The 115,343-nt window shown below is 46.1% G+C and carries 108 protein-coding genes, 1 tRNA gene and 1 riboswitch (1 of these 110 running past the window's edge); of the genes, 10 read left to right on the top strand and 99 right to left on the bottom strand.

Going from position 1 to position 115,343, the window contains the following annotated elements; genetic code table 11:
- Positions 1-550, top strand: partial view of a ribose-phosphate pyrophosphokinase gene (locus CSX02_RS12660; protein WP_031543670.1) — the final stretch only. It extends 638 nt beyond the left edge of the window; the window shows 550 of its 1,188 coding nt (coding positions 639-1,188); the start codon falls outside the window, past its left edge; its stop codon occupies positions 548-550.
- Between the two features lie 69 nt (positions 551-619).
- Here the strand turns inward: CSX02_RS12660 and CSX02_RS12655 are convergent, their stop codons facing one another.
- Positions 620-1,141 (bottom strand): NUDIX domain-containing protein, encoded by a 522-nt coding sequence (locus tag CSX02_RS12655; protein WP_099386945.1) that lies wholly within the window; start codon positions 1,139-1,141, stop codon positions 620-622.
- A gap of 780 nt (positions 1,142-1,921) precedes the next feature.
- Here CSX02_RS12655 and CSX02_RS12645 point away from each other — a divergent pair.
- Both CSX02_RS12645 and CSX02_RS12640 read left to right on the top strand, forming a co-directional pair.
- Complete coding sequence (locus CSX02_RS12645) at positions 1,922-4,687, top strand: FAD-dependent oxidoreductase (protein WP_099386943.1); 2,766 nt, start codon at positions 1,922-1,924, stop codon at positions 4,685-4,687.
- Between the two features lie 12 nt (positions 4,688-4,699).
- On the top strand, positions 4,700-5,047 hold the full coding sequence (locus CSX02_RS12640; protein ID WP_099386942.1) for a hydrogenase maturation nickel metallochaperone HypA: 348 nt from the start codon (positions 4,700-4,702) through the stop codon (positions 5,045-5,047).
- On the opposite strand, the gene CSX02_RS12635 is transcribed toward CSX02_RS12640, so the two are convergent.
- The 12 genes from CSX02_RS12635 to CSX02_RS12580 all read right to left on the bottom strand — a co-directional run bounded on the left by CSX02_RS12635 (position 5,044) and on the right by CSX02_RS12580 (position 15,525).
- Complete coding sequence (locus CSX02_RS12635) at positions 5,044-5,781, bottom strand: hypothetical protein (RefSeq protein ID WP_099386941.1); 738 nt, start codon at positions 5,779-5,781, stop codon at positions 5,044-5,046. The genes CSX02_RS12640 and CSX02_RS12635 overlap by 4 nt on opposite strands.
- The gene (locus CSX02_RS12630) at positions 5,778-6,407 is read right to left on the bottom strand and encodes an ATP-binding cassette domain-containing protein (protein WP_099386940.1); all 630 of its coding nucleotides are present in this window, start codon (positions 6,405-6,407) and stop codon (positions 5,778-5,780) included. Before CSX02_RS12630 ends, CSX02_RS12635 begins: the two co-directional genes overlap by 4 nt.
- A 4-nt stretch (positions 6,408-6,411) precedes the next feature.
- Complete coding sequence (locus CSX02_RS12625) at positions 6,412-6,900, bottom strand: hypothetical protein (protein ID WP_143248194.1); 489 nt, start codon at positions 6,898-6,900, stop codon at positions 6,412-6,414.
- A gap of 202 nt (positions 6,901-7,102) precedes the next feature.
- Entirely contained in the window at positions 7,103-7,918 is an 816-nt protein-coding gene (locus tag CSX02_RS12620) for a hypothetical protein (RefSeq protein ID WP_099386938.1), read from the bottom strand.
- 2 nt (positions 7,919-7,920) lie between these two features.
- Complete coding sequence (locus tag CSX02_RS12615) at positions 7,921-8,337, bottom strand: hypothetical protein (protein WP_099386937.1); 417 nt, start codon at positions 8,335-8,337, stop codon at positions 7,921-7,923.
- A gap of 193 nt (positions 8,338-8,530) precedes the next feature.
- Complete coding sequence (locus CSX02_RS12610; protein WP_099386936.1) at positions 8,531-9,346, bottom strand: TrmH family RNA methyltransferase; 816 nt, start codon at positions 9,344-9,346, stop codon at positions 8,531-8,533.
- Positions 9,343-9,999, bottom strand: coding sequence for a PilZ domain-containing protein (locus CSX02_RS12605; protein WP_099386935.1), 657 nt, complete (start codon positions 9,997-9,999; stop codon positions 9,343-9,345). The genes CSX02_RS12610 and CSX02_RS12605 overlap by 4 nt, the downstream gene beginning before the upstream one ends.
- A gap of 16 nt (positions 10,000-10,015) precedes the next feature.
- Entirely contained in the window at positions 10,016-11,245 is a 1,230-nt protein-coding gene (pncB, locus tag CSX02_RS12600; protein WP_099386934.1) for a nicotinate phosphoribosyltransferase, read from the bottom strand.
- A gap of 108 nt (positions 11,246-11,353) precedes the next feature.
- Complete coding sequence (gene buk / locus CSX02_RS12595) at positions 11,354-12,460, bottom strand: butyrate kinase (RefSeq protein ID WP_031543662.1); 1,107 nt, start codon at positions 12,458-12,460, stop codon at positions 11,354-11,356.
- 18 nt (positions 12,461-12,478) lie between these two features.
- On the bottom strand, positions 12,479-13,471 hold the full coding sequence (locus CSX02_RS12590; protein ID WP_099386933.1) for a phosphate acyltransferase: 993 nt from the start codon (positions 13,469-13,471) through the stop codon (positions 12,479-12,481).
- A 12-nt stretch (positions 13,472-13,483) separates the two neighbouring features.
- Positions 13,484-13,732 carry an acyl carrier protein gene (locus CSX02_RS12585; RefSeq protein ID WP_051637901.1) on the bottom strand — a complete coding sequence of 83 codons (249 nt, stop codon included), beginning with the start codon at positions 13,730-13,732 and terminating at the stop codon, positions 13,484-13,486.
- A gap of 14 nt (positions 13,733-13,746) precedes the next feature.
- Positions 13,747-15,525 (bottom strand): CocE/NonD family hydrolase, encoded by a 1,779-nt coding sequence (locus CSX02_RS12580; protein WP_099386984.1) that lies wholly within the window; start codon positions 15,523-15,525, stop codon positions 13,747-13,749.
- Positions 15,526-15,778: 253 nt separating this feature from the next.
- Here CSX02_RS12580 and CSX02_RS12570 point away from each other — a divergent pair, with 253 nt between their 5' ends.
- Positions 15,779-17,353, top strand: a complete 1,575-nt coding sequence (locus tag CSX02_RS12570) for a PucR family transcriptional regulator (RefSeq protein WP_099386930.1) — start codon at positions 15,779-15,781, stop codon at positions 17,351-17,353.
- A 46-nt stretch (positions 17,354-17,399) separates the two neighbouring features.
- On the opposite strand, the gene CSX02_RS12565 is transcribed toward CSX02_RS12570, so the two are convergent.
- The 6 genes from CSX02_RS12565 to CSX02_RS12540 all read right to left on the bottom strand — a co-directional run bounded on the left by CSX02_RS12565 (position 17,400) and on the right by CSX02_RS12540 (position 22,510).
- On the bottom strand, positions 17,400-18,491 hold the full coding sequence (locus tag CSX02_RS12565) for a DUF5692 family protein (RefSeq protein WP_099386929.1): 1,092 nt from the start codon (positions 18,489-18,491) through the stop codon (positions 17,400-17,402).
- A 237-nt stretch (positions 18,492-18,728) separates the two neighbouring features.
- On the bottom strand, positions 18,729-19,400 hold the full coding sequence (locus tag CSX02_RS12560; protein ID WP_099386928.1) for a hypothetical protein: 672 nt from the start codon (positions 19,398-19,400) through the stop codon (positions 18,729-18,731).
- A 10-nt stretch (positions 19,401-19,410) separates the two neighbouring features.
- Complete coding sequence (locus tag CSX02_RS12555; protein ID WP_099386927.1) at positions 19,411-20,070, bottom strand: hypothetical protein; 660 nt, start codon at positions 20,068-20,070, stop codon at positions 19,411-19,413.
- 1 nt (position 20,071) lies between these two features.
- Positions 20,072-20,944 (bottom strand): ABC transporter ATP-binding protein, encoded by an 873-nt coding sequence (locus CSX02_RS12550; RefSeq protein ID WP_031543648.1) that lies wholly within the window; start codon positions 20,942-20,944, stop codon positions 20,072-20,074.
- A gap of 9 nt (positions 20,945-20,953) precedes the next feature.
- Positions 20,954-21,313 (bottom strand): GntR family transcriptional regulator, encoded by a 360-nt coding sequence (locus tag CSX02_RS12545; RefSeq protein ID WP_031543647.1) that lies wholly within the window; start codon positions 21,311-21,313, stop codon positions 20,954-20,956.
- Between the two features lie 111 nt (positions 21,314-21,424).
- Positions 21,425-22,510, bottom strand: a complete 1,086-nt coding sequence (locus CSX02_RS12540; RefSeq protein ID WP_099386983.1) for a PTS transporter subunit IIC — start codon at positions 22,508-22,510, stop codon at positions 21,425-21,427.
- Positions 22,511-22,653: 143 nt separating this feature from the next.
- On the opposite strand from CSX02_RS12540, the gene CSX02_RS12535 reads away from it, so the two are divergent.
- Both CSX02_RS12535 and CSX02_RS12530 read left to right on the top strand, forming a co-directional pair.
- On the top strand, positions 22,654-24,333 hold the full coding sequence (locus tag CSX02_RS12535) for a SulP family inorganic anion transporter (RefSeq protein WP_031543645.1): 1,680 nt from the start codon (positions 22,654-22,656) through the stop codon (positions 24,331-24,333).
- A gap of 10 nt (positions 24,334-24,343) precedes the next feature.
- Entirely contained in the window at positions 24,344-24,556 is a 213-nt protein-coding gene (locus CSX02_RS12530; protein ID WP_031543644.1) for a DUF896 domain-containing protein, read from the top strand.
- 7 nt (positions 24,557-24,563) lie between these two features.
- On the opposite strand, the gene CSX02_RS12525 is transcribed toward CSX02_RS12530, so the two are convergent.
- The 27 genes from CSX02_RS12525 to ymfI all read right to left on the bottom strand — a co-directional run bounded on the left by CSX02_RS12525 (position 24,564) and on the right by ymfI (position 56,277).
- The gene (locus CSX02_RS12525; protein WP_099386926.1) at positions 24,564-26,171 is read right to left on the bottom strand and encodes an MBL fold metallo-hydrolase RNA specificity domain-containing protein; all 1,608 of its coding nucleotides are present in this window, start codon (positions 26,169-26,171) and stop codon (positions 24,564-24,566) included.
- A 19-nt stretch (positions 26,172-26,190) separates the two neighbouring features.
- Positions 26,191-27,042 (bottom strand): patatin-like phospholipase family protein, encoded by an 852-nt coding sequence (locus CSX02_RS12520; RefSeq protein ID WP_099386925.1) that lies wholly within the window; start codon positions 27,040-27,042, stop codon positions 26,191-26,193.
- Between the two features lie 97 nt (positions 27,043-27,139).
- Complete coding sequence (locus CSX02_RS12515) at positions 27,140-27,640, bottom strand: hypothetical protein (RefSeq protein WP_099386924.1); 501 nt, start codon at positions 27,638-27,640, stop codon at positions 27,140-27,142.
- Positions 27,641-27,744: 104 nt separating this feature from the next.
- Entirely contained in the window at positions 27,745-28,293 is a 549-nt protein-coding gene (locus CSX02_RS12510; RefSeq protein WP_099386923.1) for a glutathione peroxidase, read from the bottom strand.
- 154 nt (positions 28,294-28,447) lie between these two features.
- The gene (gene uvrA, locus CSX02_RS12505) at positions 28,448-31,306 is read right to left on the bottom strand and encodes an excinuclease ABC subunit UvrA (protein ID WP_099386922.1); all 2,859 of its coding nucleotides are present in this window, start codon (positions 31,304-31,306) and stop codon (positions 28,448-28,450) included.
- 32 nt (positions 31,307-31,338) lie between these two features.
- Entirely contained in the window at positions 31,339-33,324 is a 1,986-nt protein-coding gene (gene uvrB, locus CSX02_RS12500; RefSeq protein ID WP_031543635.1) for an excinuclease ABC subunit UvrB, read from the bottom strand.
- 227 nt (positions 33,325-33,551) lie between these two features.
- Positions 33,552-36,128 (bottom strand): preprotein translocase subunit SecA, encoded by a 2,577-nt coding sequence (gene secA / locus CSX02_RS12495; RefSeq protein WP_031543634.1) that lies wholly within the window; start codon positions 36,126-36,128, stop codon positions 33,552-33,554.
- An 18-nt stretch (positions 36,129-36,146) separates the two neighbouring features.
- On the bottom strand, positions 36,147-37,466 hold the full coding sequence (locus CSX02_RS12490) for an aspartate kinase (RefSeq protein WP_099386921.1): 1,320 nt from the start codon (positions 37,464-37,466) through the stop codon (positions 36,147-36,149).
- Between the two features lie 64 nt (positions 37,467-37,530).
- A complete protein-coding gene (locus CSX02_RS12485) occupies positions 37,531-38,415 on the bottom strand; it encodes a GNAT family N-acetyltransferase (protein WP_099386920.1) in 885 nt (294 codons plus the stop codon).
- Between the two features lie 4 nt (positions 38,416-38,419).
- Positions 38,420-38,941 (bottom strand): peptidylprolyl isomerase, encoded by a 522-nt coding sequence (locus CSX02_RS12480; RefSeq protein ID WP_031543631.1) that lies wholly within the window; start codon positions 38,939-38,941, stop codon positions 38,420-38,422.
- 10 nt (positions 38,942-38,951) lie between these two features.
- Positions 38,952-40,349 (bottom strand): UDP-N-acetylmuramoyl-tripeptide--D-alanyl-D-alanine ligase, encoded by a 1,398-nt coding sequence (locus tag CSX02_RS12475; RefSeq protein ID WP_099386919.1) that lies wholly within the window; start codon positions 40,347-40,349, stop codon positions 38,952-38,954.
- 21 nt (positions 40,350-40,370) lie between these two features.
- A complete protein-coding gene (locus CSX02_RS12470) occupies positions 40,371-41,423 on the bottom strand; it encodes a D-alanine--D-alanine ligase family protein (protein WP_099386918.1) in 1,053 nt (350 codons plus the stop codon).
- A 130-nt stretch (positions 41,424-41,553) separates the two neighbouring features.
- The gene (locus CSX02_RS12465; RefSeq protein WP_099386917.1) at positions 41,554-41,847 is read right to left on the bottom strand and encodes a hypothetical protein; all 294 of its coding nucleotides are present in this window, start codon (positions 41,845-41,847) and stop codon (positions 41,554-41,556) included.
- Positions 41,848-42,021: 174 nt separating this feature from the next.
- Entirely contained in the window at positions 42,022-42,555 is a 534-nt protein-coding gene (hpf, locus tag CSX02_RS12460; RefSeq protein WP_031543627.1) for a ribosome hibernation-promoting factor, HPF/YfiA family, read from the bottom strand.
- Between the two features lie 102 nt (positions 42,556-42,657).
- The gene (locus tag CSX02_RS12455) at positions 42,658-44,613 is read right to left on the bottom strand and encodes an ABC-F family ATP-binding cassette domain-containing protein (RefSeq protein WP_099386916.1); all 1,956 of its coding nucleotides are present in this window, start codon (positions 44,611-44,613) and stop codon (positions 42,658-42,660) included.
- A gap of 2 nt (positions 44,614-44,615) precedes the next feature.
- Positions 44,616-45,923, bottom strand: a complete 1,308-nt coding sequence (locus CSX02_RS12450; RefSeq protein ID WP_099386915.1) for an ATP-binding protein — start codon at positions 45,921-45,923, stop codon at positions 44,616-44,618.
- A 41-nt stretch (positions 45,924-45,964) separates the two neighbouring features.
- Positions 45,965-46,459, bottom strand: a complete 495-nt coding sequence (locus CSX02_RS12445; protein ID WP_034219225.1) for a YfcE family phosphodiesterase — start codon at positions 46,457-46,459, stop codon at positions 45,965-45,967.
- A gap of 20 nt (positions 46,460-46,479) precedes the next feature.
- Positions 46,480-46,770, bottom strand: a complete 291-nt coding sequence (locus CSX02_RS12440) for a hypothetical protein (RefSeq protein WP_031543623.1) — start codon at positions 46,768-46,770, stop codon at positions 46,480-46,482.
- A gap of 86 nt (positions 46,771-46,856) precedes the next feature.
- Entirely contained in the window at positions 46,857-47,033 is a 177-nt protein-coding gene (locus CSX02_RS13710) for a hypothetical protein (RefSeq protein ID WP_189281575.1), read from the bottom strand.
- A gap of 158 nt (positions 47,034-47,191) precedes the next feature.
- On the bottom strand, positions 47,192-48,262 hold the full coding sequence (locus CSX02_RS12435) for an endonuclease/exonuclease/phosphatase family protein (protein WP_099386914.1): 1,071 nt from the start codon (positions 48,260-48,262) through the stop codon (positions 47,192-47,194).
- An 11-nt stretch (positions 48,263-48,273) separates the two neighbouring features.
- Complete coding sequence (locus tag CSX02_RS12430) at positions 48,274-49,671, bottom strand: MATE family efflux transporter (protein WP_099386913.1); 1,398 nt, start codon at positions 49,669-49,671, stop codon at positions 48,274-48,276.
- Between the two features lie 17 nt (positions 49,672-49,688).
- Entirely contained in the window at positions 49,689-50,459 is a 771-nt protein-coding gene (locus CSX02_RS12425) for a histidinol-phosphatase (RefSeq protein ID WP_031543619.1), read from the bottom strand.
- Positions 50,460-50,469: 10 nt separating this feature from the next.
- Positions 50,470-51,933, bottom strand: a complete 1,464-nt coding sequence (locus CSX02_RS12420) for a TrkH family potassium uptake protein (protein ID WP_099386912.1) — start codon at positions 51,931-51,933, stop codon at positions 50,470-50,472.
- A gap of 10 nt (positions 51,934-51,943) precedes the next feature.
- Positions 51,944-53,335 carry a Trk system potassium transporter TrkA gene (gene trkA / locus CSX02_RS12415; RefSeq protein WP_099386911.1) on the bottom strand — a complete coding sequence of 464 codons (1,392 nt, stop codon included), beginning with the start codon at positions 53,333-53,335 and terminating at the stop codon, positions 51,944-51,946.
- A gap of 46 nt (positions 53,336-53,381) precedes the next feature.
- Positions 53,382-54,071, bottom strand: coding sequence for a hypothetical protein (locus tag CSX02_RS12410; protein WP_099386910.1), 690 nt, complete (start codon positions 54,069-54,071; stop codon positions 53,382-53,384).
- Between the two features lie 38 nt (positions 54,072-54,109).
- Positions 54,110-55,393 (bottom strand): O-acetylhomoserine aminocarboxypropyltransferase/cysteine synthase family protein, encoded by a 1,284-nt coding sequence (locus CSX02_RS12405; RefSeq protein ID WP_099386909.1) that lies wholly within the window; start codon positions 55,391-55,393, stop codon positions 54,110-54,112.
- 122 nt (positions 55,394-55,515) lie between these two features.
- Positions 55,516-56,277 carry an elongation factor P 5-aminopentanone reductase gene (gene ymfI / locus CSX02_RS12400; RefSeq protein WP_242970486.1) on the bottom strand — a complete coding sequence of 254 codons (762 nt, stop codon included), beginning with the start codon at positions 56,275-56,277 and terminating at the stop codon, positions 55,516-55,518.
- A gap of 46 nt (positions 56,278-56,323) precedes the next feature.
- Here ymfI and CSX02_RS12395 point away from each other — a divergent pair.
- A tRNA-Pro gene (locus CSX02_RS12395) sits at positions 56,324-56,397 on the top strand.
- 52 nt (positions 56,398-56,449) lie between these two features.
- Here CSX02_RS12395 and CSX02_RS12390 read toward each other — a convergent pair.
- From CSX02_RS12390 to nadA, 12 genes are all read right to left on the bottom strand, one after another.
- A complete protein-coding gene (locus CSX02_RS12390; RefSeq protein ID WP_099386907.1) occupies positions 56,450-58,630 on the bottom strand; it encodes a glycogen debranching protein in 2,181 nt (726 codons plus the stop codon).
- 3 nt (positions 58,631-58,633) lie between these two features.
- Positions 58,634-59,431 (bottom strand): class I SAM-dependent methyltransferase, encoded by a 798-nt coding sequence (locus CSX02_RS12385; RefSeq protein ID WP_242970485.1) that lies wholly within the window; start codon positions 59,429-59,431, stop codon positions 58,634-58,636.
- Complete coding sequence (locus CSX02_RS12380) at positions 59,424-61,052, bottom strand: sensor domain-containing diguanylate cyclase (protein WP_099386906.1); 1,629 nt, start codon at positions 61,050-61,052, stop codon at positions 59,424-59,426. The genes CSX02_RS12385 and CSX02_RS12380 overlap by 8 nt, the downstream gene beginning before the upstream one ends.
- Positions 61,033-62,967, bottom strand: coding sequence for an EAL domain-containing protein (locus tag CSX02_RS12375; RefSeq protein WP_099386905.1), 1,935 nt, complete (start codon positions 62,965-62,967; stop codon positions 61,033-61,035). The genes CSX02_RS12380 and CSX02_RS12375 overlap by 20 nt, the downstream gene beginning before the upstream one ends.
- Positions 62,968-63,138: 171 nt before the next feature.
- A complete protein-coding gene (gene thiC, locus CSX02_RS12370) occupies positions 63,139-64,443 on the bottom strand; it encodes a phosphomethylpyrimidine synthase ThiC (protein WP_031543609.1) in 1,305 nt (434 codons plus the stop codon).
- Positions 64,444-64,469: 26 nt separating this feature from the next.
- Entirely contained in the window at positions 64,470-65,276 is an 807-nt protein-coding gene (gene thiD, locus CSX02_RS12365) for a bifunctional hydroxymethylpyrimidine kinase/phosphomethylpyrimidine kinase (RefSeq protein ID WP_099386904.1), read from the bottom strand.
- Positions 65,273-65,911, bottom strand: a complete 639-nt coding sequence (thiE, locus tag CSX02_RS12360; protein ID WP_099386903.1) for a thiamine phosphate synthase — start codon at positions 65,909-65,911, stop codon at positions 65,273-65,275. The genes thiD and thiE overlap by 4 nt, the downstream gene beginning before the upstream one ends.
- Positions 65,912-65,969: 58 nt before the next feature.
- Positions 65,970-66,076: riboswitch (TPP riboswitch) on the bottom strand.
- 30 nt (positions 66,077-66,106) lie between these two features.
- The gene (locus CSX02_RS12355) at positions 66,107-66,874 is read right to left on the bottom strand and encodes an alpha/beta hydrolase (protein WP_242970488.1); all 768 of its coding nucleotides are present in this window, start codon (positions 66,872-66,874) and stop codon (positions 66,107-66,109) included.
- A 699-nt stretch (positions 66,875-67,573) separates the two neighbouring features.
- The gene (locus tag CSX02_RS12350) at positions 67,574-69,715 is read right to left on the bottom strand and encodes a glycoside hydrolase family 3 protein (RefSeq protein ID WP_099386902.1); all 2,142 of its coding nucleotides are present in this window, start codon (positions 69,713-69,715) and stop codon (positions 67,574-67,576) included.
- A 750-nt stretch (positions 69,716-70,465) separates the two neighbouring features.
- The gene (gene nadC / locus CSX02_RS12345) at positions 70,466-71,323 is read right to left on the bottom strand and encodes a carboxylating nicotinate-nucleotide diphosphorylase (RefSeq protein ID WP_099386901.1); all 858 of its coding nucleotides are present in this window, start codon (positions 71,321-71,323) and stop codon (positions 70,466-70,468) included.
- Positions 71,320-72,474 (bottom strand): L-aspartate oxidase, encoded by a 1,155-nt coding sequence (locus tag CSX02_RS12340; RefSeq protein ID WP_099386900.1) that lies wholly within the window; start codon positions 72,472-72,474, stop codon positions 71,320-71,322. Before CSX02_RS12340 ends, nadC begins: the two co-directional genes overlap by 4 nt.
- Before the next feature lie 25 nt (positions 72,475-72,499).
- Positions 72,500-73,408, bottom strand: coding sequence for a quinolinate synthase NadA (gene nadA / locus CSX02_RS12335; protein WP_099386899.1), 909 nt, complete (start codon positions 73,406-73,408; stop codon positions 72,500-72,502).
- A 443-nt stretch (positions 73,409-73,851) separates the two neighbouring features.
- Here nadA and CSX02_RS12330 point away from each other — a divergent pair, with 443 nt between their 5' ends.
- Complete coding sequence (locus CSX02_RS12330; protein ID WP_099386898.1) at positions 73,852-74,859, top strand: helix-turn-helix domain-containing protein; 1,008 nt, start codon at positions 73,852-73,854, stop codon at positions 74,857-74,859.
- Between the two features lie 37 nt (positions 74,860-74,896).
- Here the strand turns inward: CSX02_RS12330 and CSX02_RS12325 are convergent, their stop codons facing one another.
- The 9 genes from CSX02_RS12325 to CSX02_RS12285 form a co-directional block, all read right to left on the bottom strand.
- Positions 74,897-75,934 (bottom strand): glycoside hydrolase family 5 protein, encoded by a 1,038-nt coding sequence (locus tag CSX02_RS12325; protein ID WP_031543600.1) that lies wholly within the window; start codon positions 75,932-75,934, stop codon positions 74,897-74,899.
- A 52-nt stretch (positions 75,935-75,986) separates the two neighbouring features.
- Positions 75,987-77,165, bottom strand: coding sequence for an MFS transporter (locus CSX02_RS12320; protein WP_099386897.1), 1,179 nt, complete (start codon positions 77,163-77,165; stop codon positions 75,987-75,989).
- 67 nt (positions 77,166-77,232) lie between these two features.
- Complete coding sequence (locus CSX02_RS12315; RefSeq protein WP_099386896.1) at positions 77,233-77,829, bottom strand: TatD family nuclease-associated radical SAM protein; 597 nt, start codon at positions 77,827-77,829, stop codon at positions 77,233-77,235.
- A 17-nt stretch (positions 77,830-77,846) separates the two neighbouring features.
- Complete coding sequence (locus CSX02_RS12310) at positions 77,847-78,383, bottom strand: TIGR04002 family protein (protein ID WP_330399565.1); 537 nt, start codon at positions 78,381-78,383, stop codon at positions 77,847-77,849.
- Positions 78,355-79,215, bottom strand: coding sequence for a PfkB family carbohydrate kinase (locus tag CSX02_RS12305; RefSeq protein ID WP_099386895.1), 861 nt, complete (start codon positions 79,213-79,215; stop codon positions 78,355-78,357). The genes CSX02_RS12310 and CSX02_RS12305 overlap by 29 nt, the downstream gene beginning before the upstream one ends.
- A 181-nt stretch (positions 79,216-79,396) precedes the next feature.
- Positions 79,397-80,752, bottom strand: a complete 1,356-nt coding sequence (locus CSX02_RS12300) for a M56 family metallopeptidase (RefSeq protein ID WP_099386894.1) — start codon at positions 80,750-80,752, stop codon at positions 79,397-79,399.
- A gap of 2 nt (positions 80,753-80,754) precedes the next feature.
- Positions 80,755-81,120 (bottom strand): BlaI/MecI/CopY family transcriptional regulator, encoded by a 366-nt coding sequence (locus CSX02_RS12295; protein ID WP_099386893.1) that lies wholly within the window; start codon positions 81,118-81,120, stop codon positions 80,755-80,757.
- A 122-nt stretch (positions 81,121-81,242) separates the two neighbouring features.
- On the bottom strand, positions 81,243-82,031 hold the full coding sequence (locus CSX02_RS12290; RefSeq protein ID WP_099386892.1) for a hypothetical protein: 789 nt from the start codon (positions 82,029-82,031) through the stop codon (positions 81,243-81,245).
- A gap of 634 nt (positions 82,032-82,665) precedes the next feature.
- Positions 82,666-82,941: a hypothetical protein gene (locus tag CSX02_RS12285; RefSeq protein WP_099386891.1), complete on the bottom strand. Its 276-nt coding sequence runs from the start codon at positions 82,939-82,941 to the stop codon at positions 82,666-82,668.
- A 392-nt stretch (positions 82,942-83,333) separates the two neighbouring features.
- Here CSX02_RS12285 and CSX02_RS12280 point away from each other — a divergent pair, with 392 nt between their 5' ends.
- A complete protein-coding gene (locus tag CSX02_RS12280; protein ID WP_099386890.1) occupies positions 83,334-84,038 on the top strand; it encodes an EAL domain-containing protein in 705 nt (234 codons plus the stop codon).
- A gap of 78 nt (positions 84,039-84,116) precedes the next feature.
- On the opposite strand, the gene CSX02_RS12275 is transcribed toward CSX02_RS12280, so the two are convergent.
- The 17 genes from CSX02_RS12275 to CSX02_RS12200 all read right to left on the bottom strand — a co-directional run bounded on the left by CSX02_RS12275 (position 84,117) and on the right by CSX02_RS12200 (position 97,978).
- A complete protein-coding gene (locus CSX02_RS12275) occupies positions 84,117-85,070 on the bottom strand; it encodes an amidohydrolase family protein (RefSeq protein WP_189281573.1) in 954 nt (317 codons plus the stop codon).
- Positions 85,060-85,197, bottom strand: a complete 138-nt coding sequence (locus tag CSX02_RS13825) for a hypothetical protein (protein ID WP_207653791.1) — start codon at positions 85,195-85,197, stop codon at positions 85,060-85,062. The genes CSX02_RS12275 and CSX02_RS13825 overlap by 11 nt, the downstream gene beginning before the upstream one ends.
- Before the next feature lie 6 nt (positions 85,198-85,203).
- Entirely contained in the window at positions 85,204-85,650 is a 447-nt protein-coding gene (locus tag CSX02_RS12270) for a DUF4256 domain-containing protein (RefSeq protein WP_099386888.1), read from the bottom strand.
- Between the two features lie 134 nt (positions 85,651-85,784).
- Positions 85,785-86,303 (bottom strand): GNAT family N-acetyltransferase, encoded by a 519-nt coding sequence (locus CSX02_RS12265; protein ID WP_189281571.1) that lies wholly within the window; start codon positions 86,301-86,303, stop codon positions 85,785-85,787.
- 29 nt (positions 86,304-86,332) lie between these two features.
- Positions 86,333-86,836: a class I SAM-dependent methyltransferase gene (locus tag CSX02_RS12260; RefSeq protein ID WP_099386886.1), complete on the bottom strand. Its 504-nt coding sequence runs from the start codon at positions 86,834-86,836 to the stop codon at positions 86,333-86,335.
- Between the two features lie 580 nt (positions 86,837-87,416).
- Positions 87,417-87,713: a nucleotidyl transferase AbiEii/AbiGii toxin family protein gene (locus tag CSX02_RS12255; protein WP_099386885.1), complete on the bottom strand. Its 297-nt coding sequence runs from the start codon at positions 87,711-87,713 to the stop codon at positions 87,417-87,419.
- The gene (locus tag CSX02_RS12250; protein ID WP_099386884.1) at positions 87,714-88,256 is read right to left on the bottom strand and encodes a type IV toxin-antitoxin system AbiEi family antitoxin domain-containing protein; all 543 of its coding nucleotides are present in this window, start codon (positions 88,254-88,256) and stop codon (positions 87,714-87,716) included.
- A gap of 406 nt (positions 88,257-88,662) precedes the next feature.
- Positions 88,663-89,058 (bottom strand): 30S ribosomal protein S9, encoded by a 396-nt coding sequence (rpsI, locus tag CSX02_RS12245; RefSeq protein WP_099386883.1) that lies wholly within the window; start codon positions 89,056-89,058, stop codon positions 88,663-88,665.
- 16 nt (positions 89,059-89,074) lie between these two features.
- Positions 89,075-89,503 carry a 50S ribosomal protein L13 gene (rplM, locus tag CSX02_RS12240; RefSeq protein ID WP_031543573.1) on the bottom strand — a complete coding sequence of 143 codons (429 nt, stop codon included), beginning with the start codon at positions 89,501-89,503 and terminating at the stop codon, positions 89,075-89,077.
- Positions 89,504-89,734: 231 nt separating this feature from the next.
- The gene (gene truA / locus CSX02_RS12235; protein ID WP_099386882.1) at positions 89,735-90,472 is read right to left on the bottom strand and encodes a tRNA pseudouridine(38-40) synthase TruA; all 738 of its coding nucleotides are present in this window, start codon (positions 90,470-90,472) and stop codon (positions 89,735-89,737) included.
- Positions 90,473-90,481: 9 nt separating this feature from the next.
- A complete protein-coding gene (locus tag CSX02_RS12230) occupies positions 90,482-91,297 on the bottom strand; it encodes an energy-coupling factor transporter transmembrane component T family protein (protein WP_031543571.1) in 816 nt (271 codons plus the stop codon).
- 18 nt (positions 91,298-91,315) lie between these two features.
- Entirely contained in the window at positions 91,316-93,112 is a 1,797-nt protein-coding gene (locus CSX02_RS12225; protein WP_099386881.1) for an energy-coupling factor transporter ATPase, read from the bottom strand.
- A complete protein-coding gene (locus CSX02_RS12220) occupies positions 93,109-93,615 on the bottom strand; it encodes a tRNA (cytidine(34)-2'-O)-methyltransferase (protein WP_031543569.1) in 507 nt (168 codons plus the stop codon). The genes CSX02_RS12225 and CSX02_RS12220 overlap by 4 nt, the downstream gene beginning before the upstream one ends.
- Positions 93,615-94,784 (bottom strand): pyridoxal phosphate-dependent aminotransferase, encoded by a 1,170-nt coding sequence (locus CSX02_RS12215; RefSeq protein ID WP_099386880.1) that lies wholly within the window; start codon positions 94,782-94,784, stop codon positions 93,615-93,617. The genes CSX02_RS12220 and CSX02_RS12215 overlap by 1 nt, the downstream gene beginning before the upstream one ends.
- Positions 94,784-95,263: an Lrp/AsnC family transcriptional regulator gene (locus CSX02_RS12210; RefSeq protein WP_031543567.1), complete on the bottom strand. Its 480-nt coding sequence runs from the start codon at positions 95,261-95,263 to the stop codon at positions 94,784-94,786. Before CSX02_RS12210 ends, CSX02_RS12215 begins: the two co-directional genes overlap by 1 nt.
- A gap of 25 nt (positions 95,264-95,288) precedes the next feature.
- On the bottom strand, positions 95,289-96,269 hold the full coding sequence (locus CSX02_RS12205; protein ID WP_099386879.1) for an AIR synthase-related protein: 981 nt from the start codon (positions 96,267-96,269) through the stop codon (positions 95,289-95,291).
- Between the two features lie 77 nt (positions 96,270-96,346).
- Positions 96,347-97,978 (bottom strand): VanW family protein, encoded by a 1,632-nt coding sequence (locus CSX02_RS12200; protein ID WP_099386878.1) that lies wholly within the window; start codon positions 97,976-97,978, stop codon positions 96,347-96,349.
- A 301-nt stretch (positions 97,979-98,279) separates the two neighbouring features.
- Between CSX02_RS12200 and CSX02_RS12195 the strand changes: the two genes are divergently transcribed.
- Positions 98,280-98,885 carry a tetratricopeptide repeat protein gene (locus CSX02_RS12195; RefSeq protein ID WP_099386877.1) on the top strand — a complete coding sequence of 202 codons (606 nt, stop codon included), beginning with the start codon at positions 98,280-98,282 and terminating at the stop codon, positions 98,883-98,885.
- Here CSX02_RS12195 and CSX02_RS12190 read toward each other — a convergent pair.
- From CSX02_RS12190 to CSX02_RS12120, 15 genes are all read right to left on the bottom strand, one after another.
- A complete protein-coding gene (locus tag CSX02_RS12190) occupies positions 98,882-99,598 on the bottom strand; it encodes a 3'-5' exonuclease (RefSeq protein ID WP_099386876.1) in 717 nt (238 codons plus the stop codon). The two genes, CSX02_RS12195 and CSX02_RS12190, sit on opposite strands and share 4 nt — an antisense overlap.
- Before the next feature lie 15 nt (positions 99,599-99,613).
- Positions 99,614-100,423: a TPM domain-containing protein gene (locus CSX02_RS12185; protein WP_099386875.1), complete on the bottom strand. Its 810-nt coding sequence runs from the start codon at positions 100,421-100,423 to the stop codon at positions 99,614-99,616.
- Complete coding sequence (locus tag CSX02_RS12180) at positions 100,410-102,035, bottom strand: hypothetical protein (RefSeq protein ID WP_099386874.1); 1,626 nt, start codon at positions 102,033-102,035, stop codon at positions 100,410-100,412. The genes CSX02_RS12185 and CSX02_RS12180 overlap by 14 nt, the downstream gene beginning before the upstream one ends.
- Positions 102,036-102,046: 11 nt before the next feature.
- Entirely contained in the window at positions 102,047-102,787 is a 741-nt protein-coding gene (locus CSX02_RS12175; RefSeq protein ID WP_099386873.1) for an SPFH domain-containing protein, read from the bottom strand.
- A 65-nt stretch (positions 102,788-102,852) separates the two neighbouring features.
- Positions 102,853-103,809 carry an alpha/beta hydrolase gene (locus tag CSX02_RS12170; protein ID WP_099386872.1) on the bottom strand — a complete coding sequence of 319 codons (957 nt, stop codon included), beginning with the start codon at positions 103,807-103,809 and terminating at the stop codon, positions 102,853-102,855.
- Positions 103,806-105,446 carry a glycoside hydrolase family 43 protein gene (locus CSX02_RS12165; protein WP_099386871.1) on the bottom strand — a complete coding sequence of 547 codons (1,641 nt, stop codon included), beginning with the start codon at positions 105,444-105,446 and terminating at the stop codon, positions 103,806-103,808. Before CSX02_RS12165 ends, CSX02_RS12170 begins: the two co-directional genes overlap by 4 nt.
- Positions 105,447-105,470: 24 nt before the next feature.
- Complete coding sequence (locus CSX02_RS12160) at positions 105,471-106,937, bottom strand: C69 family dipeptidase (RefSeq protein ID WP_099386870.1); 1,467 nt, start codon at positions 106,935-106,937, stop codon at positions 105,471-105,473.
- A 187-nt stretch (positions 106,938-107,124) separates the two neighbouring features.
- On the bottom strand, positions 107,125-107,397 hold the full coding sequence (locus tag CSX02_RS13705) for a hypothetical protein (protein ID WP_155896340.1): 273 nt from the start codon (positions 107,395-107,397) through the stop codon (positions 107,125-107,127).
- 81 nt (positions 107,398-107,478) lie between these two features.
- On the bottom strand, positions 107,479-108,219 hold the full coding sequence (locus CSX02_RS12150) for a peptidylprolyl isomerase (protein WP_099386869.1): 741 nt from the start codon (positions 108,217-108,219) through the stop codon (positions 107,479-107,481).
- Positions 108,220-108,244: 25 nt separating this feature from the next.
- Positions 108,245-108,451, bottom strand: coding sequence for a DUF1858 domain-containing protein (locus CSX02_RS12145; protein WP_099386868.1), 207 nt, complete (start codon positions 108,449-108,451; stop codon positions 108,245-108,247).
- A 1-nt stretch (position 108,452) separates the two neighbouring features.
- Complete coding sequence (locus CSX02_RS12140) at positions 108,453-109,115, bottom strand: hypothetical protein (RefSeq protein ID WP_099386867.1); 663 nt, start codon at positions 109,113-109,115, stop codon at positions 108,453-108,455.
- A gap of 22 nt (positions 109,116-109,137) precedes the next feature.
- On the bottom strand, positions 109,138-110,469 hold the full coding sequence (locus CSX02_RS12135) for a class I SAM-dependent rRNA methyltransferase (RefSeq protein ID WP_099386866.1): 1,332 nt from the start codon (positions 110,467-110,469) through the stop codon (positions 109,138-109,140).
- A 14-nt stretch (positions 110,470-110,483) separates the two neighbouring features.
- A complete protein-coding gene (locus CSX02_RS12130; protein WP_099386865.1) occupies positions 110,484-111,332 on the bottom strand; it encodes an Mrp/NBP35 family ATP-binding protein in 849 nt (282 codons plus the stop codon).
- 159 nt (positions 111,333-111,491) lie between these two features.
- A complete protein-coding gene (gene lepB, locus CSX02_RS12125) occupies positions 111,492-112,121 on the bottom strand; it encodes a signal peptidase I (protein WP_099386864.1) in 630 nt (209 codons plus the stop codon).
- A gap of 21 nt (positions 112,122-112,142) precedes the next feature.
- Entirely contained in the window at positions 112,143-114,782 is a 2,640-nt protein-coding gene (locus CSX02_RS12120; protein WP_099386863.1) for an NYN domain-containing protein, read from the bottom strand.
- Positions 114,783-115,343: the final 561 nt, after the last annotated feature.

The raw sequence follows: 115,343 nt of genomic DNA, 5'->3' as shown, positions 1-115,343 counted from the left end.
TGATCATTTGATGATTATTTCCCCTGATGAGGGTGCAACCAGCCGTGCAATCTACCTTGCCAGCGTACTTGGTGTAGACATGGGTATGTTCTACAAGAGACGCGATTACTCAAAGGTTGTCAACGGTCGTAATCCGATTGTCGCTCACGAATTCCTCGGCAGCGACATCAACGGAAAAGATGTCATGATTATTGATGATATGATTTCTTCCGGCGAAAGTATGATTGATACAGCGCGCGAATTAAAGAAGCGCGGTGCAGGACGCATTTTCGTTGTTGCTACTTTCGGACTCTTCACCAACGGTTGGGAGTCATTTGATAAAGCGCATGAAGAAGGCTTGATTTATCGTGTTGTTACAACAAACCTTTGCTATCAGACCGAAGAAATGCTTTCCAAGGATTACTATATCAATTGTGACATGAGCAAATATATTGCCTATATCATCGATGCATTGAATCATGATGTTTCTATCAGCGATCTGCTTGATCCTTCCGATCGTATTCACAATGCAGTTACCCGTTACAATGAAGAAACCGGTAACAACCGCTAATAATATTGCTATTATCTAGTCTAACAAGGGACAAAACATAAAGGAGCGTACAGGGTACGCTCCATTTTTTTATTCCGCTTTCAATTCTATTCTCTTCTCTCTGCGATCTCTCATCCATCTCATGAAAAGATGATCTCGTTTCTGCCAATCCTGATTCAGAAAACGATCATTGGTTTCGATAATCTGCTCTAAATCTTCCCATACCGGATGATATCCCAGCCGCAATTCGCTCTCCGTCATCTGTGGTTCTACAGACTGTTCCCCCACATCACATGCATAGAAATAGGAATGTGCAATATAGGTCCGAGTCGGATCAAAAATGTCTCTCCGCTTCTCCACAATCTCACCAATGGGACGAACCGATTCCGGAATCACCAGCAATCCGACTTCTTCCCGTACTTCCCGTGCCAATGCCTGTACATGCGTCTCACCCGGTTCGATTCCGCCGCCGGGTATTTTGAAATCCCCCTCTTTGCTTTGTTGCATAATGAACTTGCCGTCGCGCTCTATGATTCCGCGTACGGCATGGCGTTCCTGAATCGGCATATCCGGGCTGTAATCCTTCTTATCCAGCGTAAACAGTGTTTCCATATCATCTCTCCTATGTGACACATTCAGCTCTAATTGACGGATATTAATTTGTAAAAATTATAATTGATTGACAATTCAATGTAAATGCGTTTCCTCAAAAATAAGGCTAATTACCTAGTTTCCGATTCACAGCTCCTATCCCGCCTGTCGTATGCCCACCGCCCGTGCCTGCCCGTCTCTGCCCCTCCCTTCACTCGTTCGGCGATAAGGCTTAGATTCTCCAAAACCGTACGCACTGCTTCAAGAGGTTGTACTTTCACCGATTTTGCACTTCGACAAACTGTCTTTTCATCGCAAACACCTTGAAGTGTTTCAAATTGATATGAACCAGGAAAGGAATCAGGACTTTCGGGTGTTTGCGTGGAAAAGACAGTGCGGAGAAGTGCAAATAGTTGAAAGAACAACCTCAATCAAAGAAGCTGTGCGCGGCTTTGTTGAGAATCTTGCCTTTGAATGCCGTGAGTGAAGGGAGGGGCAGAGATGGGCAGGCACGGGCGGCGGGCATGGAGCAAGCGATTTGGGGAGCTGTAAATCGAAAATCATGTTTGTTAGTGGAAACTATTTCGTGGAATTAGTTTCCACTAACGAAAATCTACATTTAAAAACAGGGCTAAAGTCAGTGTTTATAGGGGTTTTGGTTGCACCAAGAAAAGAACACGGAAACTGGGAAGAAGCTTTTGACACCCCTAGTTAAACCATGTTAAAATTTTTATAAGGGATTTTATAACCATAATTTATATAGAGCATTTGTCCTAGAAAAGGGAAAGAGAGGGATTGAATATGGCTGATCCATTAGGTGGATATGTACCAGACACCGTCAAGAATGACGAACCGGCAAGAGACGCGATCATTCGTCTCGGTAAGGTCGTAACAGACCGAGCTGAAATCTTGCTTGGAAAAGAAAAAATCACAAAAGAATCTCCGGAATATTGGGGTATCGCTCCATTGATTACGGACGAGCAGGCAGAAATTGCCATCAAGATGAAAAAGCGTAAACCTCGCACGCTTGAGGACATGAAGAAACTGACAGGGCTCGACGAGGCATACCTGCTCGAGCAGTTAGACAAAATGTCTGAAGTGGGTATCATCGAGTACAACTGGGAAAACGAAAAGCATGAAAAGCAGTGGATCCTCCCAATGTATGTACCGGGTGCTGCAGAATTTGCAAACATGAATGCAGATGTACTGGCTGCTCATCCTGAAGAAGGTCGTTTCTTCGAGCGCATGAGTCGACTTCCACTCGAGAAAATCACTCCGATGGTTCCGCTTGGCGGTGCCGGAATCGGGATGCATGTAATCCCGGTGGAGAAAGCAATTGAGATGGAAAACGAATCTGTTTCTGTTGAGCACATCTCACACTGGCTTGACAAATATGATGGCAAATATGCCGCAAGCCCATGTTCCTGCCGTCAGTCACGCAAGACCTTCGATGAAGGTTGTGCAGATGACCCGGAAGGCTGGTGTATTGCAGTCGGCGATATGGCTGATTACGTTGTTGAGACCAATAAAGGCGGTCGCTATATCACAAGAGAAGAAGCACTTGCTATCATGAAGCAGGCTGAGGACAATGGTTTCGTTCATCAGATTACCAACATCGATGGCGAAAACAAGATTTTTGCGATTTGTAACTGTAATGTCAATGTATGCTATGCACTTCGTACTTCTCAGCTTTTCAACACACCAAACATGTCTCGTTCTGCTTATGTGGCACATGTCAACACCGAAAACTGTGTTGCCTGCGGACGCTGTGTAGAATATTGCCCGGCCGGTGCTGTCACATTGGGACAGAAATTATGCAAGAAGGACGGCAGCCAGGTGAAATATCCAAAAATGCCGCTTCCTGCCGAAAAAAAGTGGGGTCCGGAAATGTGGACCGAGGATTATCGTGACAAGAACCGTATCAACACGCACGAAACCGGAACTGCTCCATGTAAAACCGCTTGTCCTGCACATATTGCAGTACAGGGTTATATCAAGATGGCATCACAGGGCAGATATCAGGATGCACTTGCTTTGATCAAGAAGAACAATCCGCTTCCTGCAATTTGCGGTTATGTATGTAACCGCCGCTGCGAAGATGCATGTACACGCGGAACCATCGACGAAGCGGTATCCATCGATGAAATCAAGAAATTCATCGCAATGCAGGATTTGAATGCAGATACACGCTACATTCCAAAGAAGGTAGTGCCATCCTTAAAGGGTGAATTCACAGAGAAAATCGCAGTCATCGGTGCCGGTCCTGCCGGACTTTCCTGCGCATTCTATCTGGCTGAAAAAGGTTACAAGCCTACCGTATTCGAGAAGAATGCACAGCCGGGTGGTATGGTTGTCTATGGTATCCCTTCCTTTGTTTTGGAAAAGGATATCGTACAGGCAGAAATCGATGTATTAAAAGAAATGGGTGTTGAATTCAAGTGCGGTGTCGAAGTCGGAAAAGATATCACCATCGCACAGCTCCGTGAACAGGGCTACAAAGCATTCTATATCGGAATCGGATGCCAGGGCGGCCGCAAGGTTGGAGTCCCGGGAGAAGACGCAAACGGTGTTATGACCGGTGTTGAATTCCTTCATATCACAACAGAAAACGAAGATTATAAATTAAACGGTGATACCGTGGTCATCGGTGGCGGAAACGTTGCAATCGATGTATCACGCTCTGCAATCCGTTGCGGATCTCCAAAAGTACATCAGGTATCTCTTGAGACCCGTGATATCATGCCGGCATCTCCGGATGAAATCGAAATTGCCGAAAGCGAAGACATTCTCATCCAGGGCGGCTGGGGACCAAAGGAAATCCTCACCGAAAACGGCAATGTAACCGGAATTGTATTCAAGAAGTGTACCAGTGTCAAGGATGCTGACGGACGATTCAATCCACAGTATGACGAGAATGATACTATGACCATTCCTTGCTCAAATATCCTGCTTTCAGTCGGACAGGCAATCGAATGGGGCGGTCTTCTCGACGGAGAAGATGTAGAATTCTGGCATGGCAATTATCCGGTTGCGGACAAAGTAACCTATCAGACCCGTGTGCCTGATATCTTTGTCGGTGGTGATGTTTATTCCGGACCGAAATTCGCAATCGATGCAATTGCAGCCGGCAAGGAAGGAGCCATTTCCATCCATCGCTTCGTACAGCCACATTCTTCATTGACCATCGGTCGTGATCCACATTACTATGTCGAGTTGGATAAGGAAGATATTCTGGTTGAAAATTATGATAATTCCAAGCGTCAAAGACCTGCAACCAAGCCGGGTGTGGGAAAAGACAGCTTCCGTTCAGCAGCATGTACGCTGACAGAAGAGCAGATTCAGATTGAGACCAAGCGTTGTCTCGGATGTGGTGCAACCATTGTAGATGAGAACCAGTGTGTTGGATGCGGAATCTGCACCACCAAGTGCGAATTTGATGCAATTCATCTGGAGCGTGACCTGCCTCGTGCAAGTGTGATGCGTAAGAGCGAAGACAAATTAAAATATGTACTTGGCAACGGCTTAAAGCAAAAGCTTGCGCGTCCGTTCGTCCGCAAGACCAAATAAGGAGAATTCATTGTGCACGAATTAGGTGTTGTATTTCATGTAATCAAACAAGTGGAGGAAATCTGTGTCGAGAATGATCTCACAGAGATTTCCTCTGTGACCTTAGAACTCGGCGAAGTATCCACAGTCATCGAAGATTATCTGCATGATGTGTGGAACTGGGCCGTGCTCAAAAAATCCGAGCATATGAAAACAGCCAAATTAATCGTGGAGACCATTCCTGCTGTCACCTTCTGTGAAGATTGTCAGCAGGAATATCCCACCGTTGAATTTGGTAAAACCTGCCCGCATTGCGGAAGCAAAAAGACCTATTTGCTACAGGGAAATGAATTTAATATAAAAGAAATAGAGGGATGCTAAAAAGCATCCCTCAGATATTTTTCAATAATCTTATGTTTCTCATCATAAAGTTTCTTTTTAATTTCCTCAGAACCGACAAAATATTCATAATCCTTCACATCTGAATATTTCACATAATGGCCTGTTTCGTCGTCCACCACCTGTGCCTTCGATACCGGCTCACACTTATCATCCTCTAATGCGAAATAAGTCGTCGCAAGAGCTTCTCCTGTAATGGCAAATTGTTTTTTTAACTCATGGGAATAAGAAAAATACTGCACAAATACCAAATACTCTTTCCCAACTTTCATAAAATTGGTAAATCCCATGTTGAGCGAAGTCACCGCCCTGTTCAGCTCATGTTCTGTTTCCGCATCTCCCATCAAACCAACATTATAGCTGGAAAGATAAAACTCTTCTCCCTCGGTGACATCATCTCCTGAAATTACCTTTTCCACACGAACCAATTGGTCAACTACGCAGGCATCCACAACCGGCTCAGAAAGACATGTCGCTGTAAAAACATATGGCGTCATCTCCGGATTGAGATCCTCTTGCCAAACCTCTATCACATTATCCACCAAATTAAAACTTGATTCCTCTTTTGCATCATCGGACTCGTCTTTTTCCTGTTCCCAGATAAATGCCACGTTATAATCATCAAGATTGGTTTGATGAATCGAGAATCTGCAAATCAACCCTGTCACAAGCATCACTACCAAAAACGGTATTGAATAAAACAAATATTTTTTCATGAGATTATCTTCCCCTCATTCATATGAATCACTACATCGGCCAACAGTTCAATGTCTTCTTTGCTATGACTTGCAAGCAAAACCATTGCTCCTCTCTGTCGTTCCTGCTCGATTAGTTTGCGCAACTCTTTTACTCCATTCTCGTCAATGGCATTTGTCGGCTCATCCAGCATAAAAATCATCGGATGCTCCATAATTGCCTGCGCAATCACAATACGCTGTTTCATTCCAAGAGAATATTTACGAACAGGGCGTTTGTCATTTGGGTCCAAACCAACTCTGCGAATTGCTTCTTCAATCTCTTCATCAGATATTTTACCCTTCAACGCAGACAACAATTTCAGATTTTTCTTTCCTGAATATTCCGGATACAATCCGGCATTTTCAATGACGATACCAAGATCCGGTAATACCGGAAAATCCTTTCCCAATTGTTGGTCATCCAGATATACTGCTCCTTCATCGCATTTCATCAATCCCGATAAGGCGCGAAAAAGCATGGTTTTTCCTGAGCCGTTTCGTCCAACAATGCCATAGACTTTTCCGGACTCGAACTCTATACTGATATGATCTAAAATTGTTTTGCCTTTTATCTTTTTCACAAGATTATCAGCACGCAATATCATATATCTATTCCTCCCTGTTTAACTTCACAAATTCTACCCGCTGCACCACTTCCATTCCTATCAATGTAAGCAACAGTGCCAACACAAACATAAAAATTACCGACTCATTCAAATCAAAGGCCAATTCCTCTTCATTTATAAGCAGATTCAAATCATTCCAGATACTGCTATGCCAATCAAAAATCAAGTGCGACAGTGGATTCGTATGCAATAAGATTTTATTGTGAAAAATGGTCGTTTTGACCGGCAAAAACATAACCAGCCAAAAAAATTGAAATCCTGTTACAATCACAAATGATACATAACTGCCAAATGTAATCGCCAGAATGTTAATCATGCATGTCATGGCATATGTCCACAGCCCATAAATAATCCAGTAATAGAAAGCCAGAATAACTCCAGGCAAATCAATATCTCCCCGTAAAAGCGGGATGATACAGATCAGGCACAAAAAAGCCAGCATCACCAGAAATATACGTACAAGCAAACGCATACATTCATGTAACCACCAGACTCTACGATTGTTCACTCGTGTAAAGTAATATGCGCTCGACGAACAAAAATGTCGATAAATGAAAATGCCAAATATCACCTGAATCAGTAATATGTGTGCATAGCAAAAAAAGAAATCGATAAATTTGCCTTCAAAAATTGCAAAGGAAGACATTGCAAAATAATTTACCCGCTCAAACAATCTAAATCACCTCATCACGCCTTATGACAAAGAGCGTCATCAATAGATTGAGGATACACAATATCAACACAAACCCAATCAATGGATAGATTCGTTCGTCTATTGATTCCAGGAAATTTAAATAAAAATAATAATTTGTTTCAAATGGCAATTTCACAATTTCTTTCAGCCAAACGCCTCCCATCAATAGCAAATAGACCGGTAAAAAGACCAAAATGGTGTAATAATATCGAATGATCATCGACAAAAGCAACGCAAAACATGCCAATATCGCTGTCAGGATTGAAAAAAGTAATATCATAGCCACCATATATAAGGTCACATTATAATTGTACAAATCCGGAAAAAGATAACGCTCCGTCAACGAAAGATATTCTCTATTATATGGCTCGCTCAGCATTAAATTATGACGAGCACCGGACGGAATCATAATACAAAACATGAAAAGCTGCACCAGCATCGGAATCGCATAAAATATAATTGTTCCCCAAAAGCACGCTGCAACCGTATTCCAGACATATTTCTTTCTTCCACTTCGTGCCTGCAAATATACAATTTCACGACTTTTCCAATCTGCCATAAACAAAAAAGCTCCTGGCACCACAGCAATAACCGGAAACATTTGAATAAAATAATACCCATATGTCGACATATCCGTACACAATGTCAACAGCGCAGGAATTGGAACTTTCCACACATCCATTCCATAATAATAAATCATCGTTGAAACATAATGAACGGTAATAAATGCGCAATAAATAACAAACGCAATTCGCGTCATTCTACGCTCAAATAATCTAATAATTGCCTCTTTCATTTTTAATTTCCTGTTCCATAAAAATCTGCATATGCATCGTACTTCGGCTTGTTTCCCCTAACCATAAAATATACTCTTTTCGCATCCAGATAGCCTTCCCAAACTTTTATATCTCGAAATCCCTCCAATTCAGACAATACATAAACACTCGAAATAGGTATCCCTTTTTCTTGATTGTACAGCTGTGTCTGCATTTTTTCGAATGTATCTTTTGAATTATCAGCCGGATAGACCGCATATGTACGCGCTCTTCCAAAGCTCCGCTTTCCCGATCTTTCTTGCGTTGAAGTCCTTATCCACTTTTGATCTAGCTTCAAGTAAACAGTTCCTCTAAATGATGTTGGTAACGCATGAACAGTTGTTGCGGACATCAAAAATACAAGCACCATCGCTGACGCCTTTGCAATAAATCGTTTCATAAAACCCTCCTTTAAAAATATAGCTAGGGGAGAAATAGAGATAGAGATAGAGATAGAGATAGTGATAGTGATAGTGATAACATAGATATACATTCAGAAAAATTATTATTTCACACTCGATTTGTCCCCATAAACGAATTTATGTTTGTATTATAACCTCGAAAAAATGTAAAGTCAATGCAGATCATTCATGTCATTTCCCTGCAAGCTCCCAGAATGCAATCGCTGATGCAGCTGCCACATTCAGAGAATCCACCTGATGTGACATTGGGATTTTGACGGTATAATCGCAAGCTACAATGGTTTCCGAACGCAGGCCTGCGCCTTCCGTGCCCATGATAATCGCAAGCTTTTCTTCTGCTTTTAGTTTGTCATCCGTGATGCTGACCGAATCATTCCGGAGCGCCATTGCGACTGTCTTAAATCCCAATTTTCTCAACTGCTGCATGCCATTCTTAGGCCAGTCTGCCTGCAGATAAGTCCATGGAATCTGAAATACGGTTCCCATACTCACGCGACTTGCCCTGCGATAAAGCGGATCTGCACACGGTCCGGTCAAAAGCACCGCATCCATATTCAATGCAGCAGCGGAACGAAAAATCGCGCCTACATTGGTTGGATTCACGACATCCTCGAGGATTACAATGCGTCGCATATCTTTGATCAGTTCCGCCACATCCGGATGTTTACGCCGCCGCATGGCACAAAGTAGCCCGCGTGTCATGCCATATCCCGTTATTTGCTTTAGCAGCTCGATCGGCGCCACATATACCGGAACCTCTCCGAGTCGATCCACCAACTGTCTGGTTTCTCCTTCGAGATATCTTTTTTCACACAAAACAGATTCTGCTTCATATCCGCCTTCGAGCGCACGCAGAATCACATTGGGACTCTCTGCGATAAAAAGTCCCAAATCCGGCTCATAGTAATGCGCTAATTGTGCTTCATTTAGCCCGGAATAGACCTCCATTTCAGGTGTATCCAAGCGGTCTATCTCTATGATATTCATCTTTTTGCAGACCTTTCCAATATTTTTTGAATATATACATAGCTCAGCATCTCGTGCGATGCATCCGAAATTGCACAGCCATACAGATATTCTCCTTTTGGCAATTCTTCTTCACGTACACATCTGCATTCAACCTGCAGTTCATAATCGGTTCCGTTTACATAATCAGAAAATTGCACTTCGCAACGGATTCCACGGATTGGCAACCGGTGCTTGGAAATCACAGCGATTCCGGTATCACTGATGTCACGAATATTGACAATACTCTCAACCGCTGCGGATTCGCACACCAGATATCCGGAGATATTGACCGGTGCACGCATTTGCTTGCGCCGCTCTGCACGCACCGATAATGCGTGAAAATGTGTTGCTTCTACCGCGTAATAATGATTCCCCCGATATTCTACCATGCGAATGCGAACTGATTTCCATGCCACGCGATTGCCTTCCGGATCATCGCAATAAATATTGAAAGATATTCCTTTGAATCCCTTATTGCCCAGATCCAGCACCTGTCCTTTATAGACAAACGGGCGCAACAGGATTTTGTCCTCATGCGTTCCAACCGCTGTGGTTGCAACTTCATAGACTTTCTCATCCTTTACCATTTCCAGATTCACCACTGTTCCATGGCGAATTTCATCAATACGCATAATCTTCCCCTTTTAATCAAACATGAAGCGAATTGTTTCCATTGTCATTTTTCATGCGCCACTCTATGCAGCGCTCCAGATAATGGATATAATCCGGGTTTTTGCACATTCCCTTGCCTTCCACATCAGAGATTTTCGCCACATCCATCCCATTACAGCTGGTTGTCTTCATTACAATATTGAGCGCATCAACCTTGGTATCATTTGCAAAATATGTTCCGATTCCAAAAGCAACACGAACGCGTCCTTTGAAATGCCGATAAATTGCGGACGCTTTTTCCAGATTCAGGCTATCCGAAAAAAGCAACGTCTTTGTCTGCGGATCAATGCCCAAAGATTCATAATGCGCAATCATCTTTTCGCCCCAGGCGATTGGATCACCACTGTCATGACGCACGCCACTGAAAAGTGTCGCAAAGGTCAGCTGAAAATCCTTCAGGAAACAATCTGTCGTGATGCAATCCGTCAATGCGGTTCCATTGAGCACCCCATATTCTTTAACCCATGCATCCAATGCATACCAGTTGGAATATGCCGGATTGTGCTTATGATTGCCCTGTCCCACACACATAATCCACTCATGCGCCATGGTTCCGACCGGAGTCACGCCATGCTTTTTTGCCAGATACACATTGCTGGTTCCGACAAACTTTGAATCTCCGGCGCCAAAATCCGCCGCTTTCAAAGCTGCCACTGCCAGATCCTGTGCCTCCGCAGAGAGTCTTCTGCGCAGTCCAAACTCACTGAACGCACCTGCCACATACTCTCCTTTTTCCAGTTTCTCAATTTTGGCCTGCAAACGATTTTTGAAACTCTCAAACAAATCCTCATAGTCATAGGCCATTCTGAAATAAACTTCATTGACAATCGCCAATGTCGCAATCTCATACATCGAAGTATTCAGCCAGGTTCCTCTCGTCTCGATATTCAGGCCGCACGGTCCCTCGTTTGAAATCTCAAAGTCTTCATAGCGTGGTTGCCATAATCTCAGAAAATCAATATACGAGCCCTTAATCCAGGTAATATTATTCAAATAGGCCAGCTCATCTTCCGTAAATCGCAAACTGCAGTAGTGCTGAATTTGCGTGCGAATCTCTTCCACCATCTCCGGCGTAAATGTGACGCCCTGATTGCGGCACTTGAAGCTCCATGTCGTCTTGTAATCACTAAACTGGTGATAAATTGCCTGCCCCATCGAAAATTTGTATGCATCTGTCTCCAACAGACTTGTAATAATCGGTTTCATAATTCCGCCCTTCTTGTTTCGTCCTTTATTCTCCTATTTTATCACTCCTGCCCCCATTTTCACAACCAAAAAGGAGCCGCCAAATGGCGACTCCTTGATGGACTGGGTTTATGGTTCGAAATCAAATCCTGACCAGACAGGGATTCCGGTATATTCTTTGGTGGCTTCCTCGCCGGAAAGTGCGCGAATGGCGCCGGCAGCAAGTGCCTCCATTTCAAAGTCACCGCCATAGATGATAAATGGTGCGATCCAGCCGGCGTACTTCTTGACAATTTCGATGAAGCGTTTGTCATTGGATGCGCCACCGGTCATTACAATTGCGTCAACTTTGCCTTCCATGACACAGGCATAAGAACCAATGTATTTGGCAAGCTGATAACCAAAGAAGTGCATCACAAGTTCCGCCCATTGATCTCCCTCGTCAATCTTTTGATCGATAATGCGCATATCGTCGGTTCCCATGAGGGAAATTAATCCTCCGGTCTTTGAAATACGCGCTTTCATCTCGTCGAGCGTATATTTTCCGGAGAAGCAATCCTTTACGACAGGCATCAGCGGAACATAGCCGGAGCGGTTCGGCGCACATGGGCCTTCCCCGTTTAAGACATCATTGCCGTCAACAATGCGGCCGTGCTTTTGCGCCGTGATGGAGAGTCCTCCACCGACATGGCAGACTACAAAATTGCAGTCTTCGTATTTCTTTCCGAGTTCGGCGGCTGCACGCATGGCCACTTCTTTTTGATTGAGCACATGCACATGTGATTCTCGATAAATGCCTTTCATTCCTGTCAGACGGGCCACATCTTCAAACTCGTCCACATCAGGCGGATTGACCAGATATGCCGGTACTCCGACTTCCTTTGCAAATGCATCAATAATCTGTGCACCAAGGATGGCCGGATGTTCCATCAGACGACCGGATGTACAGTCTTCCAAAATCTTGTCATTGACAGGAAAGATTCCGCCCGGAGTTGATACCAGGCCGCCGGAATAAGCGGCAAAGGCATCCATATCATGAAGGTCAATCCGGTTTGCCTTCAATTCTTCCAAAATAGTTTCCAGGCGATAAGGTTTTTGATCATTGACTCTTTTGAAGCTTTTCAGTTTCTGTGGGTCATGTGTCACATTTGCTTTAAAAAGCATCTCATCCCCATCAAACACCGCAAGCTTTGTTGAGGTTGATCCCGGACTGAGTGTAAAAATTTTATATCCCATGAATGAAGTCTCCTAATCTTATTTGTTTGCCGCAAGAATCACCATCGCGATATCTCCGACAATCTCTTCCACGGTTGCGCCTCTTGAGCTGTCTGCGACCGGCTTTGCAAATCCGGAAAGCGTATGACCATATCCGGCTCCGCCGGCGAATTTCTGCATCATCTTGACACCGATATTAGCCGCATTCAGTTCCGGGAAAATCAGAATATTGGCCTTGCCGGCCACATCTGACGGACGCGTAATCTTTTTGGCTGCCACTTCAGGATCGATTGCTGCATCCAGCTGGAATTCTCCGTCCATTTTCAAATCAGGACGGCGCTCCTTTGCAATGGCGAGCGCCTCAAGAATACGGTCAACCGATCCGGCCGTTCCGGATCCACAGGTTGAGAATGACAGAAATGCCACTCTCGGCTCCCATCCCATCAGCGCATGAACATTGTCAGCCGATGCAATTGCAATGCTTGCAAGTTCTCCTGGTGTCGGTTCCGGATTGAGTCCGCAATCCGCAAATACGATACGGTTGCCTTCCGATCCATGGAATCCCGGAATCTCGCAGAGTGCAAAAATTGATGGCACATCCACACCTTCCTGCATACCGATAATCGTTGATGCCGCAAGCAGTACATCTCCCGTGGTATTTACATGTCCACAGAATGTACAATCCACTTCTCCAACCGCCTCTAACATCATTGCGTAATACATTGGATTCTTGATTTTGCGCTTGCATGCCTTTTCGGAAATCAACATATCTTCTTTCCAATAGCGGGACACCAGCGCTTCTGCAGCAGCTTCATCCGTACAGTCTACGATTTCCATTCCGCTTACATCCACACCCGCTTCTTTTGCCGTCCGCGCAATCACAGCCGGATCCGATACCAGTACCGGGATTCCGATTTTTTCATCCAATACTTTTTTTGCCGCAAGCAAAGTCTTGACAGCGTCACACTCCGGGAGCGCAACGCGCTTTGGACATCCCTTTGCTTTTTCGATTAATTCTTCGATTAAGGTCATAGGTTTCTCCTCTTATTCTCCGAACATAGCACCGATGTAATCGCCGGCTTCTCCAAAGGTAGTCAGCTTACGAAATTCCATATAAGGAACCTCGACATCATATTCATCCTCAAGTGCAGCAGAGAACTGTACAAAGTTAGAAGATTTGCAATTTAAATCCTCAATGAATCTGGTATTCTCATTTAAAGTTGATGGATCAACTCCGAAAAGAGCCTGTGCTTTCTTTGCTAAAATTTCAATTACTTCCTCACGAATTGGCATAATTTTTTCCTCCTTTAACCTCTGTAAACATAATCACCGGATACATATTTCGGTGGAATTGCAGGAACCTGCAGATAAGACTGATGCTCGCCTCCGGTATGGATGACATGCATGCCGTCTCCATTGTCCACGTTGTGATTCATGGCAGCATCGTGGAACCATTCTGTCTTGATGAATTTGCCCGCGAGACGAACCACGATATATTCTCCTTTGTGCCAGATGCGGCTGTGTGGATACATCTCAATATCAAGCGGATAAATCTTGCCCGGTTCGAGTCTTTCATTGTACAAATGTGACTGAATCGGCTGGAAATCTTTTGCAGTCGGATCCATGTCTCGGTGAGAAGCACGGCAGAATCCCCATGCGCCTCTATATGGTGCACCCATTACTTCAATCGGCACATATTCCTTGTTTGCATTGTACTTTAATACCCATGGGAAGATATCCATGTTGTCGTATCCACGGCATTCAACTTCCAGGTGAAGCTTCATGTATCCGGTGATTTCGATATCTTCATTTACAGGAATTAAGAATTCAGTTGTCTCTGTATTTGGATCATAAACAACTTCGCTTGGATTTGCATAAGTATCAAATCCGCCGTCCATTGCTTCTGCATTCAGATACAACTTCTTATATTCGGTTCTGGCTAATGGCCATTCTTTTTCTTTTCTGCGTACTGCATAATCAAAATCATAGGCATCCAGGACATCCACGCGAACCTTTGGAGTAAACTCCCATCCGTTGTTGATATCCTTGCAGTAACGGTCAAAGAATCTCTTTAATTCTTCAAGGTTATCCGGGTTGTATGCATCCGGCCACTCGAAGTCGCGGTGAATTCTAAGCCACTTCTTTGGTGCACGAATACGACGGAAACCTTCTACAGAACCACGCAAATGATGGTGAACCCATCCTGCTGTTACATAGGTAGGTACGCGTACTTCTTTGAATTTCACCTGTTTATCACGCCAGTAAGCATTCATTTCAGGATACTTGTTCACCATTGATACGGTATCTTCTACATAAGTCTTGCAGGCAACTTCCTTGATAATATTCTCTTCATATGCAGGGTTTGGAATACCACCGCAGAAATAAGATTCGCGATACAAATCGGAAGTTCCTTCCCAGGCTGCCAGACATGCAAGATGCGGTGGCTGAAGTGATGCAATCTTCCAGTTTGCCATACAGACACCGGAGTTTCCGAATAAAGTACACTTGCCATTGCACCAATCCTGCTGTGCTGCCCACTCAATGAAATCATATCCATCCTGCGCATCCTCGGTCCCCCACAGATTGCAATAACCTTCTGAGTTACCAACACCACGCGCATCTACGTTTGCAACAGCATATCCGTTGCGGCACCAATATCCGGGATCCGCAGACTCGAATTTTGCCATATTGGAAACTGTCTTTGGAGGAACACCCATCAGCTTCCACTCATCCTGGCCTTCTGCAGGTCTCTTACCGAAAATTCCCCATGATACAATACAAGGAACTTTCTCTGTTAAATTTTCCGGTACATAAATATCTGCGTAAATTGTCACACCGTCACGCATCTTAACAGGGGTATCACGATGACAAATAATTCCAGGGCCCGCCTGATAAGTGCAGGTGTTCAATGCAGGGCAGTAGCTGAATGTGGCAGCTGCCGGATCGACATTGACATTGCCGCTGGCGCGCATTGCATCCATCTCTTCTTTTGTCTTGCCCGGGGTGCCCTTCATATAGATGACATCAAATTCTTCCCCTTCAAAGGTTTTTTTCACGATGATTCGTTCACGATTATCATTGCTCATTTGCTTTCCCTCGCCTTCCTGTCTCATTTGCGTTTGCTATGTTTGAACGCCACTCTAACTGGATTATAAAATGCAGCCACGCAAAAATCATCGTGCAATTGCACAGCAATCAGAAGATAATCGATCTTTTTTTGCTTTTTTCTCTCCTGATTGTGCAAAATTACAATAGTAAAAAGAAAATCAATTGACTCAGAAATCACCATGTTTTATGATATTTATATCGAATTGATCATTCTAAAAGGAGTAACGGCAGATGGTTTTAAACACTCTGATTCTTGAATTAGGCGATTGCACAATGTCAATTTTGCCAAAAACAGATTTAAAAGCGGATTATGCTCAAATGCAGTCTCTTATCCCTGCGCGTGGAAATTATTCATCGCAGATTATTTATTATTGTAAATGGTCTGATTTGCAGGAGCTTACAGCTCTGCCGGAAATCACCGTGATTCTGTGGGACGACCGGCCGACTGTCGCAGACAACGACGACAGTTTCTTAAGCAGCCTTTCCGGCGGATTAATCTTTCGCAATCAGGAAGAATATTTTGCCTGCCTGGACTGCTTTGAAAATTGTTATCTCACTGCATATCGCACGGATGAACAACTCGCAAAAATCTCCGACAGCATCTACCACAATGGCGGCATTCAGGTTTTGGCAAACCAGATTGCATCCCTGTTCCATTATCCGATCAATATTGTCGACAATTCGTTTACGGTCATTGCCAGTTCCGATAATTTTGAATTTTTCAGCGAAGACCTCGCCCGTGATAACCAAAGCGGTTTTATTCCGCCTCAGGTGATAAAAGATTTAAATATTGCGTCTCGAAGAAGACACAGTCAACAGAGTAAAACCATCGTAATCAACCATGTGGGTGGACAATTTCAAAACTATTTTACGCCCATCGTCTTTAATGATATCGCACTGGGTTATTTTAGTGTGTTTCTTCCTCCTGCCGAAAACCTTTCGCCCCTTTTGAAGCAATATCTGTCTAAGGTTGCAACGCTCTTAGGAGTATATATGCAGCGCTCGGATTTTTCGAGAAGCAGCCGCAGCAATTACTACACGACTTTGCTATCTTCGCTTTTAAGCGAAAATTCAAGTTTAAATGATATAAAAGAAGAACGATTCCAAGCCTTCGGATACAAAATGCTTCCTTATAAATATATTTTTGTGGTGGATATTGCTCAGGAGAACCCTGAAGATTATGTGCTTGGCGATTTAAGCAATGCCTTCAAACGCATCTTCGGCAATTGCATCTATACAATTCAGCACAATCAGATTATTTATCTGGCCAGTTATGCCACTCTGGCTTATGACATGGATTCCATCGTGGAACAATGCGAAAACCAGCTTGTTTCCACTCCTTATGTTCATATAGGCGTCGGCTCGCCATTTACCGTGCTTGCAGAAGCGCGCGGACATCTCCTGGAAGCCCGCGCTGCAATCGATACCGCTATTATGTTTCATGCGCGTAATCATGTATTTTTCTATGATCACTATCGCCTAATGCACATGGTGCAAACACTTGGCCAGCATACGGACATACGAATGTTTTCCCTTCCACAGCTGAAACAGTTGCAGGAATATGATACACATCATAACACCAATTTGCTTTACACCTTATATGTTTATACGCAATGCATCGGTGATGTAAGCCATGTTTGTAAGCAATTACACATTCACCGCAACACACTTTATTTCCGTATTAACAAAATCATAGAACTGACCAATCTCAATCCGCACAATGCAGATCAGAACGCGATGATACTAATTTCCTTCAATATCATGCGTATGCAAAACGAGATCAGCTGGACGGACATACAAAAATAGAGACGGCAAATACGCCGTCTCTATCAAATAATTGATTATATTCTTTTTATGCACGTCTTGCTTCTGCTTCAACAAAATCCTTTGTTCCAACAAAAACATCTGCCTTGTACGGATTGATATGTGCAGCCTTTGCTCTCTTAATGATTACGGCAAGCACAATCACGTTAATTGCCAGTGCAAGAATTGAAACAACACCCTGCGGAATTGGATTTGCGGTAATGCCCATACCTGCAACCACTTCGTTTGCGGTATTTGTTCCGCTCTGGTATACAGCAATTGCCTTGTCATAGAGATCAAGTGCAGATCCGGTAGCGCCCTTGTAAAGGGAAGGCAATACTGAGAAATTCTCGCTCAGCTGGAAAAGCGGTACAACCTGTGCGAACATGCACCAGATTGCCAAAGTGTTTGCGCGGTTCTGAATCCAGCCACCCTTGTTCCATAATGCATTTGCAAAGGTAGGTGCAAGAAGAAGAGCAACACCACAATACCATGAGTGAGTCGGAAGGTTTGCATAGGTATACTGGAAATTCCATACATCATATGCAAGGATGAACCATACAGTCATGTCAGGCCACAACATATCTTTGCGGTCTTTTGAGCTGTATACATTCCACCAGCTGGTCATACAGAAGATATTCAGTATGCCGGCAAGTGCATTCAAGATGTTCCACCATCCACCATAAAGGAATACACCTTCGTTGGATGCCCACCATGCTCCGGACAAATCGCCGGTAACCTGGAATGCATGATATGCAGACTCAAGATCAGATACAACTGCAATCAGGATGTTTGCAGCTACGATTACGAATGGCCAAGCCTTGAACCAGTGAGATTTTCCAATGCCCCACTCGTACTTGATCATCATGAAACCGATGCATCCGATGGTTGCAGCATAGAGCTTGAAGTAATGGAACCAGCCATTCATGTATTCATAAGTCTGGTTTGAATGACCACCAAATGCTCCACACTGAATTGCGATAAAGTAAATTGTTAAGATAATCGGGATTACAACAAGGATTGCAATTCCGCCAATCTTGGTACGTCGTGCGATTTCGTTTAATAAGATTAGTCCAACGAAAACCATTAACCATCCGAGAAGCTGTGTTCCGGATGTACTGCCATAAATTTGGAATAACATATGAACTCCTCCTTAATAAATTATAAAAATTTCATAAAGTCATTATAAGCCTTTTTTCCTATTTTATCAAGAAGAAACTCTCCGCGTGCACACGCAGAAACCCAGTATTTTCAAGGCGTTGCGTGCGTTGAAAACACTGGGTTTCATTCATATCCGTTTCACTCGCGCCGGAAACTATTTGCAAAACAATAGTTTCTCATGTCAAGACTCGCTCGCGGAGCTTGTACCCCGACTGAGTTAAATATCTACACGCTGGCGGCGAATCATCAAAGCCGCAGCAATGATCATAGCAATCGAAATGGCAACAGCAATGATTGCATATGCATATGCCGGAAGATTCAAAAATTTTACCAACAGTCTTCCCTCTTCAATACGGCTCATTCCGATGCAAATCAAAACCCAGCCGCCAACGATAAACCATTTCGAATTGGATCCGAACTTCAGTCCAAGTCCTCCGATCAGCATACCAAGTCCCAACAATCCCAACGGGACAAGCAAGAATGAAATCGGGTGAAATGCACCGACAGCAAAATCCTCAACAGGCAGATTTGGATACATATGCTCCAGTCTCAGGATTTCAATGCGTGCCATCGCATACATCAAAGCCCAGTCAAACAGCAATAATACAAAATACTGAATCATAAAGGAAAGGAAGAATCTGCGTCTGGTCTCTCCCATTGAGATTGCCAGATTAAAGCGCAAAACCTCATCACTCCAGTTTGCAAACAGTCCAAGGAATGCAATTGCCATAAAAGACATAAATGTTCCCATCGGGAAGGTGGTATCTGCGCCCGAGGTAGCCATGATAATCTCATGCAGGATTACACCCATGAGATGCACACCAATCAGAATCGCGGCATTCATCACAATATTTTTCCATTCCAGACTATACCATAATATTTTTTTCATCGGACGCCTCCTATACATTTACCACTTTTTTGCGTGTTCCAAGTGCATAAAGCAAAGATGCCACACAATAAATTGCAACACCAATCACAGCCACGATGACAAAAATATGATTGAGATCAAAGACAATCCTGCCGGTTGAAACACCTGAAAGATACATTGATCCGACACCACCGATGACGCCGCCACACAAAGCGATGATAACAACTGCAATATAATAAGCAACCTTGCCGAATTTTTCAATCAGCAATGCGATCAGGATTCCGACACCTGCCACTGCAAGATTTAATCCGATCATGCTGATTGCGTATTGCCATGTTGCAAAACCAAGTGCATTCGGAACCAGCACATAGGTCAGTACACCCGTTATACTCATTTCAACCGCAAGCAATGCAAATCCAAAAATCACTCCGATTGACAATTCTTTTCTGGTCGCTCCCATAGATAATACGCCATTTGAAATCAACGGAATATATCCCATGGTAAAGATTGCCTCAATCAAACCGCCCATAGCCAGAAACAGAAGCGGGATCGCCCCTATCTCTTTTTGAAAATCACCGGCTACCACTCCAAGATAGAGTACCATGAAAGCCACAAAGGCGACTCCAAACAAATACATTCGCTGCACACAGAAAGTAATATATTTCAGCATTCGTTTGATTCCAACTGCCATATTATGCCTCCTTTCCGCACAAAGCCACGAAAAGGTTCTGCAATGACAATGGCTGAACGGTCACATCATATCCCTCTTTCAGCTGCTGTCCCGGCTCAAGGAGCACAGTCACACCCTTACTCCTTCCCATCATTTCAGCATGATGGCAGTTCAATCCTTCTGTTGCCGCATCAACCGCATCCGCATCACCGGTTACATGAAGGGCACGGGAAAGCAGTTCCTCTGTGTTGGATTTCAATAAGACATTTCCACGGTCAAGGAAAATCACTTCCTCAAATACTGCTGCCGCCTCCTCAATGATATGTGTCGAAATAATAAATGTTCTTCCTGTGCTTGCCTGCTCTTCCACAAGAATGCGATAAAAATCCTCTCGTGCAACCACATCAAGACCGGCAACCGGCTCATCAAGAATGGTAATATCCGCCTTTGATGCAAGACCGATTGCGATGGTTACCATGGAGAGCATACCCTTTGATAACTTATTGATCTTTTTCTTGATTGAGATTCCGAAATGTTCAATCAGCTCCTCGGCCATCTTCTGATCCCAGTTCGGATACAGCGCCTTTGCCACACGGAAATATTCTTTAATCTTTAACGTGTTCGGTCCAAGCGGTGTCATTGTATTGATTTCGCGTGAAAAGCAAAGGTGATCCAATGCCTTGCGGTTTTCCCAGACGCGCTCGCCGTCGCAATATACCTGACCTGAAGTGGCCGGATTCTGTGCGGTCATAATGGAAAGCAATGTCGTCTTTCCTACTCCGTTTCGGCCGATCAATCCATAGATTTTGCCTTGCTCAATTTCGAGGTTAACACCTTCCAACACTTTTTTGTCCTTATAATTTTTTACTATATTTTCACAAACTAATGTAGCCATTCCATCCTCCTAGCTTTCCTGAATCATATTGATAAGTTCTTCTTTGCTGATGCCCAGACTTTCTGCCTCTACAACCAGTCCTTTGACATAATTCTCATAAAACATACTTCTGCGTTTCTGCAAAATTCTGTCCTTTGCCCCCGGCGATACAAACATTCCGATTCCACGCTTCTTGTAAATAATCTGCTCGTCCACCAGGATGTTCACCCCTTTTGCAGCCGTCGCAGGGTTAATTGCATAGAGCTTCGCCAATTCGTTGGTACTGGGCACTCGCGATTCTTCCTCCAGAATTCCTCTCATAATATCTGTTTCAATCATTTCGGAAATTTGAAGATAAATCGATTTGTCGTGCGCCAATAATTCGTACACGCGTGTCCTCCTTTCTTCCTGCATGACCCAATCTCCCAGACCTATGCTGTTATTTGGTTAACTACTTGTGTAATTAACCATATCACTATACCACCGGTCTGTCAATACTTTTTATGATTCCAGTTTTAAATCTCCGTCTTTGATCCAGCCAAGCTTGCGCACAACCAAACCGATTCCCCATGTCAAAACGGCAGGAAGCACAATGCAAATCAGGACAAGACCAATCCAGTCCATCGGCGTAATCGCATTTTTTGCACCGTCTGCGACATCACGCACCCATCCTGTATAGACACCGATCGGTCCAACAAGTCCGCAGGTTCCCATTCCGGATGCAACCGCATCTCCGTTCATCTGCAAATGGAATACACAGGTTGCAAGCGGCCCTGTAATGGCAGATGCAAGCGTCGGTGCAATCCAGACGCGCGGATTGCGAATGATATTAGGCATCTGAAGCATCGAGGTTCCAAGCCCCTGCGAAACCAGGCCTCCCCATTTGTTTTCACGGAATGACAATACAGCAAAGCCGACCATCTGTGCACAGCAGCCCGCAACTGCCGCACCTCCGGCAAGTCCCGTCAATGCCAGTGCCGCACAGATTGCCGCAGATGAAATCGGGAGTGTCAGTGCGATTCCTACCACAGAAGATACAATGATTCCCATCAACAGCGGTTGCAGGTCTGTCGCCCACATGATTACCTTGCCCAAAGAAGCTGCCGCTTTTCCAATCGGTGCTGCAATCAATGCTGACAAACCGACACCGACCAAGATGGTTACCACAGGTGTCACAAGAATATCAATTTTGGTTTCCTTTGATACGGCCTTGCCGAATTCTGCCGCCAGAATTGCAATCACCAGAACCGCCAGCGGTCCTCCTGCCTGTCCCATCAGATTTGCCGCATAGCCGACCGGAATCAGAGAGAACAATACCAAAGGCGGTGCCTGCAGTGCATAACCGATTGCCGCTGCCATCGCAGGACCTGCCATCGCCGATGCTGCCGCACCAATCGTAAATGATACTGTTCCGTTTGAATAAATCGGATTCTCCAAAAATCCGATATGACACTGCGTACCAAGCGTGTTCAAAATGGTGCCGATCAACAGCGTACAAAACAGTCCCTGTGCCATCGCACCCAATGCATCAATCAGATATCTCTTTGCCGAGATAACGATATTTTTTCGTTTCAAAAATTCCTTCATGATTTCTCCTTCCTCTTTGGCATTCGCCAAACATTTTTATTTTATCAAAAAAACCTCTTTTTTGTGAAGTCGCAAAAGGTTGAAAAAGCGGTGAATCCATAATATACTTGACTGTGAGACTTTTTTATGAGAGAGGAACAGATATGAAAACCAAAACAGACAAATTAAAACCGAAGTTGTTTTCGGTCATGAAAGGATACAGTCTGAATCAATTTTCGAAAGACCTTGTATCCGGTATCATCGTAGCAATCATTGCACTGCCACTTTCCATCGCACTGGCACTTGCTTCCGGGGTACAGCCTGAGCAGGGTATCTATACTGCAATCATTGCCGGATTTTTGATTTCATTTTTTGGCGGAAGCCGTGTCCAGATTGCCGGACCGACTGCCGCTTTTGCAACCATCGTTGCGGGAATTGTTGCAACGGACGGGATGGACGGACTGATTGTCGCCACATTGATTGCAGGTATCCTGCTGATCCTGATGGGACTGCTGCGCGTCGGTTCACTGATCAAGTTCATTCCATATACCATCACAACCGGTTTCACCGCAGGAATCGCTGCAACCATTCTGATTGGCCAGATCAAGGATTTCCTCGGTTTAAGTTATCCGGCCGGAACCGTCACCATCGAGACCACCGAAAAAGTGGCAGCAATCTTTAAAAATATTGCGACCATCAATTATCAGGCACTGATTGTCGGATGCATCAGCCTTGCCATTCTGATTATCTGGCCATTTATCAGCAAGCGCATTCCGGGATCTTTGATTGCGGTCATCGCCGGCATCGCCCTTGTAAAGCTGATGGATTTGAAGGTCAACACCATCGGTGATTTATATACCATCAGCAATGCACTCCCTGCATTGCATATTCCAGCCATCAATCTGATGACCATCCGCAAAGAGCTTGGCAACGGATTTACCATTGCCATCCTCGCAGCCATCGAATCCCTGCTGTCTGCCGTTGTCGCAGACTCCATGATCAACTCCAAGCATCGTTCCAATATGGAATTGATTGCACAGGGAATCGGCAACATGGGTTCCGCACTGTTTGGCGGTATTCCTGCTACCGGCGCAATCGCGCGTACCGCAGCGAATATCAACAACGGCGGTCGCACCCCGATTGCAGGTATGGTACATGCAATTGTGCTTGTCTTTGTATTGATTGTACTGATGCCGTATGCAGCACTGATTCCGATGCCGACGATTGCTGCGATTCTTTTTATGGTCGCATATAATATGTGCGGATGGCGCAATGTCAAGCGTCTGTGTCAGAAAGCACCAAAGAGCGATATCATCGTTCTGGTTCTGACCTTTGTCCTTACTGTCGTATTTGATCTGGTTGTTGCCATTGCTGTCGGAATGATTGCAGCCATCGTCCTCTTCATGAAACGCATGAGCGAGGAGACCTATATTTCCACCTGGAAGTACGAAGTCAATGATGACGAAAACGATCCGGATTCCATCGATTTGCGCGAGGTTCCGCAGGCAGTTCGTGTATATGAAATTACCGGTCCTCTGTTCTTTGGTGTAGCCGGACTGATTACCGATATCACGCTCAAAGACTTCACGCAGGTTCTGATTATCCGTATGCGTGGCGTTCCGGCCATCGATGCAACTGCGATGCAATCGCTTGAGGCGCTGGTGGATCGCTGCCATGCACGCAATGTCACTGTCGTATTCTCACATGTCAATGAACAGCCTTACCATGTCATGGTAAAAGACCGTCTGGTAGAAAAAGTCGGTGCGGAGAACTTCTGTGCCCATATCGACGATGCTTTGGCACGCGCACAGGCCATCTTATCTGAAAAACAAACGAATGCATAAGGAGGATTGCATGACTGTAAATGAAATGATTGCGCGCATCAATGAATTGGCGCACAAATCAAAAGCGGAAGGATTAACCGAAGAAGAAAAAGCAGAACAACAGGAATTGCGCCAGGCATATATTGCCAATATCAAACGCAATCTTGCCAGTCAGCTTGAAAATACAATCGTTGTAAATCCTGACGGAAGCCGCTATAAGCTGCAAAAGAAAAACAAAAAATAGGACCGCATCAGCGGTCCCACTTTTCTGCCAGGGCGTGTATCTGGTCAGCAAATTTCGCAAGATCTTTGTTTGCCATGCCCTGGCATTTTTTTATGACGGCATTCAGCCGCTCGCCTTCTGATTCCAGACGATAATATACGGAATTCTTTGTCGAATAGATTCGCTTTTGTTCCTGTTTTTTGACAACATATTCCCGACTGCCTTCGCGGATCTGTGCACCGGTGATCAGGTCAAACGCATCTCCGCTATAAGGAGCATAAGAATCCAGACCCAGTTCCGCTCGCACATGATCAGCAAAAGATACGGCGGTTTCTTCCTCACCATGAACGACAAATACTTTTTGCGGATGCTCCACTTTTGAAATCCAGGTAGTCAGATGATTGCGATCAGCATGTCCACTGATGCCCGGAAGCTTGACAATATTCGCGCGCACTTCAATTTCTTCTCCGAACAGTCTGACCTTTTTTGCGCCATCAAGCAAATGATAGCCGAGTGTTCCCGGCACCTGGTAGCCGACAAACAGAATCGTACATTCCGGTCGCCAGAGATTATGTTTCAGATGATGACGGATTCGTCCGGCTTCGCACATGCCGGAAGCGGACAGAATGACTTTTGGATTCGGATCGAAATTAATATTTCTCGAATCATCCGATGTCACGGAAATACGCAATCCGGGAAATTGAAGCGGATTGATTCCCTTTCGCTCCAATTCGAGCGCCTGCTCATTAAAACAGTCACGCACATTGGAATGAAAGACATTGGTTGCTTCTGCCGAGAGCGGACTGTCTACATAAACTTCAAAATTCGGAAATTCGTTCAATAATCCCTCTGTCTTGATACGGCGAATAAAATACAGCATCTCCTGGGTACGGCCGACCGAAAATGCAGGAATGACCAGATTGCCGCCGCGTGTAAAGGTTGCATTCATCACCTTTGCAAGCTCGACCGCATAATCCGGCGGTGTTTCATGAATGCGGTTGCCATATGTGGATTCCATAATGACATAATCCGCCTCTGTCACATATTCCGGGTCCTTGATCAATGGCCGGTTTCCATTTCCGATATCTCCCGAGAAAAGAAGTTTGCGGGTCTGACCGCCTTCGGTTATCCAGATTTCGATTGACGAAGATCCAAGCAAATGTCCGGCATCCACGAATCGCACATCCAGGCCTTCGCAGATATTGATTCTGGCATGATAGTCAACCGGCACAAACTGTTCCATGACCGCGGTTGCATCCTCGACCGTGTACATTGGCACAATCTCCTCTGCACCGCTGCGGCGTGCTTTGCGGTTACGCCATTCCGCTTCGAATTCCTGAATGTGTGCAGAATCTTTCAACATAATATGGCACAATTCCGTTGTGGCTTTTGTGGCAAAAATCTTGCCGCGGAAACCATTTTTGTACAACAGCGGAATCAGTCCCGAATGGTCGATATGCGCATGTGTCACAAAGACATAATCCAGCAAAGACGGATTCACGGGAATCTCCTGATTCACATACAAATCTGCGCCCTGCTCCATTCCGCAGTCCACAACAAAATGCTTGTCTTCAAATGTAAGATAATGGCAGCTGCCGGTCACTTCACGGTCAGCGCCCAAAAACTCCAATACCATATAACCCTCTCCCTCTTAATTATGAATTCAAAAAACGAACCAGATCATTCCAGCGGCGGATTGCCGTCTCACGACCGATTTTATATACGCGCAGCAAATTCTCTTCGTTCTTCCCGACCGCGCCGATTTCCAGATCCTGCGGTGGGCGTATCGTAAAGATTGCGCCCTCTTCCTCACGCTTGCGCAAATATTCCATCGTCCTGTTGTAATGATTCGGGCTTTGCTCTGTCGCCCGCACAACATTCGGATATTTGTGCAATGCAGCCTTCACTGCCGCAACGGACCCCCATCCGATGCGATCGACATAATCTGCAGGTTTTGTTGTAATGACAACATTTTTGGAATATCCTTTCCACTCAAAATAGCGGAGCGGAATCGGATCACTGATACCGCCATCCAAAAGCTTTCGATTTCCGATTTCAACCACGCGTGAAACCACCGGAACAGATGCCGACGCACGGATCCATTGCAAATCCTTTTCTCCGCCGTCTTTGCATTTGTGATAAACTGCCTTTCCTGTTTCGCAATCGGTTGCGACACAATAAAACTCCATTGGGTTCTCGCGAAATGCCTTGCGATCCCACGGATCGAGCTCATCCGGAATCCTGCGATAGCAAAAATCCACTCCATAGAAATCTCCTGTCGTAAACAGCGACTGAAAGCTTGCATAACGCTTGTCATTTACATATTTGATATTGTAGCGAAGCGGTCGCCCCGGCTGATTGGATTTCAGATTGCAGCCAAATGCCGCACCTGCCGAAACACCAATTGCCCCGTCAAAAGTCAGTCCCCGTTCCATCATCACATCGATTACGCCGCAGGTGAAGATGCCCTTCATCGCACCGCCTTCCATTACCAATCCGGTTTTCATAATTCTTCCTTTCCGGCATTTGTAAAAAGAGCTATTTCCCATCAATATGGGAAGATAGCTCTTTTGATACAACTTTATCTCAAATAGAAATCTCTGATTAGTCTACCTTGGTTCCACACTTAGGGCAGATTCCAGGTCCTGCAAGAAGTGTGTTGCAGGTTGGGCAGGTTCTGGTTCCCTGAGGAGCAGCCTGAGGTGCCTGCTGTGGCATCTGGGTGTAAACCGGTGCAGGTGCTGCAGGAAGACCCTTTACAAGGTAAACAATTGCAAATACAACCAATACAATCAGGTATGCAATCGCAACTACGTCATTCAGTTTAGACATGGTTGTATCATATCCAAGACCTGTCTCGATGCTGAATAATTTAACAAAATAGTTGATGAAGTCGAAAAGAAGTGTGCATGCAAGCTGAATCAGGTATGCAACTACTGCAATCTTAGCAGCCTTCTTTACGATTGGGTTTTCTTCGATTAATCCCGCATATACCACTGCTGCAAAAAGAATAATTGCTCCGCCAGCCGGGAAAACACCGGTTAAAAGGATGAATGCAGAAAGCAGTCCGGCATTAATGCCAAGTTTTGTTTTTGTAAGTTCCATTTGTTTATTTCCTCCTTAGAAAGATTATATTTAATATTATAATCAATTCTCTCTAATTTGGCAAAACTTTTATCTCAGTCGGGGTTACAATCTTCATTCTATTATTATGCCTGCATCAGCTGTGCAACGCATTCTTCCACTTTTGCCATATCGGCAGTTGGCTCAAAGCGTGCTACAACATTGCCCTTCTTGTCTACAAGGAACTTGGTGAAATTCCATTTGATTTCGGAATTGTTCTTGTAATCCTTATCAATCTTTTTGAGCATTGCACTCATTGCCAGTGCTTTTACGCCCTTACCAAAGCCTTCAAAGCCTTTCTGGGATTTCAGATAACGGAATAATTCAATGGCAGTCTCTCCGTTGACATCCGCCTTCTTCATCTGTGGGAACTGTGTGTTGTAGTTCAATGTGCAGAACTCATGAATTTCTTCGTCATTGCCAGGAGTCTGACCTGCGAACTGATTACAAGGTACATCCACAATTTCAAATCCCTGGTCATGATACTTCTCATACATTTCTTCCAATGGCTTGTAATGCGGTGTGAATCCACATCCTGTTGCGGTATTAACAACCAATACTACTTTTCCCTCAAACTCTGACATCTGAAGCTGTGTTCCGTCTGTTCTCTCAACGCTTAAATCATAAAAATTCATTTTCTTATCCTCCTGTGCGTTTTTAAATTTATCGCAATTCGATTGTGTTCAATCTTTATGATGTTAATATACACCCTCAGAACATTACTGTCAACACCTTTTTTCAAAAAAATTACACCCCGCAAAAATGCAGGGTGTAATTCTAGTCCTGATATCAAGACTGAGTTAAATACGGCTTGAGGAATTGGCCCGTATAACTCTTTTCTACTTTACAGATTTCTTCCGGTGTTCCGGTTGCAATTACAGTTCCTCCGCCGGCACCACCTTCCGGTCCCATATCGATGATATAGTCTGCTGTTTTGATTACATCAAGATTGTGCTCAATGACAACCACCGTGTTGCCGCCGTCTGATAATCTGCGCAAAATGGATACCAATTTGTTGACATCCTCAAAGTGCAGTCCCGTTGTCGGCTCATCGAGTACATAGATCGTCTTTCCTGTGCTCTTGCGTGAGAGTTCCGTTGCCAGCTTGATACGCTGTGCTTCTCCGCCCGACAATTCTGTAGACGGCTGTCCCAGCTTCACATAGCCAAGTCCCACATCATACAATGTCTGAATCTTGGCATGGATACGCGGTACATTTTTGAAGAATTCAAGTGCATCCTCCACAGTCATATCAAGCACATCATAGATGCTCTTGCCTTTGTATTTCACATCCAGTGTCTCGCGGTTGTATCGTTTGCCACCGCATACCTCACATGGCACATAGACATCCGGAAGGAAATGCATCTCGATTTTGATGATTCCATCTCCGGAGCAAGCCTCACAGCGTCCGCCTTTCACGTTAAAGCTGAAACGTCCCTTCTTATAGCCCTTTGCTTTTGCATCCGCCGTAGATGCAAACAGGTCACGTATCATATCAAATACGCCGGTGTAAGTCGCCGGGTTCGAACGCGGGGTACGGCCAATCGGAGACTGGTCAATATCAATAATTTTGTCCAGCTGTTCCAGACCGTCGATACCGTCATGTTTGCCCGGGATGCAGCGCGCCCGGTTCAATTTGCGCGCTAGATGTTTATAGAGAATCTCATTGGTCAACGAACTCTTACCGGAACCGGAAACTCCGGTCACACAGGTCATGACCCCGAGTGGAAATTCCACATCGATATTCTTGAGATTGTTCTCTCTGGCTCCGCGCACTTTGATCCATCCTGTCGGCTGACGCCGTTCGGACGGCACTTCAATCTTTTTGCGGCCGGAGAGATAATCTCCGGTAATGGACTTCTTGCATTTCATGATATCATTCACGGTGCCGGCGGCGACCACCTCACCACCATGCACACCCGCGCGTGGTCCGATATCGACGATATAATCCGCTGCGCGCATGGTGTCTTCGTCATGCTCCACCACGATCAGCGTATTGCCAAGGTCCTTCAAATGCATCAATGCCTCAAGCAATTTGTCATTATCGCGCTGATGAAGTCCGATACTCGGCTCGTCGAGAATATAGGCAACGCCCACCAATCCTGAGCCAATCTGTGTCGCCAGGCGAATGCGCTGTGCCTCTCCTCCCGATAGGGTACCGGTCGCACGGGTCAGTGTCAGATATTCGAGTCCGACCTGACGGAGGAATCCCACACGTGCTTTGATTTCTTTTAAAATCTGTCCGCCGATATATTCCTGCTGCTGTGTCAATTTCATTTCGGAAAGGAAATCACACAGGTCAGTCACTGACATATTGGTCATTTCATATATATTTTTGTCTGCAACCGTAACTGCAAGCGAAGATGGTTTCAAACGCATCCCTTTACAATCCGGGCAAGGGGTAATCCGCATATACTGCTCATATTCTGCTTTCGCGGTCTCTGTATATGCCTCGCGATAACGACGCTCCACATTGCGCACGAGTCCTTCCCATTCAAGATCATAGACTCCGACACCGCGCTGTCCCTTGTAGTGCACTTTGAGAATCCGATTGTCATTTGCGCCATGCAAAAACATATCCTGAATGTCTGCCGGCAAATCCTGAAACGGCGTGTCCAGCGAAAAACCGTAGCTTTCCGAAAGCGCTTTTAAAGTCGCATAGGTATAACTCTTCGGATCATTGGAGGACTGCCATCCCAGTACCTGTACCACACCCTCAGAGAAAGAAAGGGAACGATCCGGCATCATCAGTTCTTCATCGAACTCCATCTTATATCCGAGTCCCGCACAAGTCGGGCATGCACCGAACGGATTGTTGAACGAAAAACTTCTCGGCTGTACTTCCTCAATACTGATATTACAATCCGGGCAGGCAAAATTCTGGGAAAAAGTCATTTGATCGCCATCAATGATATCAATGATTGCATTGCCGTTTGTCAGTTCAAATACGGTCTCGAGCGAATCAGTCAGCCTTTTTTCGATTCCTTCTTTGATGACAAGACGGTCTACCACAATATCGATATTGTGTTTGATATTCTTTTCCAATGGAATCTCTTCCTGCAGATCATATAGATTTCCATCTGCGATTACACGCACATATCCACTCTTGCGCGCACGTTCAAAGAGACTTTGATGTGTACCTTTGCGTCCTCTGACAACCGGTGCAAGCACCTGAATACGCGTCTTTTCCGGAAGTGCCATCACCGCATCCACCATCTGATCGATAGACTGCTTTGTGATGGCCCTGCCGCAATTCGGACAATGCGGGATTCCGATTCTCGCATAAAGCAATCGGAAATAGTCATAAATTTCTGTTACCGTTCCTACTGTAGAGCGCGGATTTCTGTTTGTAGACTTTTGATCAATTGAAATTGCCGGCGGCAATCCCTCAATACTCTCCACATTCGGTTTTTCCATCTGTCCAAGGAACTGACGCGCATAGGAAGACAATGATTCCATATAGCGACGCTGTCCCTCCGCATAAATGGTATCAAACGCCAGCGATGACTTCCCGGAACCGGACAATCCGGTCAATACGACAAACTCATCTCTTGGGATATCCAGGCTGACCGCTTTTAAATTGTGCTCAGACGCGCCCCGAATCTTGATATATTTACGGTTTGGGTTATTCTTCTTTGATGTAGCCATAATCTTCTCTTTCTAATTGAATTGATACAAAACTATTTTACCATGTCATGCAACATATTCTTGAGTTCGACCATCTTGTCGCGATATTCTGCAGCGGCTTCGAAATTGAGTTCCGCTGCTGCTTTCTTCATCTTTTTCTGAATATCGGCAATCAGTTTCTCGAGTTCCTTTGCATTCATGGATTCCGGATCTTTCTTGAAATTGAGTTCCTCCTTGGCAACCTTCTTTGAGATTGCAATCAGGTCTCGCACGGACTTCTTGATGGTCGTCGGGGTAATACCGTGTTCTTCGTTGTATTTCTGCTGAATCTCGCGACGACGCTGCGTCTCATCAATCGCCACACGCATCGAGTCCGTAATCGTATCAGCATACATGATGACGCGGCCTTCCGAGTTACGCGCAGCACGACCGATTGTCTGTATCAGTGAGCGCTCCGAACGCAGGAAGCCTTCCTTATCTGCATCGAGAATCGCAACGAGTGTGATTTCGGGAATATCTAGGCCCTCTCGCAGTAGGTTAATGCCGACAAGCACATCAAATACATCCAAACGCAAATCACGGATGATTTCCGCACGCTCCAAAGTGTCTATGTCAGAGTGCAGATATTTGACGCGAATCCCCAGTTCTGCCATATATTGTGTCAAATCCTCGGCCATTCGTTTGGTCAATGTAGTAATCAGTATTTTGTTATGTGCTGCCGTCTCTTTCTTAACTTCCGCCACCAGATCGTCTATCTGACCGGCAACAGGTCTCACCGAAATCTCCGGATCAAGCAAACCTGTCGGTCGAATAATCTGCTCGACGCGCAGCAACTCATGCTCCTCCTCATATACATTCGGAGTTGCCGACACAAATAACATTTGCGAAATCTTGCCCTCAAACTCTTCAAAATTGAGTGGTCTGTTGTCCAATGCCGAGGGCAGTCGGAATCCATAATCCACCAATGTCTGCTTCCGCGACCGGTCACCCGCATACATACCGCGCACCTGCGGAATCGAGATGTGGCTCTCATCTACAATCATCAAAAAGTCATCCGGAAAATAATCAATCAGAGTCTCCGGCATTGCGCCCTCAGGGCGTCCGGCCAAATGTCTGGAATAATTCTCGATTCCGGAACAAAAACCGGTTTCCCTCATCATCTCGACATCGAAATTGGTTCGCTCCGCAATTCTTTGCGCTTCAATCAATTTATCTTCACTCTTAAAATATTTCACCCGTTCCGCCAGCTCTGCCTCGATGGCTTCGCAGGCTTTGTTCATCTTGTCCTGTGGAACAACATAATGTGACGCCGGAAAAATCGCAGCATGGTTCAATTCGCTTTTAATCTCTCCCGTCAGCACATCCACTTCTGTAATTCGGTCAATCTCATCTCCAAAGAATTCGACGCGAATCGCATTCTCCGATTCATTTGCCGGAATGATTTCAAGCACATCCCCGTGTACACGGAAGCTGCCACGCTTGAAATCCATCTCATTTCGCTCATACTGGATATCAATCAATCCCCGAATCACATCGTCGCGATCAATCTCCATACCCGGTCTGAGCGACACCATCATGTTCATATAGTCATCCGGGCTACCGATTCCATAGATACAGGATACGGACGCCACGATAATCACATCTTTGCGCTCAGCCAGTGCAGCTGTTGCAGACAGGCGCAGCTTATCAATTTCATCATTGATGGACGAATCTTTCGCAATATAGGTATCCGACTGCGGCACATACGCTTCCGGCTGATAATAGTCATAATAAGATACAAAATATTCCACCGCATTTTCCGGAAAGAATTCTTTCATCTCGCTGTACAGCTGTCCGGCCAGTGTCTTATTATGTGAAATAATCAGGGTCGGCTTATTTAATTCCTTAATAATATTCGCCATCGTAAATGTCTTACCTGAGCCGGTCACTCCCAGCAAAGTCTCAAACTGGTTGCCTTCCCGGAATCCCTGCACCAGCTTCTCAATCGCCTGTGGCTGGTCACCGGTCGCCTCGTATGGCGCATGCAATTTGAATTCCATTTCGATATCCTCTTATTCGAAGCCTATGTTATATCAATTTATACTGTTTTAAAATTCTAACACCAAAATTTTTGTTTGTCTATGGTTTTAGGAACATTTGTTCTATTGTACACAATTTAATCCATTTCCTTCTTTTTCTTGTGCAAATATCCCCATGCATATCCTCACTGAAACAAAAAAAGTCACACAGCAGATTTTCTCTGCTCTGTGACTCTTTTACATTCACATTATACTGCTCCGATTCTGCCGCAGCACTGCTTGTATTTCTTTCCGGATCCACATGGACATGGATCATTTGGATATACCTTTGCGTGCTCACGTTTCTTTGGTCCTGCCTGTACAGAATCATCCTTGTTTGTGCCGGTCACATTCGCAACCTGTTCACGCTCGAGTTTCTGGCGGTTCTGAACATGATAGAGGAGACGGACGGTATCCTGCTGGATTGCTGCTGTCATCTCATCAAACATATCGAAGCCGGCCATCTTGTATTCCACAAGCGGATCACGCTGTCCGTATGCCTGAAGTCCGATTCCCTGACGAAGCTGATCCATATCATCAATATGGTCCATCCACTTTCTGTCGATGACTTTCAGAAGCACGATACGCTCGATTTCGCGGAATGCTTCCGGTTCATCGAATTCAGCTTCTTTTTCTTCATACAGCTTGACTGCACGCTCCTTGAGATATTGCTTGAGTGCATTGCTGTTCTTGATATCGGCGAGCTTGGATTCCGTCAATTTCTCAAGTGGGATAACAGGAAGTAACAATTCGTTTAATTCTGTCAGATCCCATTCGTCGCGTTCGATTTCTCCGGAGATGCAGGTGTCGACTGCAAGCTCGACCTGATCCTGAATCATCTTGAAGATGACATCGCGCATGCTCTCACCGTCCAATACACGACGGCGCTCTGCATAGATAATCTCGCGCTGATCGTTGTTCACCTGATCATATTCGAGCAGGTTCTTACGAATTCCAAAGTTGTTGCTCTCAATTTTTTGCTGTGCACGCTCAATGGCATTGGTCAGCATCTTATGCTGAATCTGTTCTCCATCCGGCACACCAAGTGCATTAAATGCAGCCATCATACGGTCGGAGCCGAAGAGGCGCATCAAATCGTCTTCCAAAGAGATATAGAACTGGGATTCACCCGGATCTCCCTGACGGCCGGCACGACCGCGCAGCTGATTGTCAATACGGCGTGATTCATGGCGCTCAGTACCGATGATTTTTAATCCGCCTGCTGCAAGTGCTTCGTCATCCAGTTTGATATCCGTACCACGACCTGCCATGTTGGTGGCGATGGTAACCGCACCATGCTGTCCTGCCTGTGCGACAATCTCAGCTTCCTGCTCATGGAATTTTGCATTCAGGACAGTATGTTGAATGCCCTCTCTTCTGAGCATAGCGGAAAGAAGTTCGGAAGTCTCAATGGTGATGGTACCGATCAAAACCGGCTGTCCTTTTTCATGTGCCGCCTTGGCAGCTTCAACAACAGCCTTGAACTTTTCCTTTTTGGTCTTGTATACGACATCCTCGAGATCGATACGCTGAACCGGTCTGTTGGTCGGGATTTCGATAACATCCATACCATAGATATCACGGAATTCCTGCTCCTCGGTCAAAGCGGTACCGGTCATACCGGATTTCTTGTCAAATTTATTAAAGAAATTCTGGAATGTAATGGTGGCAAGTGTCTTGGACTCGCGCTTTACCTTTACATGTTCTTTTGCTTCAATTGCCTGATGCAAACCGTCGGAATAGCGACGGCCCGGCATGATACGGCCGGTAAATTCGTCGACGATCATAACCTGGTCATCTTTTACTACATAGTCCTGATCGCGGAACATCAGATTGTGCGCACGCAATGCAAGAATCACATTGTGCTGAATCTCGAGGTTCTCCGGATCGGCGAGGTTTTCGATGTGGAAGAACTTTTCTACCTTATCGACACCCTGCTGTGTCAGGTTTACAACCTTGTCCTTTTCGTTGACAATAAAGTCTCCGGTCTCATCCTGTACCACACCCATAAGGGCATCCATTTTGGAATATTCCGGCACATCCTCTCCACGCTGAAGCTGGCGGGCAAGAATATCACATGCCTCATACAGTTTCGTGGACTTGCCGCTGGAACCGGAAATGATCAATGGTGTACGCGCTTCATCGATTAATACCGAGTCAACCTCATCGATGATTGCATAATGCAGTCCACGCTGAACCAGCTGCTCTTTGTAAATGACCATGTTGTCACGCAGATAATCAAATCCAAGCTCGTTGTTGGTGATATAGGTAATGTCACACGCATATGCCTCTTTGCGCTCATCGTGGTCCATACTGTTTAATACCACACCTACGGTCAGGCCAAGGAATTCATGTACCTGTCCCATCCACTCCGAGTCACGCTTAGCCAGATAATCATTGACCGTTACGATGCATACTCCCTTGCCTTCCAATGCATTCAGATATGCAGGCAGGGTGGAAACAAGTGTCTTACCTTCACCGGTACGCATCTCTGCGATACGGCCCTGATGAAGGATGATGCCACCGATAATCTGTACACGATAGTGCTCCATTCCAAGCACTCGCTTTGCGGCTTCCCGAACGGTTGCGAATGCTTCAGGAAGCAAATCGTCCAAAGTTTCTCCGTTTGCGAGACGCTCTTTGAATTCGCGGGTCTTGTCCTTTAATTCATCATCGGACAAAGCCTGCATGGAATCACGATAGCTCTCCACCTTGTCAACCAAAGGCATGATGCGCTTTAATTCACGCTCGCTATGTGTTCCGAAAATTTTAGTCATTAAACTCATAAAAAATACTCTCCAAATTTATAGTCTTGTCACTACAAAAATATCATAAATGGATTTAATCGCAGCTTCGAAGTCTGAATTGGCTACACCAATGATAATATTCAGCTCCGAAGATCCCTGGTCAATCATGCGCACATTGATATTTGAATGTGCCAATGCAGAGAAGATTCGTCCTGCGGTACCTCTTGTTGATCTCATACCGCGTCCAACGACTGCAATCAATGCCAGATCTGATTCCAGTTCAATTACATCCGGATGTGTATTGCGACGGATTGCGCTGATTACCTGCTGTTCTTTGCCTTCAAATTCAGCCTGATGAACAAAGACTGTCATGGTATCAATTCCGGAAGGCATATGCTCAATCGAAATGCCGTTTTCCTCAAATGCCTCAAGTGCTTTTCGACAGAAACCGACTTCGGCATTCATCATATCCTTGTCAATGCTTACGGCTACAAAGCCTTTCTTTCCCGCAATACCGGTAATGGTATATTCCGGTTTCTGCACTGTGCTGTCAACGATCAGAGTACCATCCGCATCCGGATCGTTTGTATTGCGGATATTGATTGGAATTCCGGCCTTGCGAACCGGGAATACCGCATCTTCATGAAGTACGGAAGCGCCCATGTAAGAAAGCTCTCGCAATTCACGATAGGTAATTACCTTGATTGGTTTTGGATTCTCGATGATGCGCGGATCTGTCACCAGGCATCCGGATACATCCGTCCAGTTTTCATACATGCTCGCGTGACATGCTTTTGCCACAATCGAGCCTGTGATATCACTTCCGCCACGGCTAAAGGTCTTGACACGGCCGTCCTCATAGGCTCCGTAAAATCCCGGTACAACCGCGCGCTCGGTTTTTGCCAGTCTCTTGGAAAGAATCTTGTCTGTTGTCTCAGCATCGAAGTTGCCTTCTTCGTCAAAACGAATCACTTCTGCTGCATCAATGAATTCATATCCAAGATAATCTGCCATAATGATACCGTTTAAGTATTCACCACGGCTGGCTGCATAATCCACACCGATTTTATCTTTAAAATTCTGAGAAATAGTTTTAAATTCTTCATCAAGAACGGTTTTGACTCCAAGTCCGTTGATAATGGAATCATATCTTTCCTTGATTTTCATAAGGTCCACACGGAAATCTTCTCCGGCCTCTGCTTTTGCATAGCAGGCATAAAGCATATCCGTTACTTTTGTGTCTTTCCCATGTCGCTTACCCGGTGCACTCGGAACCACATATTTACGTGATTCATCCGCACGAATAATGTCACCAACCTTTGCAAACTGCTCTGCACTTGCAAGGGAGCTACCTCCGAATTTTACTACTTTGATCATTTTGGTCTCCTTAAAAATGCCTATGACGCACACCATCATATTATAAAACGCAAATGCTTATCCGTCAAACCTTTCCACGCAATTTCATGCGATATCGGAGCATTTCTTTGCCATGGTTGTCGATTTTGCCATCCAATTTCATTCCCAGCCTCTTTGCAAGAGCAATGGAAGCCGTATTGTCGCTGTGAATCAGGCAATTCAACTCCGGATATGACAGCTCGCGCTTCGCAAATTCGATGATGGATCGACATACGCGCGTCGCCAGACCTTTTCCCCGATAATCCTTTCGCAGCAGATATCCCATTTCCAGACCTGTCTGCTCTCCGTAATCATGTGTCTCCAGTCCCGCCCGGCCTATGATTTCTCCGGTATGTATATCGCAGACCAGCCACATTCCGAATCCCATCAGACGATACATATTCGATATATACTGCTGCTCATATTCAAGTTCCTTGTCATATTCAAACAGCGGTTCCACATATGGATACAGAGTCTCATCCTCATATAATCGAAACAGTCCGTCCATGTCCTGCAGGGTCAGTTCGCGCAACACAAACTCCTCTGTCTCAGCGATGATCCACGGCAGGTTCTTTTCCCTTCTGTAAATCCGGTCCAGATATTCCAGATCCACGGATTCAAAGCCGGAAATAATATTTTCTGCTTTCGGAAAGCTCGGCAGTTTCGACAGATTGTCACAAAAATTCCATTTGTCCACATTTTCCAGCTCAGGCACATATGGAAGCATCGCAATCCCTTTTTCAGTTCCGAGTTCCCATTCTTCATCCCTGGTCACAATCCAGAGGCACTGCTGCAGATCCAGATTTGCCAGCTCGGTCGGATCGCATGGAAGCAAAACAAGCTGCAGGCCGGACTTTGCCCAGGACTGCAGCTTTTCTCGTATCAATTCATCTTTATTCAGTTCATTGGAACAGATGAGTGTGCGAAACATATGTCTATACCGTTTCAGGCTCCGGATATGTCTCTCCAAAGGTTTCCACTCTGACAGTCTTCATCACCTGATCTTCGAGCGGACGATCCATGTAATCTGTCGGCATCTCCGCAATTTTGTTCACAACTTCCATTCCTTCGATGATTTTTCCAAAGGCTGCATATTCGCCATCCAGATGCGGTGCATCCTTGTGCATGATGAAAAACTGGCTTCCTGCAGAGTCCGGAATCATGGTTCTTGCCATGGACAGCACACCAGCGGTATGCTTCAAATCATTCTTGAATCCGTTGGAAGAAAATTCACCCTTGATTTCATAGCCCGGGCCGCCGGTTCCGTTTCCGTCCGGATCTCCGCCCTGAAGCATGAAACCGCGAATCACGCGATGAAAAATCACGCCGTCATAAAAGTTATGATTGATTAGGCTGATAAAATTGTTAACGGTATTCGGTGCAATTTCCGGATAAAGCTCCGCTTTCATTACATCTCCGTTTGCCATTGTAATTGTTACGATTGGGTTTTGTGCCATAATATTTCTCCTATCTGTTTGTCAGTCTCTCCACAATTTCACCGAATTCCATGAAATGTGAAGCCTTGATTAAAATGCTGTCTCCTTCTCTGACATAATCGAGAAGTTTGTTGATCATATCCGCTTTTTGCGGTTCATAAAAGATTTCACAATCTGCATTTTCGGATGCCGCTTCCGCATATGCTTTTGCCAATGTTCCGGTCGCAAACAGGGCATCGATTCGCTCCTGTGCCACGCACTGTCCCACTTCCTGATGCAGCGCATATGCATCTTCTCCAAGTTCTCCCATGTCGCCCAATACCGCAATGCTTCTTCCGCTTGCATGCGAAAGGGTACGAATTGCAGATTTCATGGACATTGGATTGGCATTGTAGCAATCATCAATCACGATATATCCGTTTGCATGAATAAAATTCGTGCGTCCTTCAATCGTGCGCGCCTTTTCAATTCCACGCGCGATTTCCTCTCTGGTCAGTCCCATGCGAAGCGCAATCGCTGTGGCAGCCATCGCATTGTAAATATTGTGCTCGCCCGGGATATGCGTGCGAATCTCAAACGGTCCTGCAGGTGTATGAATCGTGGCTGTCATCCCTTCAAATCCGAGATTTTGGATGTCAGTCGCATAGATTTCCTTGAAGCTTCCGTCGCATGCTTCAAATTCCTTGCCATAAAAAATCGGCGGAATTCCGTTGACCATCTTCTGCGTAATCAGCTTGTCGTCATCGCCGTTTAATACGGCCACACCACGCGGCTGCATATGTGCGAAACACTCTGTCTTTGCTTTCAGCACGCCGTCTCTGTCCTTCAGATGATCCAGATGACAGGTACCGATGTTGGTAATGACCATGATATCCGGCTGCGCCATGCGCGCCAGGCGATCCATCTCCTCAAAATCAGAGATTCCCATCTCCACAACTGCCACTTCGTATTTCGGCGAAATGGTAAAGAGCGTCAGTGGAACACCCAGTTCGTTGTTGTAATTGCCGGCAGTTTTTTGCACCTCATATTTTTCCGACAGAACGGTTGCAATCATCTCTTTCGTCGAGGTCTTGCCGACGCTTCCCGTTACACCCACGATTGGGCATTCGAGCTGCGTGCGGTAAAATGCAGCAATCTTTTGAAACGCAAGTGCCGTGGATGCAACCTTGATATAAGGTCCCTTACAGTCCGGCAGATCACGCTCTGCCAATACAGCAAGCGCACCGTCTTTTAGCACCTGATTGGCAAAGTCATGTCCGTCCACGCGTTCCCCTCGAATCGCTACAAACAGATTGTCCTCTTTGATTTTGCGCGAATCGATTACGGCGCCCGTGATGGATTCTTTTAATTTTTTCGCATCACCGACATATTCTCCGTCACATGCCGCAACTATATTTTCCAGTGTCATTCCAGGTAAATCTTTGCTCATATTGTCTCCTTCACCCGGTCCTTATGCATATTTCTTTAATGAAATCTGAATCAGATGGTCGCAGAGCTGATTAAAGTTCATTCCAACCACAGCAGCTTCCTGAGGCAACAGACTGGTCGGTGTCATTCCCGGAAGCGTATTGGCTTCGAGGCAGTACATGCTGCCATCTTCCTGCAACAAAAAGTCAGAGCGGGAATATGTATCCAGACCGATGGCCTTTGCCACAGCCTCTGCATAGGCCTGCATCTGCTTTGCAGTTTCTTCCGGCAGATCTGCAGGGCAGGTTTCCACTGCGCTTCCAGCCTTATATTTGTTTTTGTAATCATAAAATCCTGTAATCGGAGCAATCTCAATTACAGGCAAAGCCTTGCCCTCAAGTACGCCAACCGAGAATTCACGGCCTTTGATATATTCCTCGATGACAATCTCATCTTCCCAGTGGAATGCATCATCCAAAGCTGCTTTGAATTCTTCTTTTGTATTTGCGATGGTGACACCGATGCTGGAGCCGCCTGCACACGGTTTTACCACACATGGCAATGACACGCCGAGCAAGTCCGGATCATCCTGTCGATTCTTTCTGGAAAGCGCAACACCCTTCGGTGAAGGAACGCCTTCTGTTGCAAATACCTTCTTGGCGAGATCTTTGTTCATTGCAATCGCGCTGCTCAGATAATCGCTTCCTGTATATTTGATGCCAAACAAATCAAAGGTTGCCTGAACCTTGCCGTTCTCACCGTTTTCGCCGTGCAATGCCATAAATACAATATCCGCTTTGCGGCAAATCTGCAGCACATTCGGTCCAAAGAAGCAGTCGCTCTGATCTTTGCGGCTTGCTTTGACCTTTTCAAGATCCGGTGCCTCAGCCGTAATGTTGCCTACCTTCACACTGATTTGATCTGCATTGGCAAATACATCTCCCAGATTGGTCTCTTCATCCAGATATCCCATAAAAACATCCAGCATAATCACGCGATGCCCATTCTCTTTGAGCGCCTGTGCAACCATGCTTCCGGTCTTAAATGAAACATCTCTTTCTGTTGACAGTCCTCCTGCCAAAACTACTATATCCATTGATTAAAGCCTTCTTTCTTTTCCTATTCCACGCTATTATATCACAAATCCCGCAGATCCGAACAAAGAGTTTCACAGACTGTTTGATAAACAGGAAAACCCGCCACATAAGGTGGCGGGTTTTGTTTTTTCAGATGATGCTTCCGGCATTTTTTAAATTGTGGGAAATGGAAGTCAAAAAGACAAATATTTCGCGTTCCAGATAATCTTTTTCATTCAGCAGACTCCCGTAATGATAAATCAGATTCTCCAGTTCCTCCACATCGCTGACGTCCGAACCGAATAATATTTTGCGAAGGACAGTCATTTTCTCCCTCTTCTCATCCGGCAGCATTGAGTCAAAAAGCCAGTTCCAACTGTCCACGGCAAAAGCATGCGTAATCATTGTGGCAAGGTTTCCGTTGCCCTCTTGTAAAATCCCCATCTTACTATTTATCCTTTCTCCTGTTACCATATGTCCGTACATACTCCAACTCTATCTTTAGTTATACAGTACACGATTTAATTTTGCACTGTCTTTTTATGGTTTTCCCGCGATTCGGGAACAAAAAAAGGCTGCGGATGCAGCCTTTTTTGATTCAATTGTTATATTTCTGTGTTACATTTCAGGTTCGATCAAACCGTAGCTATTACCTTTTCTCTTGTATACCACATTGATTTCGTCCGTCTCTGCATTTCGGAATACAAAGAAATCATGACCGGTCAGCTCCATTTCGATGCATGCATCTTCCGGATACATCGGCTTCATTCCGATTCGTTTGGTACGAACAATCTCGCCTGTTTCCTCCTCTTCCTCGATATCCGCCTCAATATATTCCGTCTTGAAACTGCTTGCAGCGGATTGTTTCTTGTCCACTAATTTCGTACGATATTTCTTTAACTGTCTCTCGATGGTTTCCTCAACCATATTTATGGAAACATACATGTCACTGCTGACTTGTTCTGCACGAATGATATGACCTTTGATAGGGATTGTTACCTCAATCTTCTGACGCTCCTTCTCGACACTCAAGGTAACGCTGACATCTGTATCAGGTGCAAAATACTTATCCAGCTTGGAAAGCCGTTCGTTGATTGCATCCTTAATACCTGCTGTGAGTTCAATGTTTCTGCCTGTGATCGTAATTCTCATAATGATCAACCCCTTTACTAGTTATTGGGCAGGTACTTGTTGCCCTAACAAAATGATAGCAGATTTTGTGGTTTCAATCAAGGGTTTATTCAGATAACTTTTCTATAATTGTTCTAATTGTGTAGACAATTCTTCCCACACTTCCATCGCCTCGAGAATCTGTGCTTCCTTTTCGTCAATGGCATTCTGTATTTCGGTCAGTTTGGAATAGCTCGACTGATATGCCGGATTGAGCAGCTCTTTTTTTAATTCTTCCAGCTCTGCCTCTTTTTCTGCCAAATCCGCTTCCGCCTTCTGTAATTTTTTCTCCAGGCGGGAACGTTCTTTGCCGAGTGCGTAGGAGTCGCGCGCCTGTGTATTCTTTTCCTTCTGCGGTTCTTTTGCGGCATCCGCCAGTCCTTTTTGGCTGATTGCTCCGCCCAGGAAGGTCTTTGCAGATGCCTCTTCCTGATTCTTTGCCGCCTGCTTTTCCAGATACTCCTCGTATCCGAATTCGTACATGTGCGTACTGCCGCCCTCAAATTCGAGCAAACGATTCGCCACGCGCTTGATAAAATATCGGTCATGAGAAACAAAAATCAGCGTGCCCGTATAATCGCGCAGCATCTTTTCAAGTGTCTCTTTTCCAATCAGGTCCATATGGTTTGTCGGCTCATCGAGAATCAGCACATTCGGCTTTCTCTTCAATATCTTGCAGAGTGCAAGGCGTACTTTTTCTCCTCCGGAAAGTGCATTTACATTTTTGTAAACATCATCGCCTCGAAGCAAAAAGGCGCCAAGCGCAGAGCGCACCTGCGTCTCCGTCATGGTCGGAAATTCATCCCAATAATCCTGCAGGACGGTCTTGTCACTTCGATACATCGCCATCTGCTGATCGAAATATCCGATTTCGACATTCGTGCCGTATTGATATCCGCCTCCGAGCGGCGGAATCTGTCCGACGATGGTCTTCATAAATGTGGATTTACCCAGGCCGTTGCCCCCGATGATACCGAGTTTTTCGCCCTTTTTGAGTTCAAAACGCACCGTCGAAAGGACATTGTCATATCCGATTGCCAGATCCTGCACCGAGAGGACATCATTTCCCGTCTCCTTCTCCGGTTGGAAATTGGCATGGAACGTACGATTGTCAAAGCGATCCGGCGCTTCTATGAGGTCCATTCGCTCGATGGCTTTTTGTTTGGACCGTGCCATGGACACCTTGGTCGGATGACCTTTCATCTTATCCACCATCTGTTGAAGGCGCTCAATCTCTTTTTGCTGCGCCTTGTAATCCTTCATCTGCTTCGCAAAATTTTCTTCTTTGCGCTTCATGAAATCGGTGTAATTGCCCGGATAGCGCTTGGCTGTGCCATATTCAATTTCATAAACCACATCCACCACATTGTCGAGAAACATTCGGTCATGCGATACTACCACAACCGCCTTCGGATAGTTCTTGAGATAGGTCTCAAGCCATTCGATGGTTGTGACATCCAGGTGGTTGGTCGGCTCATCCAGCAGCAGAATATCCGGCTTGCTGAGCAATAATTTAACAAATGCGATCTTGGTCTGCTGACCTCCCGAGAATTCTGCAAGCGGTTTCTTGCGCTCTTCGTCCGAAAAGCCGAATTTGCGGATCAGGATATCCTCTTCTTTCTCAAAATAATATCCGCCATCTTCACGGAATTTTTCTTCCAGGGCCGTATATCGCTCCACCATCTCCGGTGAATGATCATGCTCGAGTGCCTGCGCCATGCGCTCCACTTCTGCTTTTCTTGCACGCATCGGTGCAAAGACTTTCTTAATTTCGTCTTCGAGCGAGACCATCGGATCATCAAATGCAATCTGCTTGAGATAACCGATTTCCGGCTGGCCCGTCATCGCGATAAAGGAGTCTTCTCCGTCTTCTTTTTCGAGTTCGTATTCGCCGTTAATCAGCTTGAGCAATGTGGTCTTACCACAACCGTTTCGTCCCACGACTGCAATTTTTTCCGTGTTTCGAATTTCAAAATTAATATCATGCAAAACGACATCATCGCCAAATGCGACTGCGCCGTTTGAAATTTGTAATAACATAATTACCTCTTAAATCCTAACAAATAATTGATAAATTGTTGTGCCGTTCGTCCGGAAATGCCACCGTGCGAAAGCTCCCATTTGTTGGCCTCTGCCTGCAGCTGTTCATCCGGCATATCGATACCGGCCTTGTGTGCAAGTTCGGTGACGATATGGAAATATTCTTTCTGACTCGGCTTTGAATAATTGATGGTCACACCGAAGCGGTTGACCAGTGACAGCTTCTCTTCGACCGTATCGGAGTGGTGACGGTCGTTCTGATGTTCCTGGTCATTGCGGTCATTCCAGCTTTCCTTGATCAGGTGGCGACGGTTGGAGGTCGCATAGATCAGGATGTTTTCCGGTCTTGTCTCCACACCGCCCTCGATGACGGCCTTTAAATATTTATATTCGATTTCAAATTCTTCAAAAGACAAATCGTCCATGTAAATGATGAATTTGTAATTGCGATTCTTAATCTGTGCAATGACATTGGACAGATGGCGGAACTGATGCTTATAGATTTCTATCATGCGCAGCCCCGCATCATAATACTCATTGACAATCGCTTTGATGCTCGTGGATTTACCGGTTCCGGAGTCTCCGAAAAGCAGAACATTGTTCGCCTTTCTTCCCTGCACAAAAGCTTCCGTATTGTCGACGAGTTTCTGTTTCTGCAATTCATAACCGATCAAATCGTCGAGCGTCACCGCATCCATATTGTTGATTGGGACGAATTGCATATGATTTTCATCCGTTTCTTCGATACGGAAGGCTTTGTTCAGCCCCCACATACCGACACCGTAATCGCGATAAAAATCTGTCAGACAGGCAAAGAATTCCTGCTCATCGGCTGCGCTTTCAAGCTGTCTGCTCAGTGCGCGCACCTTGGTGCTGACATTCTTGTTGTACATCAGCTCCGGCTTTTGAATCGCATGATAATTGCTGATGCGTGTGAAGCAGTCAATTTCGAGCGCTGCTTCAATCGGAGCAAAATCATAATCAAACAATTCTTTCATGATCTTTAGATCGCCCTGTACCAGCGCATTGACGCTGCCGTCGCTTGCACCGGTCTTTTCACAGGTGATGGAAAACGGATTCTCGTTCATCATCAGATAAAAAGTCAGATAATTGTGCCAAAGGTTGTCATCAAATCCGTAATTGGTCGCAATTTCCAGCAGATGCTTCATCTGCGTATGAATTTCACGCACCAGTGTCACTTTGTCATAATTGCCGGTTTCAAATTTTTCAAAGATCTGCGCAAGCTCCCATAGGAGTTCATTTTCTGCCAGATCGCCATACATCAACAGTCTCGATACCTGATTATACATACTGCTCCCTCATCAAACAAAAATTAAGGAAGATGCGGGTTCTAACAAACCACATCTTCCAGGTATTTCACATCATATCGTATCTTTTCATTTTGCCCGTCCACAGTCAAAATCCCGTAACTCGGTGATATTTCATACGGCGGAGAACCGATGCTCCCCGGATTCAGATAGATAATTCCATTTAAGTCTTCATAAAATACGCGATGCGTATGGCCGAATAATACCGCCTTTACACCCAGTTCTTCTGCCTTTAGACGCAAGCCAAGCAGGCCCATTTTCACGCCATATTCATGCCCATGGCAGATCATAATCGGCATTCCACTCACCAGCAACACACGCGTACAAACATCCATGCTCAGATCGCAATTCCCCGGAACCTGTTCCAGCACAATCTCCGGGCATTGTTGTTTTAATCTTGTTGCATCACGCATACAATCACCCAGATGAATCACCATATCGGGATTCTCCAGATGTACCGCCTGAACCATCGCATCCACTTCACCGTGTGAATCGCTCAGTACCAAAATCTTTTTCATCGTTATTTCCAGTCTGATTCTTACAATTTCTCGTAGCGCTCGAATACTTTATTCTTGCCGCATACATGTTTGGTTCCGTCATCATCAATGATGATATAGTCCCCTTCATTGATATATGTACGACCTCTATGATGCGCAATATACGGACAAACGATAGAGCCGTTCGGTCTCTGAATCTTGATCAGATTATCTGTGATAATATAACCCTCTGCCGTCACGATTTCAGACCAAAGTGTAAATCCATCTTCCATTCCGCAGTCAAGCTTGTATTCCAGGACTTCTGCTTCCATTGGTGTTCTTCTGCATCTCATAAAAACAGCCTCCTTCACTAGTCGCAATACCCTCTTTTTCTTATTTTAACAAAAAAAAGGCTCCCATGCAATGCATGGGAACCTTTTTAAGCCAAGCGCTTCCACTGCTTAGCACATTTGTAGTATGAATAAAACATGCACTTGTCAGCCATCTCACAACGCTTTGGTGCTGTTTCAATATTGCATTGGCAATTCACAATTGCGTCCGCTTTGCCCTTACAATTACCCTGTAACATTACTTCATCAACTACTTCATCTGCCATATCCGCTCTCCTCACACATACAAAGTTTAGTTCCAACTCGAAACCTATTATACAATATATAGTATCGGAAAACCACTTGGCATAATTTATAAAAAACCCAAAAATTCTTTGAGAATTTTTTTACTTGACGAAACGGGGCAAATAGGCTCATGCCGATTTTATGGGATTTGTACCTCCAGGGTCACCGGATTGTGATCCGTATTTTTGAATCCAAAATCTTTTGTCTCAACCGATTTGACCGTCAGATTGTCAGATACGATAAAACCATCGAGCATATAATACTGAAAATCATCGCGGTCACTTTCCGCAAGCACCCTGTCCAGTGAACGGCAGGTTGGCACGCGATTGTCCGCATAAAAGGTCATGCCCTCAAACCCTGTCACATCAATAGCGCCCGGCTTCCATAAATCCTCTGAGAGCAACGGATAGGAAGAGGTATCCACATTTGAAAAAGTCTGATTAAAATCACCACCCGCAATGACATAATTGCCGGCTTTGACCTCTTTGTTCAGCAATTCTTTCAGCTGTTTGGTCTGGGCAATTTTTCCTTCTCCGTCGTCATATGCTTCCAGATGCAGGTTGACTAATACCAGCTGTGCATCCGAATTTGCAATCGGAATCCTTGTCACCAGCAGGCATCGCTTCAGATTGACCAGTCTGACCGGGTAGGAGAACGGACAAGGCAGTTTCACGCGCGCCGCCTCACTCATATCATACTGCGAAAAAGTAGCTATTCCGCTGTTTACCTTTCCGATGGTCGGAATCGGATAAGGCACATAGAGGGTCTTAAAATTATATGCAAAAGCATTTTGATATCCCTGCAGTCCATCGGCAATCGAATCCACCTGATTGACATGATAGCTGCGCTTGGAATCCGTGTCCACTTCCTGCAGAAAAATCACATCCGCATTCATCTTTGACAATGCGTTTTTGAATGCATCGACATTGGCAATCGATTCTTCTTTGGTTGCCGGCTGTACCATCTGTCCGCCGTCCATGAAGAAATCAGCAGTCTCATCGAGTGCTCCAAATCCAAGATTCCATGTCGCAATGGTAAATGTGTCCCCTTTTGACAGTGTCTTCTGCGCCTCTCCGGCAGGCGTAACCGCCTCGACATCCGAAGGATTGTATTCTGTTGCAGTCAACACCGCCACAAAAATAATCACAGAAAGTACTGCGGCTCCGAGCACAATTCCGATTCCCTTTGCAATTGCTTTTACAATTTTCATTTAACCCTCTCCTATTCCAAATCCACCGGTTCCATCATCTTGCGTGTATAAAACAGAAAATATGCTGTATTAATCAATATGCCGACGATGGTCGCCGCCGGTGCGCAAAAGCCGACATAAAGCATATTGTCCGGAAACATTCTGGACATGACATAAGCCAGCGGCAACCGTACCAGAAACGACTGTGCCACAGACTGTAACAAGACAAACAAGGTCTTGTGATGCCCCGTAAAATACCCAATATAGGAAAACAGAACACTGGTCACAATGGCTTCGAGTCCGAAGCCGCGCAGATATTCCGTAGCCTTCAGCTGGAACTGCACATTGGAGGTAAACATTGCCGCCAGTTCCTGTCCGCAAAATACTGCTGCCGCGGTCATAAACAATCCAATGGTGCCACCGATGAGCATTCCGAATCCCATTGCCTTTTGTGCACGCTTTTCTTTTCCCGCCCCCACATTCTGCGCGATAAAGGATGACATCGACTGCATCAGGGCGCTCGGCACGAGGAGCACGATACCCACCAGCTTATTGGCCACTCCGTAGCCGGATGAGGACGCAAGACGGATGGCTTCCGTCGTACCCATTCCATTGACAAAAGCAAGCAATGCCAGAAAAGAAATCTCCGTCAGCAATTCCTGAAATGCCATCGGCAGTCCGCATACCAGAACTCTTCGAATCTCCGGATTATGCCATTGCAGATCCTCGCGCCGCAGAGAAAACGGCATCACCTTTCTTTTACAGATTAAAATCGAAAAAATCAGGCTGCACGCCTGTGCAAGCACCGTCGCTGCTGCCGCGCCTGCCACATCCCAGTGCAAAACCGCGACAAACAGCAAGTCCCCCACAATATTGATTACACAGGCAATCGCGACAAACAAAAGCGGTAAATACGAATTACCGATGCCGCGGAAAATGCTGCTGATCAAATTATATCCAATAATGAAAATAATTCCGCCGCCACAGATTCTGATATAGAGCACCGCTTTTGCATGTGCAATCTCCGGTGACTGCATCAAATCTGCCCAGAATGGAGCAAAGATCAGGAGCAGGGCGGTCAGTACCACAGCAATCACTGCAAACATCACCACAGCGCCACCGATTACGCGGCCGATTTTTTCATCCTTGCGCTCCCCGAGATATCGGCCCATCACAATGGTAACACCCATCGAAAGGCCGCTTAGCACAAAGACGATCAGGTTGATGATACTGCTGCCGGTGGAAATTGCCGAAATTCCCTCTGTTGTTCCAAACTGCCCAACCACCAGGACATCCACCGCGCTATACATAATTTGCAAAATCAATGCTCCGAGAATCGGTAACATAAAGCGAATCAGTTTGTAAAAAATATTTCCTGTCGTGAAATCATGCGGATTGTCGTATTCTTTTGTGATTTCCCTTGTTGCCATAACTTCTCCTGTGTGAATTATATTTTCAGTTCATGAATCAGATTCAGTGAGTGACGCTGCACCAGGTCCATGCATTCCTCGTAAACCGCGCGGTTTTTGATATGTTCCGGTGCATGCGCATCCTGTCCGAGAATGACACGGTTGCCGACGCGGGAAGCGATTTCAAAAAATCTGTCACTTGGATAATGGCGCTTTTCCGACTGGCCAAGCAGATTGATCTCAAGCGGAATATCCATTGCCAGCATCGCCCTGCACAGACGCTCCATCTCAAATTCATATACGGAATCCATTCCCTGATAATTGATCAGGTCCGGATGTGCCAGATAGGTATAGCTTCCGGTCTGCATTCCCTCAATGACCGAATCCACATAGAGGCGAATGCGCTCTTCGTCCTTCGTCGGGCTGCCGGAATACGGTCCGATATTTTCGCTTGTCCAAAAATGCTGTCCCATGATCAGATAATCTACACCAAGATCCCGCACCATTTGCATCTGCTCGTTATAGAATGCCGGAATGTATTCCGCCTCAAATCCAATCAGAATCCGAATGTCATCTTTGTACTCCTGTGCAAGCTTACGCAATGTCTGCACATATTCCGGAGCCTGCTGCATGGTCATTCGGATATTGGAAACATAGCCGTCATGAAACGGACAGGGAATATGATCCGAGAATCCAAATGTCTCTTCGCCCATTTCAATCGCAGCTTCGATATATTCGCGCTCCGTACCGACAGCATGCAAACAGCGGTAGGTATGCGCATGATAATTTGCTTTTAAAAAATCTGACATAATTACGTCCTTAATTTTGTATCATCAATTTCCGCACGCGGCTTCTCCAGATTGCCGGATAAAGCAGAATCAGCATCGGGAATAATTCCAGACGTCCTGCAAGCATATCAAAAATGAGAACCACTTTGGAAAACGGATTAAAGAATCCGAAATTACAGGTCGGACCGACCAGTTCAAATCCCGGTCCAATATTGTTGATGGTCGCAGCCACAGCAGACAGATTTGTGCCAAAACTATAGCCTTCAATCGACACAAGTATCACCGAAATGACATACACAGCCATAAAAGTTGCAAAATAAACATTTACGGATCGCATGACATCATGCTCTATCGGCTTGTCGTCCATCTGTATTTTTTTAACGCTGCGCGGATGCACATAAGAGCCAAGCTCCTTCTTGACGCTCTTGCCCACAATCAGGAATCGTGACACTTTGATTCCACCGCCCGTACTGCCGGCGCATGCGCCGCAGAACATCAGCAAAAACAGCAGGAATTTGGACAACTGATTCCATTGATCAAAATCCGCCGTCGCGTAACCGGTTGTGGTAATGATGGAAGCCACCTGGAATGTCGCCTGGTTTAACGCTTCCCATACCCCTTTTACCGAATGCATAATATTGACAAAAATCAACACAGAGGATCCGAGAATAATCAAAAGATATGCGCGGACTTCCTCCATCTTGAAGGCATCTTTGAAGTTGCCGACAAGGATAAAATAATAGGCATTGAAATTGATTCCGAACAGAATCATAAATATGGTTACAGTCACCTGCAGATGCGGAGCATAACTTGCAAAGCTGTCGCCTTTGATTCCGAATCCTCCGGTGCCGGCAGTACCGAGTGCCGAGGTGATTGCGTCAAACCATGGCATGCCTCCGATCAGCAAAATCAAAAATTCCGCAATGGTCAGTCCAAAATAAATCAAATAAAGGGTTCTGGCTGTGGTACGCATTTTCGGTACCAGCTTGCCCACTGACGGTCCCGGGCTTTCCGCACGCATCAGATTGATATTGGATCCGCCACTCATCGGAATAATCGCCAGCATGAATACCAGGACACCCATGCCTCCGATCCAGTGCGTAAAGCTTCGCCAGAAAAGCATTCCGTGCGAAAGTGCTTCCACATCCGGCAGAATACTTGCTCCCGTCGTGGTAAATCCCGATACCGTCTCAAACAGTGCATCAATGAAAGACGGGATCTCTCCCGACAGGTAAAACGGCAGACAACCGAGCAGACTCATCACAATCCAGCTGAGTGCCGTTGCCGCACATCCTTCTTTTAAATAAAAAACAGTGGTCTTTGGTTTTCTGATGGTCAGTAAAATACCTACCGCCCAGCCGATCAGCATGGTAATCAAAAAATATTTCCAGCCTGATTCTCCGTAACCGATTGCGATTACGAGCGGCAACAGCAAAAAGCTTGCGGCAATTTTCAGAATATTACCAAGAATCACACGAACTATCGAACCGTTCATCCTACTCCTCCTACGCCATGATATCCGTCAATTCATTGAATCCGGTATGTCTGGTGACAATCATGACGGTGTCTCCCGGAAGAATACAATCATCACCGGAAGGAATGATCACGCTTCCTTTGCGCGCGATACATGCAACCAATAAGTCTTTTTTCAAATGCATATCCTTGAAAGCAATATTGGTCACTGCACTTTCTTCCTGTGCTTTGAACTCAATTGCCTCAACTCTGTGATTAAACATATGATACAGAGTTTCCACATTGGAACACTTTGAGGCTTTGCGCGCACGCACATATGCGATAATTGCTTCGGATGTAATATATTTCGGATAAATCACACTACCGAGGTCAAGATTGTCGATGACTTCCGTGAATGTGATACGGTTGATCTTGGTAACCACTTTGGCATTGCTAACCTTCTTTGCATGCAATGTCAAAAGGATATTCTCCTCGTCGATTCCGGTCAGAGCGACAAATGCTTCTGCCTCCTCAATGCCAGCCTCTTTTAACAATTCTTTATCCGTACCGTCTCCGTTGATTACAACCGCTTTCGGCAGCTGCACACTCAGTTCCTCGCAGCGTTTGAAATCACGCTCGATAATGGTCACGCGAATTCCACCGCGCAACAATTCTTTGGCAAGATAATATGCGGCGCGACCACCACCGACAATCAGACAGTTCTTGACACGGCGTGTCTCAAATCCGATCTTATGCAAAAATTCACGCGCCACTTTGCGATTGGACACAAAAGAAACCACATCTCCTTCGCGCAAAATAAAATTACCGCTTGGGATATATACTTCCCCTTCGCGCTCTACCGCGCAAATCAATATTTCATTTGTGATATGGCGGCCGAGATGTGCAATGCTCATATCAATCAGTTCATTTCCCGCCGGGACCTTGAATTTGACCATCTCCGCCTGCCCGTGCGCGAAAGAATTCACTTCCAGCGCAGTCGGTAAGAACAGCACATGCGATGCCTCTTTTGCCGCTTCAAGCTCCGGATTGATAATCATGGCCAGACCAAGTTTATCACGCAAATATCCGACTTCCTTGCTGTAATCCGGAGTACGCACGCGTGCAATGGTTGCACAGTTGCCCACTCGTTTTGCAATGGTACAGCAAAGCAGATTTAATTCATCCGAATCTGTTACCGCAATAACAAGATCCGCATTTTCGATTCCGGCTTCTTTTTGCACACTGTAGCTTGCACCATTTCCGCAGATGCCCAGAATATCATACATATTGGTCATCTCCATGATGCGCTCACTGCGTTGATCTATGATGGAAAGTTCATGCCCCTCCTTGGATAATTCTTCCAAAAGAGTACTTCCCACTTTACCGCAGCCGACAATGATAATTTTGAGTCCGCCTGACGGTTGTTTGTTTGTTTTTTGAAACATGATAATCTCCTTTTGGATTTAATATCTAATCCGACCTTTGATTATATCACATCAGGTGCAATTGTTCCACTGCGCCGCTTGCAATTGCATATCCTCCAAAGAAACAAATGACGGCAATCAGCAACAGGCAAAAGCCGATTACTGCGGCATGAATCCATTTGCGTCTTCGCAAAGTACCTGCCAGCCTCCCTGTTTCTTCGAGTTTTTTTAACCGCTCACAGATATGTCGGTCACGGCGCAACAACAGTTCGCCGCGTCGGTTCTTCGGATAGGATATGTTTGCCATCTCATGTTCCAGAGCCTGTATCAGTGTCTGTCCATCCTCATTCGTCACATCCAACGGCACGCCCCAGCGAACCAGAAGGTTCAGTCGGTCGTTCGCCTTGCGCGAGCGAAGTGCAGCAAAATAAATCTCAAATACAATTTCATCATCTAATTTTTCCGGTCTGATTTCCCGGATCAGTCCAAACAAATCGTCATCCGCCGTACCCAGCGGTGCCAGGCTTTCAAGGGCATGATGTTTCAACAGATAAATGACGACTTTTTTGGCTCCTTTCTCTACTGCGTATGCAAATGCAGCCTGTGACAACCCGGCATCATCGCGTGCAATTTCCTCCTTTAAGATCGCGATTGCAGCCCGTTGCTTCGACATGGCAATTGCATCCGAAAAAGAAGGGGGAAGCAGTTCTGCTTCCCCCTTGTCATAATTCTTTGGGTCCTGCTTCAATGTATTCATACGGACATTGTAGCATATTTTTATATTCTGTTAAACTGTTATACTGCTGCAAAACCTCTTTCAAGATCTGCGATAATGTCATCAATGTGCTCGGTTCCGATGGAGAGGCGAATGGTGCTCTCATAGATTCCCTGTGAGCTGAGTTCCTCATCGCTGAGCTGAGAATGTGTTGTGGTCTTTGGATGAATCACAAGGCTCTTTACATCCGCAACATTTGCAAGCAGAGAGAAAATCTGTAAATGATCGATGAAAGCATGTGCCGCTTTCTGATCTCCCTTGATGTCAAATGTAAAGATGCTTCCGCCGCCGTTCGGGAAATATTTCTCATACAGGGCATGCTGTGGATGATCCGGCAGAGACGGATGATTCACTCTTGCAACCTTTGGATGGTTCTTGAGGAAATCCACTACCGCCTTGGTATTTTCCGCATGGCGCTCCACGCGAAGGCTCAAAGTTTCTGTTCCCTGTAACAACAGGAATGCGTTGAACGGAGAAATTGCAGCTCCCTGATCACGCAACAGGATGGTGCGGATATAAGTTACAAATGCAGCTTCTTTTCCAACCGCATCTGCGAATGATACACCGTGATAGCTTGGGTTCGGCTCTGAAATTCCCGGATATTTGCCGCTTGCCTTCCAGTCAAAGTTAGCACCCTGTACAATAACTCCGCCGAGTGTGGTACCGTGTCCACCGATAAACTTGGTTGCAGAATGAACAACCACATCTGCTCCATGCTCAAGCGGACGAATCAAATACGGGGTTCCGAAGGTGTTATCCACAACAAGCGGAATCTGATGTGCATGTGCAATTTCTGCCAATGCTTCGATATCCGGAATATCGGAATTCGGATTGCCGAGCGTCTCGATATAAATTGCCTTGGTATTGTCCTTGATTGCTGCCTTTACTTCATCGAGGTTGTGAATGTCTACAAAAGTGGTCTCTACACCAAATGGAACAAGTGTATGAGACAACAGGTTGTAGCTGCCTCCGTAAATGCTCTTCTGTGCAACGATATGATCTCCGCCCTGCGCCAATGCTTCGATGGTATAAGTAATTGCTGCAGCGCCGCTTGCAACTGCAAGTCCTGCCGTACCGCCTTCAAGTGCTGCGATTCTGTCTTCGAATACGCCCTGGGTTGAATTGGTAATTCTGCCATAGACATTTCCGATATCAGCAAGGCTGAAGCGATCTGCCGCATGCTGTGAGTTGCGGAAAACATAAGATGTTGTCTGATAAATCGGTACTGCTCTTGCATCTGATGCCGGATCCGGCTGTTCCTGTCCTACATGTAACTGTAATGTTTCAAATTTGTAATCTGCCATAACCTATTCCTACCTTTCTTATTATCTCTCGTTTACTCTGTTTCATTTGCTTGTACAGAGTATAGCGCCACTATTCCTAGTAGGTCAATAGGTTTTAATTTATCCCCTGTTATAAGTTCCTCTTATATCCACCCGCCATCGAGCGAAATCACTTGTCCCGTCAGGTATTCCGGCATTTCCGTCAGGCGCAAAACAGCCTCTGCGACTGCCTCCGGAGTGCCGAATCCCATCGGAATTTCCTCTGCGAGATCCGCTTTTTCCTCTGCGCTCAGGTGACCGTTCATCTGTGTATCGATTGCACCGCATGCAATGGCATTCACACAGATATGGCTCGGTGCAAGCTCTTTTGCCAATGCGCGTGTGAATGCATTCACGCCTCCCTTTGTAGCGGAATATGCCACCTCACAGGATGCGCCAACCTTGCCCCATACGGATGAAATCTGAATGATCTGTCCGCACTTTCTACCGATCATCGAAGGGATCACTGCGCGTGAAGTATAAAAAACGGATGACAGATTGGTCTGCACAATCCGGTTCCATTCCTCATCGGTCATATCCTGAAGCAGTCCGACCATGGAAATGCCCGCATTATTGACCAGTACATCGATCTGTCCCCACTGTGCTTGCACGGACGCGACCATTTCATTGACTGCTGCAGAGTCCGCAACATCCGCACGATATATCAGAACCGGGATATCATATTGTTCCAGAAGGGTATCGCGCAACCGTTCCAGATCCTCCATATGATTTCTGCAGCACAATGCCAACGCATATCCCGCATTTGCAAATGCATGTGCAATGGCTTCTCCGATTCCTCTGGAAGCGCCTGTAATCAATGCAACTTTTTCAACTTTCATATTTTTTCTCCATTTCTTTGATTCCATACTAGACAAAAACCAAAATATGTGATATTATCATTTTCGTTTGGAACGGCGTGTGGCTCAGTTTGGTAGAGCGCTACGTTCGGGACGTAGAAGTCGCAGGTTCAAATCCTGTCACGCCGATTTCAAAAAAAGGGTTCAGCTTTCGCTGAACTCTTTTTTGTTATTCTAAATCTTATTTGTCGGACACAGCCTCAAAAATTACGGTTGTGCGCGGAGGTACCAGCATCATGTTTCCTGTGAACTGGGACATCGCTCCGAAATCTGCTCCGTCTTTGTATTCACAGTTGGTATTGACCACCATCTTCCAGTGCATTCCGGAAGGTGCGGACGGCAACTGTAAACTCATCGGCTCCCAATAGGCATTCATTCCGTAAAAGACCACATCATCCTTTGTATTGGCCTCATTGCGTCCTGAGTACATCACACCGATCAGGCGTGTATTGCGGTCAGTCTGTCCGTTAAACGGATATCCGTTATGGATGGTAATCTCCGGAAGGTTGTTGCTTGCCTGAGCAGTTGTCTTGCGAATAATCGGATGCTTCTTGCGGAATTTGATCATGAACCGCACAAAATCATGAATCTCCTTGTATTCATCCAGACGTCTCCAGTCAATCCACGAAATCGGATTGTCCTGACAATAGGCATTGTTATTGCCATTTTGCGTATTGCAGAATTCATCGCCCTGATAAAACATCGCCGGTCCGCGGCTCATAAAGAGTGCGGAGAACGCATTCTTAATCATGCGGCGGCGCAGATTCTCCACATTGACGTCATCTGTCTCACCTTCCGCCCCACAGTTCCAGCTGTTGCTGTTGTTGTCGCCGTCGGTATTATCCCATCCGTTTTCTTCATTGTGCTTCATATTATACGAATACAGGTCGTACAGGGTGAATCCGTCATGGCAGGTAATAAAATTCACAGATGCGCGATATCCCCTGCCGTTCTGGCTGTACAGATCGGCCGATCCCGTGATTCGGGTAATCGCCGCAGCGGCCATATTCTCATCGCCCTTCAGGAAGCGACGCATATCATCGCGATAGCGGCCGTTCCACTCTGCCCATCTGTTCCATGACGGGAAGCTTCCTACCTGATACATGCCGCCGGCATCCCATGCCTCCGCAATCAGTTTCGTCTTTGCAAGCACCGTATCAAAAGCCAGCTCCTCCAGCAAAGGCGGGCGCTCCATCGGAGCACCGTTCTGATCACGGCTCAGGATAGAGGCAAGATCAAAGCGGAATCCGTCGACGCGATATTCCGTTACCCAATATCTAAGACAGTCTACAATAAAATTACGTACCACCGGATGATTACAGTTCATGACATTTCCACAGCCGCTGAAATTGTAGTAATATCCGTCCGGTGTCAGCATATAATAAATATTATTGTCAATTCCCTTGAATGAGAAACATGGACCGTGCTCATTTCCTTCTGCGGTATGATTGAATACCACATCGAGAATGACCTCGATTCCGTTTTTCTTCAAATCATAGATGAGGCGTTTTAACTCATCGCCCTCATGATTGTGCTCATTAAAAAACGCATAACTCGTATTCGGGGCAAAATAGCTGACTGTGCTGTAGCCCCAATAGTTGTAGAGTTTGCGCCCGTTATGGTAGCGCTCTCCCTCCATCTCGTCAAATTCGAAGATCGGCATCAGCTCTACCGCATTGACGCCAAGATCCTTTAAATACGGGATTTTGCGGCGCAGCCCCTCATAGGTGCCTTTCTCGTGCACACCGGAAGAGGAGTCCTTGGTATATCCGCGCACATGTGTCTCATAGATAATCAGATCCTCGAACCGGATTTCCGGATTTTTCATTGCGCCCCACTCAAAGTCATTGCGTACGACGCGGGCATGATAGACAAAAGGTTTATTGCCCTTTGGCTTCTGGCCCCACTCATGCTGTCCCGTCACCGCTTTCGCATGCGGGTCGAGAATGACATTGTCTTTGTTAAAAAGCAGTCCTCGCTCCGGATCATAAGGTCCGTCAAAACTGTATGCATATTCCAGATCTTCGATGTCCAGATCAAATACCAGCATCGAAAAACGGTTGCCGATATGATAGTTGTCCGGGAATTTCAGCTTCGCATACGGTTTTTGTTCCCCCGCGTGAAACAGCAGCAGGGTACAGCTTTTTGCTCCGTGTGAGCTGATGGTAAAGCTGACACCGTTTTCTGCCATATGCGCACCTTCGGTGCGGTAATGTCCCGGTCTGACTTTAAATCCACAGATCTCGTCAAGTGGCTGAAGTGCGCTGACATTTCCCAATCGCGAAGGGACATTTTCAAATTTTTTGCGTTCCGGCTCCTTTTCATTTGCCAGACCTTTAATGATGATATGCTGTTTTCTCATCTGTTACATCCCCTTCTTTAATATATCAAGCGCATGACATGTTGCCCCAAGCAATTCCGGTCGCTCACAGACTGTCAGCTGATATTGAATAAATAATGCAAATTCTTCTTCGTCCATCTCATTAAGAATGCGACGCATATGATTCGCAGGTCCGTCCGCTGCAATCAGCTTTTCCCGCTCAAATCCGGCCTGATCGCTCAGCGCCCTGATATCTTCCAGACGTACATATTCATACAGTGGATTGGCCAAATCCGTGCAGTGAAACTGCGGATCAATCATTCCGCTTGCCATTGCTTCCCGGATATGATGTTCTTTGAACCCATACATCAGCACACTGTATTCATTCATAATATAACTGACAAACAGATGTCCGCTTGGCTTCAGTACGCGGTATGCCTCCTGCATCGCAGCCAGGCGCAGCTCTTGTTCCTTTATATGATACATCGGTCCGAAAAATAATACCACATCATACATCTGATCGGCACAGCGTTTTAATTTTTCGGCGCGCCCCTGATATGCCTGCACCAGCGGGCCGTTTTGTTTCAGTCTGCCCAGATTGTGGCGAACTGGTTCCACTGCAGTCACGCTATATCCTTCCTCGGAAAGCGGGATCGCATAACGGCCGGTTCCGGCACCGACATCAAGGATTTGTATCCGGTTCTTTGGAATTCCGCTTTTTTCGAGCTCCTGCAGATATAAATGCAGATAATGCATGGTCACGGCAAATTCCACCTGCCCATGTCTGGAATTCAAGCGTTTTTCCTCATTAAATTTGTTATAGTATTCTTCCAGTTTATTCAATAACTTTGTGATCCTTCATCATTTTTTTCGTTTCATACATATTCGCGTCTGCGCGCTTGACAGTATCTTCGAGCGTCTTGTCCTTCGTCGAATCGTATTTGGCATAACCGCATGCACAACCCAATTCTCCGATCGGCACATCACCGATATCAAACAGCTCGTCCGCTGCCACCTTTTGCTGGATGTTCTGCAGACGGCGCAGGCTGACGCGCGGAAGGAGTGCGACAAATTCGTCTCCGCCCGTGCGATATAATTTTCCGTATTTGCCGATCACATCACGCATAATGCGCGATGCACGCATGATATATTCATCTCCGGTAGCATGCCCATAGGTGTCATTGCAATGTTTCAGATTGTTCAGATCAAATGTGGCAACCGCATATTCGTCAGGGTTTCCCAGTTCTGCCAGCGCATGCTCATACGCATTCCGATTCAGGCAGCCGGTCAGGGCATCTGTCGTAGCCATCTCCCTGTAAAATTCCAATTGATGATGCTCCTCGAAATTCTTGACGCTGTGATGCAGCGTCTCTGCTCCGAGCAAAATAATATAAATCAAAAATCCGAATTTGCCGGTGCGGTTCGCACTCGTGCGATCGGTATAATAAGCCATAAAGTCAATTCCGATTGCCACGGTCAGAATACCAAGTCCAATCATATTGACGACTCCTTTATACCGCTCCGTACCTCTCCGGAAATGTACCGTCAGCGCGTACAGCCAATAGGACAGTCCTGCCAGAATCGTAGACTGAATGACTATGGCGATTTCGCGAAAATCCACAATATTTGCAATCTGCAGCACCGTAGGAACCACCATAATCAGGATACAGTAGGTCATCACAGTATAGAAAAAGATTTTGTCATTGGTCTTAAAGAAATAACGCGCAAACAGAATCGAGCTCGGTCCCATTGCTCCAATCGCAAGGAACGCGGTAAAGGAGGCCAGCACACGGTTTGTGATGATAATCTGTGCCAGCTCCGTCTCGCCAAATCCCCACCATCCAAGCAGCAACGCAAAAATGCCGAGATAAAGCAATTCACGCAGGTCGCTTCTGACCGCGCGCGTAATCAGATAATATGTAATCAGGCAGATTCCAATCATGATGATCAGCAGACATACCAATGAATGAACAAATCCGTTCCTGATTCGCTCCAAAATCATCCACGAACCGGCGCCGACCGTAAATTCGATATTTGTATTGATGATGGCGTCTTCGTATACCGCATCAATTGTCACAATCAACTCTTTTGTCTTGGCCGGAACGGTCACATGATTCCATGCAGATCCCGGCGAATGTCCGAAAATACTGTTCACCGGTTTGCGCTCATAAATCACCTTTCCGTCCGCTTCCACTTTTACCGTCTGATGGCTGGTATAAAACATAATGGTGCTGCGTCCCTGCACCCATTCCGCTCCTATAAATTTGAATGTGAGTATCTCATCCTCTAAATTTTCCAGACACACCGTCGGCTCAAGCGTACGGGTCTCAACGGGTGTCACAGACTGGCGCACCAGCTGCGCTCCGATCAATGCACAGAATGTCGTAAGCCCGCACAACGCTATGACAAGTATAATAAATATTTTTTCACATAGGCTGATTTTTTCATTCTTTCCTCGTTTCATTATGCGATTTCAGGAATTCCAAAAATACCTTCTCTTCAACCGGTTTTGAATAATAAAATCCCTGGACATAATCGCATCCCATCTCAATAAGACCATCTGTCATGTCCTTTGTTTCCGCCCCCTCGGCAACAATCGTAAGCGAATCGTCCTTAAAAATTTGGACAAATTTCGGCAGAATCCAGTCTTCATGGCGGAAATAGCTCCACACCAGCGATTTGTCAATCTTGATGCAGTAAAACGGGAGAGACATCACGTTGATCATATTGGAGTATCCCGTTCCGTAGTCATCCAGTGCAAAACGGGCGCCTGCCTTTTGCAATTGCTGCATCATCTTGCCCATCCTGGCAACTCCAACCGTAGCCGACTCGGTAATTTCAAATACAATATTGTTCAGATCAATCCCATATTCTTCCGCGATTTTCAAATAGTCTTCCGCGAGGAATCTGTGGCGGCACTGAATCGGTGACAAATTGACTTCAATTGCCTGAATTCCCAGCGCATCAAGGTCATGTTCCCTGATAAATCGACAAACCTTGCGGAATACGATTTTGCCAAGGCCCAGTATCGTGCCGTCTTTCTCTGCAATCGAAATGAATGTATCCGGAAACAGCAATCCCAGCTTCGGATCACGAATGCGCACCAATGCCTCCGCCATGGTAAACAGTTCGCACTTGCTGTCATAAATCGGCTGATAAAATACTTCGACATGGTCTTTTTCGATTGCATCATGCAAAGCTCTGTGGTATTCGCGTTCACGATACAGCTTTTCCATCAGTGCATCGTCGACGACTTTTAACTGATAGATTTCTTTTCTGCATGCATCATCCAATGCCATCTCCAGACTCTCTCCGATATCAAACGGTTTTTTGATTTGCTTGTCCGCATACAGATATGCCAGTCGCAGATTCAGTTGCAGCACATCTTTGTTTAATCCAAAGTTCCTGTCAAAATATGCAATCAATTCTGTCTCAATCGGATTGATTTCTATATGCCGCGGGAATACAAGCACAAAACGGCCATTGTGAATATAAAATGTTACCGCATGGTTATAGTGGTTCCGCAATCGGATTCCGATCCGGTTGAGCAGTCGGTCCATCTTTTGCGATCCGTAAATTGACAAAAGTGTCTTATAATTGGCAAATCCAATTGCCATGCACTGAAATTCCTTGCCCATACGAAGCTGTTCACTCGTATATCTGCCGAATCCTTCGAGATTGTAATTGCGTGTTTTGCGATCCTTGTCAAATTCCGGATTCTGCATCGCAAGATAATTAATTGCCACACCTGTACTCAGTCCGATATTTGTAATCAGTAAATACGGGAAGAAATAAATCTGAAGCATACTGGTTAACATTGTGCAGATCACAAATGCATAAAGTCCACCCTTTTCGCGGATGGAGAGATATTTGCGATAATACAGCACAAATGCCAAGGAAATAACCGTATAAAGAATCAGGATCGCAGGAATCAAATAATAATACATCCAGCCCCGGACATATCCGTTCTCGCGGCTGACATCATAGATTGCTTTGGTCCACGGATTGCTGATCAGTACCGCTATCGCAAACCATAGCGGTACCCGCAGCTGCCACCATCTGAGAATCGGATCGGCGGCGCGCTCCCGTGCCGTGCATCGACAATATACAGAAAACAAATAATAAACTGAAATCAAAAAGAGAAAATAGAGCATATTCGAGATTTCGAGCATCCAGGTCGGATAGCGCATATGCCACGTACTGATATACGATGCGATCAAATCCCAAAGTATGCATGACAATTCAGCCACAAGCATTCCCATGAAGACGCGGTTTTTCTTCAGTGGAAGTGAGCGTTGCAGCTGATAGAATACCAAAAATAAAATGAGCATAATCAATGCGGTCAATTCATAACGCGCATCCCAAATCATATTTTCCATCGATGGCGGTCCCCTTGTCCGGAACAGTTTTACTAATACATGTCCATATCAGCATTATACCCTTTTCGGTACCTTATGCCTAGCCCTTCATGCCCATTTCGTTACCTTTCACAGTTTGACCGCCTCGCCCCTATGCCCCGGTAACCCCTTCACTTTGCGGAATATTTTGGACTATAAAATGTCGATATATTCGCCGGCAAGTGCTTTGTTCATGCTGCGGACAGCACAGAATTTGCCGCACATGGAGCATGTGTCGTCATGTTCCGGGGCACGGCTGTCGCGGATTGCGCGTGCCGTCTGCGGATCAATGGAGCACTCCCACTGGGTTTCCCAGTCGAATTCCCGACGTGCATCTGCCATGCGGTCATCAATATCACGCGCATGCGGGATTTTCTTTGCAATATCGGCAGCATGCGCTGCAATGCGGGATGCGATGATTCCCTGTTTGACATCCTCGACATTCGGAAGCGCCAGATGTTCTGCCGGTGTCACATAGCACAGAAAGGCTGCGCCGGCTGATGCTGCGATGGCACCGCCGATTGCGGAGGTGATATGATCATAGCCCGGTGCGATATCGGTGACGAGTGGTCCAAGTACATAGAACGGTGCACCCATGCAGATTGTCTGCTGAATCTTCATATTGGCTTCAATCTGGTCCATCGGCATATGGCCCGGTCCTTCGACCATCACCTGCACATCTTTTGCCCATGCGCGCTTGGTCAGTTCGCCAAGGCGTACAAGTTCTTCTATCTGGCAGACATCGCTTGCATCAGCCAGACATCCCGGACGACAAGCGTCTCCGAGAGATACGGTCACATCATATTCACGGCAGATGTCGAGGATTTCATCAAAATATTCATAAAACGGATTCTCATTTCCTGTCATGCTCATCCATGCAAATACAAGGGATCCACCGCGTGATACGATATTCATTTTGCGCTTATGTTTGCGAATCTGCTCGATGGTCTTGCGCGTAATTCCGCAATGGAGTGTCACAAAATCCACACCATCCTGTGCATGCAGACGTACCACATCAATGAAATCCTGTGCGGTCAGGGTTGCAAGATCTCTCTGATAATGAATGACGCTGTCGTAAACCGGAACGGTTCCAATCATAGCCGGGCATTCCTTGATCAGCTTCTGACGGAATGGCTGCGTATTGCCGTGGGAAGACAGATCCATGATGGCTTCTGCTCCCATATCGACTGCTGCCATGACTTTTTTCATTTCAATATCATAATCCTTGCAGTCGCGTGAAACACCGAGGTTGACATTGATCTTGGTGCGCAACATGGAGCCGACACCATTTGGATCGAGACTGGTATGCAATTTATTGGCACAGATTGCCACCTGTCCTTTCGCCACCAGTTCACAGATTTCCTGCTCGCTGCGGTATTCCTTTTGTGCAACGATTTTCATCTCCGGTGTAATAATTCCGCGCTTGGCGGCTTCCATTTGTGTGCTGTAATCTCTCATTTTTTCATTCTCCTGTATCATTAATGTTATTGAGTTTTCATGGCAAATCCATGATCCATCGGCCCCGGGCCCGCACCCAGATTCAAATTTGCCGACAGAATCAGATTCATATAAGTTTTGGCATCGCGCACAGCATCCTCCAGCGATTCCTGCTTTGCCAGATTTGAGGCAATGGCCGATGACAGGGTACAGCCGGTACCATGCGTATTGGGATTGTCGATGCGTGTGCCATTGATACATATGCCCCGCCCGTTTTGGTACAGATAATCATCCGCCCCCCGGCTGCTGTGGCCACCCTTAACCAAAATGGCACATCCGTATTCCTGTGACAACTGTTCTGCTGCTTTCGCAATCGCAGTATCCGTCTCTTCCGGTGACAGATCTTCCAGCCGGATTCCACTCAGTGCCTGCGCTTCCGGCAGGTTCGGAGTCAGTACGGTTGCGAGCGGAAACAATTGCTTTTTGCAGATTTGAATGGTATCCTCCTCCAGCAGCCGTGTGCCGGATGATGATATCATCACGGGATCGATTACAATATTAGAGGCTTCATAATAACGCAGGCGCTCTGCAATCACAGCTGCATTTGCAGAGGTAAATACCATACCGATTTTGACTGCATCCGGTCGAATATCCTCAAATACCGCATCAATCTGTGCTGCCAGGAATTCCGGAGTAACCGCTTCGATTGCCCGTATTCCCATGGTATTTTGCGCTGTCAGCGCGGTGATTGCGCTCATGCCATAGACTCTTTGCGCCATCATGGTTTTCAGATCGGCCTGAATTCCTGCGCCGCCGCTTGCATCGCTTCCGGCGATCGTCAATGCAGTTTTCATCCAAACAATTCCTCCGTCATTTGAAACAGCGCGCGTGTCTCCTGTTCAATCTCTTTGGCCGCAAAAATAGCACTGACAAGTGCGACTCCCGAAATGCCTGTTCCCGCAAGCTGCGGCAAATTGTCCCGATTGATGCCGCCGATGGCTACAATCGGGACATCCACACTCTTACTGATTGCCTGCAGCATATCCGGCGGCAGAACCTTCGCATCACTCTTGGTTAAAGTGGCAAATGCCGCGCCAACCCCCAGACAGTCCGCACCTTTTCGAACTGCTTCCTGCGCCTCCTCCACCGAATGTGCAGAGACGCCGATCATCATATCGTCTCCGACAAGAGCTCTGACTTCCTCCGGATCCATATCATTCTGCCCCACATGGATGCCATCCGCATGACAGGCAAGCGCGACTTTGACATTGTCATTGATAAAAAGCGGAACTCCATACTTTGCGCACAGTTTTTTCATCTCGCAGGCTTCTTTGATATATTCCTCCTCCGACAAATGTTTTTCCCGCAACTGCACAGCGGTAACGCCGCCTTTCAATGCCGCCTCAACCTGCTCATACAGACTCTGTTCCTTCGCCCAGGCGCGATCGGTTACGGCGTACAATTGCATATACTTTTTTTGACATTTCATTTTTTGCCTCCCTAAACGCAAAAAACAGGAAGCACCTGTTACGATGCTTCCTGCAAAAAATCTCAGTGTAATGACTTCCTACGACGGCATTATCCGTATCAGGTAAAGGGTCGAAGTTTGATTACTTCCTCTCAGCCTGCCGGACAAGCTCCCCTGTTTTTTCCATAGAAAATATACGCCAACGCATGACGAATGTCAACCTAATTCTTGCTGTAAAAATTCTTTTACAGCAGCCGTCACCTGGTCAAGATGATAATCATAACAATGATTGTCATGCGCAATCAGTTTCAATGTCGCATTTGCGTATTTTTTTGCGGCCTCAATGCCATAAGTAACCGGAACTGCCTCATCCTCATCTCCGTGAACAATCAAAACCGGTCCACTGTATTGTGCAATTGCCGCATCCACATCAATAGTGCGTGCCACGCGCAGATAATTGCCGCTGAGCTTCCTGCCGTCCCAGGATTCCACCTCGTCCGGAATATGCTCATTGTCAAATTGCAACCCGAGCAGTTCTCCATGTTTTGCGCGATCCGTAATGACAATCGCCGGGGAAAGCGGAATCAGCGCCTTGATTACTTCTCGCTCCATCGCCGCCGCCAGCATTGCGGTCAGTCCGCCCTGCGAATGGCCGCACAAATACAGGTCCGAGACGTCCTCGCGCGTTTTCGCATAATCAATCACCGTCATCACATTATTCAGCCACTTATACAAATTATGATTGCGGAATTCTCCGCCGCTGCTGCCATGTCCGTACAGTTCCACACGCAATGTTGCCATCCCGATTTCGTTCATGGCCTCCTGCACCGCTACGATATGCCGTTCTTCCATATCTCCCGTAAACCCATGCAACACAATGCACATCGGATACTTTCCGCCTGCAGCCTCCGCCTTCGGAAAATCAATTTTGACATGCAGCCGAATCCCGTCATCCCACAATTCCATTTCTTCCATCATCATCATCCTTTCCAATCATCTCTCTCCTATTTTACCAATGCATTCTTACTCATGCAATGCCCAGCCCCCGTTCCCGGCTTCCTTTACCCCCGCTCTTCACACACGGCATTGGGAAGCAGGATTCGCAACGAAGGCGTACGCCGCTTCTTTGATTGAGGTTGTTCTTTCAACTATTTGCACTTCTTCCGCACTGTCTTTTCGGCGCAAACACCTTGAAGTGTTTCAAATCGCTTTCCTGTCCCATATAGACCGGTTCGGAACACTGTCCATTTGCTAAGTAAAACAACGAAGCCGCTTTTGAGTACTCGATACCGCCTCAGAGCGTCCATCCGGGACGCCATCGGCTCTCGCCACCGTCCGTGGCGGCTCGTATCGAGTGCTTCGCAAAAGCGGCTTCTGTTTTACTAAGCGCGTTCCCAATGATGTTCCTTCACCGGTCTATATGAACCAGGAAAGGAATCAGGACTTTCGGGTGTTTGCGATGAAAAGACAGTTTGTCGAAGTGCAAAATCGGTGAAAGTACAACCTCTTGAAGCAGCGTACGCCTTGAGCGAATCCAAGCTTCCATGCCTATCGTGTGAAGAGCGGGGGTAAAGGGAGCCGGGACGGGGGGCGTGGGGCATGAAGACAAAGCCCGTGGAGATCCACGGGCTTTTTTCATCTGCAGAGTCAAGACTCGCTCGCGGAGCTTGTACTCCGACTGAGTTAATATTCTGTTTCTTTGCAGGCTCCGGTCAATGTGATTTCGAAGTATGCACAGGTCTGCCCCGTCAATGCTGTACTTCTGGCATCTGGTTGCTGACCGCCGATAGAAATCCGGAATGCACCCGGTTCTACGATGCACTTTCCTTTTTCATCGATGATTGCAAAATCTCTCTCCGTCAGCGTAATGCTGATTTCTTTTGTCTCGCCCGGCATCAGATAAACATTGTTCACCTTGCGCAGACTGCGGATTGGGACCCGCGTCGACGCTTCGAGATCTTTCACATAAAGCTGTACCGCCTCATGCTGTGCATATCTGCCATGATTGGTCACCGTGGCCGTCACAGTCACCGTATCTCCGATTGCCGCCTGCGTGCGATCCACTTTTGCATCCTGATAGGTGATTGTATTATAACTCAATCCATATCCGAACGGATACAGCGGTTCTCCTTCAAAATAACGATATGTTCTGCCTTGCATCGCATAGTCCGAAAATGCAGGCAAATCCCGATCGCTCCGATAAAATGTGATTGGCAGCTTACCGCTTGGGGTATCCTCGCCAAACAGTACCTGTGCGATGGCGCGGCCACCGCGCGCACCCGGATACCAGCAGTCAAGGATTGCCGATACATGTTCCTGTGCCCATGTCAGATCCAGTGCAGATCCGGCCTGAACCACCAATACAACCGGCTTTCCGATTGCGGTGATCGTCTCAAGCAATTCCTGCTGCAATCCCGGAAGAGACAGGCCTTTCTTGTCTCCGCTGCCGAATTCATTGCCGGCATCGCCTTCCTCTCCCTCAATGGTGGCATCCAGTCCAAGACACATCACGACCACATCCGCAAGTTCTGCAACCGTCATTGCTTCCGCAAAATCATCGCGTGCCTCGCTCAGTACATGCATACGGTCTTTCCACAAATGTGTACCGTCCGCATGATAAACGCGCACATCGTCTCCCACATATGCTTTGATTCCTTCAAGTGTCGTAATATATTCGGAAGAAATGCCTTCGTAATTGCCGGTCAAAGCCGCACGCGAATTGGAATTCGGACCGATGACGGCAATGGTTTTCAACGAATCCACGGAAAGCGGCAGAATACCGTCATTTTTGAGCAAAACCATACTGCGTTTTGCCGCATCCACCGCCAGATCAATATGTTCTTTACATTCGACCACATCATACGGAATCGTGTCATATTTGCTTCCGCGCTCCGCCAGCGTACCCAGACGCAAGCGCAGATCCATCAGTCGCTCCACAGCGGCATCAATCGTCTCCTCTTTGACCAGTCCCGCCTTGTATGCGTAAATCAGTTTTTCAAATACGCAGCCGCAGTTCAGATCACATCCGTTATTGACTGCCATCGCTGCTGATTCCACTTCACAGCCTGTCACCTTATGATTCTCATGGAAATCTCTGATGGCCCAGCAATCGGAAACCACATGGCCTTCGAATCCCCAGTCGCGACGCAAAATGTCCTTCAGCAAAGTCTTGCTTCCGCATGCAGGCTCGCCGTTCACACGGTTGTAGGCACCCATAACCGCTTCGACCTTTGCGTCTTTCACCAGCCGCTTAAATGCATACAGATAGGTATCATACAGATCCTGCTTAGATACTTTTGCATCAAAATGATGGCGGTCAGCCTCCGGTCCCGAATGTACCGCAAAGTGCTTCGCGCATGCCGCTGCCTTTGGCTCATCCGGATCATCTCCCTGCAGGCCCTTGACAAATGCCATGCCCAGCTGTCCCGTCAGATACGGATCCTCGCCATAGGTTTCATGGCCTCTGCCCCATCTCGGATCCCTGAAAATATTAATATTCGGAGCCCAGTAAGTCAGCCCCTTGTAAATATCATGATCGCCGTGCTTCACAAATGCATTGTATTTCGCGCGCCCCTCGGTTGCTGTCACATCTGCAATCTCGTGCAGCAATTCCTCATCAAAGGTTGCTCCAAGCGCAATCGCCTGCGGAAACATTGTCGCATCCCCGGCTCTTGCCACGCCATGCAAAGCCTCATTCCACCAGCAATATTTCGAAATCCCCAGCCGTTCAATCGCCGGAGCGTGATGCAGCATCTGCCCCATCTTTTCCTCTAGCGTCATCTGCGCCACAAGCTCCTTGGCACGCTGTCTCGTCGCTTCGCTCATATGCCGTCCATCCTTTCTAGCCGACCTCATTTTTGTCGTTCCATTATATGAAAAAACAGACCCCGATTCTACCGAATACTTGCGATGATTCTTCCCTGCAGTGCGAACTTTTCCACACAGAACAGGCCACACCCGAGCCGTCGTTACCATTCACAGTTTATGTTATTGCCTAACATCCTCCCCCGTGCCCCGGTAAGTTCTTCACTTTGCAAGAATATTTTGGTTTTCATATATGCAAAAGCTCGCATCCTGATTGACATATGTCTTTTGAATGCCTGTACAATTTTGAAAAAAGTTTTATGGTTGGCGGACACCCAAAACTTTCGTATATGTACTTCTCATCTAAGGGATACCCGGGTGAATCGAAGTGAGCCTAGTGAAATAAAAATGAGTTTTGATGTTTATAGGCATGCGCCGCCACGGAAGGCGGCGCAAATGCGATTGCAACACGACGTTGCGTAATGCATGGTGCCTATAAACACAAAACTCATTTTGTTATTTCACTTGGCAAACGGAGTCTGAACCCAGGTATCCCTTAGATGAGGAGTACATAATATCAATAAATTACAAATGGTTCATTCATCAAAAGACACATGTGTGATGCTCGCCTTTTGCATATTGAAAACCTGAAATATTCGCAAAACTGTGAAGCACTTACCGGGCCATGGTGCGAGGATGCATGAAACAAATCAGAATATGAATGGCAATGACGGCTCGGGGCGGCCTGGCCTGTGTCTGCAAAAAGGGCTGCTATGCGTGAACAGCGTGCAGGTTTTTCATGGAAATGTCAAGGATTGGGGCAGAGTGCGTCAGCGCTCCACTGGAGACGAAATCCACTCCGCTTGCGATGATGTTGTGGATGTTCTCGCGGGTGACATTGCCGGAGCACTCGGTCTGGGCGCGGCCGTCGATGATGCGAACAGCTTCCTTCATGGTATCAACATCCATGTTGTCGAGCATGATAATGTCGGCGCCGGCCTCTACCGCTTCGCGCACCTGGTCAAGTGTTTCTGTTTCGATCTCGATTTTGCGCACGAATGGCGCATAAGCCTTTGCCATTTCGATGGCCTTTGTGATGGAACCTGCCGCACCGATGTGATTGTCTTTCAGGAGGATTCCGTCAGAAAGATTGTATCGATGGTTTTGTCCCCCGCCACAGGTTACTGCATATTTTTCAAAGATGCGCATATTCGGCGTAGTCTTTCTGGTATCAAGCAATACTGTTTTGCTACCTGACAGAAGCTGTACGACTTCATGGGTATAGCTTGCGATTCCGCTCATACGCTGCAGATAGTTGAGTGCTACACGCTCTCCGGATAAGAGGACACGAATATCTCCTTTTACCTTTGCCATAAGCTGTCCCGCTTTGACGGCATCGCCGTCTTTTACATATGCTTCCACCTCTGTCTTTTCATCGAGCAGTTCAAAGACACGCTTATAAACTTCCATTCCGCAGATGATGCCATCCTGCTTGCAGATCAAATCGACTTCTCCCGGTGTTGCCTCCGGCATCACGGAATTCGTGGTCACATCCTCACTGGAAATGTCCTCTCTTAGTGCCATCATAATCAGTTCATCTGCGTTTAATTTCATTGTAATCCGGTTCATGCTGTTGCCTCCTTCTGTGCGCGTAATCTTGCCTCTTTTTTGATTTCGCTCACTACCATTGCATGGTAATATTCCATGATTGACGGCAGATCTTCGTAGCCGTCAATATTTACCAAATCTTCAAAATGTTCTGCCTTTTCAAAATTGTTCTGTGCTGCGATATCATTTGCGGCACGCTTTGCAAACACAAGGCTCTCCAGCAATGAATTGCTGGCCAGACGGTTGCGTCCATGGACACCGTTGCAGCTGGTCTCACCGACTGCATAGAGATGCTTCATCGTCGTGCGACTGTCCTTGTCCACATAAATACCGCCCATAAAGTAATGCTGTGCCGGAACCACCGGAACCCAGTCGGTCAGCGGATCGTAGCCAGCCTCAACACAGTGCTTATAGATATTCGGAAAATGATTGAGAATTTCCTCCTTTGGAATCGGAGAAAAATCAAGCCACACATGTTCCGTTCCCTGTTCCTTCATCTTTGCATAGATGGCTGCACTGACCACATCGCGTGGTTGCAGTTCATCCGTAAAACGGTTGCCGTCCTTGTCACGCAGTACTGCACCTTCTCCGCGTACCGATTCGGAAATCAAAAAACTGCGTCCGTTTTGTCTCGTGAATAAAGTCGTCGGATGAATCTGGACATAATCACAATTCTCCAGGCGGACATCATGATAGAGCGCCAGTGCCAGCTCCACCATCGTGGTGTGCGCCATCAGGGTGACATTGTCCAATTCCTGTACTCGCGCCAGCAATTTGCTTGTAATCTCGCGTCCTGTCACATCCGCATGAAAGAGAATGCGATTGTTGGAATGAGCGCCCTCACGCGTAAACAAAAATTCACCGTTTGTCTGTTCAAATTCCACACCGTATCCGACCAGATCGCGGATAATCTGTTGCGAACTTCTGATCATGATTTCCACGGATTCTTTGCGGTTTTCATAGTGTCCCGCGCGCATGGTATCTTCGAAATAAGAATCATAGTCTGACTCATCGCGCAGCATGCAGATTCCGCCCTGTGCAAGGAAGCTGTCGCTTCCATCCAGCGCATCCTTTGAAATACATAATATTTTTTTGTTCCGTGGCAGACTCAGGGCGCAAAACAAGCCGGCTGCGCCTGTCCCGACAATTATGACATCATATTTTTGTTCCATCTGATTGCACCATCCTTTTGAAGAGCTATTGTGCGAGCTCCAACATTCTTTGCAATGGAATCAGTGACTTCTCTCTCGTTTCGTCACTCACTTCCACCTCACCGCTTCCGTCACGCAGGCAGTTGCGAATCTTTTCCAATGTCACGCGCTTCATATTCGGGCAAATCTGTACAGCCCCAGCCGAATAAAAAGTCTTATCCGGATTCTGCTGCTTCAGCTGATAGAGCACGCCAAGTTCTGTCGAGATAATAAATTCTTTGTTATCCGACTTCGTCGCATAATCGATAATGCCCGAAGTGCTTCCGATATAATCGGCAAGCGCTAACACCTCTAATGTGCATTCCGGATGAATCAATACTTCGGCCTCCGGATGCATTTCCTTTGCACGGCGCACCACATCTGCGGTCACCGCTTTGTGTACATGACAATATCCATCATTAAAGATAAATTCTTTCTCCGGCACTTTCGATGCAATATATCTGCCGAGATTCTCATCCGGGATAAAGAAAATGTGTTTATTCGGCAATGCTTTTACAATCTTCATCGCATTTGCGGAAGTCACGCATACATCCGAATGCATCTTCAATTCCGCCGTTGAATTAATATAGCAGACCACTGCCACATCATCATATTCCCTACGCACTTCCTCAATTCTTGCAATCTGTGCCATGTGCGCCATAGGACAATCCGCATTTTCGTCCGGCATCAGAACCGTCTTTTCCGGATTCAGAATTTTTGCCGATTCTCCCATAAATTTCACACCGGCAAATACAATTGTGCGCTCTTTCAATTTCACGGCCACTTTTGCCAGATAATAACTGTCTCCGATATAATCTGCTATGGCCTGCACATCATCGTCCACATAATAATGTGCCAGAATCACCGCATCTTTCTCTCTCTTTAACTGTTCAATTTCCTCTACAATCGTAGACATCGCAACTCTCCTTTGTGCTTCTTTCTCACCGATTTCACGTTGACTACGAGTATAACACATGTCAACTCTTGTGACAAGACACTAGAAAAACCCGAGCCAGCCGCGGCGGTAAAATCAAGTCTCGCTCGCGAGACTTGGCGCGAGATTTGCGTCAGCGTAGCTGACATATTTCATATGCAAATCTCTGCGCATCCTCGCGGAGCATTTATCTCAGTCGGAGATTGTAACCCCGACTGAGATAAACGCTCCGGAATTTGCGGTTGTGTCAGCCCTCGATTACCTTTATAATATGGAATGAAATATTTTTGTGGGAAGCCTGTATTTTCGCGGGTTGCAACCACCGGTTGACAAATTGAAAAGGCAACTTTATGGTGTGCAACCACGCAAAATGGTAAGGTGTGTTCATAGCAAAAACATACCGCCACAGAGAAAGGGAATAAATTATGATTTTAGCAGACAAAATTATTTATGAGAGAAAAAAGAACGGATGGTCGCAGGAAGAACTCGCCGATATGCTCGGTGTATCGAGACAGTCGGTTTCGAAATGGGAAGGTGCCCAAAGCATTCCTGATCTGCAAAAGATTTTGAAGATGGCTGAACTGTTTCAGGTTTCAACAGATTATCTCTTAAAAGATGAAATTGAACCGGACGAACGGGAAATCACTTATGAGAATGATCACACCTATGAAACTGCAGAAAAGAGAATTGTATCAATGGAAGAAGCTTCCGATTATTTAATAACCAATGAGCAGTGTCTGCCAAAGATTGGTATCGGTGTCTTTCTTTGTATCACCTGCCCGGCGATTCTGTTGATTATGTGTGCGCTTTCGGAATCCCGGATGTTTGGTCTGCGGGAAGAGCCGGCTATCGCAATCGGACTTTTCTTTTTGTTTGTACAGATTGGAATCGCCGTTGCGCTGTTCATTCAGCAGGGACTCCGTCTGGAGCGTTATGATTATCTGCAAAAAGAAACATTTGAAACAGCCTATGGTGTCGATGGAATGGTAAAGGCTGTGAAAGCACAGCAGGAACATCGCAATCATGTCGCTTTGATCAGTGGCCTTCTTTTATGCATCTTCAGCCCGGTTCCATTGATTCTGAGTGCGTTGATGAATGTACCTGATTATGTATTGGTTTGCCTGGTTGCACTGCTTCTTTTCCTCGTTGCGCTTGGCGTATATCTTTTTATTGCGGTATGTGGGATCCACGGCGCATGCATGGTTTTGTTACAGGACGGCGATTTTGCCCCGTCAAAGAAAATGCAGACACAAAAACTCGAACCGGTTACCAAAATCTATTGGCTGCTCACTGTTGCCATTTATCTCGGTGTAAGTTTTGCAACCAATGCATGGCATTATACCTGGATTATCTGGCCGGTTGCCGGAATCTTATTTGCAGTAGTACATGCAATCGCAGAAGCAATCTGCGGCACCAAAAAAGAAGAGCCTTAAAAAGCTCTTCTTTTTTGCATTTTTCTATCCGTTTTGTCTATACGATTTCGATAAAGCGATCACGAATGGTTGCAAAGCTCTCATCGACGAGGCCGAAGTCCTTTTGTTTATAATTCCAGAGCGCATGTCCGATTCCATATCGTTCAAATACCGCATGGATATCTTTCATCCAGCGCAGGCGATCCTCCGGATCTGCCTGGTCAATGACACCATACTCTCCGCAATAGAGGCATACGCCATCTTTTTGTGCCTTCTCGATTGCAGGAGCAAAGATGTCTTCGAAGAATTCTTCTCCGATCTCGCGAATGCCCTCCTGATATACGGCACCGGCCAAATCAGCTGCGAGCTCATCGCCTGCTTTGCGATATTCCGCAAGTGTCTTTGGATAACCGATGCGAAAATCAAGCGGCATGTTTTCTACCCAGTAGGCACCCTGATGTGAGAATACCATCGGCTCATAGCAATGGAAATTATATACCACTTTCTCATCCACCGGCAGGTTCAGAAGCGGAACACTCATGACATTGTTATATGCCACTCCGCCGACCACCAATACATGGTTCGGGCAAATCTCTCGCACCATATGGATAAAGCGTCCGGCAATCTCATTCCATGCATCCGCAACCTCATGCAAGACCACCTCATTCAGCGGCTCAAATGCCACCTGATCCGGGTATTGTGCAAAGCGGGTTGCAATGCGCTTCCATAAATTCATAAATCTATTTTGCAATGCGTCATCGTAAAAGAATTTCGCACGATCCATATCTTTCTTCAACGGATCAAATGAATAACCATAGCACTCATGCAGGTCAATCAAAACATTCAAATGATTCTTTTCACACCATTTACGACAATTCTCGAGGTAATAAAAACCATCTTCTTTTGGTGTGCCGTCCTCTTCTTCCAGCAATACATAGTCGATTGGAATACGAACATGGTCAAATCCTAAAGATGCGATACTGTCAATGTCTTCTTCCGTAATAAAGGTATCAAAATGTTCTTTATCATATCGGTCAAATTGTGATATCCATCCTCCAAGATTGACGCCTTTCATAAATCCTTCCAGCTGCTTCATGTTGTCGATGCCCTCCTTTATCCTCGTATCAGTCCAATATTGATTCAAACAATTAGATTATATCGAACCCGTTCGTGCTTTTGCAATATCTATAGGAATATTCCAGCAATCCGATATTTAATATTGCAAAGATCAAAAGATACATCGGCATCACGCCAATCCCAATATAATGTTGCAGATTGCCAAACACCATCGGCATAAAGGTGCTTCCCATATAAGCGGATGCCATCTGCAAGCCAATCACCGCCGCACTGTATTCTCTGCCGAATTTTTCCGGCGCCATATGCTGAATGGCCGGATACACCGGTCCCATTCCGGTTCCGATGATCACAAATCCGACTGCTGCAACCTGATAAGCCGACAGTGGAAGCATCACCAATACGATGCCGACCAGCTCTACCGCGATGCCGATGCGAATCAGCATCCTGTCTCCCAGTCGATTCGAGCAAAAGCCTGAAATCAGGCGTCCAAACATCAGTCCTCCGAATATCAGCGATCCAAATGATGCAATTGTTGCATCAGAAAGTCCCGTTTTCGTTCCCTTAAAATAACTTGATGTCCACAGGAAGCAGGTCGCCTCTCCCGCACAATAGGCAAAGAATGCAATCAGCGTCGGAATCACACCGCGGACGTGAATGGTCTCACGAATTCCCACGGAGTCCACGGTCTGCAACTTGCTCTCCTGCTCATGCTTATCCCACAATGGCAAAGAAACGATGACTACCATCAAAATCGCAATCTGCAGATATGCAGTCCAACGATATCCTTCGTTCCATCCCGCATGTCGAAGCGCAATCGCCATAATGTTTGGACTGATGACTGCTCCCACCCCGTAAAAACAGTGCAGAAAGTTCATCACAGATGACGAAAAATGATTGGCCACATAATGATTCACTGCAGCGTCAATGGCGCCTGCGCCCAGTCCGTACGGTACCGCAAACACAAATAAAACCGCATAGCTCCCTGCGAATGAGAATCCGATCAGACCAAGGATTGTCAAAAATATCGAGCATATCACAATCCATTTGGTATGTACTTTTCGAATCACTCTCGGGCTGAGCAATGCGGAGATAATCGTCATAAACGAGATCACCATGGATACATATCCAGCATAAGAAGACGGCACAGAAAATGCAATTTGCATCTTCGGCCAGCCGGATCCCAAAAGCGAATCCGGCAATCCCAGACTGATAAAAATCAGATAAATTACTGCCAGCAATAACGAATACATATTTTTTCTCCAATTACGAATCATATTTGCATATCAGCATCCATTATAGCTAAATGTATCCGCTTTCTCAACTGAAATGACGAATGCGAAGAGGGATTCCGGTGTCTTCCGACAATTGTCTGCATTCCTCAATCTGATTCTCCGGCAGTACATCCACGATGGACCATTTTACTTCTTTGATGGCATCTCTGCACAGTTTTGCAAATTCCACCATCTTGTCAAATGCAGATGGCACCAGTGGTCTGGTCACTTTTTCATAAGCCTGCGCATTCGGCGCATTCAAACTGATGGATACACTGTCAATCACCTCTGCCAGCTGCGGTACAATATTTCCGTGATTTTCCTCACAGCCAAGGCCGTTGGTATTCAGCCGTGTTTTTAAGCCCTTTTCTTCCTTTGCCACCTTTGCTGCCGCAAGCAAAATATCCAGTGCGCAGGTCGGCTCTCCGTATCCACAGAAAACCAGTTCGTCATGTCCTGTAAAATCATAATTGCGAATTGCTGCAAGCACTTCTTCCTTGCTCGGATTCTCCTGATGCCACAAGGTATCGGTATCTCCGATTCCATCTTTCAAAAAGCGGATGCAAAAGGTGCATCGGCAATTACATTTATTGGTAATATTCGCATATACCGAATCTTTATATTTGTACAAAATTTCTGCCATAATTTTCTCCTCCCAGACTAAAACATTCTTTTTTTCAAGCCCGAAGACTGAAACGCAGCAGCCAGTATATAAAAGAGTACCGCGCTTCCTCCCGACTGCACCAAAGAACCCGAAAATGCGGTAAGCAATGCTGCCCTGCTGCCAAACAGAATCATCTCGGCCAGATAATATCCTGTCGCTGAAATAAAAAATGACAGAATCGGTGCAACAATATTGCGCCTGTTCAAAACATTCGTCCCCTTACTTGAAAACGGAAGCACAATCAACATCTTGATGATTACCGTCGCAATTGCCCACATTGGGGCAGTCAGCAAATCAGCGATTCCACCGCCCAAGGCTCCAACCGCGAGCGCATAGGGCAATGGCAACAATGTCGCTGCCAGATAAATCAGGGTATCTCCAAAATGAATATATCCACCGTTCATTCCCACAGGAATATGAAACAGATATGCGGTAAATACCACAGTCAGTGCCGCAAAAATGCCTGTGTATGCCAGCAGTCTGGTTCTTGATGCCATCGTATTTTCACTTGTTCTTTCCACTTGTTTTTCCATTTGTTCCTCCTACCTCTTCATTCAATACTGCCTCAAAATTGACTCCAAAATTTCTGTCAGACTGTTTTGTCTGCGCAATCGCTCTTCCGAGAAAATGAACCGTTGTACGCACAGCTTCGTTCACCGGCTTTCCATTCAGCACATTTGCCATCAGGGATGCCGCAAACAAATCGCCCGTTCCCGAATAGCTTTCGCCATTGCTGCTACAGGCAATGCATTCATACGCCCCCGCAGTACTTACAAGATTATAGATACGTTCCGTTCCAACGGACATTCCGGTTACGACAACTGTCTGTCCGGCATTTCCCCGAACCCGGTCACACAGCGATGCAACTTTCTGCAAGTCTTTTTCGCTCTTAATTTGTGCGATCAGTTGCTTTGCATCCACTCCTGCCAAAAGGCACAACTCTGTCAGATTTGGCGTGATGATATCCGCAAGTGCCACAAGCTTTTTTATTTTTTCCAGCATCTGTGGGGTATAGTTCGAATAGCACAGTCCATCATCTCCCATCACCGGGTCAATCAAAATCAGTGTATTGTCTTTGCGAAAAGTCTGCACAAACGCATAGATGTCATCCGCAATCGCGTCATATGGGATATACCCTGTCAAAATCCCGTCAAAGTCAATTCCCATCCCGGACCACTCTTTGGCACTATGTTTGACCATATCCCCCGTGTCCTGCATATGATAGCTCGGGAAACCGGTCTGCGCTGTCAATACCGCGGTCGGAACCGGACAAACATCAATCCCCATCGCAGACATGACACCGATATCTGCAAGCAGAGAGCAGTTTCCCAAACCGGACAAATCATTAATTGCTGCAACTCTCATAATCCTATCAATCTCCTATGTTTTTCATTTAGATAGCACTATATCACTTTTTTGATTATATCATAATGTCCAGTTTGAATGATTTTTTTATAACCAGATTGAAATCTTTCTATTCCCGCAAAAAAAAAGACACCCCGGATGGACGCGATGTCCATCCGGAATGTCTTGCAAATTTTTTATCTCAGTCGGATAAGCCCCCTTCCTCTAAGCGAAGCATCTGTCGAATTTTGTCACAAAATTCATGTTGGCGATTCTCAAATGTATTGTAACTTTCCCCATCTTTTTGAATCGCCCACTTCGGCAAATAACTGGAAACAGGATTTTGCCATGGAATAATGATGATTTCATCCTCATCAATATCATATGTTGAGAGGATTGCTTTCATCTCTCCAATGGAAGCGCCTTTTAGACTGATTAGTTCCTCAAAATCCTTGTCTCGATTCGTCCCACTCATTAAGCTGCAACAATAATCTCCCTGTGCCATCTCCCAGACATAGAGTTCCAGCCCTTTGCCTGTGCTCAGGTCAAAGTACTCCGGGTATTTTTTTCTTAATGATGCCACATCGATTTCGTCCGTTTGGGCGGCAGTGTTTTCTTTCCGTGAAAACGGATCTGTCATCAGACAAACTCCCGCGACAATACAAAAAATAATTGCACACAGGATGACAAGAAATGCAGGCTTCTTGTAATTCAAAACACCTTTCACTCTTTCTTTCACCCCCACTTCGCCAAACCCCAGCGGACAGACTGCAATTTTTCGTCTCAGGAGGCTGCAGTCCAGAAGCGCCTGTGAGTATGCCACCAATTCAGCCTTATCCATATTTTGGACAACTCTCTCATCACAGGCCATTTCAAGATCGCGGCCAAACAAGATATATGCAATCCAGCAAAGCGGATTGAACCAGTAAACAGCAAGCAACAGATACGCCAGAGGCTTCCACAGATGATCATGGTGCTGTAAATGGGCTTTTTCGTGGCAAATCATAAGGTCAAGCGTCTCTTCGCACACCGAAGACGGCACATAGATTGTAGGGCGGAGCACGCCCAGAATAAACGGCGATTTGACTTCATCACATGATAAAATACATTTTCCGACAGGCACGCATACAGAAACCTCTTTCTTGAGCTTTATGAAGCTAATGAGCGCATATGCCAGCATGATAACAGTCCCGCAAATCCATACGGTTGCTGCAACCGGGACCACGCTTTGAAGCGAATTTGTACTGTCCGCAGAAGCTTTTGTAAACGACTCTGCAATCACCGGATTGATCATGTCATTGACAATGGCAATTCCCGAATTGATGGCAGGTTCCTGCTGGGCAGCAATATTTTCCGGAATTGTTTCACGGCTTGGAATCAGACTGAAAATACTTCCAAAGGAAACTGGGCAGATCAGCCGGATTGCTACCATTCCCCACAGAATGCACCGGATCCATTTCGGCGCTCTTTTCAGGAGCAGTCTGCCAAGGATAACCGTCAGAATCAGCCAGCCTGCGGTAATACTCATATTCATTATTTTAAGAAAAACAGCGCTCATAATCACACCTCCCGCTTAAACGCATCTATCATTTTTTGAATTTCATCAGCTTCTTCAGCCGATATCCCTTTCTTTGATATAAATGCTGCGATAAATGAAGGGAGAGATCCCTGATAGGAATCTTCAATTATATGCTCACTTTTGGTCGAATAAAATTCCTCACGCGAAACCAGAGAAGTTACTACACCATCCCGGTTTTGCAGCAGTCCTTTTTCACAGAGTTTTCGAAGTACGGTATAACTTGTCGGCTTTTTCCAGTTCAACTGCTTTTCACATATTTTTGCCAGTTCTCCTGAGGCAATCGGCTCATGCTCCCACACGATATCAGCAAAGCGCTCCTGTATTGCCCCGAGTTCAAAATCTTTCATATTTGCCTCCCTCCTTTTGGTTTACTCAGATAAACTACATTTTTAGTTTATCCGAATAAACCACCTCTGTCAAGATTTTTTTCCGATTATTTTGAGCCGTCATCTTTTACATCATTCTTAACTTATCTTAAATATCGATCCACCAATTCACCTACAATCTTTGAATTCAGAACATACTGTTCGGTCTCAAATGTAAGAATCAAGCGTTCCCCCGGCATAATCCCGTTCATTTGATAACTATTGAGTTTTTTGATTGCTGTAATGGCATAATCAGCTTTATCCATCATTCCTTCGTGCTCCCAATAAATCTCTCTTTGCAATCTTCTCGAAAGAAATGTAAAGTCTGGGTAAACCGTTCCATATCCAACAAGTTTTAAGGGCTTTTCATACTGGTACAGAATGTTGTTTCTGTAAAAGTAATCTGCAAGGATTTTCTCTGACTTCGAGCGCACGCGTTCTCCCTTCTCCGTAAGAATTAAAGGGGTTCCTTCCTTGAATGTTTTTCCTTCATACGCTTCTGAATACCATCGTTCTTGCAATTGGCTGAATGTTGGTTCTACAGGAGTAATTAGTTTTTGCCTTTCCGGATGTAACGACATAAATAGTTGCTCAATCTCATCATCATTATAATCTTTAAGAATTGCAGCAATATGCCTAGCCCTTGCATTTGCGTTCTTAAGTACAGCTTCATTATATGCTTTCTGCGCCAGCTGACGAGGAAGCTGCACATTATCTCTTGGGATGTATTCACCATTCCTGTCATCTATACACTGATAGTATCTGGCGACACCATGATCTACCGATATTCGAAGGCGCCCTTCCGGTGTCGCAATCATATCATTCTTTACCTTTGTTATGATACTTTGCAGATGTTTTTGCTCTTTTAAGAGCAATTCTCTTAATCCATACAAATATTTGTCCCCCTTTTCTATTTTGTTATCTATGAAACAGCAATTATTTATGCTTGGTTTTTGAGAGTTGTTTATCTCAGTCGGGGTTACAATCTCCGACTGAGATAAACGCTCCGCGAGGATGCGCAGAGATTTGCATATGAAATATGTCAGCTACGCTGACGCAAATCTCGCGCCAAGTCTCGCGAGCGAGACTTGAATAAAAGCCCTTTGTTGGAAGGTCTTTTGTTGGAAGGTCTTTTGTTGGAAGGTCTTTAATTAGAATCGTTTTATTGAAATCATTTTATGGAAATTGTTTTTGAATAGCTTTTATTATAATTCTTTTCAGTGATAGAAACTGTTCTCTTCTATTGAAAACATTTAATTTGTTGAAAAGTACTTTATCCGAGAAATCTTGATTGATTCAAATATGACAATTTCGAGATTAAGTCATATCCTTTTTCATCTACATATGACTCAATTAGTAGAATACTTGGTTTGAGGTCAACTCTTCGAGCTGCGCTGGTTGACTCATATTGTATATTTTTTGATTTGGGTCATGCCCTGAACCATAACTGGTTGACTTATATTAGCAGAATACTTGTTTTGAAGTCAAGCCCCACTTTATCGTTAGTTGACTCATATTGGATAATTCTTAGGTTGAGGTCAACTCTTCGGCCAGCTTTGGTTGACTCATATTGAACAATTCTTGGTTTGAGGTCAACTCTTCAGCCAGCTTTGGTTGACTCATATTGGACATTTCTTGGTTTGAGGTCAACTCCTCGGCCAACGCTGGTTGACTCATATTGAACATTTCTTGGGTAGAGGTCAACCCTTTGGCCTGCTTTGGTTGACTCAAACAGAGCATTTCCGGGTTTTCAGTCATGCAATTTAGAAACATATGCCAAAAAATAAGCCAAGTACAAGCCAATCGACTCACCTGAGTAGAACTTCATAGGCTCATAAAGTAAAATTTTTAATTCCTAATAGGAACGAATTAAATAGAAAACCGGAAGCCATATAGGCATCCGGTAATAGATCTTTGAACTTTTCCAAAGAAACAAGCATCTGCAATGCAGATTGATTATCTCTTTGAGAACTATTAATGAAGTGAAAATGCCGTATTTTAGGCATTTCTCCTTCAAGTTGCTATTTACCTGCTGCGTACGGTAGAAAGCTCAGGGCTACTGTATGCGGCTGATTTCTTATTTTCCGTTTTATCAATTATTTATCTATAATACATTTATTTATTGGTCTTATAATGATACTATATTGTTGTAGGAGTGGCGAAAAATATGTCAACTGTAAAGGCAAGGAAATATTATGATTTATTATGATGATCTACCATTATCCAAAGATATCTTAGCTGCTTTAAATGAATTGAAAATAGATTATGTCTTTCAGCCCATATTTTACCCAGATGGAAAGACTGTCTACGCGTGGGAAGCACTTATGAGGCCCCACGATATGGATGTAACTGAACTTATAGCGGAATATGAAAAGCAGGACAAATTACATGTATTAGAGGTTGCTACTTTATTTGGTGCAACTCAAGCATATTTTATCAGGGGATATAAGGAATACTTATCGATTAATACATTTCCCAGTGAATGTTTTAGTAAAGAGGAAGTTGATGCTTTTATTTCATACTATGGCGGACAAAAGAATGCAATGATTTTGGAGTCACTGGAATACCCTTATTTATCAGTTGAAATTGCGCAGATAAAAAGAAAATATGCAGATATTAATAATAACCTGATTGCCATAGATGATTTTGGTACAGGCATTAATAATTTTGATGTGATCGATGCTGCTAACCCTGATATTGTAAAGATAGATCGGACATTACTGACTGATATTGATAAAGATACGTACAGACAGGAACAATTGCGCGAAATAATTGATACATTTCATGCAAGAAAAATAAGCGTGGTCGCCGAAGGAATCGAGACCGAAGGCGAGTTTGAAACAATGAAGGAATTAGGAGCAGATTTTTTTCAAGGGTACTATTTGAAAAGACCATCGTAAAGGGTAAAGTATTTCTTATACTTTTCTATACTCCTCATACACTTCACCCTCCATAGCGAGTTTTACTGCAATATATCTTCACAGTAGTTCCCTTTTCCCGTTCAATCCCCTGAGTCTTATTTCTTCCAACTGCTCCACCGATAAAGTTCCTGCCTTGTAAAGCTTGAGATATTCATTCTCTATAGAGCTATTGAAAATCAGAAGATCATCGGTATTGATTGTCACCTCAACGCCATTTTCAACCAGCGTCTTTATTGGATGATGCTCATAATCTTTGGCATAGCGAAGCATCACATTGCTCGAGGGACAAACATTGAGCTGTATGTGATTATCCGCCAAAAATCGCATGGTATCTTTTGATGTGGCAGCGCCAATCCCGTGATGAACTTCATCAAGTCCCAGCACTTCAACTGCTTTTCTCACATCATCTGCAGATCCCGACTCACCAACATGTATTATCTTAGTAAGACCGTAATGTTCAGCTTTTCGATACAGGGGAATAAAAGCTTCAAATGGTCGAATATTCTCGCCGCCGCAGACATCGAGTGACTTAAAGAATCCGGTCTTTATATACTCATCAATTGAATCTGTCGCAGAATCGATATCGCACGCTGATATATAGGTAAGTTCCGGTTCAAAAACTGTTTCCAGGCAGTATTTCATGTGAAAACCCTGAATCAGTTCCCTGAATTTATCAATTCCTCCTACAAGTTCAATCTCCGTAGCCCCGAAATTCATTGCAAGCCTTTTAATATTGTTGCGCCCTGCTTCAGCAAACGCCCCCTCCCATCTAAAGACTATGCCTTCCTCTCCTGAGCAAAAGGGTTTGACATAGGTAGTGAACCATTTATGCATACCCTCAAGACCATCAAAGGTTTCCGGAGGGGCGGGAAAAGAATGACCCGTTTGCTCTTCAACCCACTTAAGCCTGCATCCCTTAGTTGAATGGTTATGAAGATCACTCTTAGGAGCCTTCAAAAGTTTGTTTATATTATTCTCAATTAGTCCTTCAGCAAATAAACTAGCTGCCATAATCACCATCTATTTCCATTACAGTCTTTTTGGTATCTTTACTTGTTTCCTTGTAGTAATAGGCACGACGTCCGTTCGCTCTCAAATTCTGAGCAACCATATTTTCCAAAAGCATGCCCTCGTTCACTTGAATTTATATAAGAGTATAACCTCTGAACCCGCGCACGGAATAGTACGAATCCGCCCCGTTATGAAATGTGAAAACCGTTCCGTAACGTCGTTCGCAGAACAATGCACCGCCCTTGTCGCGAATATCATCCGGAGTAGTGATCCAACTTGACGTTTTCAAATCAAATTCCCCGAGACTTTGCAGTCGGCGATAGAGTTCCTCCGTCATGATCAAAACGCCGATTTCTTTTGCTTTCCTTTCGGCGCTGCCTGACGGCGGGTTTTTAGCACGCCCCTGTAATGCCTTTTCGTCATAGCCGATGGTATCCGGTTCTCCGCCGCTCTCCTCCATCCTTCTCAAAACGTCCACGGAGTCCGGATGCTCAAGCAAACGTTTCTCCACATCAGGCCAACTCAGTTCCATATGAAGATTCTTATTATCCTGAAACCTCGCTTTTAAAATTTCTAACATGGTTTCCCCTCCAATCCGCGATTTGTCTTAGTCTATTTCTATCACCAATTAAACCTGTTTCCATTCAGGATTTAAACATCCTTTCGGGGTAAGAATGCGATGTCATTCATAGCCCTTCGAATTAATGTTCCCATTTATCTGTACTCCTTTTTGTACCAGCAAGCCTCAAAAGTAACGCTTCCGTCAAATTTGGAATACTGCCCGTCTTTCCAATAGGTCATTCCAAGCTTCTCCATTACGCGCCTGCTCTTACTGTTTTCTTTTGCAAACTCACCCACAATGGCACGAACACCCTTTTCTTTATCCACATAGTCGATGATTGCCTGTATGGCTTCAGGTACCAGTCCCTGTCCCCAGTAGTCTTTTCTCAGATTATAACCAATCGACCAGGCATCCAGATCACCATGGTAAAATAAGCCACCTTGCCCTATAAGTTCTCCTGTCTCCTTGAGCACAAATCCAAGATCAAACTCGTCCTTACCGTCTATATCTCTGCTTTTAAGCCATTCCCTGGTAACATTAATGTCCTTATGCAGCGGATATATCAGGTATTTATTTACATCAGGATCAGCAGCCCACTTAAAAATTGCCTCTGCATCATCCACGGTTACTGTTCTTAAGATAAGTCTCTCCGTTTCGATTTTTCTTTCCATGATCATCAACTCCTCACCTTATTTTTTTCTTACGCACCAAATAACATTTTCGCCGAACCTTCTCCGGACTCTTTGTTGTATCCGCCATAAACGTTTACTATCTCAAATCCTGTCAGTTCCAGCAGATACCGCATTTCCTGCCGATAAGTCTGACGCATTTTCAAAGGGCGAACCCTTTCTCCGATTACTGCTCCGTTATCGTCCAGCGTTTCAAACTTCCAATTTCCGCTCATGATCTGCGTATATGGATCATAGGAAATAGCATTATATAGTCTCTCACGCATGCCTTCTTTGTTCGTATATTCCAGTCTCAGAGAATAGTCCGTGTCTTTTGTATTCATCTGCTGTGCCTGGAAGACCGGGTGCGGATCAAATGTATTAAAGGTCAGCATTCCGCCATCCACCAGGTTCTCACGAATATTAATGAGTGCAGCCCGGCACATTGCCTCCGACAGATCCGTACCATCCGCAAATATCCCATGCTGCGCAAGGTAAAGCAAAACAGCTCCGGTTCCGCAAGCTATATCAATCACTCCATCTTTTTCCCTCCTGATATAAAAATAGACCTTACCAAACTTTTATGGTTTGATAAGGTCTTAATGATCAATAGTATAAAGAAATCTTCGATCACTTAGATTTCATCTTATAACTCGACCTTATCTTGCATACAGAAATAAACCCGCTGGCTTCTTTAGTGGGCTGGGTAGTGACTGTATTGGAGACAAGGAAATAATTCTTCATGTCACAGATTATCCTTTCGAGTTATTAGAGACTAATATACTCGTCATGATATGCACTGTCAATATCTTTTTTCGTCGACTATAAACATATCTACGCATACTATTTCAATTATCTTAAGTGCCAAAGTTCCAAAGCACGGAAACGAATCCGCAGCGTTGTTCCTATCAGTTCATAAGACGGAATATCTGCTCCCAAACATCTGCACTCTGCACATAGATATCTATTCTCATTAACCTAATTTCAGTATATATTCCACTATCCCGTTTGAAATCTCATGTATTTCGTTATCCATCCATCTTTGACGTGACTCAGATACCCTCTTCAGATACTGTTCATCCTTAAATGTCCCTTTCAAGCGTCTAACAATATCGTCTACAGAGTTTTCAAACATATCCGGACGCCGTCTATACAATTCAGTTTTTTAACAAACTCTTGTATTGCCACATCATCCAGAGAATAATGAATGAAGTCCAGGTCAATATCACTGGTCGCTCTTCTGTTATTCTTTGTCAGGCTTCTCATAACGACTCCGCCTTTTATGGTAACGCTGCGACTTAACGGTCCCTCTGCCAGCGCCTTCAGCACTATATCCTGGCAAACGCGAGATGCTGCGAGTGCTCTAGTAAGCCCCTCCTCCGCATATTCGTCCATCATTTCACGTAAATTCAATTACATAACCTCCTCATCAAGTGCTTTGGCTATCATCTTGCTCTTCGGAAAGATTGCGGCATATTCCTGGATCCTCCAAATCTCAAGACTGCTTATTATCTCTCTGTAATTCATGATTATTTCTTTGTAAAGATCATATGGCATGGAATTCTTTTTTCGTAATAATTCTATGAGCATACGCTCTTTATCATATATTCTGACCTTTACCCCGTCCACCTCTTTTTCAATTATGCCTAATGAAAAAACTTTGTCATTTACGTAGCTCTGTCTGACACGCGGATCCGTCATGGGCGCTGCCTTGGACGGTGTGGCAAGATCATATTTTTCAGGTATAACATTAGTCAGGCCATGGACATAAAAAGCGTATTCTCCGGTAATCACAGCCTTGGGATATTTCTTCGTAACAATCCCGATTTCTGGCACAAATCGCTCCGTTGAATAAACGCCTTCTTCTTGCTTGAAGAGGCATCCATCAGACACAGCTTTTATCAAGTTATAATCGTTCCCACATTTCTGCGCTGCTTCCTTGTATGATAAGATCATCTTTGTAAACCTCGGTAATTTTTGAGTTTTGACCTATATTTGCTTAAACATCTTATCCTTATTTCGTATTATAGTCAAGGTATTTATCGGTATTTTTTATTTTTTTACCGAGATTTACTTTTGTTCCATCATGATCTTCAGAATCATATCATCCTTCGCCTGAAACGGATGATCTCTGAACAGAATAAGCTTTTCGATTGGAATTAATGTGATCGTTTCTGATTTTTTAGACATCTGAATCCTCCTTTGCATGATTTGCATTCGGATTCATTCAGACGGTAGATAAGATGGGTTTTAACCCCGATTTAACCCCTATAAACTGAGACAAAACGAGTCAAAACCAAACAGATTTTTTCAAAAAGAAAAACCCCGGAAACCGTGAGTTTTCGGGGTTTGTAAGCAATGATTATCTCTTGCTGAACTGAGGCGCTCTTCTCGCTGCCTTTAAGCCGTACTTCTTTCTTTCCTTCATACGTGGATCACGTGTAAGGAATCCAGCCTTCTTGAGAACCGGTCTGTACTCTTCATCTACCTGAAGAAGTGCACGAGCGATTCCGTGACGAACAGCACCAGCCTGTCCTGAATATCCGCCACCGCGTACGGTTACGATTACATCAAACTTATCAGCGTTCTCTGTAGCAACTAATGGCTGACGAGCGATAACCTTTAATGTCTCATATCCGAAATATTCATCGATGTCTCTCTTGTTTACAGTAACCTTACCGGTTCCCGGTACTAAATATACTCTAGCAACGGAAGATTTTCTTCTTCCGGTTCCATAATACTTTGCATTGTTTGCCATGGTATCTTACCTCCTACTAAAATGTTAACTCTTCCGGCTTCTGAGCTGCATGCTTGTGATCCGGTCCAGCGTATACAAATAATTTTGTGTACATCTCGCGTCCTAAAGGTCCCTTTGGAAGCATGCCCTTAACAGCATACTCAACTACGCGCTCAGGATGTGTTGCTAACATTTCGCGTAAAGTGGTCTCTTTCATACCACCTACATAATCAGAGTGATGATAGTAAATCTTCTGATCAAGCTTCTTACCGCTTACTTTAATCTTCTCTGCGTTTACAACGATTACATAATCACCGCAGTCGATGTGAGGGGTGAAGATTGCTTTCTTCTTTCCTCTTAATACGCTTGCAACTTCTGATGCTAAGCGTCCTAATGTCTTGCCTTCAGCGTCAACTACAAACCACTTTCTGTCGATGGTTGCAGGACTTGCCATAAATGTCTTCATGGGATTTCCTCCTTAAATAAACTTCGTCCTAAGTCGCATTTCAGGTATCCTCGTATGTCCGGACGCTGATCCTGCCAATGCATTCACTTCATCGTTTTCTTCCGAATCCGCTATCTTAATCTATCGCAAAAATGCTCGTCGGGGCTTTTGACTCACATTTCTATACGCTCGCAGACTTATGTATTATAATCTTTTCCTTGACTCCTGTCAAGGTTTTTCGCAAACAACTCACTATGTTTCATATTCCAGCCCAATCATCGTCAGACCGTTGGCCGGTGCCGTCGGACCGGCTGCGCTTCGATTGGCAGCTTCTATGATTTGTTTCATGGCAGCGGCAGGCATATCTCCGTCGCCGATTTTAATCAGCGTTCCTGCTATGATGCGAACCATATTATATAAAAATCCATTCCCGGTGACACGAATCCGGATGATATCACCATCACGCACCACAGACGCATCATAGATGGTACGGATTGTTGTCTCCGACTGTGCATTTGCTGCGCAAAAGCTTGCGAAATCATGTTCTCCGATTAGAAACTTTGCCGCTTCATTCATTTTTGCCACATCAAGCGGATAATGAAAGAAATGCGTATCCAGCCTGCGCGTCGGATCCCGGAATGTACGATTTAAAATCCTATATTCGTATGTCTTGCGGCTCTTCGAAAAGCGCGGATGAAAATCATCCGGCACCTCTGTGCTATCCAAAACCACAATATCCTCCGGCAGTCGCTGGTTTAATGCATAGCTGATTTTCTCAGCCGGCATGCGCGTATTCACATCAAAGACACAGACATTCCCCAGTGAATGAACCCCGGAATCCGTGCGGCTTGCACCGATGGTGGTAATTGGTGTCCGAAACAATTCGGACAGTGTCTTGTTGAGCACTTCCTGTATGGTGATGCCATTTGGCTGAATCTGCCATCCGCAATAATTTGTTCCGTCATATGCTACCACTAATTTTACTCGCATAGGCACCTCTTACATTGGCCACGGCAAAAGAATACGCGCTACAATCACTGCTGCAAGAAAAGCAAAGATGATCATATAGGCAATCGCATCTTTTTTCCCGTAACGAAGTGGATTCATCTTGGTGCGACCGACACCTCCGTTATAGCACCGCGCTTCCATTGCCATCGCCAAATCGTCCGCGCGGCGAAATGCAGAGACAAACAACGGCACCAAAAGTGGCACCATTGCCTTGGCACGCTTAATCAGACCACCGGTTTCAAAATCAGCACCTCGGGCCATCTGCGCTTTCATAATCTTGTCCGTCTCATCAATCAGAATCGGAATAAAACGAAGTGCAATCGACATCATCATCGCAATTGCATGCACCGGGAATTTTATTTTTGCCAGATGACGCATGGAACGTTCAAGTCCGTCGGTCAGCTGGTTTGGCGTGGTGGTCAAAGTCATCAGTGAAGTACCCATAATCAGGTAAATCAGGCGGAAGATAATTACGATTCCGTTTCGAATTCCCGCATCGGAAATCACAAACGGTCCGTATTTCACGAATATAATGTCTCCTGTTGTAAAGACAACATTAAACAAGCTTGTGATGATCAAAATCACCACAATGCTTTTCAACCCTTTTAAAATATAGGAAAGCGGCACAGATGACACGGCAATCATCGCAACCAGACCGACCGTGATGATTCCAAAGCCCAATGCCCCTTTAAAAACAAACAAGGCAATGATATAAATCAGTGTCGCAAATAATTTTACTCGTGGGTCCAGTTTATGAATTGGCGATTCTGCCGGATAATACTGGCCGATTGTAATATCTCGTAACATATTTGTTTCCTCAAATTTTTATGCTCCAAATGCGGCGATGATGGTCTCAGCCGCTTCTGCAACCGTGGTTGCGGTTGGATTCACCGGCATGCCGGAATCCTGTAATTCATGCATCAGATAAGTCACCTGCGGAGCTGCAAGTGAAATCTGCTCCAGTTCAAGATAGCGCTTAAAAACTTCGCGCGGTTCTCCGTCATATACTGCTTTGCCCTGATTCATAACGATGATACGATCCACATATTCCGCCACATCTTCCATGCTGTGTGACACCAGAATAATCGTAATCTTCATCTCCTCATGCATGCGCGCAAGCAGATTCAAAATCTCATCGCGTCCTGCAGGATCCAGTCCCGCCGTTGGCTCATCCAGAATCAGCACTTCCGGATGCATTGCCAGCACGCCGGCGATTGCCACGCGGCGTTTTTGTCCGCCGGACAGATCAAATGGAGAGGCATCAAACAATTCCTGTGGAAATCCGACCTGTTCCAATGCCTCAAATGCGCGTAATTCTACTGTTTTCTCATCCAGTCCCTGATTGCGCGGGCCGAAACATACATCCTTGAAATTGGTTGTCTCAAACAGCTGATGTTCCGGATACTGAAATACCAGTCCGACTTTGCTGCGCAAATCCTTGATTTTGTAATCTTCATCATAGATGTCTTCCCCGTTCACATAAATGTGTCCGGAAGTTGCCTTGAGCAATCCGTTCAGATGAGAAATCAAAGTGGACTTGCCGGAACCGGTGTGACCGATGATGCCGACAAATTGTCCGCGCGGAATTTCAAGACTCACATCATCGAGCGCTTTCACGCGATATGCCGTCCCGCTGCTGTATTCGTAGCTGACATGATCAACAATGATATCTTTTGTCTTGTCCGTCACATATTCGCGATGCTTTGGAATGCGATCCGCAAATGAGACAGGATTCAACTGCTGATAGTACTGACCTCTACGAACCGGGTCGACAAAAAGATCCAGTAAGCGGTCTCGCAATTCTTCTCTTGTCAGCACGCCCTTTGGGAGCGGCAACCCTGCATTGCGCAGTTCGTCTGCCAGCAAAGTGGATTGCGGTACATCCAGGCGATAATGCTTGCAGGTTTCGATATCCGAAAAAATCTCCCGCGGTGTTCCGTCCATCACAATCTTGCCATGGTCCATCACATAGACATGGTCTGCACCGACCACTTCTTCCATATAATGTGTGATCAGAATGATGGTGACACCCTTTTTCTGATTCAGTTTGTGTGCCGTTGCAATGACCTCGCGACGGCCGTTTGGATCGAGCATTGCCGTCGGTTCGTCAAAGACAATACACTTCGGTTCCATCGCTACAACACCGGCAATCGCCACGCGCTGTTTTTGTCCGCCTGACAGCTTATTCGGCGAGTGATTCCGGTATTTACTCATGCCAACCGATTTCAGTGATGTGCGTACACGCTCCCTGATATCAGCAGAGGCAACGCCCAGGTTTTCCGGACCGAATGCCACATCCTCCTCTACTACCGAAGCGATGATCTGATTGTCCGGATTTTGGAAAACCATACCGGCGCTTCTTCGAATCGGAATCGCATTTTCCGGCAGGGTGGCATCCATTTCATCCACCCAAAGAGTTCCCTCATCCGGGGCAAGCAAGGTGTTGATATGCTTTGCAAGGGTTGATTTTCCGGAACCGTTATGTCCCAAAATTGCAATGAATTCGCCCGGCTTCACATCCAGATCGACATGGTCGAGCGCCGTCGTGATGGAATCGACATTGCCTTCCTCATCGCGCCGGATAAATTCATGCACCAATTGTTTTGCCGTGATTATATTCATTCATCATCCCAGCTCAGTCGATGGAGCTGTCCCTCCAGTTTCATATGATCAAATCCATTCTGTCGCAATGCCTCATAGAGTACGATTGCAACCGAATTTGACAAGTTCAGTGAACGCGTCTCTCCAATCATCGGAATTCTCACGCAGCGGTCCGGATTGGCTTTTAAAATTTCTTCCGGAATTCCGGCGCTCTCTTTGCCGAACATAATAAAGCAGTCCGACTCATAATTGGCATCCGAATAGACATGGCGTCCTTTTGTCGTTGCATAATAGATTTTGGCATCCGGATTCTTTGCGCAGAAATCCTCCCAGTTCACATAGGTATGTACATCGAGATCTTTCCAGTAATCCATGCCCGCACGCTTTAAGGCTTTATCCGAAATTGAAAAGCCAAGCGGCTCTATCAAATGCAGGCTCGTGCCCGTCGCATAGCAGGTACGGCCGATATTTCCGGTATTTGCCGGAATTTCCGGCTCATACAATACAATATTTAACTTTGCCATTATTTATTTGCTCGCAATTCTGTAATATATTCTTCGATTCGGCCAAGTGCTTCTTTTAAGGCCTCCATCGAATATGCATAGGAAATACGGATAAATCCTTCTCCGCAATCTCCGAATGCGGTTCCCGGCACCACCGCAACCTTTTTTCTGTTTAGCAAATCGGTCGCAAATTCATCGGAAGTCATTCCGAATTCCTTGATACAAGGGAACATATAAAATGCGCCAAACGGCTCGAAGCATTCCAGTCCCATCTGGCGGAACCGGTGCATCAGATAGCGTCTGCGCTGGTTGTATTCCTCACGCATGGCTACCACATCAGCATCTCCGTTTTTGACTGCTTCCACTGCCGCATACTGGCTGGTCGTCGGCGCACACATAATGCAAAACTGATGAATCTTCAGCATCTGTGTGATAATGGCCTCCGGTCCGCAGGCATATCCGAGACGCCATCCCGTCATTGCATACGACTTCGAAAATCCGTTGATGACAATGGTGCGCTCCCACATGCCCGGCAGCGATGCGATGGACACATGGTTTTCCGTATAGGTCAGCTCGGAATAAATCTCATCCGAGAGTACAAAAATATCATGTTTCTGAACCACTTCCGCAATTGCCTCGAGATCTTTTTGCTCCATAATTGCACCGGTCGGATTATTCGGGAACGGCATCACAAGCAATTTGGTCTTGTCCGTGATTGCAGCTTCAAGCGCTTCTGCCGTCAGGCGGAATTCGTCTTCTGCCTTTAATTCGATGGTAACCGGAACGGCATGTGCAAGCACTGCGCATGGCACATAAGATACATAGCTCGGCTGCGGGATCAATACTTCATCGCCCGGGTCGAGCATGGCACGCATAGCTGCATCGATTGCCTCGCTGCCTCCGACTGTGATAAACATCTCCTTGGAAGGGTCATATGTCAAGTCAAAGCGGCGCTTCAGGTACTGCGCCAGTTCTACTTTCAGTTCTTTTAAACCTGCGTTGGAAGTGTAGAAGGTCTTGCCCTTTTCAAGGGATTTGATTCCTTCCTCACGGATATGCCACGGTGTATCAAAATCAGGCTCGCCAACACCCAACGAGATTGCGTCCTTCATCTCGCTGACAATATCAAAGAATTTGCGGATTCCGGACGGCTTAATGGTGGTAATTGTTTTTGATAACGGATCTCTCATTATGCCATCATAATCCTTTCATCTTTGCTCGGTTCTGCCATTACAGTTCCATGGTCTTTATACTTCTTCAAAATAAAATTGGTCTTGGTGGAAAGCACCTGATCATGCGGTGCAAGTTTCTCAGATACAAACTGGGATACTTCACGAAGGGTCTTGCCTTCGATGATGACCATCAAATCAAATCCACCGGAAATCAAATAGACAGAATTTACTTCCGGATATTTGTAAATGCCGGATGCAATCTTGTCAAATCCCATGCCTTTCTGCGGAGTCACACTGACTTCAATCATGGCAGTCACTTTCTCCACACCTGCTTTGTCCCAGTCAATCAGGGTATGATATCCACAGATGATGCGTTCCTTCTCCATCGCGGCCAGTTCATTGATAACCGCGGCTTCGTCCACGCCTAGCATCACGGCGAGCTCGTTCAAATCCACTCTGCTGTTTTTCTCGATAAAGGTTAAAATTTTTTCTCTCATAAACTCTGGTTCCTTTCGTGTGCTGTTATCTGCGGAATTTATATAATTCATCGCTCTGTGTCATTTCGAGGAAACGCTGCTCCTCTCCTGTCACAAGAATGCGATCATTACTGTCTGTCGTATGACCGATTACCGTCGCCTCAATTCCGGCGGCCGCAAGTGCATCCATCAAGGGCTCTGCGGATTCAGTCGCCATCAGCAGGCTGCCCGCACCAAATAGTTTGTATGGATTGACGTTCAGATATTCACTGATTTCCACCGTCTCCTGGCGAATCGGAATCGCTTTCAAATCAATGGTCAGACCAACATGGTTGCGGTCCGCCAGTTCCCATAATGCGCCATAGATTCCGCCAAGCGAGACATCATGCATCGCGGCGACATGACAGGTTGCGGCAATCTGCGCTTCCCGCCGGATTGAAATTTCCTGTTCGAAGGCTTTCGCCCTGTCCAAAAACGGAGCCGAATAGCGCTCGAGCAGTCGCGCTTCCTGCAGATGCGCCAGAATCGCGGTGCCGCCCAGTCCGATATGTTTGCTGACTACCAGATCCATGCCCGGTTGCACGGCAGACGAAACAACCATTGCAGCGCGCTCAACCGTACCGGCCGCGCAGGCGACAATCATCGGTTCCCTGATGCCGGAAACAATCTCGGTATGTCCACCGACGATTGCAATGCCGTTCTCATGACACGCCTCATCCGCTTCCTTGATCAGTGCGCGCAATTCCTGTTCCGGCGCCTCGGTCGGGAAGAGAATGGTCAAACTGACTGCAGACGGAACTGCGCCGCCGCAGACAATATTATTTAATGCGGAATATACAGCAAACCGTCCCGGCGTGATTGCCGGGTAGCCAACTGCCTGGCTGGACATCAGCACCTGCGTATCATTGATTGTAAAACTGCCATAATCCAATTGTTTCATCCGTGAAACGGGTGCATTTGGGTCTTTTTTTAATTGTTTCAAAACTGAGCGGGACAAAACCGCTTCCGATGGCTTCCCTGCCTTCATTCGCAACTCCCCATATATAGGCTTATAGGCTGCCCCTTTCGGAGCAGCCTCATTTGCACTTTCATTTTTTTGATTGTCTACTGATTTGTCGGATTTGTAGTATCATTCGTAGTCTGATTTGATTCGGTATTTGAATTCTGATTTTCCGGCGTAGTATTGTCCGGTTTCTTTTGATCCGGTTTCTTATTCTCTGGTTTCTTATTGTCAGGTTTTTTCTTGTCCTGCTTCTTGTCGTCTGCCGGCTCTTCTGCTTTCTTTCCAAGATCGACAGCCTTTTGATAAGCTGCAAGCACCTGCTCTTCATCATTGGTTGCAATGGCCGCATTGATCAGCGCCAGCTGCTCCGGAGTTGCTCCACCGGTTCCGATGGTTACAATCTTTGGAGAAGAACGATAGGTACTGGTATTGAATATTTCACGGCTGACTTCCTTGCCACCCTCTTTGACCACTTTCCAGAGCTGTGCTGTCATGCCGATATGTGCATACTGATCGATGTTGTAATATCCAAATTCCTGCGACGCATCTGCCTTTGCCTGGAAGGAAGGATCATCCTGCTTGGTGATAACACTCTCGAAGCTGACCTCACGATCTGCCGCACGGGTTTCCACACCATAAATATTAAAGGTGATATTGGTTCCGTCATAATATCCTTCGATATAAATCGGATATCCCGTATCATTTTTAAAACGCAGGTCTTTATAATCTCCTGCCATTGCCGCATCCGCTGCCGGATCGACATAGGTAACGGTCATGGAATGATTAAAGCGCTGTGTAATCTCAATCTCTGCACGAATCAATGCATTGTAAAGCGTGGTTGAAACCTGGCAGATTCCGCCTCCGACCGAATCGACAATTGCACCGTTCAAATAGGTGCCGCCCATTGCATAACCATTCTCTTCGGTGATTGGCTCGAGATTTTCATGTGTGCGATATTCCTCGCCCGGATAAACGATGGTTCCATTGACGAAATCACATGCATTTTCCACATTCTGTTCGCGGGATGATCCGGAATTATTGCCGTATACGGTGGTAAAGCTTCCGAGGCGATCCTTGACCACTGCAAGTTCTTCGCGTGTTCCGCGCGATGCAACCGTCTGTGTCACCAGATTGATTTCGGTCTTTTTTCCGTCGAATTCTTTTGCCAGGAATTCGTTGATCGCATATACGGAATCCACTTCGACCACTTCTTCGCCGTCGGTTCCCGGAATATATTCAAAGGTATCACCCTTTTTCTTTAAACTTGCATCGACTGCCGCTTTGCTTAATTTGTCATGTGCCTTGTAAATGAATCGTGCAGTCTCCTGCTTATCCACTTCAAGAGAAAGCGGAAGCACGCGCTGCTCGGTTTTTAAATCTACGGAATCTTTATAACGTGTAATCAGATTGCCGCTGTGTGTGACAGCCAAAGCTGCATCCACGGAATCTCCCGCATCTGCGCGAATGCCCATCTGTTCTGCAGTCGCTTCCACGGAAGAATCATCTACACCTTTCAAGGTAAATGTCGTCGACATCAGATTCTGTACATAATCTGAAATCGCATTGTTTGCTTCATCTTTTGTCATTCCGCCTACATAAACGGTGCCAATGTAGATCCCGTCTACAATCCTGGTTTCCTCCTCTGCAGTCTCGGCCCTTGTCAGGCTCGGATTCACAAGAAGAGTCATGGCTGCTACCGCCGTGGCAAGCAGTCCGAATAATTTCTTCTTCATTTATTTAACCTCTAATCTTATCCAATTTTATGTTTATTTTAGCAGAATCTGCTCCATTTTCAATGCCGAAAATCCACAAAAGAAGCGGGCAAATCCCAATCAAATTGCTCTATTACACCAAAAAGGCCGACACAATGGAAGTCACCACAAGGGTCAATACCAGTACCAGTCCAACCATGGAAATGATGCGTTTCTTTCTTCTAGACATATTCCACATTTCTATTGTCCTCTTTTCCTAAAATCGTATATAATATTTTTGAAGCCGAAACGGCTATCCTGCAAAGTAAAGTTAGGAGTCCTTATGGAATTTTTAAAGAACATCCCGTTTATATTTGTCGCATTCATGCTCTTTTTATTCGTATTAAATATGCGTTATCGCAAAACCAACAGACAGCAGCAGGAAACGGAAGATGCGTTCTGGGAGCGTGAACGACTTGCCAATGCCACGCGTAAGCAAGACATTTCAAACCTCCCATATATTACCATACCCAAAGAGATAATTCCATCGAATCTTCCAACAGATTCGGTAAAGACCCTGGAAAGCCTGTCACAGCAACAGATTCTCAACCTGACAGGAAAGACCAATACCGACTTGAAACTCGAATACGGTGTCGCCAATCTCGAATTCCTGAGTGCATGCGATGAGCGCTTCATCGATTTGGTCAATGCCCTGCTGGATTGTTCCAAAGACCTGCTGGATGCAAATCGTTCCAACGAAGCCAAACAACTGCTCGAATACGCAGTCTCCATTCAGGCCGATGCCAAACCACTCTATCTGCGATTGGCCAAACTGTATCTGGAAGAAGGCAATCCATCCGCAATTGACAGCCTGATTGCATCCGCCAATGAATTGAATTCGCTCTCCAAAGACGGAATTGTTGCAGATCTTAAGAGCCTGAACGCCTAAGGTCTTCCATATGTTTTATAATAATGTTCCATCAACCGCGTCGCTTCTCCCCGATTTAACGCTTCCCAGCAAATGGGTTCCGTTACCTGATGAAGTGCGCGGTATTTTTTTATTTGTTCAATCTGCGATTTTGTAATCGGAGATATCTTTTTTACTTTCAGATTCATTGGTTTTGGCACAAACAGCTCCGGTCTGTCTGCGCCGAGTCTGCAAAGTGCTTCAAAAACCCGCTGCGTCTCCAGCGCATCCGCAAGCGCACGGTGTGCCTGCTCACGCTCAATCTGAAAATATCTGCACAGCGATTCAAGATTTTTCTTTTCGCCCGGCGGGAGCAAAGCCCGCGCCAGCTTCAATGTATCCAGAAACGGATTGTTTACGTTTTTCTTATGATTGACGGCCCACTGCCGGATAAACCCATAATCAAAGGAAAAATTCTGTCCCACGAGGATATCATCCTGCATGAACTCCAGCAGCCCCTGCATGCCTTCATCCTCCGGCATGCCATCGGCAAGCATCTCCTGCGTAATACCGGTCAGTTCCGTAATGGTTTCGGACAACGGCAAATCGCACTGCAAAAGTGTCGCATAGGAATCCGAAACTTTGCCGCCGCGCACGCGCACAGCCCCGATTTCGATTATTTTGTCTTTTTTGACCTGTAATCCTGTCATTTCAAGATCAATCACCGTATAGGAATCGATTTGTCCGTTGTCCATTGTCTGCCTCCACTGTTAAATCGAATGGCCGCCTCCCGATGAGCCGCCACCACCGCCTCCTCCGAAGGAGCCACCGCCGCCGCCACTGCTACTGCTGCCGCTGCTGCTGCGTCTCTTGGTTTTTCCTTTCATCACCATTTTCGGGTGTTCCAGTACAAACCGGTGTTGCAGCCCGTTTAATACCTTCTTATGGTTTGGCATATGCGGGCGCGAAAGTACGCGCGCCAAAAAATAATTCAAAATCATTGCCATGCCCAGTGCAAGCAGTATATTGCAAATCATTTTCATCGGAGATGCAATATGTTGTCCATTTAAACTGGCATAGATTTGTTCCAATGACTTCTGCGTACAGGTCATATAATCATAATCATGTGACTCCGTCGCATAGATATATGTATTGTCTGTGATTACCTCACACCTGCTGTCGCTGAGGAGGGATTGCACATTGCCTTCGCTGACGATGTAAATTTCATTCTGGTCTCTGTCGATGACAAAAATTGCACCATTGCTGCCATGCCCGAAATATGCCTCATAGGTTGCCTCTGCATATGCGCGGGTCGAATAATAATCGTGATCCGTCGTGGTTGCAACCATGATGTTGCAATACCGGGTAATGTCATCCATCCATTGAATCAGGGTATCATATTCCTCAGCCGTACCGGTTGTCAAAAATTGTGCACAGTCTTCTAGCACACATGCATATCCGGTCTGTGCATTCACATTGCTGTAATCCGCAGCTTCCGCTGCCACAACCGGAGTCTTCACAACCACAGCCACATATACTGCTGCAATCACAGGAAGAAGTTGCCTCTTAATCCGCATCATCGTCACCTCCCTTGTGTTCAAACTGTGGCAGCGGACGTGTCACGAGAACATTATAAACCAGTATAATGTCCGCGATTGTCACGAAAATGCCAACCAAAAGCAGAAGTGATCCCAGATAATAATAAATATCATAAACCGGCTTTGCGAAGCGGATTCCTGCACCGATCAATATGGCAAAATAGGTAATTGAAATACCCAGTTTGCGCTTCTTTCCCGCAATGTGATCGAATTCATCCTTGCAAAGACTGCCGGTCACAATTGCCGCAATCAGCATAACGGCCCATCCGATTGTCGGCACAATCCGACCATTCATGTTGCCGATCCATTCCTCCACCACAAAATAAACTCCGGCCAGCATAAACAGACCGTACAGCAACAGCATGCCCCATTCGAGGGAATCGGAGAAGCTGAATCTTTTGTTGATGCGAATCCGGTAATCGCGTTTATCAAACAGTTTCTTAGCGTCTTTTTTGCTATGCAAAAAGAGATATCCGTAATCATCCGCATGCAGGTTACGCCGCTCGATTGCCTTTAATTCCCCCCAGTATACCATGAGGGTCAAAAGCGAAAAGAGTCCCGTATACATCATTGCGCGAGACGGAACGGTGGTCGCAATCAGATTCAGGAGCAAAAAAATCGGAACTGCCAGAATCAGCGAACCGATCAGGAATCGAACCGGCGAAATCGGCAAATCACTGACCGCTCTTCCGGTCTGCCCGTTCACCGTTGCATAGGCTACACGGTCTTTTTTGCGATAGGACAAAAACCAGACCGGAATCAGCGAATAATGCACCTGCTCGATTTCGGTATTCAAAGTATTTGGATTGATTTTTTCCTCGTCTGCCTCTACATTTTCCCGGTGAAAGATTCCCGTGTCTCTGAGTTCGCGTACGCTCGATTCAAGTGCAAACCATTTTGCATGATCCTCGTATGCACTCTCATCCACATCCGCAGTATCCGCATAAAAACCGCACAAATAGGCCGGCGTGAAATCCTTTTTCTGCGTCATGTCATACGGGGCAAGCGCTTCGCTGAAATTGTCATCAAACGAAGAGGATGCATCATAGGACAGCCCTTCATAGCCGGCATCGATATTTCCCGTCAGACGGTAATATTCCGTATAATCATATCCGTGGGACGTATATTCTTTGCGTCCCGGCACTTCAATCTTGCCTTTTTGCGTTACATCATAGGACCAGTATGGCATATAGATTCCGCGAAAGCCATCAATGTATTTGCGGTCGCGCAGTTCTTTCGGTGCAAAAATCGCACGGCGCATCATCTGTGCATAAGACTCTTTGCACGCCTCTTTGGTAATCTGAAACGGAATCAGATAATCCGGTCGCCTTGTCTGTTCCATGCGCCCGGTCAAAATGGTAGACGCACCACAGAAACTGCAAAATCCTGCAATCGTGTCATCCGTCGAATAGATTTCACCGCCGCATTGCGGACACATAAAAACCGTGGAAGAAAAAGAATCGCTTTCGGTTGCATCCCGAAAATCAGGATCAAATGAAAACGGTTCAAAATGACTGCCACAGGAATCACAGATATTCTGTTGAGATGAAATATCAAACCGAAGTCCGCTACCGCAATTCGGACATTCTATCATAATATGCCCCCCTATTTCTCCATGTTCATCTTTTCTATTAAACGCTTGGACATCTCGTCATACGAGATGCTCGCAATTGCTACCGATTCAATCTCAAAGCCACGCAGGATACGCCAGTCATGATCCAGTGTGCCGGCAAGAATCTGTCCGAGTTCATTTGCCTTTCCCGGCAGGTAGGAGATTCGCTCTCCCTGCTGTGCCATCTGATTGATTGCCACCTGCAATGCCGTTACAAATTCCATCAGATATTGTGCATTCACTTCCTCAATGTTCACGCGGTCTTTGTCTTTTGCGACCACTTCTTCATAAAAGCGGACCGGGTCCGTGATGCGTATCGAATAGGTTCCATGTGCACGAATAAACATTTCCGCATCATAATATTTGTCATAATAGCTGATCGGCGTCTGTGTACCAAACCGGATTCCCGTAATTTCTTTGGTGTTCAGATAATAAACCTGCTGCCGAGAGCGTGCATTCTTCAGCCGTGCAAACAGTCCTTTGTGCGCAGAACTTTTTACAATTTCATAATACCCCGGTTCGTCCGTCCAGTCGACGATGCGGCCTCCGTCCACCACAATCATAAACTGGTTATCAAACAGCTGTGCAATCGCACCGTTCGGAATCGTCTGCGCCGGTTCACTCTTCTGTGAATTTTTGTTGTACCAGACCCCTTTGGTCAATACAGTATGTTCGTCCATTTCTCCGGGAATAATAAAATCCCGTTTCGGATCCCCCACTCGTTGAATACTCATAACCTTCCTCCTGCTTTTTCACTGATATTATTATAATAATCTCACCTTCAATACACAACAGAAGGTTAGTCAAAATGCAGGAGTGAAAGATCAAATCCCATCGGCGGTTTTTCCGGCAAATCGATTGGTACATTGCGGCGCAGCCAGCGCTGTGCCATCTGCATCCACTGAGCAACCTCCGCATTGACCTGCTCTCTGGAGCAGGCAGTCGATTCGTCCGCGTTTGCCAGTCCATGATCGCCTGTTTCAAAAGAGTGCAGTTCATAAGGAATATGCGCTTTTGCGAGCGCCACCCCCATCATCAGGCTCTGCTCCGGCGGCACGGTTCTGTCACTTCCGGTCGTCCAGAGGAACATCGGTGGTGTCTTGTCCGTCACACATCGCGCCGGACTGCATTTTGCCAGTTGTTCTTCGCTCGGATGACGCACACCGAAATAGGAAAAATCGATTGCCTCATTCATCGCGCGCAAAAATTTATTGTCCACTTTTTGTTTGCGAAAATCCACCCAGTCATAAAAACCGTATCCCAGAATTGCGCCGGCCGGGCGAAATTCTTTTTCCGGTCGATGAAACCGCTCCTGCAGCACCTTGCTGTTCCAATGCGTGCAAAACATTGCACAGTTATGCGCACCGGCCGAAAATCCGCATAGCACGACAGCATCCGGATCAACACGCCATTCGGATGCTTTTTTGCGAATGCACAGCATCGCAGCTCCGATATCACACATTGCATTCGGATACAGACTGTCCGGATCCGGCTCGAGTTCCTTCAGCGGATTCACCATTCTGCCTTTGTGAAAGACCGAATAGCGCAAAACAAATGCCTGATAGCCCATCGCTGCAAAGCGAAGTGCAATCGGCTCCGCTTCGCGGTCCGAACAAAATGCATATGCGCCTCCCGGACAAATCATGATTGCCGGCCGCGGCTTTTCATTTTGCAGCTCAGCGGATTCCTCAATCACATATGCGGTCAGAGTCACATCAGGTCTGTTTTCGTATAATTGAACGGTTTCGACTTTCATATTTCATCCCTCTCCTGCACCTGAATGTAGTCAAATGCAGCTTCATTCTCACTTTCTTTTTCATTTCCACTTGCATAAATTGCAAGAAACGTGCCAACCATCGGTCCCACTTCTTCCGGATTGATGATGCGGCCATCCCCGTGATGATTCATCTCTGTCAGATGGTTTTCGTCTGCACCGAAAAAGAACCGGTAATCCTGTCCTTTTGCTTCCACACGCAGGACAACCGTTTCGAGGTCGCATGGAACCTCCTCGAGAACCTCTGTATGCACTTCGCATGAAAAATCAGGAAGCCATGCAAAGCTGTGCAGAGTCGAAGTATTGCATACCAGCTGGATTGCAAAGCCTTCGCCCCTTTTCACTTTTCGAAGCAGATACTGATGGCAGCTTGCCTGCATCAAAACAAGTCCTGCCTCCTCCGACGCATCCGGGACAAATGTCATCCTCGTTTGCAGATCAAAATTCACACTGCGCTGGCGTCGTCCGATTACCGGCGCGTCCGCATCCTTTGTCTTCGGATATCCGAATCCTTTAACCGGCTGTGCCAGCGGGCGCGGAATACAGCGAATATGTAATTGTCCGTCCTGCAGCCTGTAATAATTGCGATACGGTCTGCCCCAGAAAACAAGGTGCATCGGCCACTTTTCCATCGCAAAATCAAAGGTATCCTTTGCAGGTTCCTTTTCATATACAATCCACGGCAATTTCTCATCTGCCGGATAAGCTGCTTCGAGCATTCCCGTCTGCGGAGACAGAATCGGCCATCCTCTTTCCCATTCCATCGGGCAGAGGAATGTCTCTCTGCCAAAATTCTTGTAATATCCGCCAATCGTGCGGGACGCAAGCATGACTGCATACCAGTCGCCATATTGCGTCTGTACAAAATCCGCATGGCCTACATTGGCAATTCCTGCATGCGTTCCAAGATGTCGATGTGTCATAATCGGGTTGCCCGGATACCCTTCATAAAAACCGAGCACTGTCCGGCTGCGCGCAATGGCCGCGCAGTGATAATGCTCTGTACCGCCCTCCGCAATCAGGAGATAATAATAATCTCCGATATGATACAAATGCGGTGCTTCCGGAGAGGCAGCCACGCGAAGCGCGCTGTCCCAGATTGCAACCGGCTCCCCAATCAGGCGGAAGTTTTCAATGTCATATTCGGCAGCCCAGATTCCGCGTCCTGTCGTGCCGTCTGGATTTTTGATTACATCTCCGGTTCCCATGATATAACAGGTGTCGTCATCATCAAAAAAGATGGATGCATCGATTCCCGGAACATCGGAAAGCCAGTGCGGCTTGGACCATGGTCCGGCCGGATTCGTTGCGGTCACAATAAAATTACCTTCGTCCGCAAAATTACAATTGATAATATAAAACAGCCCCTTGTGATAACGAATGGTTGGTGCCATTACCCCGCCGGCCCAGGAATTCGCATCCACATGAAAATCATTTTCGGCTGTCAATGCATGTCCGATCAGTTCCCAGTGTGCCAGATCACGGCTGTGAAAAATCGGCAGTCCCGGATAAATCTCAAAACTCGAACAGCAAATGTAATAGTCCTCGCCGACACGACAGATGGACGGATCCGGATAAAATCCCGGAATAATTGGATTTTGAATCATATTCTCTTTCATAACAGAAAAGCCCCCCGACTTCTTTTAATTATCTGCGCGGTTATAACCGTTTTTCATATGCTTGCTGGATTCAAGCAAAACTTTGTTCAACGTATTGGTCGTCTCTTTTTTTGCCATCTCCGCCAGTTTTTCATTGGCTTCTTCAAGCAATTTCGGATCGTTTTGCTCAATCATTTTGCGATCGTATTCATTGATGATGCGACGGCCTTCTGTCGCAATCGCACTTTGATAGCGGTCAATCAGCTGTATGGTTGCGGCATAGCATGGATCTGCAAGTGAACCAATCAGACGGCTTGCCCAGTAGAAATTCTCTGTCGACACATCGAGTGTCACATTGCTCAGATATTTCGGCATTTTATCCACATTGGCATACAGTGGCAATGCTGCGGAAAAAGCAGTCGAGCCAAAAATAATCCATTCCACACCCTTGATTGCAGACGGCACATCACTTCTGATCTGACAAATGGATGTCACACCGGTTCTGTTGATTCCGATGGAGCGATACATGCCTCTCTTGCCGGTATCATGGCTTGTATATGGGTTGTAATCCGTGCCCTGATAATAGGTGGAAAGAATATATTTGACATCCTCCGCCGTTACCTTCTTGTCCGGCACAAACGACCATGGAATATCATCACTTTCCGGACCGTATTCCGCATCCGGGCCGTCCCATTTATGGGACGAAGGTGTCAGGCAGCGCCCCATAAACCATGCACGCGGTGTATTGTAAACATGATCCTGATCACTGTGTGAGCCAAAGCAGAATCTCGGATTGAACGGCTCTCCCTCACGATTTAAATCAAGATGATATTCCTTGATAAATTCGCGCATATCGGCAGAGCAAAGATGCGCAGTCTGCGCTCCGAATGCATCTTCAAAATCAAAGGCATCCATGCCAAACTGGTTCGGCATCACAACCACCTCATCATCCGGCACGCGGCGCGCCATCCAGTGATGTCCGCCGATGGTCTCAAGCCACCAGATTTCATTCTCATCATTAAAAGCGATTCCGTTGGACTCGTAGGTACCATATTCCTCCAGCAATGCGCCCAGACGCTCCACGCCTTCGCGCGCACTGTGAATATACGGAAGCACCAGTACAACAATGTCTTCCTCTCCGATTCCACCGATTTTGTCCTTCTCGCCACGCTTCTTTGCCTTCTCATATACCACAAGCGGATCTGCCGCCAGTACACGCGGGTTGGAAGTGATGGTCTCCGTTGCAGTCATGCCGACATTTGCGGCATTGATTCCTGTCGCAGCCCAGATGCCATCCTTTGGATTGACACTCGGGCAGGAGGTATATCGCATCGGATTGTCCGGAAGCGTAATCTCCACATGCGAAAGCTTGCTCTTATATTTCTTCGGTTGTTTATCCGGCGTCACCACGATGATTTTCTTCTCGTCAAACATTCCATCATCGGTTCTGGCTATCATTGTTGATTGATCGTTACTGGCATTCTTTCCCACCAGCATAGTTGTACACGGCATAGTAATTCCTCCTTTATCCGTATCATTTTTTATCTATTCGCTATTCGCGCGTCAATTCTCCTGTTCAGTCATACTGCCATTATACACGAATTTTTGACACTTGGATAATATCCTTGCGGTAATTGCAGACAAAAAATACCGCGGCACGAAAATGCATTTCTACATCATCGGGTCGCGGTATTCTTGATTACGCATGCTTTGTTTGATTTGTGTAATCGTGCATATGCATCGACAACAGTGCCGGTGCACCTGTACGGGTATAGCCTCTTGTCTGGATATCGATTGTTTCGGCATCCCTGCCTTTTTCCGAATCATAAACTTCTGAGAAACTAGCCTGAGGCTGGCGGCGACGTTTATCAGACTGCCCATTTTTACCCTCCCTTGAATCGGAGTAGTAAGGTATGGCCATAATACCTGAGACTTTAAAAAGCTCACTTCCATGTGGTGCTGCTGGTCTCACCTCCTAGATATAAATCAGCGTTACCTTGTGCCTCTTATATACTATTTCGGATGAAACCGCATAAACTTTAGTCCCAATGTACTATTTTGTGTATTTATCCTTTAATTCTTCCAGTTTTGCATTGTACAACTCACCCTGCTTGTTCTGAAGCAGGTTTGCACGAATCTGGGCTGCAACCTCTTCAAGCGGAGCAACCGATGCCTCTTTCTTGTCATATACCTTGATCAGATGATAGCCGAACTGTGTCTTGACCGGTCCAACCAGTGCATTCAGCTCCGCTCCGAAAGAAGCCTCCTCAAACTCAGGAACCATCTGGCCTTTGCCAAACTCGCCCAAATCTCCTCCGCGCTCCTTGGACGGGCAGGTGGAATGTGCAACTGCAGCTTCCTCAAAGGTCTTGTCGCCGTTTTCAATCATAGACTTAATCTCGTTGCAAAGGTTCTCGTCATCCACAAGAATGTGCTTTGCGCTGACACTGTCGCCCTTCTGGAAACGCTCTTTGTTTTTCTCATAAAATGCCTTGATCTCATCCTCTGAAACAGTTGCCTCGGAAATCACCTTTTTGACTGCAAGCTGTGCCAGAATGTCGCGTTTTGCAGACTCTAATAATTTTGCATATTCCTCGGTTTCTTCGAGCTTTTCATCTCTGCCGTATTCGGAAAGCAGTGCCAGAGCCACCAGCTGCTGACTCATCTGCTCACGAAACATCGGATTAGCCGCATACTGCTTCTGCTCCGGCGGAAGGGTATCGATAAATGCGTCGACATCCTCTGTTGTGATTGTATAATCCTTAACCTTGATAATTACATTTGATTCACTCATGTTTTTTCTCACTTTCTCTTATTTGTTATGCCATTTCTTCCATAAAGCCACGCAGATCTTCTACCAGATCATCGACATCCATGCCATGAACTGCCGCAGCCTGTTCCAATGTCTCCATCTGTGAAGAAGGACATCCGAGGCAGTGCATCCCGATGTTGGTAAGAACCGGTGCAATATCCGGTGCATTCTTTAACAGTTCACCGATTGTTGTATCTTTCGTAATTCGAAACATTTCAGTTCTCCTTCTCATATTTCATAAATCTTGCATAATTGCGATTGTGCATTCCGCGAATCACCACCGCGATCAGCCACGCAATTAAAAGAATTGTAGCACACCATGCCACACTTGCCAATGGGGTTTGCTGATACACCATCAAAAACGGATACGGGCCTTCGATCAGGCGCAGAATATTCAACACGATGGTCACTGCCGCATAGACGGCTGTCGGAATCAGCGCGATCAGCGGATCTCTTGCCGCATTGCTGTCTTCATGTTCCCAAAATACATACGATACGATGGAAAGCAGCGGACAGGTCACATGGTAAAAAAAGTTTGCTCCGTTAAAGAACATCAGATAATATCCGTATAAAATATTTTCAAACATCGGTGCCAGCACAAAAATCACTACCAGAAATGTTACCGTCACCGTGCAGGTTGCAAGATATCGCACCTTTGCCACCCATTTCGGTAGCTCTTTTCCCGCCTTTTGTGCGCGGATGGATGCGATCACATAAATCAGTGCAGAAATCAAGCAAAAGATATTGCTGTCCTGCGTATAATATTCAAACATGGACACCTTCAGATTGAAACAACTGATGATGAGCCCGATAAATCCGCAAATGACCAGCATGACATTTAACACGAATGCCGGTTGCGCAAGGTGATTTTTTTTCATATCATTCCTTCACTTTCTTTTTTTATTTTTCATCCACCACCTGAAAAATGAGGAATTTCAGATAATAACTCTCCGGTGTATTTGACGCAGAGGACCATAAAATCGGATGGTCACACGCCTGCGTGCGAAATTCAATCTGACGCAGTCGTTTATGGGCCGCCTTTGCAGCCTCCTTTACGGTTTTTGCCAGCAGTTCCTGTGTCATGAAATGACTGCAGGAGCAGGTTGCAAAATATCCGCCGTCCCTTACCAATTTTAATCCTTTGATGTTGATCTCTCGGTATCCCTTGATGGCATTCTTTGTCGCCTCACGCGATTTGGTAAACGCAGGCGGATCGAGGATGACCACATCATAGGATTCTCCCTGTGCAAGCAGGCGCGGCAATTCTTCGAGCACATTTGCCTCACGGAAATGAACCGTCTCACTCAATCCGTTTCGCTTTGCATTTTCCGTTGCCTGCTGTACCGCGAATCCGGAAATGTCAAGGCCTGTCACATCATCGGCTCCGGCCAGACCGCAATTGAGCGCAAAGGTGCCCATATGCGTAAAGCAATCGAGTACCTTCAGATGCTCCATTCCTCTGCAGATTCGCTGCATCGCCAGTCTGTTATATTTTTGATCCAGGAAAAATCCGGTCTTTTGACCGTCTTTGACATCAACCAGATAGCGGACACCATTCTCGGTGATTTCAATATGTGGATCAAATTGTTCATCGAGCTGCAGTCGACGCGCATCCGAAACATCTTCCAGAAAACCGGCTTCGTCGACCCAGAACAGCCCTTTCTCCCGGGTCAGTCCTTCTTTTTGGCGCTCCTTCGCATCATTTCTCTCATAGACAGCTCGAATGGAGACACCATCCTCCCGCAGCACTTTCAGCAGCTGCTCGATCATCACGCGCTTCAGACGCTTTTGCACACCGTCGGCACAGTCGATGAGAGCCTGTTCCACGCCGAGTGTCAGTGCTTCGGCCACGAGAACATCCTCATACCGGTCAATGGTCATGCCCGGCAAAAAGTCCGCTTCTCCGAATACCACCCTGCAGCAGCGCAGGTCCTGCTCATGCAGCATCACGCGCTTGCGATACTCCCACGCAGACTTCATCCGCATATAGATGAAGTGCTCATCCACCGTCTGTTCCGGCTTACGGCTCAGCATACGCACGCGTATTTTGGAATTCTGATTGATGTATCCGCAGCCCATCGGATAGCCGTCAAAATCTTCCACAAAAACAAGGGAACCGTTTTTAAAGGTCCCCTCGATCGTTGCAATTTCATTATCAAAAATCCACGCGCCACCGCTTTTGATGGTGCGTCCCTCGCCCTTTTTCAGGACGACCGTCGTCTTTTTATCCATATCCGACTCCAATTTTATTCTGTCAGCCCTTTGAGCACATCCACTGCTGCAGACAGCTCATCCGTATTGACGGTATGGAAGATTCCAGAATCCGCCTTTGCCGCATTCGCTGAATCGAGCGGCAGCTTGCCAAGTACGGCAACGCCAAGCTCACCTGCAATACTATCGATCTTGCTCTCGCCGAAAAGTGTAATTTTCTTTCCACAATCCGGGCATTTCAGATAGCTGAAGTTCTCAACCACACCGAGCACCGGAATGTTCATTGTAATGGCCATATTGTATGCCTTTTTGACAATCATGGACACCAGATCCTGCGGAGATGTGACAATCACAGTTCCGCTCAATGGCAGAGACTGGAATACAGTCAACGGTACATCGCCTGTTCCCGGTGGCATATCCACGAAGAGATAATCCAGATCTCCCCATACGGTCTCATTCCAGAACTGCTTCACTACACCGGCGACAACCGGTCCTCTCCAAATGACCGGCGCTTCCGGATCCTCCATCAACAGATTGACGGACATGATTTTGATGCCGTTCTCCGAAGTCAAAGGAATCATTCCCTCCTCGGTTCCGACTACCTCTCCGGATACACCAAACATCTTCGGAATGGATGGACCTGTGATATCCGCATCCATAATTCCGACCTTGTATCCCTGATTTGCCATGGCAACTGCGAGAGATGCCGTGACAAAGCTCTTGCCGACGCCTCCCTTTCCGCTCATGACACCGATCACATATTTAATGTGAGACGCTGCATTTGGCGCCTCCAAAAAGCTCTTTGGATTTGTTTTTGAAGGACAGTCCTCGCAACTTGATTTGTTGCAGCTTCCTGCACTTGCACAACTGCTGTTTTCCGGCATGTTGTTACCTCCTGTTTCTCTTTATTTTTTATTTGTCAAGACTCGCTCGCGAGTCTTGCGCGCCGGATTCGGGTCTGCTTCAGCAGACAAATTCCTGTCCGAATCCGTGCGCATCCTCGCGGAGCGTTTAACTCAGTCGGAGCTTGTACTCCGACTGAGTTAAAACCACTTCGCATCGGCAAAAGGCCAATAGATAAAAATGGCTTTTCCTATAATCTTGTCCCTTGTCACATAAGTATTGTTCCAGAATCTTGCATCATGGGAATTGGTTCTGTTATCACCCATTACAAAATAACTGTCTTCCGGAATATCAAATTCCAGATCGGTATATCCGTCATTGATGTCCCCTCCCGGGAGCCATTCCTTTGACAGATAATCTTCCTCCAGCAATTCGCCGTTGATATATACCTTTCCTTCTTTGATGGTAAGCTTTTCGCCCGGAAGGCCGATGATTCGCTTAATGTATTTTTCGTTTGGTTCATCCGGTGCCGGGAAGATAATGACATCACCGCGCTTTGGGTCCGAGAACTGATATGCCAGTCGAAATCCGATCAGATTGTCGCCGGTCATAATGGTATTTTCCATCGAACCGGACGGTACATTGGCATTGATAATGACATAGGTTTTTAATACATATACCAAAACGACCGCAATCACAAACGGAATGACCCAGCTCATAATCTCACGAAATGCGGATGGTCTTTTTGGTTCCTGCTCCTCGGACGGTACCGTATTTTCCCCCTGCTCCTGCTCCAAATCTTCTACTTTAAAATCCTGATTGTTGTCCATTGATACCTCCAAATACCACAATTAGCGCAAATCCAGCTCCGCCAGCAATTCCCCTGCCGGCATGCGAAGCGCGCCCGCGCTCATTACGGTCAGCTGTTCGAGTCCGTCCGAAGTGGCAACCGTAAATTGATAATGCTGATTCTCCTGATGCACATAGCGCTCGATAAACGCATCCGCGGTTTCATCTGTTCTAGTATACCATATTTCGATGTTATGGTAACACAAATGCGAACCACAATGTTCTTTTCTCTTGTATGCATCAAAGACCAGCAACAGTTTGCCGCCGTGATAGCCCTGATAATTGCATAATGCATCCGCAAGCGCATCCCTGGCCGCATCGATGTTTTTTTGTCCGAGGTCCCTGAGATAGCCGGATGCAAAAATCATATTGTATCCGTCGACTATCAGGCACCGCTCTCTCGTATCCTTCTTCGGATAAATCGGATTGCCTTTCTTGTCCGTCTTGACCGACTGTGCTTTGATCACCGGTTTCACCTGCCGCTTGCGACGACGCTCCTCCTCGAGTTCCTCCGCACTCTTACCGAACTCACGCTGATAGACATCTTTTAATTCCTGATCGAGTTCAAAACTGCTCATGGCATTCAGCCTGCTGGTGGTGGATTGCTGTCCCGCGCGTCTTGCCATCTCAACGGCTGCATCAAAGTCATATGCAAATCCGCCGTTCAACGGCTTCACTTCTCCGTTTTCATAACTGTACGGCAAATGCATATAATTTTCGACTTCATCATACGGTACCACAAATCCCGCTCCGTGTGCGCAAAAAACAGACGAGGACGGGTTGCGCAAATCCGCTTCCGCATCATATGCCTTTTCCTGAATAACAGATTCTGCATTGTGACAGATATCATATCCTTTCAGGGCAAGTGACAGACTGCCTACCCCTCTGGTATATCCATGCACCTCGCTCACGTAATCCTGCATGGTCGACACCGGCGCCGTTCCGCAAATCCGAGCAAAATCCTGCCCGCCTCTCGAGAAATATTCCGGTGCCTCCTGCTTGCCGAAACGCTGATTGATATCCGTCATGGCACGTCCGACAAAATCGGACGGCACTTCCAACACAAATTCGTAATACGGTTCCAGCAAAATGCTTTTTGTTCTGGCCAGGCCATGTCGAATGGCACGATACGTCGCCTTGCGGAAATCTCCGCCTTCCGTATGCTTCGGATGCGCTCTTCCACTTAAGATGGTGACCTTGACATCACACAATACCGATCCGGTCAGCACACCGCGATGCTCCCGCTCGAGTACATGTGTCGAAATCAGTCGCTGCCAGTTGAGCGCCAGCACATCCTCCGGACAAACCGAATCCACCGTGATTCCGCTTCCCGGTTCTGCCGGTTCAAGCAAAAGATGCACCTCCGCATAATGGCGCAGTGGTTCGAAATGACCGACGCCTTCGATTGGCTCCGCAATGGTCTCTTTGTAGACAATGCTGCCTTTGTCAAAGACCACGGTCACACCAAATCGTTCATAAATCATGCGCGTCAGGATTTCGATTTGCACCTGTCCCATCATCTGCACATGAATCTCTTTATGCTCCTCATCCCATACCAGCGACAGCTTTGGATCTTCTTCCTCCAACTGCTTTAGCCTGCCGAAAAATTCCATTGGATTAATTTCATCCGGCAGTTCAATTCGATAACTGAGCACCGGCTCGAGAATGCTTTCCGCCGTCTCTTCACAGGCGCCGATGCACTGTCCCGGGTAAGTTGCATCCAGTCCGCACAGTGCACAGACAGATCCTGCATCAACCGCCTGCACCGCCTCATATTTATCTCCGGAATACAGGCGAATGGCTTCGACCTTTTCTTCTCTTGCCTCTTTGTTCTTATCTACAATGGTAATCTTGTCCTTGACACGCAGGCTGCCGCCCGTAATCTTGACGAAGGTCAGCCGCTGTCTGTCTTCTCGCGCAATCTTATATACACGCGCCCCGAATTCCCGCGGATATTCCTTTTCCCGCGCAAACCTTGCAATGCCATCAAGCAGCAGATCCACACCCTCATTCATCAATGCAGATCCAAAGAAGCACGGAAACAGCAGCCTCTGCGCAATCAAATCCCTGATTTGTTCCCGGCTGACCGTGCCATCCTCCATATATTGCTCAAGCAGTTCCTCCGAAGTGACCGCAATCTCCTCGAGCGTCTCATCCGTGAATACAAATTCATGCCCTGCCGCCGAAAAATCGACACAGCCTTCGCCAAGCTCTGCGCGCAGCTGCTTCATGACTTCGCCTCGATCCGCTCCGTCCATATCCATCTTATTGACAAACAAAAAGACCGGAACCTGATAATGCTTCAGCAGTCTCAGCAGTGTCCTCGTATGTCCCTGCACACCATCGGTGCCGCTGATCACCAGAATCGCATAATCCATCACCATCAGGGCTCGTTCCATCTCTGCCGAGAAATCCACATGCCCCGGTGTATCCAGCAATGTCATCATATGGTCGCCCACCTTCAGACGCGCCTGCTTCGAAAAGATTGTAATTCCTCTTTCTCTCTCCATCGCATCCGTATCCAAAAACGCATCCTGATGATCGACCCGCCCGATCTTCTTCAATTGTCCCGCATTATACAAAAGCGCCTCCGACAGCGTCGTCTTACCCGCGTCGACATGCGCCACAATTCCAAATACCATGAAATGCACCTTTCCTTTTTTGTCTACATTTCCAGACCCCCTATTTTATCACAAATTCCCGCCACGCGCCACTGCCCCCTCCCTTCGTTCGCCTGCCGTCCCATTCCCTCCCCGCCCCTTGCCTCCCTGCCCTCAAACGATAGGTGTCAAGGCATAGATTCTCCAAAGCCGCACAAGCTTTAAGAGGTTGTCCTTTCACCGATTTTGCATTTCGACAAACTGTCTTTTCGGCGCAAACACATAAAGATGTATCGTATATCTTTCCTGTTCATATAGACCGGTGCGGAACACTGTCCACTTGCTAAGTAAAACAACGAAGCCGGTTTTGAGCGCCCGACACCGTCTCAGAGCGTCCATCCGGGACGCCATCGACTCTCGCCGCCATCCGTGGCGGCTCGTATCGGGCGCTTCGCAAAACCGACTTCTGTTTTACTAAGCGCGTTCCCAATGATGTTCCTTCACCGGTCTATATGAACCAGGAAAGGGATACGGGGTGTCGACTGTTTGCGTGGAAAAGACAGTGCGGAAGAAGTGCAAATAGTTGAAAGAACAACCTCAATC

The organism is Agathobacter ruminis, assembly GCF_002735305.1.
Lineage (GTDB): Bacteria > Bacillota > Clostridia > Lachnospirales > Lachnospiraceae > Roseburia > Roseburia ruminis.
The sequence above is the reverse complement of the archived record's forward strand: the minus strand, read 5'-3'. Positions and strand labels throughout refer to the sequence as shown.

Coding starts and splice junctions, on each gene's coding strand:
- CSX02_RS12635 (WP_099386941.1), bottom strand. CDS start 5,781: ATGAAAAAATATTTGTTTTATTCAATACCGTTTTTGGTAGTGATGCTT.
- CSX02_RS12140 (WP_099386867.1), bottom strand. CDS start 109,115: ATGAAAAAAAATCACCTTGCGCAACCGGCATTCGTGTTAAATGTCATG.
- CSX02_RS12485 (WP_099386920.1), bottom strand. CDS start 38,415: ATGTTTCGCACACTCATCTGTTCCAATGAACTGAATAAAGATGAATTG.
- CSX02_RS12160 (WP_099386870.1), bottom strand. CDS start 106,937: ATGCCGTGTACAACTATGCTGGTGGGAAAGAATGCCAGTAACGATCAA.
- CSX02_RS12445 (WP_034219225.1), bottom strand. CDS start 46,459: ATGAAAAAGATTTTGGTACTGAGCGATTCACACGGTGAAGTGGATGCG.
- CSX02_RS12215 (WP_099386880.1), bottom strand. CDS start 94,784: ATGAGAGATCCGTTATCAAAAACAATTACCACCATTAAGCCGTCCGGA.
- CSX02_RS12120 (WP_099386863.1), bottom strand. CDS start 114,782: ATGGTATTTGGAATTGTGGCGCATGTCGACGCGGGTAAGACGACGCTG.
- CSX02_RS12405 (WP_099386909.1), bottom strand. CDS start 55,393: ATGGCAGATTACAAATTTGAAACATTACAGTTACATGTAGGACAGGAA.
- rpsI (WP_099386883.1), bottom strand. CDS start 89,058: ATGGCAAACAATGCAAAGTATTATGGAACCGGAAGAAGAAAATCTTCC.
- CSX02_RS12170 (WP_099386872.1), bottom strand. CDS start 103,809: ATGAAAGTCGAAACCGTTCAATTATACGAAAACAGACCTGATGTGACT.
- secA (WP_031543634.1), bottom strand. CDS start 36,128: ATGAGTTTAATGACTAAAATTTTCGGAACACATAGCGAGCGTGAATTA.
- uvrB (WP_031543635.1), bottom strand. CDS start 33,324: ATGGAATTCAAATTGCATGCGCCATACGAGGCGACCGGTGACCAGCCA.
- CSX02_RS12150 (WP_099386869.1), bottom strand. CDS start 108,219: ATGAGTGAATCAAATGTAATTATCAAGGTTAAGGATTATACAATCACA.
- CSX02_RS12585 (WP_051637901.1), bottom strand. CDS start 13,732: ATGCCAATTCGTGAGGAAGTAATTGAAATTTTAGCAAAGAAAGCACAG.
- CSX02_RS12540 (WP_099386983.1), bottom strand. CDS start 22,510: ATGAAGGAATTTTTGAAACGAAAAAATATCGTTATCTCGGCAAAGAGA.
- CSX02_RS12210 (WP_031543567.1), bottom strand. CDS start 95,263: ATGAGAGAAAAAATTTTAACCTTTATCGAGAAAAACAGCAGAGTGGAT.
- CSX02_RS12390 (WP_099386907.1), bottom strand. CDS start 58,630: ATGAGAAAACAGCATATCATCATTAAAGGTCTGGCAAATGAAAAGGAG.
- CSX02_RS12490 (WP_099386921.1), bottom strand. CDS start 37,466: ATGATCAAAGTAGTAAAATTCGGAGGTAGCTCCCTTGCAAGTGCAGAG.
- CSX02_RS12480 (WP_031543631.1), bottom strand. CDS start 38,941: ATGGCACAAAACCCAATCGTAACAATTACAATGGCAAACGGAGATGTA.
- nadC (WP_099386901.1), bottom strand. CDS start 71,323: ATGAACCGGATTACAATGAAATTAAACGCAGATGAACTGATTATGATG.
- uvrA (WP_099386922.1), bottom strand. CDS start 31,306: ATGGCTACATCAAAGAAGAATAACCCAAACCGTAAATATATCAAGATT.
- CSX02_RS12275 (WP_189281573.1), bottom strand. CDS start 85,070: ATGGCAGCTAGTTTATTTGCTGAAGGACTAATTGAGAATAATATAAAC.
- CSX02_RS12470 (WP_099386918.1), bottom strand. CDS start 41,423: ATGGATATAGTAGTTTTGGCAGGAGGACTGTCAACAGAAAGAGATGTT.
- CSX02_RS12515 (WP_099386924.1), bottom strand. CDS start 27,640: ATGGAACTTACAAAAACAAAACTTGGCATTAATGCCGGACTGCTTTCT.
- CSX02_RS12560 (WP_099386928.1), bottom strand. CDS start 19,400: ATGAAAAAAATATTATGGTATAGTCTGGAATGGAAAAATATTGTGATG.
- CSX02_RS12270 (WP_099386888.1), bottom strand. CDS start 85,650: ATGTTAGAAATTTTAAAAGCGAGGTTTCAGGATAATAAGAATCTTCAT.
- CSX02_RS12475 (WP_099386919.1), bottom strand. CDS start 40,349: ATGAGCAAAGATTTACCTGGAATGACACTGGAAAATATAGTTGCGGCA.
- CSX02_RS12265 (WP_189281571.1), bottom strand. CDS start 86,303: ATGGAAAGAAAAATCGAAACGGAGAGACTTATCTTAAGAACAGTAACC.
- CSX02_RS12425 (WP_031543619.1), bottom strand. CDS start 50,459: ATGTCAGATTTTTTAAAAGCAAATTATCATGCGCATACCTACCGCTGT.
- CSX02_RS12450 (WP_099386915.1), bottom strand. CDS start 45,923: ATGTATAATCAGGTATCGAGACTGTTGATGTATGGCGATCTGGCAGAA.
- CSX02_RS12605 (WP_099386935.1), bottom strand. CDS start 9,999: ATGCGTATTGATGAAATTCGCCATGGAACAGTGGTGAATCTGGAAATG.
- CSX02_RS12590 (WP_099386933.1), bottom strand. CDS start 13,471: ATGACCTTAATCGAAGAATTAATCGAAAAAGCAAAGGGATGTCCAAAG.
- CSX02_RS12305 (WP_099386895.1), bottom strand. CDS start 79,215: ATGAGAGTTGCAGCAATTAATGATTTGTCCGGTTTGGGAAACTGCTCT.
- CSX02_RS12280 (WP_099386890.1), top strand. CDS start 83,334: ATGATTTATTATGATGATCTACCATTATCCAAAGATATCTTAGCTGCT.
- CSX02_RS12550 (WP_031543648.1), bottom strand. CDS start 20,944: ATGGCTACATTAGTTTGTGAAAATATAGTAAAAAATTATAAGGACAAA.
- CSX02_RS12300 (WP_099386894.1), bottom strand. CDS start 80,752: ATGAGCGCTGTTTTTCTTAAAATAATGAATATGAGTATTACCGCAGGC.
- CSX02_RS12535 (WP_031543645.1), top strand. CDS start 22,654: ATGAAAACCAAAACAGACAAATTAAAACCGAAGTTGTTTTCGGTCATG.
- CSX02_RS12530 (WP_031543644.1), top strand. CDS start 24,344: ATGACTGTAAATGAAATGATTGCGCGCATCAATGAATTGGCGCACAAA.
- CSX02_RS12320 (WP_099386897.1), bottom strand. CDS start 77,165: ATGTATTCGTTATTGCTGGCAGTAATTTATCTGATTTTTATCAGTCTG.
- CSX02_RS12570 (WP_099386930.1), top strand. CDS start 15,779: ATGGTTTTAAACACTCTGATTCTTGAATTAGGCGATTGCACAATGTCA.
- CSX02_RS12410 (WP_099386910.1), bottom strand. CDS start 54,071: ATGAATACATTGAAGCAGGACCCAAAGAATTATGACAAGGGGGAAGCA.
- CSX02_RS12340 (WP_099386900.1), bottom strand. CDS start 72,474: ATGGAACAAAAATATGATGTCATAATTGTCGGGACAGGCGCAGCCGGC.
- CSX02_RS12465 (WP_099386917.1), bottom strand. CDS start 41,847: ATGGGGATTTTACAAGAGGGCAACGGAAACCTTGCCACAATGATTACG.
- CSX02_RS12440 (WP_031543623.1), bottom strand. CDS start 46,770: ATGAGATGCAGAAGAACACCAATGGAAGCAGAAGTCCTGGAATACAAG.
- CSX02_RS12145 (WP_099386868.1), bottom strand. CDS start 108,451: ATGTTTCGAATTACGAAAGATACAACAATCGGTGAACTGTTAAAGAAT.
- CSX02_RS12190 (WP_099386876.1), bottom strand. CDS start 99,598: ATGGACAACGGACAAATCGATTCCTATACGGTGATTGATCTTGAAATG.
- CSX02_RS12620 (WP_099386938.1), bottom strand. CDS start 7,918: ATGAAAGAGGCAATTATTAGATTATTTGAGCGTAGAATGACGCGAATT.
- CSX02_RS12380 (WP_099386906.1), bottom strand. CDS start 61,052: ATGAAACGAGGAAAGAATGAAAAAATCAGCCTATGTGAAAAAATATTT.
- CSX02_RS12420 (WP_099386912.1), bottom strand. CDS start 51,933: ATGAACGGTTCGATAGTTCGTGTGATTCTTGGTAATATTCTGAAAATT.
- CSX02_RS12430 (WP_099386913.1), bottom strand. CDS start 49,671: ATGGCAACAAGGGAAATCACAAAAGAATACGACAATCCGCATGATTTC.
- CSX02_RS12455 (WP_099386916.1), bottom strand. CDS start 44,613: ATGTTATTACAAATTTCAAACGGCGCAGTCGCATTTGGCGATGATGTC.
- CSX02_RS12565 (WP_099386929.1), bottom strand. CDS start 18,491: ATGTTATTCCAAATTTATGGCAGTACATCCGGAACACAGCTTCTCGGA.
- CSX02_RS12630 (WP_099386940.1), bottom strand. CDS start 6,407: ATGATATTGCGTGCTGATAATCTTGTGAAAAAGATAAAAGGCAAAACA.
- thiD (WP_099386904.1), bottom strand. CDS start 65,276: ATGAAAACTGCATTGACGATCGCCGGAAGCGATGCAAGCGGCGGCGCA.
- CSX02_RS12325 (WP_031543600.1), bottom strand. CDS start 75,934: ATGAAGCAGCTGGAAGGATTTATGAAAGGCGTCAATCTTGGAGGATGG.
- trkA (WP_099386911.1), bottom strand. CDS start 53,335: ATGTTTCAAAAAACAAACAAACAACCGTCAGGCGGACTCAAAATTATC.
- CSX02_RS12330 (WP_099386898.1), top strand. CDS start 73,852: ATGATTTTAGCAGACAAAATTATTTATGAGAGAAAAAAGAACGGATGG.
- CSX02_RS12350 (WP_099386902.1), bottom strand. CDS start 69,715: ATGAGCGAAGCGACGAGACAGCGTGCCAAGGAGCTTGTGGCGCAGATG.
- CSX02_RS12315 (WP_099386896.1), bottom strand. CDS start 77,829: ATGGCAGAAATTTTGTACAAATATAAAGATTCGGTATATGCGAATATT.
- CSX02_RS12510 (WP_099386923.1), bottom strand. CDS start 28,293: ATGAATTTTTATGATTTAAGCGTTGAGAGAACAGACGGAACACAGCTT.
- CSX02_RS12165 (WP_099386871.1), bottom strand. CDS start 105,446: ATGAAAGAGAATATGATTCAAAATCCAATTATTCCGGGATTTTATCCG.
- thiE (WP_099386903.1), bottom strand. CDS start 65,911: ATGAAATGTCAAAAAAAGTATATGCAATTGTACGCCGTAACCGATCGC.
- CSX02_RS12130 (WP_099386865.1), bottom strand. CDS start 111,332: ATGCCGGAAAACAGCAGTTGTGCAAGTGCAGGAAGCTGCAACAAATCA.
- CSX02_RS12580 (WP_099386984.1), bottom strand. CDS start 15,525: ATGAGCAATGATAATCGTGAACGAATCATCGTGAAAAAAACCTTTGAA.
- hpf (WP_031543627.1), bottom strand. CDS start 42,555: ATGAGAATTACGATCACAGGCAGAAACATTGAACTCACAGCAGGTATT.
- CSX02_RS12555 (WP_099386927.1), bottom strand. CDS start 20,070: ATGGCAGTTGGAATCAAACGAATGCTGAAATATATTACTTTCTGTGTG.
- CSX02_RS12220 (WP_031543569.1), bottom strand. CDS start 93,615: ATGGCAAAGTTAAATATTGTATTGTATGAGCCGGAAATTCCGGCAAAT.
- CSX02_RS12655 (WP_099386945.1), bottom strand. CDS start 1,141: ATGGAAACACTGTTTACGCTGGATAAGAAGGATTACAGCCCGGATATG.
- CSX02_RS12135 (WP_099386866.1), bottom strand. CDS start 110,469: ATGGATAAAAAGACGACGGTCGTCCTGAAAAAGGGCGAGGGACGCACC.
- CSX02_RS12295 (WP_099386893.1), bottom strand. CDS start 81,120: ATGAAAGATTTTGAACTCGGGGCAATACAGGAGCGCTTTGCTGATATC.
- CSX02_RS12250 (WP_099386884.1), bottom strand. CDS start 88,256: ATGATCTTATCATACAAGGAAGCAGCGCAGAAATGTGGGAACGATTAT.
- CSX02_RS13710 (WP_189281575.1), bottom strand. CDS start 47,033: ATGGCAGATGAAGTAGTTGATGAAGTAATGTTACAGGGTAATTGTAAG.
- truA (WP_099386882.1), bottom strand. CDS start 90,472: ATGCGAGTAAAATTAGTGGTAGCATATGACGGAACAAATTATTGCGGA.
- CSX02_RS12615 (WP_099386937.1), bottom strand. CDS start 8,337: ATGAAACGATTTATTGCAAAGGCGTCAGCGATGGTGCTTGTATTTTTG.
- CSX02_RS12200 (WP_099386878.1), bottom strand. CDS start 97,978: ATGAAGAAGAAATTATTCGGACTGCTTGCCACGGCGGTAGCAGCCATG.
- buk (WP_031543662.1), bottom strand. CDS start 12,460: ATGGGATATAAAATTTTTACACTCAGTCCGGGATCAACCTCAACAAAG.
- CSX02_RS12645 (WP_099386943.1), top strand. CDS start 1,922: ATGGCTGATCCATTAGGTGGATATGTACCAGACACCGTCAAGAATGAC.
- ymfI (WP_242970486.1), bottom strand. CDS start 56,277: ATGGAATCAAAGAAATGGAGAAAAAATATGAAAGTTGAAAAAGTTGCA.
- rplM (WP_031543573.1), bottom strand. CDS start 89,503: ATGAAGACATTTATGGCAAGTCCTGCAACCATCGACAGAAAGTGGTTT.
- thiC (WP_031543609.1), bottom strand. CDS start 64,443: ATGAGAGATTACAGCACACAAATGGAAGCCGCCAAGCGCGGAATTATT.
- CSX02_RS12175 (WP_099386873.1), bottom strand. CDS start 102,787: ATGAGTATTCAACGAGTGGGGGATCCGAAACGGGATTTTATTATTCCC.
- CSX02_RS12355 (WP_242970488.1), bottom strand. CDS start 66,874: ATGATGATGATGGAAGAAATGGAATTGTGGGATGACGGGATTCGGCTG.
- CSX02_RS12195 (WP_099386877.1), top strand. CDS start 98,280: ATGGAATTTTTAAAGAACATCCCGTTTATATTTGTCGCATTCATGCTC.
- CSX02_RS12310 (WP_330399565.1), bottom strand. CDS start 78,383: ATGGAAAAACAAGTGGAAAGAACAAGTGAAAATACGATGGCATCAAGA.
- lepB (WP_099386864.1), bottom strand. CDS start 112,121: ATGGACAACAATCAGGATTTTAAAGTAGAAGATTTGGAGCAGGAGCAG.
- pncB (WP_099386934.1), bottom strand. CDS start 11,245: ATGAAACCGATTATTACAAGTCTGTTGGAGACAGATGCATACAAATTT.
- CSX02_RS12525 (WP_099386926.1), bottom strand. CDS start 26,171: ATGGTATTGGAGTTTTTGGGCGCTGACCGTGAAGTGACCGGCAGCTGC.
- CSX02_RS12610 (WP_099386936.1), bottom strand. CDS start 9,346: ATGAATATCATAGAGATAGACCGCTTGGATACACCTGAAATGGAGGTC.
- nadA (WP_099386899.1), bottom strand. CDS start 73,408: ATGTCTACGATTGTAGAGGAAATTGAACAGTTAAAGAGAGAGAAAGAT.
- CSX02_RS12205 (WP_099386879.1), bottom strand. CDS start 96,269: ATGAAGGCAGGGAAGCCATCGGAAGCGGTTTTGTCCCGCTCAGTTTTG.
- CSX02_RS12625 (WP_143248194.1), bottom strand. CDS start 6,900: ATGCGTTTGCTTGTACGTATATTTCTGGTGATGCTGGCTTTTTTGTGC.
- CSX02_RS12230 (WP_031543571.1), bottom strand. CDS start 91,297: ATGTTACGAGATATTACAATCGGCCAGTATTATCCGGCAGAATCGCCA.
- CSX02_RS12185 (WP_099386875.1), bottom strand. CDS start 100,423: ATGATGCGGATTAAGAGGCAACTTCTTCCTGTGATTGCAGCAGTATAT.
- CSX02_RS12375 (WP_099386905.1), bottom strand. CDS start 62,967: ATGGAAAATATGATTTGGGATGCGCGTTATGAATTGACCGCATTGATT.
- CSX02_RS12180 (WP_099386874.1), bottom strand. CDS start 102,035: ATGATAGAATGTCCGAATTGCGGTAGCGGACTTCGGTTTGATATTTCA.
- CSX02_RS12435 (WP_099386914.1), bottom strand. CDS start 48,262: ATGAAAATTGTAAAAGCAATTGCAAAGGGAATCGGAATTGTGCTCGGA.
- CSX02_RS12225 (WP_099386881.1), bottom strand. CDS start 93,112: ATGAATATAATCACGGCAAAACAATTGGTGCATGAATTTATCCGGCGC.
- CSX02_RS12520 (WP_099386925.1), bottom strand. CDS start 27,042: ATGAAAACCGGATTGGTAATGGAAGGCGGTGCGATGAAGGGCATCTTC.